Consider the following 111,378-nt stretch of genomic DNA (forward strand, 5'->3'; position numbering starts at 1 on the left):
TGTTTCGCATGCGAAATTTCACCGGCGATGGCCATTGCGTGACATGGCGCCGCCAGGCCATTCATCCACCAGTCTTTGCTGGTCGGGTAACGAGGAAACCATGACCAAGATCATCAGCTTCGCCAACCAGAAAGGTGGCGTAGGCAAATCTACGATCTGCCTGCAGACCGTGTTCTACCTCCAGGAGGCCGGTTATCGTGTCCTGGCGATTGACCTGGACCCCCAGGGCAACACCTCCAGCCGCCTCAGTCAGGGTGATGAAGGCGCCTATTCCGGGACGCCTTCCGTCAGGCTCTTCGATGAAGGGCTGAATGAGATCCAGCCCATGCGCTGTGAGCGCGGAATGGACCTGATCTGGACCATGAAGAATGACCCAGAGCTATCGGAGATCGAATCGCTCCCGCTGAGTTGTGTGCGGCACCCGATCGCGAACCTGAAGGCCAGCGGCATCCTCGAGCACTACGACTATGTGCTGATCGACTGCCCGCCCAGCCTCGGCCGCAAGCTGGTGGCCGCCCTCACGATGTCGACGCATGTGATCTGCCCCGTGCAGGTAAGCGGCTTCGCCCTGGACGGCGTAGAAGGTCTGCTGAACACCATCATCAGTGTCCAGGAAGAGCTGAACCCCGACTTGGAGAACACCGGCATGGTGATCAACAACCTCAAGCGTGGCTTCGAGGAGGACATGAACACCCGCGACCAACTGCGTAAGGCGGTCCCGGATCTGGTGTATGAGGCTGAGGTAGGGGTCAGGGGACAGCTCGACGTGGCGAACCTGAACGGCGTGCCGGTGTGGAGTATCAAGAAGACCTCGGCGCGTGAAGCCGCGAAAGAGATCCGTGCGGTCATTGAAGAACTGATGAAAAAGGTAGGCTGACATGGCACTGGGAAACCTGAACAACCTGCAAAGCCTCTCCCGGCGGTCCAAGGGCGCAAAGGAGGTGCTGGTCCTGAATACCGACGAAGTGATCCCGAAGGAGGGTCAGGTTCGTCAGGCCTTCAATGGCATCGAGGAGCTGGCCGAGTCCATCAAGGTCAACGGGCAGGAGCAGCCAATCATCGTCTATCCCAAGGGCGATGATGGGAAGTATCGAATCCAGAAAGGTGAGCGCCGCTGGCGGGCCTGCAAGCTGGCCGGGCTCACCATCGAGGCCATCGTGAGCAAGAAGGAGATGACTGACCTCGAGGAAACGGCTGGCGAGCTGATCGAGAACATCCAGCGCGAAGACCTGACACCGATGGAGATTGCCCTCGGCCTGCAAAAGTTCATCGATGCCGACTGGAAGGCGATCGATGTGGCCAAGCGGTTGGGAAAGTCTCGGAGCTATGTGTCACAGCACCTGGCGTTGCTCAAGCTCCCGGAGTGCGTGAAGCGCCTCTACGACGAGGGGATCACCACCGACACTGAGGCCTTGAACAGCCTGAGGCAGCTCTATGAGTTGGAGCCGGAGAAAACCGCCACGGCCTGCGAGAAGGCCATGGAGGAAGGAATCACCCGCAAGGCCTGCCGGTCACTGCTCAAGCTGGCGAAGAGTGGTCAATTGCCGGACTCACCGGATGTCAACGGCGAGGTGGCACCTCCCTCCTCGAGCGCTGGCGCTGGCAAGCATGAGGACCAGCCTTCCCTCAAGGGCCTGGAGGGCACCCAGGAGAGCGGCGGGGATGGCGACCTCGATACCTCGTGGCTCTTCGAGGGTGGCGACAGCAGTGGTGGGGATGCTGCATCGGCACCTGCTGGCGGCCAGGGCACCGGTGGGAATGCTGCAGAAGAGCCCGCCCCTGGACAGGGGAAGGGTCAGGAGCCGCCTGCCGAGAAACCGGAACAACAACCTGCAGCCAAGACGCAGAAGCCCCAAGAGGGGACGCCAGCCAAGCAGCCGGCTGCCAGCTGGACCCCCGCGGTGTCCGTTCGTGCTCGGATTGTCGTGAGCATCCAGGTTCGGGGCCAGCAGCGCAGCGGCGTGCTATTGCTCGATCGTGTCGACGCGGAGCCGGGGTTCTGCTGGGTGCAGCTCGATGGAAAGGAGTCGGAGCCTGTCCGCGTCACTGTCTCTGAGGTGAAGCTGCTCGGCGTCGAAGGCGAGGAGTAGAGGCAATGTCGACCCTTCCCAGAGACACGGAGAGGAAGTACGCCATCATCCGCGCAATCGATACCCTGGAGCGGCCTACGCTCCAGGATATTGCCGGGGAGACCGGGATTCCGGCAGGCTCGGTTAAGCGTCAGCTGACCTCGATTCGCCAGGAGTTCAAGGTGAAGATCCTCTTCATTCGAGACCCTGGCACGCCGGAAGGTGCCAACGGCTACTATGCCCTGGAGGGCTGGGGCATCCTGGATCGCGATGCCTTTCTTCGCCACTTCGGAGGATGATCATCCAGCAGACACGACTTATGGGGAGGCCTTTGGGCCTCCCTTTCTCATTCCAGGCCTTCTCCATGGATCAGGCAGTAACCCCCTTGGAGTGAGACCCACTGCGCCGGTGATTCGACAAGGTGCCCGCCATGAACGGGATTGCGGCATTGCCGGCCTCTTGCTGTGCGGGCCGCGCACTGCACCACATAGCCGGCGCCCTGCCAGGCGAGATACTGGGCACGGGTAACGCCGTGAGCCTCGGCCAAGGCCGCTGGCGGGTCATTCCAGTACCTCACGGCTTGGTAGGGGCTCAGGTGGACGGTCACCTTTCCCGCCGGCCCATCGTGGCTTGCCGTGAAGCCGATGCCTTCCGCGGCCAGCCGGTTGATGACCTCTTCTGGTGTTAAGCACTGGTTCGTCATAGGCCCTTCATCGCCTCTTCCAGGCGCCGCTCGGCACTGCGATCGTAGCGCTGCGTCGTGGCTAGGTTCGAGTGACCCAGGGCGTACTGCACGGTGAGCACATCGATGCCGCGATCCAGCATGTTGGTGGCGAAGGTTCGCCGGAAATCGTGGGGCGAGCACTCCACGAGGCCTGCCTGGGCAGCTCGCTCCTTGATGATGAAGTAGACCGCCTGATCGGTCAGCCTGGCATCGCTGACAACCCCGTGTCGGCGGACGCGGGTGAACAGCGGGCCGGTGTCTCGGCCGAGGCAGGCATGCCACGCTTGGACCTTCTGGTAGGCATTACGGGGCACGAACACCAGGCGCTCCTTGTTCCCCTTGCCAAGGATCTTGATGGCCTGGCGCCCCGGCTCGATGCTCTCCAGGTCAATCGCCACGCTCTCCGAACGCCGGAGCCCGGTGGCCACCAGCAGGTGGATCAAGGCCGCGTCTCGTGCCCCCTTGGGGCTCTCGTCTGTTTCGCATGCGAAACAGATTGCCTCGACGGCCGCGGGCTCGAGGAACACCCCTTTCGCCAACCGGGTGCCTGCCACGCCCTTGAGATCCCTGATCTGCTGGTAGCTCTCGCTGTCCATCAGGCCCATGATCCACGCCTCGCGGGCCACGCCCTTCATTGCCGACAGGGCCGCGTTGACCGTAGCTGGCGCCTTGCCCAGCTCGGTCATCATCTCCACGAGGGAGCGAACGTGATCGCGCCGCAGAAGCTCCCAGGGGCATTCACGGATGCTGTAGCCACCGCTGATGTTGGCGATGTACTTCAGGTGCGAGCGCATGGTGATCCGGCTGCGCCGGGAGTTGAGATTGAGCAGGTACGAAAGTCCGGGGTTGCCCTTGGCCTCGGCGAGCTGACCGCCGGTGCCGGCTGACAGGGCCGACGAGTTGGATACGATCGCGAGGCTATTATCCACGGGCTGCTCCCGGCATGACCGCCAGCATCTCCTTCAGCTGCGAACCCTGGGCAGTTGAGCATGGTGCCACGGACTCGAGATCCCCGTGTCGATGGCACAGCTCGTGAAACTGGCCCCGCTCTCCATGTTCCTCGACATAGACCCGCTGGCGCGTGAGGCGCCTGGGCAACGTGAGACTCAGGTGCTCGAGCACGGAGTCAGCATCCTCGATGACGCTGACGACGCCGCCCCCGTCCTGAAGGATCACCATCATGTCATTGACCAGCTGGACCCCATATTCCGCCCTGGGGGGCATTGCTGCGTGATAATCCATGCGCCGTCTCCTCTACGAATGACTGATGTGCCGGCCGCCCTGGGAAGGGAGCCTGCGTTCTGCAATGGAGGCCAGGTCATGCTTCCTCACACCAGTGCAGGAAGGCCTCCTGCTGATGGGGGCTGCAGGGGGCGAAGCCGACGAACCGGCCTTGCTCGACCTTCAGCTCATCGAATCGCCCCATGGTGTCGCGATAGAAGATGCGCCGGAGCCCCAAGCCACCCAGCTCGGCGGCCAGCCGATCGATGACGCCCTGAGCATCGTTGGTGATGGATCGCGGCCCGTCCTGATCAAGGATGAGCACAAGCGTGTCGGTGACCGTCGCGATCTTGAAGATGGCCTGTAAATTCATTCCTCTGCGTCCTGTTCCTGTGGCTCCAGGTCAGCCTAGCGGACCCTCTTGCCCTTCTCTACTTTCTTAAACGATCATTTTAATAAGTAGAGAATCAAGACGCCAGCCCAAGCTACACTTTTTGTGGCTTGGCAAGATCACTCGAACACCCCATTTATGATTCTATCTTATTGTTTTCACGTGTCTTTTATCGTTTTTTAACGATAGCTTCGGGGCTCATACGCGAAATCTGGGCGAGTCTCTGGGGGTATGCCCGCTAGATTTTGCGGTACGGCCCCTGAAAACCGGCCTACCTCCAGGGCCATTGGCACCCGATGATCGTTGCGACGACTGGCCTCAGAGAAGCGCTGGGTGACTCAGGCCGGTTCCGATTGCGGCATTGACACAGCATGCTCAGGTGGGCAATATGTGCTTTGCACACTTAAATAGCACGCCATGAGGATAATGGATGAGCCTTCTTCAGCAGTATGCTCAGCTCGAACAACAAGCAAAAGAACTTCAGAAACAAATGGAGATTTTGCAAGAGAGAAGCGACTTTAAGAAGGAAAAGGAGTTCCTGGAAAAGCTGCAAGGCTTAATTGAGGAGTTCGGCAGAACGCCACAGGATGTCATTAACCAGTTATCCCCTAAAAGCCTCAATTCAACAGCGACCGAAAACAGAAGAAGGAAGCGCAAGTTAAAAGTATACAGGAACCCCATCACCAATGAAGTTGTAGAGACTCGTGGCGGCAACCATAAAACCCTCAAGCTATGGAAAGAGGATCATGGTTCTGAAGTGGTTGAATCCTGGTTGGCTGAAGAACGCTAAGCAATAATCAGCAGGCTGAACGAGGTTGGCAATGTCTAAAAAGAAGCGCAATGACAAGGACATACAGGAAATTGCTGTTCACAACACGCCTCAGCTGGATCTCTTCAGCTTGCTGGATTCTAGGGATAAGCATTATAGCAACAGCATCGATATTTATGATGCTCTCCCAAAGTATTCCCTTGAAAAGAGACGGCGGTTTACTGATATAGCCCAAGCCGCTGCAAAAGAAAGAGAATGCCGAATTGGCGACCAAATAATAAGGGTGAGGGTGCGTCCAGCTCTCATTGAAACTGAACCTGGAAAACCCGAGCTTGTATTTCCTGGTGAGCGGGAGGAGATAATTGAAGACGCCCTTCGCAAACTTGCGGTAAATGGCGGGATAGCCATGATAGATGGTAAAGTAGGTGTGCTTTTTACTTTCTATCAGCTGCGCAATGAGCTTAGGAAAAACAAACATGAGTTCAAACTAAGCGAAATAAAAGAGGCGATTCTTGTCTGCCGAGGTGCGCAGCTGGAAACCATATCAGATAATGAAGACACGGTTATATCTTCTAGTTTTTTCCCAATGGTGGGCTTAACCACTCGGAAAGATATTCAGCTGCGTGAAGGTGATACTAAATGCTACGTTCAGTTTAACCCCCTAGTAACCGACAGCATTAAAAAGCAAACCTTTAGGCTCTATGACTACAGAACGTCGATGGCCATCAAAAGCCCATTGGCTCGCTACATACATAAGCGCATGAGCCATCATTGGAGCCAGGCATCATCAAAGCACCCGTACACACCGCGCTTGGTTTCGTTCTTGAATGGCAGCCCAAGGGGGCTATCCCGGGAGATGGCCAACAACGTCAGGGCTATGAAGACCGCACTTGATACGCTTATTAAGCATGAAGTTGTCGAGAAGTACGATGCCTCTGAGCGGATAATGCAAGGCCCTAAACTTCTTGATATAAAATACAAGATTTACCCTACTGATAAGTTCGTAAAAGTCATTAAAAAGGCGAACTACAAAAGCCAGATCGTCGCAACAAAAAATGCACTTCTGCCTGATCAGGACCAGTAACTCTCTTATGGCAAGGTGCTGCATAATATAAATTGATGCAGCGCCCTCCCCCTTTTTTCTCTCCCCTCCCAGGGGTAATCAGCTGTTCATCCCCAGTGCGTCCACGTCAGTGACGCGGCAGAGCCAGTCGTCCTGGATCGCTACGGGCGCTCGATGGGGGTGCTGCAGAGCCCCTGCCCCGGGCACCGCCGGCACCGGTGGGGATGCTGCAGAGGCCCTGCCCTGGGCACTGCCGTCTCCGGTGGGAATGTCGCAGAGGCCGCGCCGCCAGGCACCCCTGGCATAGGTGGGGATGTTGCAGAGGAGCCCTGCCCCGGGCGCCGCCGGCACCGGTGGGGATGCTGCAGAGGCCCTGCCCTGGGCACTGCCGTCACCGGTGGGAATGTCGCAGAGGCCGCGCCGCCAGGCACCCCTGGCATAGGTGGGGATGTTGCAGAGGAGCCCTGCCCTGGGCACTGCCGTCACCGGTGGGAATGTCGCAGAGGCCGCGCCGCCAGGCACCCCTGGCATAGGTGGGGATGTTGCAGAGGAGCCCTGCCCCGGGCACCGCCGGCACCGGTGGGGATGCTGCAGAGGCCCTGCCCTGGGCACTGCCGTCTCCGGTGGGAATGTCGCAGAGGCCGCGCCGCCAGGCACCCCTGGCTTAGGTGGGGATGTTGCAGAGGCCCCGCTGCCGGCTGCTGCCGCGGTAGGTGGGAATGTTGCAGAGGCCCTGCCCTGGGCACTGCCGTCACCGGTGGGAATGTCGCAGAGGCCGCGCCGCCAGGCACCCCTGGCATAGGTGGGGATGTTGCAGAGGAGCCCTGCCCTGGGCACTGCCGTCACCGGTGGGAATGTCGCAGAGGCCGCGCCGCCAGGCACCCCTGGCATAGGTGGGGATGTTGCAGAGGAGCCCTGCCCCGGGCACCGCCGGCACCGGTGGGGATGCTGCAGAGGCCCTGCCCTGGGCACTGCCGTCTCCGGTGGGAATGTCGCAGAGGCCGCGCCGCCAGGCACCCCTGGCTTAGGTGGGGATGTTGCAGAGGCCCCGCTGCCGGCTGCTGCCGCGGTAGGTGGGAATGTTGCAGAGGCCCTGCCCTGGGCACTGCCGTCACCGGTGGGAATGTCGCAGAGGCCGCGCCGCCAGGCACCCCTGGCTTAGGTGGGGATGTTGCAGAGGCCCTGCCCCGGCGCTGCCGGCACCGGTGGGGATGCTGCAGAGGCCCTGCCCTGGGCGCTGCCGGCACCGGTGGGGGTGCTGCAGAGGCCCTGTCCTGGGCACCGCCAGCACCGGTGGGAATGTTGCAGAGACCTCGCCGCCGGCCGCTGCCGACATAGGTGGGGATGTTGCAGAGGAGCCCAGAACGGATCGCTACTAGCCGCTCCTGGACAGGGGACTGGCCGGCTCTGTGGCGGCTGGAGAAAGAAATCGGCGCTCAAAAATGCTACGCTTCAAATGTTAACGGTATAAGTCCTTGTTGAACGAGCAGTCGTATCCACATTTCTTGTGCATAAGGCTGTGGGTAACCGCCTCCTGATAGGTGGGGATGTTGCATAGTTTCGGTGGGGATGTTGCAGCGGTTAAAATATGACCAGCCATTAAGCCCTCCTGATAGGTGGGGATGTTGCAGAGGCCGTATCGATGCGTAGCTATGGGCGTTTGTCAATAGGCTAGGGCGGCCTTTCGATAGGTGGGAATGCTGCATAGTTGGCCCTCATCTAACCCGAAATGTGGATAAAACGCTGTTTTCTGTGGAGAACTCAAGGATAACTCGAAGCCATAGGTGGGGATGTTGCAGCGCTTTCGGTGGGGATGTTGCAGCGCTTTCGGTGGGGATGTTGCAGCGGCTTTCCGTAGAATTGCCTTTGGTATCAGGTAATTAAGGTATTTTTCAACCTCCGTATCCCTGTTTTAACCCCGCCAGAACCCTATAACCCTTTACTTCGTATCCACGGTCTCTGTATTAGGTAGTTCGCCTGCTATGAAAAAAGCCTCTCTAGCAGACGCCAGAGAGGCTTGAACAGGCAGGTTGCCTCGGATGCTAAATGATCCCGCGCTCAGCGAAGCTCATGTAGCTCGTGCCGCTCACTACAAAGTGGTCCAGCACTTTCACATCGATCAACCCAAGGGTGTCCACAATCCTCGATGTGATCTTTCTGTCCGCCTGGCTTGGCTCCACTTCTCCCGATGGGTGGTTGTGGCTCAAGATGCAGGCGCCAGCATTCATCTCGATCGCACGTCGAACTACCTCAGCGGATACACTGATGCTGAATCTAGCGTTCCTCGAAACAGCTCCTCGTGCTGAAGCACCGCATGCTGGTTGTCCAGCCAGGTGATGGAGAATACCTCGTAGGGCAGCTCCCCATACTTCAGCCTCAGGTAGTCAGCCACTCGCACAGGCGTCGTTAGCTTCACGTCACCGTCAGGGCGCTGCTCCTTGAACCGCCTCTCCAGGATTTCGATCGCCTCCTGAATCACCCGATTCTCACGGTCCTCGTGGGCTTTCTGAAGATCAACCTCCCCCTTACCAGGCAGGGTGTAGACCTTCGCAGCTTCATTGATGCCGAACAGATCAAACTGGGCACGCTTTTCCATCTCACTCTCCTCTCTCTCATACCCGTCACCGGGCTCTCAGTGAGAGGTAGGGCGAACACTGACCCTTAGCGTCACCCGGCGCCCTATCTCCCCTTGAGACCTGCACCCGCAGGAATGAGAGAGGAGAGAGACCATGAGCAAGAGCAAGAGCCCGAAGCAGACCAAGCGTGCGATCGACAACATCCGTGAAGCGCTGATCAAGGGGTTGATGGAAGGGACGGCGCCCTGGCAGAAGCCCTGGGTGCCTGGCCAACAGGATGTCAGCCAGCCCTACAACGCGGCCTCTGGTCGCGCCTACACGGGTTGGTCGAACATCGTGAGCCTCTGGTACGCCGCTGAGCAGGCGGGCTACACCAGCCCTGCCTGGGTCACGTTCAAGCAAGCCAAGGAGCGTGGCACCCACCCTCGCAAGGGGGAGAAGGGAACCCCAGTGGAGTTCTGGAAGTTCCTGAAGAAGCGCGAGAAGGACGAGAACGGCAACCTCATCGAGGAGAAGGTGATCCCGATGTGCCGGATCTTCTACGTCTTCAACGAGGAGCAGTTGGCAGAGCCGCTGACGGACGCTGGCAAGCCACCCGTGATGGAGGCGCAGCCGGAGCCCGTTCAGTTCGTGGCGAAGCTGATCGAGGCCTCTGGCGTGGTGCTGAGCTGGGGAGGCGACAAGGCCTACTACCGCCCTTCCACGGACGGTATCAGGCTGCCTCGGCCGGAGCAGTTCCATGAGACCCGTGAAGTTGCTGCAACGGGCCTGCATGAGCTGATCCATGCCACAGGGGCGCCCTCACGGCTGAACCGGGACAAGAGCGATCGTGCTCGAGAGGAAGTCGTTGCTGAGGCTGGCGCCTGGCTCGCTGCCATGCGATTCGGTCTCCCGGCGACCCCGGAGAACTCCGCGTCTTACCTCGCTGGCTGGGCCTCACGGCTCACTGGTGATCAGACGAAGGAGCTGGACCGCGCACTGGCTGATGCCCAGGCAGCGGTCACCTACATCGAGGAGCTGGCAAAGCAAAGCGGCCTTCTCGGTGAGGACACTGGATCAACCGCTGCTGCTTCAGCCGCGTGATCTACCCCTTCAAGCCTCCCTCCCCTGGGAGGCTTTTTTCATGGATGCGAGATGGTGGGGAATCATGCAATGTCATGATGTCTCTCTCCTGTGTTGCGTGTACGTATGTATTGTATGTACAATACGTACATACAATACATACACATGCAAGGAACCCGCCATGGTCATCAAACCCGAGATCCGTCAGCGAATCGTCAGCGCCGCTGATCAACTGGTCGCCGAAGGCATCGAGCTGCCAACCAATGAACAGGTCAGAGAGCGCATGGGCGGCGGTTCGCTGTCGCACATCTCTCCGGTGATGCGCGAGTGGCGGGAAAACCAGAAGGTCGCCGCGGTCGCGGTCAGGGATATGCCGAAAGAGATTCGCGCCGCGATAGAGCGGATCGGCGGGGAGCTGTGGCGGGTTGCCAGCCAACTGGCTGACGCGGACGTTGAGAAGGCCCAAACAGAGTGCCGAGAGCGCGAGAATGCAGCCACAGCAGAGCGTGATGAAGCCCTGCGCGAAGTCGAGCGCCTGGAGGCCGCCCTGGGCGCCCAGCGCTTGGACAGGGAAGCGGATCAAGCACGGATCGCAGAGCTTGAGGCCGCGTGTCACGACCACAAAGCTGAGATCGCCGCGGCCAACCAAAAGGCTGAGGGCGCCAGCGAGCGTGTGAAGGATCTTCAGGCCCAGCTGACACAGCAAGGCCAGAGGCTGGACGATGCCAATACCAACCTCAAGGCGCAACAGGATGTCATCGAGCAGCTGCGCGAAGAGAAGTCCCGGTTGGACTTCCAGGTGGTTTCCGTCGAGAACGACCTCTTCACTCGAACCCGAGACCTCGAGACGGCTCAAGCAGGGCTGGAGCGATCCGAACAAGCGCTGGCTGACCATCGAGAAGAGCTGTCATCTCTCCAGCAGGCGCACGCTGCCTTGAAAGCTGAGCACGCAGCTGCTGCGCGACGGGTTGAAGAGCTTACTGAGGAGAGCATAGTCCTGCGCACCAACGGTGAGCAGGTTCGCTCTCAGTTGAGCGAGGCAAAGAGCGAGCTGAAGTCGACCACCCGCCGTCTCGAGGAGCTGAAGGCCGCAGAGCAGCACCTACACGAAGCCCGAGCCGAGCTTGCTGCCTGCCAGGCTCGCGAGCAGGAACTGCGCCAGCAGCTCTCCCAGGCCAAGCCGGACCAGTAATCACCGATTCACATCAAGGAGCCATATCCAATGAGCGATTTTCGCGATACCCGCGTTGGGGTGACGAATGCCGCTCGCCTGCTGGGGGTGAGCGTGACCGAGTTGAAGGAGGCGGTCAGAACAGAGAGCCCGCTGCGCGGCGTGGAGCCTCCCACCCCGATCGGCTTCCTGGGCACCAGCGCCACCCAGATGTATTTCCGAGCCGGCGATGTGATGGACTGCGCCGACCTTATCCGCCGCCAGGGAGGCAAGGCATGACGCGATGGTTTCGCAGCGTCCTGGTGGCACTGACGCTCGGCCTGCTGAGCCCGGTGGCCATGGCGGGCATCCTGGTGGGCTCGTTCAATGCGCTCCAACTGGGCTGGGATAACGGCAAGAACCTGGAGAAGCTGGCGCATATTGCCCACCACCTGGATCTCATCGCGTGGCAGGAGGTGATGACCGAGGAAGCGGTGGAGGCGCTGGTCCACGAGCTGGAGACCGCTTCCGGCGAGCGCTGGGGGTACATGGTGAGTCATGCGATCGGCCGGGGCAGCTACGGGAGCGCTATCTCTTCACCTGGCGGGAAAGCCGCGTCGAGTACAGTGGCGGCGCTGTGGTCTACATCGATGACCGTGACCGGTTTGCTCGGGAGCCGTTCCTGGCCAAGTTCAGGAGCCGATTGACCGGGCAGGAGCTGGCGCTGGCCAATATCCATGTGCTCTATGGCAACAGCATCCGGGATCGCCTGCCCGAAATCGAGGCGTTGGTGGGAATATGGGACTGGATGGCTGACATCTACCCCGGCGTGCCGCGGATCATTGCTGGCGACTTCAACCTGGCGCCGGGCCACGCCGCCTGGGATAGCCTGCGCCAGCAGGGTGCGGTGCCGGCGATCACCGAAGGCGCCACTACCCTCAGCACGACGCGCCAGCAATTCGTCAATCTCTACGACAACCTCTGGAAGGAGGATGGGGCGTTCGTCGTCTCAGATCGAGGCATCATCGACTTCCCAGCGTTGCTGGGCATCGACTTCCAGCGGGCCAGGGATGTCGTGAGTGACCATGCCCCTGTCTTCATTGGCCTGGGCAGTGCTAAGCTGGCGCTGACGCCATTCCAGGGCGCGGTGGTGGTCGACTCGGCGCCAGCCGCTAATGACCCGGGCTATGATCCATGCGTTGACCTCAACGGTAGTGGCGCGGATCACCTCGAGCAGCTGCCGCACATCGGTCCTGCTCGAGCCACGGCGATCATCGAGGAGCGCCCCTGGGGCTCTGTGGAGGCGCTAACGAGCATCCCGGGCATAGGCCCTTCCCGACTGGCCGACATCCGCGAGAGCGGCCTGCTGTGCGACCTCAGGGCGCATTGAGCGTCAGCTCTGCCCCTACCCTCCCACGAGACCTGCAATCCCGCAGGAATGTGAGAGGAGCCATCTATGAGCAAACATGACGACATCCTTGACCGGCTTTGGGCGGCACGGCCGAAGGTCTACACAGCGATCTGCAAGGACTCGCTGGAGGAGTTCCCGCTCCGCATCGAGTACGTCCAGGTGACACCACAAGCCGATCGCGCAGTGGAACACCAAATGGCCATGGATGAAGCCAGGAGGCTCTGCGCATCCGCATGGGAGCGTGTGGTGGAGTACGCTCCCTGCATGTCAGAGCCGGACCCCAGCACGATCGTCTGCATTGGCCTGTTCGAGGGTGGCGTTGAAGCTGCCATGCTGGATGAGGCCTATTTCGATTGTTCTGCATAACCCGCACTTCGCGTGAGTGCTTTGATGGGCTGGGTGGTGATCCTCACGGACACCCCCGCCCCAGCTTCCCCTCGGCGCCAGCCGAACCTCCCCGTCTCGTGTCACCCTTCCCCCTATCTCCTCTTGAGACCTGCAATCCCGCAGGAATGAGAGGAGAGAGATCATGTGCAAACAAACCGCCGAGCTGACCGCATCACAGTGGGCCGACATTCTGGCCCTGGTGGAGCGTGGCAAGGATGACCTAGCCAACTATCGGCCTCACGCCGACAAGGATGGCTACACCGCCGAGGAGCTGCAGGAGCTGGATCGCCTGGCCAGCAGTGACGCCAGCGCCAGCCTTGCCTCCCAAGTGACCCAGGCCGCCTCGGATGAGCCAGCGACCCGGGTGTACACGGCCTTCTGTCAGGAGAGCAACGGCCACGGAACTGTCTGGATCAGCCCGGTAGAGGTCGATGCTCAGAGCGACCGCGATAGTGAGCTGCAGGATGCTGCCACACAGGCCCGCTATGCGTGTGCCCACGATTGGGACCGATACCTCAACGAGGACGACGACTCCCCGCTCGACATCAGCGGCATCGTCTGCATGGGCCTCGCCGAGGGCAACGTCACGATCGCGATGTGGGACGACTCCCACCTCGAATGATCCCAACCTGACCGCCACCACCCGGCGGCACCCTTCACCCCCTCCACGGAGGGGGTTTTCTCTACCCCTCCCAGCAGCAGACACCGCGGTGAGCGTCATCCGACCCCCTATCTCCCCTTGAGACCTGCAATACCGCAGGAATGAGAGGAGAGAAGCCATGAAGACCATCGACGCTATTGCCCACCACGACGCCACCTCTGGCAAAACCTGGCTGGCGCTGGAGAAGCCAATCGTGCGGGGGCTGGGTATCGAGAACGTCATCTCGCGCCGAAGCCTGGTGGACCGCGAACGGATCTATCTTGCCGAAGGTGCTGACACCAAGCTGGTGAAGCTGGTGCTCGAGGAGAAGGTCGCCAAGCTGGTGATCACCGAGACCCATCACAACGATGACGACTGGTGTGCCCGGCTGCAGACTTACTCCCAGTCGCTGCTGGGCGATGTGGTCGTGATGCTCGAGGACAGGCTGATTGAGCTGCCCACGGTTCATGACCTGGGCGCCAAGCAGATCCGAGAAATCTCGGGGCATCTGCATGATCGCGCCAAGCGCTATTGCAACGTGATGCTCGCTGAGCATGAGTGGGTTTCCGATCTGCTGGAGTTCAAAAGCGGTGACGAGGAGGTGGTGGCGCTGTGTCAGTGCCCCTCGAACGCCTCGAACCTCAGCATCATGACGGAAGCCCGGCGCGGCAATAACGAAGGCTACATCTGCACGGCATATCTTGTGCGGCGCCTCCATCGTGCCGGATTGATCACTGTGCCCCTGGTGAGCGCCAAGTTCTGGAGCTGGGATCAAGCAGAACAGCTGTCTCGGAAAATCCAGGACTGGGTGAACGGGTGAGCCAGGCCGTTCCAACCATGCGCCATAAGGAGGCTGCGATGTCGTGCATCACCTTCGTGACCGATCAGAGCCCGGGGGAGCCGGACATCCTGCAAGGGGTTCAGCTCCAGCCGCTGCTGATACGGCCACTCGGAAGCTCCCAGGTACTGTTGCGGGTACTCCCGTCAGGACCGTGGACCCACGACGCCCTGGTGGAAACCGGGCGGGGTATTGAGCAAATGCTGGCCACTGAGATCGAGCAAGGCGTTGATGCCTATCTCGGCTCCCGGTGGGTTGGCAGTACGGAAGTCTGATCTTCCGCTTCAACAAGCCCCTCTCAGCACTCGCTGAAGGGGCTTTTTTCATGCCTGTGCCACGGTCACTCGCCCGATCGCCAGAGCGCCCAGATCCGCTGCAGGTCATCGCCATAGCCAAGATCCTCGGGGTAGGCGCGATGGCTGGCGATCCACAGGAACACCACGCCGCAGGCGCTCGCCAGCTCCTCGTCCATTCCCCAGAGCGTGGTGAGGTCGAGCCCCCCATTCTCTCCGGCGTTGTGCCAGGCGAGCAGGAAGTCGGCACAGCGCCGCGATTGCCCGGTGTCTCGCAGCGCAACGGCGATCAACCGCTCGAGTGCTTGGCGCGTAGTCGAGTCCATGGTGACGGTAGCCATTGCTGTTCCCCTCGTGGTCAGTCCATGCGATGGGTGGCGTTGGCATTCTATCGCCCGCGCTGTTCCTCCGTCATGGCATGGGCCGTGAGGTCAGCTGGCGCCCTACCTCTTATCGAGGCCTGCATTCCGCAGGTATGAGAGAGGAGCAACATGATGAGCACTTCAGTGATTTCTCACCTGGACCGGGGGAAGTGGGGCAAGGCGAGCTGGCGCGGCAACTGTTCGGGCTATGTCTACCGAGACATCTTCCAGCAGCTGGCGCCCAGGACGTTCTGCGATCCCATGGTGGGGAGCGGCACCTCCGTTGAGGTGGCGGCCGAGATGGGGATCGAGGCCTATGGCCTGGATCTTCACTCCGGCTTCAACGTGCTCCGGGATTCGATTCTTGGGGCCGTGGGTAAGCCGGTGGATCTCTGCCTGTCTCACCCCCCGTACCACGACATGATCGTGTACAGCGGCAACGTGTACCCCGGGGAGCATCCTGATGACCTGTCCCGGTGCGCCGACCCGGAGGAGTTCATGGACAAGCTCCAGCAGACTCTGCTGAATCAGCGCGAAGCGGTCAGCGGGGGTGGGTTCTACGGCACCATCATTGGGGACTTGCGCCGCGGGGGCCAATACTGGTCTTTCCAGGCGGATGCGATCGCCAGGATGCCGCCGGATGAGCTGAGGGCAGTGCTGATCAAGGCGCAGCATAACGTCCAAAGCGATTCGCGGCGCTACGCGGGCCTTCGGATGCCTCGGGTAGCCCACGAGTACATCCTGCTGTGGGAGCGCCCCACTCGAGCGGTGGCGATGCTGTCGACCCTTTCCAGCCTGGCGCATGCTCAGCAACGGCGACTGCGAGGCACCTGGAAGGCGGTGGTACGCCAAGCTCTGGTGTCCCTTGGAGGTGAGGCATCGCTGTCACGCCTCTATGAGGCGGTGGCAGAGAACGCGCCTGAACGGCTGGCCGGGCGCCAGCACTGGCGTGAGAAAGTGCGCCAGACGCTTTACGTGAATGACTGGTTTGCCCCGGTCGAGCGCGGTGTCTGGCGAATTGCATAACCCTTCCGCCCCCCATGGCCATGCCTGGGGGGCTCTCTATTGGTGGAGAGGATGAAGCGGACGTATTTTGTGGTGTATGAGGTCGGCGGCGTGACGCGCAATGCCGTGGTGGACATCGATGCGATGACCCTTCCCAGGCAGATACCCGATGCCTTGCGTCAGGCGGTTCATCCCGACCGTCCGGGTGATCCCAGCGACGGCATGCCGGCACGCCGGGCGATGGACTGCCTCCTGCTCAATTTCATCGAGCTGGCGCCGGCAGATTTTGTTTCGCATGCGGAACAAAATGCGGCCTCGCCGCGCCAGCATGAGTGACGCTCCCCCGTCTGCCAGCTACGACATGGCCCAAGCGACCGATCATGATGCTGGCCGTTAGGTCAGCGGGCGCCCTACCTCTTGTCGAGACCTGTGATGCCTGCAGGAATGAGAGGAGGAAAAATAGATGAGCTATCAGCATACGAGTCAAACTCGCCCCAGCAGCGGTCCCACACGTGTCACGGTATGCGTACAGGTTGTAGACCCTGACGAGATGTTCATTGGTGGTGACGATCTGCGGTGGGTGACGGCGAACCTGGACATCTGTTCAGGACGATTGGCCTTGACCAAGGAGGCTCGCACATTGGGCTGGCCGATATTTGCCTTGGACTGCATTGAGCTTAGCCATCACGACCGATACTTCCATGTTCCATGTCGAGGCGACGGGCCTGAGCCGTGGAAGAAGAATGAGGCGTATATTTTCTATGGGGTGTATCAAGTGAACGAGATCCAAGAGCATGGTGATTCACTCTTTCTGGACACCACAGACTTGGCATATCAGCGACTGTGCCATCATTCGGCTACTGTCTAAGCTAACAGTGACCCCGACCTAGAGCGGGATTCCCTTTGCCCCCATGCTCATGGGGGTTTTTCATGACCTATCGGACATCCAACACGACAGCCGAAGTGACGCCCAGCCATGTGTGGACGCATTGCCTTTTTCGATGAGCCCCAAGCGGTGGCCAGCCAGCTAGGCTATCCCCTCGCCAGGGCAGCCTTCCCACCAGCCAGCTACAACATCGCGCCGGGTGGGCCTATCGTCGCTATTGCGGCCACTGACAGCGAGCCTGAAGTCACTTCCCTGCAGTGGACCTTCAAGCCGCGCTGGGCGCCGGAAGACGCGCCACGCACCCATGTGGCCAGAGCGGAGAGCCTGGCCTCGAGCCGTTTCTGGAAAGGTGCTTTCGCCCGCCACCGCTGCCTGATCCCGGTCAACGGCTGGTACGAATGGCGGCATGACGGCGATGCCAAGCTCCCGTTCTTCTTCCACGGTGCCTCGCAGCGCCTGCTGTTGCTGGCGGGGGTGTTCACGACACTGGCGGACGGCCAGCTTGGCTGTGCGATCGTCACACAGCCGGCCCAGGGCCTCGCCAAGGACATCCACAGTCGAATGCCTGTGGTGGTGGGAGCTGGCGCCGAGGACTGGCTGAGCACTGAGATCCATGACCGGGAGACGCTGAAGCAACGCCTACGCCCGGTGCCGATCGCGAGCCTGGCCATCCAGCCGGTCAGCCAGGCCGTCAACAGCACCGCCGCGGACAGCGCTGACCTGATCCTTCCCATCAGCCCTCCCGAGGGCTGAAACACTACTTTATTTACGGTTTATTTTCATCTACGGCTTTGCGAGCGTCACCCCTGCCCCTATCTTATTGGCGAGACCGTTCGATGAACGGGATGAGAGAGAGCGCTATGAGTGCTTCTCCCACACCTCGCTGGTTTGGTTGTCAGGATGCTTGGACAAGGCCCGCTGGCTGTTCGGCTTCCACGTTAGGGCGCTTACGTCAGCATGCCTGCCAGCCCCTTCGAGGCATCCTTGTGGCTCCTCAGCCCCAAGGTAAGCTGCTCCGCAGCAAATCTGCAGCTCAACGCTGATCAGATTCTTAGCAGTACCCTTCAAGCCCCTTCTAGCTCTGCTAGTTGGGGCTTTCTTGTTCCTACCGGCAGTGCGCCCCCTACCCTGAAGAGCCGCTTCTTTTCGGCATCCCTTTGCCCACCACCATGGGCGCCTGACGCAGGAGACAGCCATGATCGAAAGTATCGAGTACACCAGTCGACGTGACGTGGAGCGCCGAGTGGCCTGTTCACGCACAGTGCTGCTCTCCATCCGCGGGGTTGATGAGCGGGAGCCCCGCCTACCACGGGGGTGGGCTGATGTGCTCCCCATGACATTTGATGATGTCGTGCCCGGGGAGGGCTTCGGGTGCGAGGAGCCGATGACAGACGAGCAGGCAAAGGAAATTAGTGCCTGGATCGGGAGGTGGCGTCAGTCGCCACAGGGGTGAAGTTGCTGATCCACTGCAATGCAGGGGTAAGCCGCTCTGCGGCGGTGGCTCTTTGGGCAGGCCAAACCCTGGGGTGTTCTGTGAAAGGGGTGGAAGGTGACGGTCGTGATGCCAATCCCCACGTTGCGTCCCTGCTGGCCGGTGCGCCCTAGCCTCACCACTCCATGGTGTCTCACTGCCTTACCAAGGTCAGTCGGCTCCCTACCTCTCCTCGAGACCTGCAATCCCGCAGGAATGAGAGGAGACGACGATGCAACTCACCACGTTCGGCAACGATGTGATGCTAGGTGACAGCGTTCAAGCCACTGTTGGCGCCTTTACCGTGAAGGTGTCAGCCCGGGTCGATTTCGAGGCACCTACCGACGAGATGCTGCGTGTCATGGCGATCCCAGACCGCTTCAGCTTCATTGCCCAGCTCGAAGCTGAGGTCTGGATCGCGGTGAATGGCTACCAGATCCGGGTGCCTGAGGCTCGAGTGATCCGGCATGGCATGATCGTCAACGACCCATCCAATCAGCACCTGGATGAGGCTGCCACCGTGCTGGCGCAGTCCGCGCTCAGCAAGGCGATGCACATGGCAGGTTCCTTCGCTGAAGCTGCCTGATGCCCTTCCTAGCCCCCTCCTCGAGGGGGCTTTCTCTTCCCAGCTGACCACCAGCGTCATGGACTGCCCTATCTCCTCCCGAGACCTACCCCGTAGGAATGGATGAGAGACAGAGATGGATATTGGTAGTTTTGGCGGTTGTGTGATGCCGGCGATACCGTGACGGCGTTTGTCGGCGGCTTCAAGGTCACTGTGCGTGTCAGCCTCGATTACGAGGCGCCCTCACGGCACCTGTGGTGTGTGGACGAAGATGACGACATGCCGAGCTTCATCGCGCACCTCGAGGCAGAGGCGGCAGCGGCTTCAGGCCGTATGCTGTTGTCCTTCCCGGAAGCGCGATCTGAACGCCGTGGCGTCCTGGTCAATGATGCCCCTGGCAATGAAGCCCTTGATCAGCTGGCGGCCCTGCTGGCTGATGAAACTTACAGGAAAGCCGTCGCCTCGCGAGATATGGCGTGGTAGGCCTTTCTGGCTCGCATTCCTGCCCCCTCCATGAGGGGGCTTTTTCCTTCGCTGGCCAAGTGCCGGGCCGAGTGTCACCCCCTCCCCTATCTCCCTCTGAGACCTGCATCCGCAGGAATGAGAGAGGAGAGAGACCATGGAACTCACGAAATTCGACAACTTTGCCATTTGCTCCGACACGGTTGAGGGCAGCCACGGTGACTTCACGGTAACCGTGCTCCTGGACCGAGACCCTGACATCACGCCGGATCATTCCGACTGCTACTGCGACAAGACCCGGCAGCGGTGGCGCGATGATGAGTGGTTTTTCGGAATCCTTCGCGCAAAGGTGAGCGTGGATGTCGCCGGTCAGACAGTGGTTTTGGATGACTGTGCTGCGTCCCTTGGAGGTGTCGAGGTCAACATCACCGACACCAACAGCCATCTTGATGAGCATGCCGCTCAGCTGGCGCAGGAAGCCTTAGCCCGAGGCATCCAGCTTGTGCAGGCCATCAAGGCAGCTGCCTGAGCTTATTCAACAGACCCCACTCCGTGGGGTCTTTTTCATACTGAGTACAGCCATGACGGCCGAGCTTCGCTCCCTGCCACTACGGTTACTGGGGAAGCGCCATCCACGGTTAGCCGATGCCATGCAGTTCGCGGCCTGGTATCGCGTCGAGCATTCCATTCTGTCCAAGGCGATCGCTCACAAGAAAGCGCTGGGCCTGGATTGCGCGAGAGAGCGCTCGATGCTCAATGCCCTGGTCTCACTTCCCAAGCCGGCCTACGTTGCTCGCGTGCGGCTGGTGGGTAAGCGCAGAGAGCCGATATGCCCATGGCTGCCCCACATGGCAAGCTACCTCAAGCCCCACCACCATCACGTCGACCTGGCCACGACACTCGCGCACGTCGAGCAGCATGCTTCACGTCAGCTGCTCGAGGCCTGGGAAGTCGGCGGTGATGATCCCCGCTATCTGGAAGGTGCCACCGTGTTCGACAACTACGGCCGAGCGGTGTCTCGCCTCGTTTTCTCTCCCCCGGGCATGACGTTTGTGCCAGCCTGCCCTGCTATCCATGCCTTCCCGCCCTACCTCGCCAGGCAGCGAGCCGCCGAGCTACGCGCACAGGCGGCGGAAGCTCAAGCCAAAGGTGCCCGCCCAGGCCTCGTGGCCGACCTTCATCAAACCGCCGATCGCCTCGAGGAAGAGGCCTCGATTGAAGAGCACCGCGGCTCCTGCTGCTAGGTGTGGCCCCTGCCGGCCGGCATAGGTCACCGGACTCCCTATCTCCCCTTGAGGCCTGCACGCCTGCAGGTATGAGAGAGGAGCAATCGCAATGAGCAAGAGCACTGTGATCTACACCAAGATTGGTGACCATCGTGGCAAGAAGCGTCTGTGGCTGGAGGGCAATCGCCTGGCGCGAACCGGGATCTCCCCGGGGCAGCGCTTCAACCTCGTGGCCGGCAAGAAGAGCCTGACGCTGCACTTCACCGATGAGGGCACCTACAAGGTGTCACGGCGCAAGCGTGGTGAGGCCGTCCTGCCGGTGATCGACATCACCGCGGGTGAGCTGGCGCAGGCGCTGGGTCGCGTGGAGCGGGTGCGGGTCGTGGTGCGGGGCAACCGCGTCGACATCACGATTCACCATCATGACCTGGCAGAGTCCGATCGGATGGGGCGGCTGTTGCAGTCCCTGACCCAGGGGAAGCCCTTGGAAATCGGCTCAATCGCCCATGGTGGCGGCATCCTGGATCATGCGATCCATACTGGCCTGGCGGATGCAGGGATACCCTCCCGGCTGGCTTTTGCCAATGAGCTGGAAGGCGCATATCTCGAGGCATCGCTGGCCAACAACCCGGTCTGGGATGACGACAGCATTGCCATCGAGGGGCCGATGGAGGGGGTGGAGTGGCACAAGCTCCCCCCGATCCACCTACTCTGCGCGGGACTGCCCTGCACAGGGGCCAGCTTGTCGGGTAGGGCCAAGAACGGCCTGGACCGCGCTGAGGCCCATGAAACGGCCGGCAGCCTGTTCGTGGCCTTCCTCAATGCGATTCAGACGTTGAGGCCGGCGATGGTGCTGCTGGAGAACGTGCCGCCGTACCAGTCGACCACCAGCATGATGGTGATTCGACACGTCCTCACCGGGATCGGGTATGACGTTCAGGAGACCATCCTAGATGGCCATGCCCTGGGTGCCCTGGAACGCCGTGATCGGCTCTGCATGGTGGCTGTCAGCAAGGGAATCGAGGTGGACCTCGAGGCATTGCAGCCAGCACGTCAGCGCGAGTCGTCTCTCGCGGCGGTGCTGGAGCCCCATGAGGCTGTGGAGGCCCGATACAAGACCTATGACTATCTCGCCGCCAAGGAGGCGCGTGATCTCTCATCGGGTAAGGGGTTCCGCCGGCAGCTGCTGGATGGCACGGAAGATGGGGTTGGCACGATCGGACGCGGCTATGCCAAAGCCAGATCAACAGAACCGTTTGTCCGTCACCCCGAGGACAGCGGCCTCTCGAGGCTGCTGACCAAGGAGGAGCATGCCAGGGTCAAGACCGTCCCTGAAATGCTCATTCATGGCCTGTCTGAGACTGTCAGCCATGAAATTCTGGGCCAAGGGGTCGTCCACTGTGCATTCCGCGCAGTTGGCCGCCTCCTCGGCGACTGCTTACAGCGACTTCGTGAGCAGCACCTCAAGGGTGGCCTTGTCTCCCAAGCTCCCCGCCTAGCGGCGTAGCCGGAACGAGCCCTTCCTCCCCTTCAGCCCTTCCTCGGAAGGGGCTTTTTCCTTCCTGGTTTGTTTCGCATGCGAAACAGCCACTGCGTATGGCAGTGCCTCCCCTATCTCCAGGTAAGCGTCACAGGTGGCCCTACCTCCTTGAGAGATCCGGGCGACCGGAAATGAGAGAGGAGAGTATCATGCGCAATAGCAACAAGTATGAGATCGCTGACGTGAAGCGTGCCACAGAGGGACGCTGGGACACGGTGTTCCAGGCGCTCTGCCCGCAACTCGAGGCGGCTCTGGCATGCCCTGGCCATCACGTGGACTGCCCGATCCATGGCGGCAAAGAGGACTTCCGCCTGGATCGTGGTTTCAAGAAGCGTGGCACGGCGATCTGCACCTGTGGCAACTGGGATGGATTCAGCCTGCTCAAAGAGCTGAATGGCTGGACCCTCCCGGAGATCCTGGAGCAGATCATGGGGGCGCTTGGTGAACGTGCCGTTGAGCCGCTGGCGCCGACCAAGGTGGCCCAGCCGGCGCGACCCGACGCGGAGAAGCGGGACATTCGGCCAACGCTTCGCAAGCGGTGGCAGGAGGCTCTGCCGCTGAACCGAGGAGAAGGCCGGTTCATCATGGCGAGCTACCTGCAGTTCCGCGGGTTGCCGGTGAAACCGATGCTGGCGCTGCTGGAAGGTGAGGCCCGGGTACATCCGAACCTCCCCTACCTCGAGCAAGGCAAAGTGGTCGGCCGCTACCCCACTCTGCTCACCCTGGTCAGGGATGCCGAGGGCAAGCCGGTCACGGTGCATCGTACCTATCTGGTGCGGGGCGCTGATGGCATCGTGCAGAAAGCGCCGGTAGCCAAGGCCAAGAAGCTATTTCCTGTGGTGAACGGTGGTGAGGTCAGCGGTGGTGCCATTCGTCTTGGTGCGCCCTCTGGTGGCGTTCTGGGGATTGCGGAAGGCATCGAGACCGCGCTTGCCGTTCGGGCAGCGACTGGCATGGTGGTGTGGCCGGTTCTGTCGGCTTCGCTGATGGGCACGTTCGAGCCACCAGAAGGCCTGCAGGAGGTGGTGATCTGGGCCGATCGTGATTTGCCTGATCGGAAAGGCCGCAAGGCGGGCCAGGATGCTGCGAAAGCGCTCCAGGCTCGGCTATGGGAGAAAGGGGTCAAGGCATCTGTCCGCATCCCCAATGCACCCAGCACAGGCGAAGATAAGAGTGTCGACTGGCTGATGTGTACGTGAGTGGTCAGTTTTCTGGCATGACGAAGGAAACTCAGGCCGCTTAAATTGACAAGCCCTCCTAAACGTATGTTTGGAGGGCTTTTTTTATTCTTCTGTCATGGCGTTACAGGTCGCCTGAGTGCTGTCTGAAGAGAGTCATCGATCTCTGTTCAACTCCTTCTCCATGTGGATGCCCTTGCGGTATCTCTCAGCACGCTGAGTAGGCCTGGTGGAGCAGAACTTTGCAGGGCGTCCATCACCGGGTCGTGATGATGAAGGCTCGCTGCGCTTTCGTCGCGTTTATTCTCGTTGGTTATATGGGTAGCGAGTCCGACCTCGGCTGCCCCGCGCTGTACTTCAAGTTCCCTCGCATAAAACATCAGTCCTCCGCGTGTTATTGCGTTTCATGGTGCTACAAAGGGATACATCGTTATTTTTCTTCCCGCCTGCTTCTAACGTCACCTCGCCCCCTACCTCTCATGAGACCCCTCGTTGGGGGATGAGAGGAGAGCGACATGATTCGTAGTGACTCGATTGCCAATATCGGTAGGGCTCTGGCAGCAGCCCAGGCTGAGCTGGGTGGTGTGGTAGCGTCGGATTCCACGAATCCAATGTACGACAACAGCTACGCCAGCCTGAATGCCATTATCGTCAGCATCCGCGGCGTCTTGAATCGGCATGAAATGGCGCTGGTTCAAGCGGCTGTGCCGGGAACGGTGGATGCTGTGGTGATGGAAACCATGCTGATTCATGGTCCCTCCGGCGAGTTTATTGGCTCTCATTGTGAGATGCCAGTCGACTCCCGGGACAGCCATGGTGTGGCTTCTGCACAGACCTATGCCCGGCGTTATGGCCTGCTGTCCCTCATGGGGTTGGCGCAAGGGCCGGATGATGATGGCAATGCCGCACAGCGGTCCAGGGTGAACACCGCTCAGCTTCTCCCAACAGGAGATCCTGGCCAGTGTGACCCTGAAGCCCGCAGGCCTCAGCGCCTGGCTTCCCCAGAGACGATCCTGGCGGAAATAGAGCATTCGGACCTCGAGCGACTGAACGCAGCGGAACGCTGGGTCAACTCGGCTCACTTGGATGCTCACCTGGAAGCTCGCCTGAAAGGAGCGATCGCGCAGCGTCGTCGCCTGCTGGCGCGCTCCCAGGCACAACACGCATGACCTTCAACGCCCCTTTTCCTTCTGGATCAGGGGCTTTCTTGCTTGCATCCATCATCGGGAGGGGACGTGACAGGCAATGCACATCGGCTCTTTGGCCTGGCTTTCGGGGTGTCGGCAGCCGCCATCGTGACACCGCTGTATGGCGTGCCCGCGGGTGTCGCGGTAACGGCCGCCTCCTACCCGGGCGCGACCGCCCCCGACTGGATGGAGATTCGGCGAGGTGACTTCACGCTGATACCCCACCGGACGATCACACATTGGCCGGCGCCGTGGCTGGTGCTGCTGGCAATCAGCATCGCCTGGCTCCCCTACTCTCCGCTTGGTGCGGCGGTCTTGATGGGGTTCAGCCTCGGCGCCTTATCACACGTGCTGGGAGATGCCGGTACACCCTCGGGGGTGCCTGTTTGGCACCCCGGAAAGCGCCACTCGCTCAAGCTGTGGGATTCACGATCCTCCGAGGTCTGGCCAGTGTTGGTGGCCTGGGTGATCGCGGTATTGCTCTTTCGGAGTCTAGTTCTATGACATATCGCTTTGCGCGAACGCTGCTGGCGCCGTCATTCGTGGCGCTAATGACCGCTGGGTTAGCGCTTAATGCGCATGCCGACCGCTCCTCAGCCATGGCCTGCCTGGACAGAAATAACCCCGGCGAATGTGGTTGGTTCTGGGGGTATCTGGACGAGGAGGATGAGGACAAGCTCGAGGATGAAGAGGAGGCAATTCCTGAGATGCCGGCCATGGAAGAGGAGGAGCCAGAGAGAGATTGCTCCGACCCTGAGCAGTGGATTCCGGCGTGCGGGTTTGTTGATCCCAGCGGGGACTTCGATTTCCAAGCAAAGCAGCGCGATGCCCTGCTCAATGAGTCTGTCATGAACCCGAACAACCCCGAGTCTGTTGAGCGGTTTCAGCGATACATGCGGTGGGCGGTAGATCAGGCAATCACCATGTCGCGCATGTGGGAATGGAATCAGATCCAGAATCAGGATCTCAACCCTTTGGTGCATAGCCCGGTATCGTCCTTCGGCCTACGAGCCGCGTCCCGAGCACGCGATGGGCGCAGGAATGCCGTTATGAGGGAGATCGATGAACAAGGTGGCTTCCTTGTCTGGTTCCCGCGCCAGTTGCCAATTCTGTCATGACATGCAGCCCGTGATGTCCCAGCTGGCCACGCGCACAGGACTGACGATCTACAACGCCCCGCTTGATTACACCTGCATGCCGGCCTTCGAGGACTCCTGTGAGGCCTCAGGCCAGACCATCGAGGCCGCTCGTCACCTGGGTATCGAAGCCGTGCCCGACCTGTGGCTTCACCTGCCCCAGGACGACCTGTGGTTCCGGGTGTCCAGCGGCGTCGAGTCCACCCAGCGCATCACCTCGCGGATAGAGGTTTTTTGGTGCCATCCAGAGGGCCGCTGAACAGGGGCTGAATGCCGCCACAGACGGTTCGACGCCGGCCGTCGACTTCAGTGTGCCCGACATGCTTGAACGCTCTGCTGGCGCTCTCGGCGCCGGCATTCCCCAGGGAGATGACTGATGTTCCGAAAAACGAAATTAGCCACCTTGGTGGGGCTGCCGTGCTCAGCGGTGCGACCATGACGGTCTCCATCGAACAGGCCGAGGCGAATGCCTTGCAGGATGCCTTTGGGCGCCTCTCGAGCGCCGGGGGCGCCTTCAGCAGCACCACAGACGCCACTTCCTTCAGGACGCGGACACGCCATGGGTACACGGCCGGCGGGATGACCATGCGCTTCTCGCAGAATCGCTACTCGCTGGTGAATATCGATCCGCCGCGGCTGGAGGTCGGCTGTAACGGGATAGATTCCCACTTCGGGGGCTTCTCGTACATCGACAGCCAGCAAATCCAGCAGATGCTCGAGCAGATCGCGCAGGGGGTGGTGGCCCTGGCCTTCCAGCTGGCGCTGAAGCAGCTGTGCCCGATCTGTGGTGATGTCCTCGAGTTTGCGCAGCGAATGGCTCAGGCCGCCGCGAAGATGTCCCAGGACAGCTGTGCAGTCGCTAATGCGCTGGTGGATGGCTTCCCCGACTACTCCCAGGAGGTGGGGAACCTCTGGTGTAGCTCCGTGGGTATGTTCGAGGGCATCGAGAGCGACTGGATCGCCGCTCAGCAGGATACCTGTGAGACCCGCCAGAGCGCAGGGTCTGAGATCCGAGGCCACCTCGATAACAACGAGGGGGACCGTGCCCTGGCGATGAGTATTGACGGCAACCGGACCTGGCTGGGCCTGCAAGAAGCGGGCATTGCCCCCGGCCGCGGTGGCAACAACAACATGGGCGCCGAGAACAAAATCTTCGCCGAGCTGCTGATGAGCTGGATCGGCACGGAAGTTCGCAACCGCGGGGGCTCAGGGGATTCCAATACCTATCCGTCCACCATCGAGACTCCCGACGCGATGCTCGACATCTTCCTGTGTGGCAGTCAGCAAGCGCCGGCCAGCCTCCAGTATGCCGACTTCATCAACGATTACTGCGAGGACAAGGTGTGGGATGGGGCCGATAGCGGCGTGATCGAGATTTACACCTGCAACGGCTCAGATATTAAGGATTGCTGGGAGCCACAACGAACCCCAGTGAACAACCTCACCCTTGGACAGGGATTTCTGGCCACCGTGGTTCAGGAACTGGAGGGGGCCGTCGCGAACGTCTCCTCAGGGCAGCGTCTGACGGACTCTCAGCGGGCGATCATTGCCGCGGCGCCCTTCCCGCTTTACCAGGCGGTCAATGTCGCGGCAACGTACCCGGATCTCGCTTATGACCTCGTAGTTGGGAACGCGATGATCCTGGCGTACATGATCTCCGTGGAGTATATCCGGCATGCCGTGCAAGCCACGGCAAGCACGTCGATGAACACAGCAGTGCCCGCGGAGGTTCTGCGTGAGTTCCGTGAAGCCCAGAACGACTTGATCGTTCTCACCTCCGAGAAGGCCCAGCAGATCAACATCATGGCCGAGGTTCAGGAGAACATCATGTCCCAGGTCGATCGCATCAATCGCTCTACCCTCCGCAACCTCCATGCCATGGGGCTTTCCGGCATGCAGTTTGCGCGTGACATGGCACGGGAGGTGAACTGATGGCTCGCTGGATCACACTCTGCCTGGGCGTTGCACTGCTGGCGATGCCGGGCCTGGCCATTGCCGATAATGTCCTGACGCCAGGAGGAGGTGCAGATACCTGGACCTTCTACGGCTATGGGAATGGGTACGCGCTGGCGCAGATTCTCGAGGCAATCAAGCGGATGACCGATCCAGCCTCGAACCCGGGATTCAGGAACCTGACGATGGTGCTGGCCCTGGTGGGTTTTTTGACGCTCAGTTTTACGGGGATAATTTCAGGCGCTTTTCATAAAATAGCGTTCTATTTTGGCGGCATGTTGCTGACCATCTATCTGCTATTCAGCTTGAAAATCAATATCTATGTCGAGGACATGGTATGGGATGGTGCTGGTGTCCCCCAGTTTAGCCAGCAGGTACAGGGTGTGCCGGCCGCCATTGGCTTGCCAGCCGTGGTTATATCTGAGATTGGCATGTGGGCAACCAGAGGGATAGAAACAAACTTCACGACGCCTGATTATCAAAACTTGAGGATTTCTGAAGGCGCCCCAGTCGGGATGGCCGCAAGCATGCTCAATGATATGCGGAATATCCGGTTGAGTGACCCTTACCTCCGGTCGAGTATCCAGAGCTTCATCAACGACTGCGCACTGCCGAATATCTTTAATGGACAGATTTCTCCGGTGACCCTAATCACTTCCACTAATGCGTGGGGGTTCTGGGAAATAACCTGAATGAGGCTGTGTATACGGCCGTCTACTCAACCGCTGAGCCCCGCGGCGAGATGTATGCCTGCGATGAGGCCTATGCCAGTATCGACAGCCGCCTGCAGGCCACTGCACCGGCTTTGGTGAGCGGCATGGGGGAGGTTTCTCCCTTCTGGCTCCAGCAGGCGGCCGGCGATACAACGCTTTCCCAGGCAGCCCTCGAGGACTCGTTCCGCTGGGCGTCTGGTGGCAGTGTCGTCCAGGACGCCACAGGACTCGCTACACAAGCGGCGATAGCTGAAATGTACTCGGGCACGTATGAGTACGCTGCGATGGCCACAGGCTCTAGCGAGCTAATCTCAGCGCTCAATATCGAGCAGGCCAGGCGAGCGCAGCAATCGGGCTGGTATAGCACCGCGATTCTGTTCCGGGATATGTCGGGGTACTTCTTTGCGATCCTGCAGGCGTTCGTCATCGGCCTGGCGCCGATCGTCTTTGCGGCCATCCTGGTGCCTGGCCTTGGTCGGAAAATGGGTGTCTCCTATGCCCAGGTCATGACGTGGCTAATTCTATGGTGGCCCGGCCTGGCCATCGTTAATTACATCATGATGCTCTACTTCCAGGGTCAGACGACTGGCTATATCTCTGATGGGCTCACCATGGCCAACATGGGTGCGGTCACCGAGATGTCAGACAAGATGGTGATGGCCTCGGGCTTCATGGCTACGCTTGTCCCAGCCATCATGTGGGGGCTGGTTTCTGGTAGCGGCATGGCCTTCACGTCTGTCCTGGATAGGGCTTCGGGCGCACAGCATGCAGCAACGGCCGCGAGCAGCATCTCGACGGGGGCAGCGACTGCGGGCCAGGTGAGCATGAACAATGCCAACATGAACGCTCACCAGACCTCGCATCGCTATACCTCCGGCAACGAAGTTTCCGCCCATCATGTGGGTGTGGCCAGCTCCATGGTGACCAACATGAGTGGCCAGGATATGAATGTGGGTCTGCGGCAGGCAGATTTCCGCGAAAGCAGTTCTGCTTCACAGGCGTATAGTGAAGCGACAAGCAGGACGATGGAGGCTAAGGAGGCCTTTACACAACAGTCGCAGAGGATGCTGACTGACTCTCTCAGCTCGGCAACTCAATATGCCCAAGACCAAGGTTTTGTTCGAGATGGCTCAGTGGACTGGTCGCGGATGATGCAAGACCAGAAGGGACAACAATATGCTCAGGAAGTAGGCGCGGTTTGGCAGCAGATGGAATCTGCTGGATTCTCCAGGGAAGAAATTGATGAGGTGACACGCCAAAGCTCCACTAACACAGGTGTAGAAGTCGGGGTGGATGGCCGCAAAGGGTTTAGCCTGCAGTCTGGTGTATCTGTATACGGCAGCGCATCGCACTCACGTGATTTTGGAACACGTGATGCAAGCTCTGAACGAGGCTCTTCTCGAGAGAGTAATGATGTCCAACAGGCAACATCGGGTAGACTCACATTTGGTGAAAATGGGCAAGTTAGTGTGACGGGGGACGGTGAGCGCTATTCTGAGCGATTGACAGATAGTGAGTCTCAGAAGGTACTCCAAGCTCGAGCGGGCGATGATCGAGCTTCATCCCTGTTCGCTGCATCGCGGGATTACCAAGAGGCTAGGCAGATTCAAGAGAGGGCCGCTGAGGAACTTGTGGCGAGTCGTACAGGATCTGTGCCCACTCCGGTTTCACCTCGCCATGTTGATGAGATGCGTTCAACCAATGATGAAATCCGGGGGTTGGTATCTGGACAGCGAGCAGAGGACTTGGCCTACGTGGAGGGTGAGCGGGGCGATATTACTGGCGCTGTGGGAGCCGCGAATGCTGACAATGGTGGGCGCACCGCGAGAGCCGAGAATGACACCGCGCCTGTTCGAGATAACGGTGTGCCCGGCTTGAGCGTTGCCGTTGCTGCAGGACTGTCAGCCAGGCAAGCTGGCGCTCAGGGCGATGTAGAAACGCCGGATCGCTATCACATGGTTGATTCGGGAGAGCAGTTGGCAGTCGTGGACAGACGGCAGATAGAAGCAGCTGACAATCAAAACACGCGAGGGCTATTGCTAGGCGAGGAGACCAACAGCCTCAGGGTCGGGGATGATACGTTCGTTCCTGTTATGTATTCAGAAAACCCTGACGAACCCGGGAGTGGCCACGCTATTTATGCCGTTGAGCGCGAGGGCGGGCATTCTTACTACAGGTATGGCGGCGATGGCAGCTTTGAGCCTGTATCAATGGAGCACGTGCCAACTCAAGCAGCAATCGATTCAAGGCAGGGAAGTAGCCTCGATGCCGAGGTTTCCCCTGCCTCAATGGAGCGGGTACAAATCACTGAGCCGTACCAAGAGGGGGATTCAGCGCCATCGCGAGAACAGCCAACGCCGAACACAGCGGAAGATGAGCCACCAGTATCACGTGGCCCTATGGCCCATGCTCGAGCCATTGAGAGCCAGAGGGGGTCATCGACCAACACATCTAACCCATCAGATGGTGAACAAACTGCGGGGGGTACTGACCCTTCCCAAGGAGAAAATGCAAATGGTGAATCAGACCCACGGAAGACTTGAGAACAAGGCCTTAGTAAAAAGCCGGGGGAATCCCCGGCTTTTTTTAGCGAGACTTTCGGATTAGCTTTCTATATTTAATTACATCGCGCAGCAGGAAGAATGAAAGGAAAGACACCAAGCCCCAAAAAATAAACATGGTGTCTAGCCCAATCTTGTCCCGGTATTGATAGGTTGAAACGACGAAAAGTAGTATGACGGCAGGAAAACCAATCAGGAAGAACCAGAAGTTCGCCTTAGCACGCCACTTGGCCATTTCAACAACATCGGACTTATCAGCCCCTATCAGCTGACCAAGCTCATTTGCAATTAGCGACTCGGGCTGTTTCCGGGAGGCGTGCTGCCTTGCCTCAAGAGCCCTTTCTCGGCGTAGTCGTTTGATATGCTTTGCCATTTCCGTCTCCGGTGGTGGCCTTTTGTGATGTAATTATACTAGACGACACTTTTCAGGTCAAGAAGTCAAGGTCATTCGCGCATGTTTTCTGTCGGGTCGTAATAGGACTTTTTATGGACAAGATGCGATGCCAGGTCAAGGTGCGCTCGAATGATGGTCTTAATAAACCATAGGATATAGCCACCTGAGAACTTGAAAAGCTCGACAAACCCCTTGGATAACATGTCCATCAGCGGCCTAAAGACTTCTCGGACGCCAGGCAACGAGCCAAGGAGAATCATTGAAAAAATAGCGATCGTAAGCCAGAACCATACGGTTATCATGTTTGCGTTCCTTAAACGACCTCGGTAAGAAATTCGTTAAGCCTTTCTTCAAAATGAAGCGGTTGCTTCCCAGCGGGCAGCCTCATGTTGCGTTTGACTGCCTTGAATGGTGGCGTGTTCTTTGGGTACTTGATCATGGGTGTACGGAGATGGTACATCCTAGCCCCCATCATCATCACGCATTGCCCCTTGTCCATGGCACGAAGTTGGTCAGGCGTTACCCTGAACTCCTCCATTTCACGCCAGCTTTCTCCCATTCCGCCCCATCCGACATGCTAGATTGAGGTGTCGTCCGAAGGTATTGTGCGCTCTCCCCTTGGCTCGCGGATACTGAGACAGTCCTCTGGAACCGTTTGGTCTTGCCCAGGATCTCAGCTGCTTCCTCGGGGCTGTCCTTTGACCCGAACTTGAAGAAGATTTTGTTCCAGGTGTTTTGGATCACAATGTCAGCAAAATCAGGCGACACGCGATTGAGCTGGCTGAATGACTGAAATGCCGGGATTAGAGCTATGTTGGCGGAACGGGCTTGCTCGAAAAGCCTGCCCACCCCTTCCATAACGTAGGCGCCCATCTCATCGAGGAGAGCAATGAAGTGGTCTGGCCGCTGATCTTTCGACAAGTCCTGGATGTGTGCTACGGCGGATCGTATGTCAGAAACGATCATCTTGCCGAGGTTGAGTGCGGCAGTATCCTTGCCCATGGTGGGCAAGGACACGTAGAGCATGTGCCCTTTTCTGATAATCTCCGTCAATACAATCTCGGGGGCGTAGACATTAAATACCTTCCCGAACTTACCCTGGGCAAACAGCGCGATCCGGCCAGCCATACCGCCCAGCGTCTGCTTCATCCGGTTGAGATCAATCTTAGTCCCCTCCTTGGTACGGGATCTGAATTGGTCAAGGAAGATAGACAGGGCTCTACGCTCTGGCCCTTGAGGTGTCATTCGCTCGAGGTTTTCCAGGGCTTTGTCCGACTGCATCAGGATCGAGAGATCCCCAAAGTGGTAAAGCTGACCCGATGCCTGCAGAGCGGCAATGATCACGGTAAGAGCATGGTTCGCTGATTGACGGTAGTGATCTGCTCCAGGGTTGTTCTCTGCCGATGGAATCAGGTTCATCAAGCGAGAGGCAACCTCATCGGGGTCGCCATGCAAAATCGGGTTGTAGGTATTGGCATTGTCAGGATCGGACACATCGATGATGTACAGCTCATCCTCTCTGCCGGTCACCTTGGCCATGTAGGCGAGATGATCACGAGTATCACGATCAATTTTGGCATCGATGAACAGCCATCCCTTTCCGCGGGCGGTTTGCTGCCACAGGATGTACTCGCCAATCGTGGTTTTACCGACGCCCGATTGGCCGACAATGGCAGTATGCCGCTTCCCGAGGTCGTCGGGAAGGTTGATCCGCCTGTTCTGGTCTGTTGTAAGGCCAATGTGAAGGCTGCTGCCCTCTGCATCCATGGGCTCGTCTGACGGCAGCACAAAGCCTTCCCGCGAGACTTCATCAACCCGCCTGATCATTGACAGGGCCTGGCTCCAGGTGAGCTGAGCCATCCCCAGCGAGCCAAGCACCCCGGCAGGCCAGGCAGCCAACGCTCCTGCAGCCCATGGCGACGCTGTAGCCACACCGGCTGCGATCGCGGTTAGAGCCAAGGCATCTCTTCTCCCAGCGATCATGGGCAGTTCTCCAGTATCAAGCTCTCAGTGTTGAAGATGCCGGCTGCCCAAGCCGAGGGAGCGACATGGGCTGTACGCTGAGGCAGGGGATGGAACTCACAGCGCACGGTCCACGAGACGCCCGCTGACGTGACTAAGAGCGAGACCCAGTGCCCTGGGTAGGGAGAGACCACCATCAGGCCTGTCTGTCCTGGCTCAAGCTCTACGGGGGTTCACCACCTAACGTGGTTTCCCAATCATTGCTCCAGTCCCGCTGAGCTGTAGTGATAGAGGTTCTACCTGTATCGACAAGCGCACTCGGGCCACCGTAAAGAAAATAATCCTCGTTGACTTCTAAATTGTCGGCAATACTTGGCGTTACCAGAGTAGAAAGCAATATGGCGGCAAGCGTTCTTTTCATATATCACCTGTTATTTCTGTTATAGAAGCCACCTGGGAGAGACCCCCCACCAACTCCGTCGACGTTGGGAAGCATGTATATAGGCAGGTCTCTCCCACCTTGGCGCTGTGCATTAAACCGATCATTCCACATGCTGTAGGTGAATGCCTCGGTATAACGCCTGCCATTAGAAACAACGAAGGTTATTTGTCCGTTGAAGACCCTTGATCGGTTAGGTGTGATGGCTCCGCTATCCGCTCGATGTCCATAGGTGTGGGAAACACTGCTATTTCCAGGGGTCGTGCTTATATTTCCATCCCCCCAGTCGATATGGGCCTCAACAATGGCTTCTGTTACTTGGCCTCCATTCTGATAAGAAACATAGGAAGGCGCTATGATCATCTCGGTTTCAAGGCCGACATAGCCATTGTTGGGCGATAATCTAAAAGCGGGCCTTCCTGAATCCAGAACTAGAGAATTGCTCGAGGCAGCCCCATTCGCCAGTGCTCTTGCCTGATCTTGAATGCGATCAACAGGACTAGCTTCGATAATGCTAGGGGCTGCAGCAGCCCCCGCGGTTACAGTGATAATGAGTGCAGCCATCAATCTAGCCATGTTTTGCTAAACTCCGCTTTGGCTTGCTCGGAAAGTGTTTCGATGTATTTCGAGAAATCCATTTTCCCGAGATCCAGCGCTAGGAACTCGTCCAGCGTGAAGCCAGAGCAATCCGGGTGATACTGACGATCGTATGTCGTTGAAGCACGTGTGACGCAGCTCCCAAGCACACGAAGCATACAGGTATCGTAGGTTTGCTCTGAGTAAGTCGACCATGGCTTAGCTGTCAAGGTGACTTCTATGTTAGCCCGGAAATCGCATTCGCCGCTGGAGCATCCTCCCGTCAGAGAAATCGGCGGGCTAGAATTTATGTAGTGGTCAATGTTATCTATTCCGTTTGAAATATCTATTTCGGTCCAATCGCCTGTTTGACAGCTGAAATTTGAGTTGACGCACATCCTCAAGCGGGGGGTCGGGTTGTCAACATTCTGACCGTGTGTATAGGCCTCAAAGTGGACGTTATTATGGCTCCAAGAAAATTCTCCCCATCCTTCTGTAGGGAAGTTGGTTGGCCAATTCATATCAAGAGGAATGTTCATTTGACCGCCTTGTGAAACAGGCCAAGCATGCACATCGTAAGCACATGTTCCATCCTCATAACACCCACCACCAACAACGGTATAGCGATTCAGGGCGCGAATGTGGTGATCTTCCGCCCTAAGTTGGTGTATCTGCCATCCTGGTGAGTACCCAAATATCGGGTGGCCCGGGGGCTCTTGGCATGATTCTGCAGAGCAAATTGCAGCGTAGATGTCTGTATTTGAAGGGCAGTCCAATCCAGTCACCATTGAATCTGCGTAATAAGCCTCGTCATGGCACTCTTCATTCCATTGCCAAAACCTGACAATGTTGCCATTGGCATTCAGTTGGTTTGTCCAACCACCGCTATTTCTGTAGTAATTGAACTCTATGCTGCGGGTCAGTGCGCCACCTGCGTTTTGGCTCGCTAACTCAGCAAGTTGCTGTCTCCCCTGCTCCTGAATGAGGCGAGCTAGCATCGAGTCAAATTCACACCACCGCTGGTAGCGATCCACTTGAGTCTGCGTATTGGCTATGGACCACGGCCTTGTCCAGTGTGAGCAAATTTGTCGCGCATACGCCATGTCCCCTGCGGCGGGCGCGTTATATACATAATCTGCAAGTGTGCAGAGTGTGTTATTGGTCTGAACAAATCCAGGGGTGACTTGTACCGCACGACCAGCCAGGCGTGCCGCTGCAAGCTCTATGTCTTCCATGTCGCAATAGTCTGCACCGACCCCTGTAGCCATGGAGATCAGGGAGCTGGTCAACACCACATCCTCAGGATTGTCCTGGCAACACTGCATGTTCTGTACCGCATTTATCATATCCGCGCCGGCCGCGCCGGCAAGTACAGCACCTAACGGGCCACCAAAGTATGCGGCGAGAGCTGTACCTACTGTCGCGTTGAACTCGATCATTCGACGGAAGTCACCTGTAATTGCACGGCACTCTTTTTCCACTCCAGGGAAAATGCTGAAACCACCGTCGAAGCTGGCTTCTTGAGCAATCATATCCATGATGCCTGCGGCTGCTACAGCATCAGAGAATGCGCCTTCATCGTCTGGCAGCTCAGGCATTATTTCCCATTGGGAGGGGTCACACTTCCCTGATTCTCGACACAGGTAGGTTTGCTGCTGCTCTACACACAGCCCATCAAGTTCTTCTGTGCAGGTGTATTCGGTTATACTGCAATTTGGATCATTATTGCAGCGCGGTGTCTCTCCGATATAGCATCGCTTACTTATAGATTGCCCGACTACATTACCGCTGCCATCAACTATGTCTTCTCGGCTTATTTCTGGGCCACATCCGTATGAGGTTATGCCATCACAAGAAGCCTCAGTTGTTTGCCACTCCTCGATCCACGCATACGGTAATACTGTGTCATATTCAGTATAAGTGGATGGGTATTGCTCATTTCTTCGATTTACAAGCTCCCACTTACTATCGCGCTCTAACGCACCGAGGTCACATGAATTGCTATACGGTAGTCCATAGCATAAGAATTTTCTGGCATATTCCCAGCAGTCACGATTGACTGTTTCTCCACCAATAACCCGCGGGGCAGTGTCCACACACCAACGGTCGACCTCATAGCACTCGGCAAACTGATTAAGATTTGCCTGGGCTCTGTCATGGCCCGCGCTCAAGATGGCTATTAGCGCAAGTCCTGATATGCTTGGTATGTCTTTATTTATCCTCATTTCTTTAACCCACGTCCGGCATTCTTTCTTCAAAGTCACCGCAGCTATCTATCCAGAAATCTTCATAAACATTTTTATTTCTTAGAGTGAAGCTGTGTACGTTGTATCGAACATCGCCTATAGGTTGGTGGTTTCCATTAACATTCCCCCAGTCAATGCTGCAGTGCCCATTGCTGTTGCAACGTATAATGCTGCCGGGATTTGCATTGTAATTTACGCCTTGGGCAAGGTTTGCGAGTGTGACATTTCTATTCCATACAACGCCTGTAACGCAGCCTTCATAACGTATGTCAGCAGATTGAGCATTGTTGCAGGTCAGGCGAAAGGAGCAGCAACTTGATGCACCTGGAACGCAGGGCGCCGAGAACGGCGTGCATTCAAGCTCAGTTCCAACTACTTGTACTTCACGCTTTCTTTCACAGACAAATTCAGCTGTCTCACGCTGTACATCGCACTCCCGGGAATCAGGCTCACACGTGACTATCTGAGTTGGAATATTTACTATGCAAAGGTCAGTTTCTAAAACATCTGGTTCACACTGTCCGTTTCCATCAATATCAAGGAAATCAATCGAACGTGGATCATCGGGGTTGCAAGATACGGGTATGTCACCTTCGGTAAAAAGCTGATCAAACTGTCCCCCTAAACAGTGTGCTCTGTTGTTCGCAAAGTTTTCCCCTGCTCCAAACACTGGGTCGTTCCGAACATCACGGATCGCATTGATAGGATGTCCATCCGTGGCATCGACACGCTGGCTCGCTTGGTTCCGCATGTCATGGCCACCCCAGGCATCGCCATGCAGCTGGTGCATTGTCATCTCGCACTCATTGCTGTTGCAGTCTGCAGAGACCCGGTAGGTGCCCGTCAGAAGCCCCCCGGTGAATGTCGCCCCCCCCCGGTGGAACCTGCTGAACGGCCGTGTACCGCTCATCCGTGCAACCGATCCCCTGGGTCAGGGCATCGCAAACAGAAACGCTGAGGGTAGACAGGGAGCCGTTCTGGCTTTGTTCGCAGGACTCAATGGAGACGCGAACGCCTCCCGCCGTGATTCTGGCCCCATCACGGCACCTGAACGATCGCTGCTGCTGCTGAGTCACCTGGATGCCGACCTCCCCGCCAAGCTCACCCGAGGTGCGAGCGTCTTGTAGGCCCAGCGCTTGAGTAGCTGTCCTATAGCTGGCACTAGGATCAAAGCCTTGTGCTCCAATACCCCCGGCAATCCTTCCCGCCTGGCCAGGGTCAGCCAAGGTTGTCGTTGGCGCTACCCATGCGACGGCCAACAATGCCGTCGCCATCAAAGCTGATCCTGTTCGCCAGGCCATGTCATTCCTCCCAAAGGTGATCGATTTCCTGTCCAGCGGGGCCAACCGCGGGTCCAAGGGGTGTGTCATAGACCTCTTGAGCGGTCCCTGAGTACCGCTCTCGAAGCCGCTCAGCATTTCGCTCAGCCAGCTCTGAGGCGACCGACTCCCAATGCGCATCGCTGATCGCGGCCTGCTCGGTGCTCGCTTCTGCACCCTCGCTTCGCAGCGCGGCGATATAGGCATCCGCATTAGGAGCCCCCCGTTTCTGGAACTCCTCTAATGCATATAGGGCGGTCACTGACCCTTGCGCTTTCCAGTAGCTGTCTGGGTCTTCCTCTGGGCAGGCCTGATACGAGAAGGTCCGGTTCGCGTAGAGTCCGTCCCGAGCCTCCGGCTGAAGGCAAACTCCGCGGATGTCCTCCCTTGCCAGGACGATGGTGGGCACGGCATCGACGGCGTAGGCGTCGAACAGGCGAGGGTCGATCTGAATTGGCGCAGTCATACCTCCGGGCTGAAGAACCTCGAGCACGCGCTCCATGGCGAAATCGCGAAGATTCTTGCCCGGCTCTACGCCGCGCAGCACCAGCTCACCTCCTGCCCGCGCTGCGTCGAGGGCATAGGCCCGGATCAAACTCTCAGGCATGGAGAACGAGACGAAGAAGTACAGGCGGTCCTGGTCGCCCAGCTCCAGGCTCTCCCGCAATGCCTGCCACTCGGCTGCCATTGCCGGATCGGCGATGCCGCCCGTTGTCCCTGGCTCGCGGACGTTTTGAATCATCTGCTGGGCCGCCTGGGCACCCGGCTCGGCTGTGGTCCCAGCGTTGCCCAGCATGTCGTCAACGGCTCCCTGAAGCCCTGGCCCATGGAGGGCTGAGTCAGTGACTGCAGGTGACTGAAGGCGTTGCTGGCGGCCTGATCGGGTGTCGGCTGAGCCAGTGCATGAGATGCAGTCAGTGCGGCGGTGATGGCGATTACAGTGCGCAGCATTGCTTCCCTACCCAGATCATGTAAGCGGAGTCGGTTCGGACGGCGGTATTGGCTGGCGGCATCATCCCCCAGCGGAACTCAGACATGCCGAGTACGGCGGTCTGGTTACTGGCCACCGGCGCTACAGGGTCGATGCGGTACTGGCTGCGGATCATGTTCGGCATGTAGACCGACTGGCACTCAGCCCACGGGCCGATCGTTGAGAGCAGCCCGGCCATGCGGGTCTTCCGCTGCATGTACTTGCCAAGGACGTGGAGATTGCCGCCCTGGGGGGAGCTGTGAGTCGGGCTGGAGCCGGTCAGAGGGTAAGTCACGCCTTGTGAGCCCTGGCACCAGAACATCATGTCGAGGGGCCTTCCTGCGGCTGAGGCAATGGCATCGGGCATGCAAGAGAGCGCCCCAACGGGATTGGCGAACAGAGCAGATTCAGGGAAGGCGATCGAGGTCCATGTGTCGTCCTGCCACGTGTAATCCACCTCTGTCAGGTCCGCCAGGTTGAACCCTGAGGTGTTCATGCAGCCCAGGCTGCTCATCATGTTGAGCGCACTGAACAGCGGGTAGATGTACCAATGCACCTGCATGCGCGTGACGCTGCCGGTGTCTCGGCCTGACCCGTAGGACTGGTTAGAGGTCTGCTCGTCATACCCCGTCAATACCTGTGTGCCACCGAGCGTCGACATGCACCCTGGGGTGCGGGCCACCTCGGCAAGGTACGTCGGCTCCCAGTACGTCATGCCTATGCCTGGGAAGGGAATGCCGAATGGCCCAGGGCAAAGGCAGATGGGGTCCATGTTCATCAGGGAAGGGTTGGAGCCGCCCCCCATGGAAATTCCAGCGATCGTGACGGGGAACATGTTGTTCCAGTTCACGTCATTGATGGGGTTGAAGACAGTCCCCTGGCATGCGGCTGAGCCAGAGAGGGGGGAGGCCGTGGCGCCATGGCTGGTGGCCAGCCCAAGAGCGATACAGGCGGACATGAGAAACCGCTTCATGGCAGGTACTCCTCCAGGGTTTCAACGGCGTAGGGATAGGCGAAGTGAGTCACCTCAACCGCGTGAGGATTGTCGTCTCTGACCCCGGCGAGCGATGGGGTATGCGTGATCCCCAGCCGCCTGAAATGCCATTCTTCGGCGAAGTAGACGGCGCGGCCGATGTCAGTGGCCAGCTCACCGGGATCTCCGGCAGTGGCGATGATGGTGAGATTGATGGGGTGGCGCTCCTTGAGTGCCATGGCGAGTTGCCGTTGATCGTCCACCCTGAGGTCAACCACCAGTAGCCAGTTATCGGGCCTGACGTGTTCGAGTGGATTGACTCGTGTACCCGCCTCGTAGAGCACCCCCCATTGATAGGAGCCATCGGGTTGACGCAACAGCGCCTCAATGTCCTCTTCGAGGGTGTAGGAGGGGTCCACGTGGCGGGTTTCGGTATGCTCCGCTATGGGCAAATACCAGTCGGGAATGTCGCGGGTATGGTGGCGGGCCTGATCAGCAAGACCGTCATTGATGGATGCCCAGTCGACGCCATGGGCTTCAGCCACCATCGCAAGGCGCATGTCAGGCTCCTCGATCTCCCACGTTGGTCCGAGTATCCCAAGGTCTTGGGTATCTGCCATGGCAGTCATGGGGAGCATGACGGCAAGCGCTATCACGCAAACCGTATTTTTACTATACTGTACTACGTTTTCCATTTCTTGAGCCGTTCCAATCTGCGGTAGACGCTACGCTCCGAGATGTTTGCCGCCGCGGCGATCTCAGCTGCCGACAGCCCTTCGCAATGGAGAGCCAGCAGGTTCTCATGCGTCAGGCCGGAACGGGGGGAGCGCTTGGGTAGGTCGATGAGGTGAGCGGACGCTGTGCTGTCAGCCTCCAGGAAGACTTCAGGTTCTGCGTCGTCCTCTTCATGGAGTTCGTCAATGAGATCCGGGATCTTCTCAGCCAGTAGCTCGTACTGCTCAGCACGAGGTTCACTGTCGGCCTGCCCTGCCTTGTGGACTGTGACAGGGAGGATGGTATGGCGCCGCCATGTGCTGACTGCCAGGAACGCCGCCTCCCCTGCATACTTCATGATGGCATCATGGGCATAGCTGGGATCGTATTCCTTCGCCAGCCATGCCAGATACACCTCCTGCTTCATGTCATCAAGCCACTGGCGAGGGATGTGCAGACGGGAGGCGGTCCACCCGACTAGCCGCTCCATCTCAGACGGTGGCTGCTTTGCCAAGTATTCAAAGAGGTTTGCCATGCGAGACGCACTCCTGAATGACCTGATCAACACGCTTGAGCGACACGGGTGTGAGATCAAAATCAGCCTGCCGGCCACCCGGGGCCGAGGCGCCCGCCGGAAGGCGACGACTGACCTGGGACGCCAAATAGGTGAACTGAGAAATAACCACGGCCTGACGCTGAAGGAGATCACCCAGCTTCTCAGGCCAAAGCTGAAAACCAGTGTTTCCATGGCCACCCTCAACGCTTGGGAGAAGGGCGCTATCCCCCGGATGGTGCCTGAGGAACGGCTCATCCAGGTCCTGGGGGAAATCGCTGATGAATATCAAGCCGTCGAGGGTGGCGCCTGGGTCGCCGCTGAGGAGGTCAAAGCCACAGTGGATCGCTGGATGGAAGTCATGACCCCGCGCCAGATTGCGGTCGCCGCGGATGAGGCAGTGACCACCATCCGAAGCTGGGCAACCGGAAAGCATAGGGTTCTGCGCACCAAATGGAACCGGGTGGTTCCATTGGTGGATCAGATGCGTGAGGTCATGAAGTCCCACCAGGATCACCCTTAGGCTTGGCGGGGCTGTTGCCCTGGGCCACTATGCTGCCCAGGGTTACCATTGCCTGATACTGGCCCTTGAGCCCCCTCCTCAGCACCAGTAGCGGCATTTTGATCCGCGCCCTGTTTCTCCTCCTTCGGCTGTTTCGCCTGTTCTCTCAAAAATTTCTTGAATGAGCGGTCTCTGTCCATGAGGTTGTTCAGCATGAGGTCGACCAGATCGCTGGTCGAAACCTTCTCGTCAAATGTGAATTGGTATAGTTCCCTGTACTGTTCCAAACGGATCAGGGTGGATTCGCGAAGCTGAGCTTGCAGCGATTTCTTGGGGTCGTGTTCGACGCGGCCAATGAGCATTAGTGCCTCCTGGGGTATCATGTGGGCGAGGCAATCTTGCCAGTAATGGATTGATGGCCGATAGCCAAGAAAGCCGAAATCTGTTGTCCGGTATAGTTACATTTGAGAAGCGCCGAACATAAGGCGCATGGGGAGAGAGCATGGAAGGCAGCGATAACGAGAACGACCTGAAGAAGGTTCTGGATGCAGGGCAGCGCAAGAAGGGGTCTGGGCCTAAAGGCGGCCAGCGCGGGACGGTCAAGGGGCCTCGATCGGACTATCTCCAGATCACACCCGACACTCCGGGCTACAAGCTCGTCCAGGTGGTTTTTGAGCATGCCGTCAGCAAGGGCGTCTCGCTGTCGGAACTTGCGGAGCATCTCGGGATAGCGGCCAGTACCCTGAGCCATCTCAAGACAGGGCGGCGCCTCGCTAGCTCTCTCGGCCGTGAGGTCGTTGAAAAACTAGCAGAGTGGTTGAACTATCCTGTGCTGGCTGTGTTGATCCTCGCGGAGCAGGTCCAGCTTGAGGACTTCTACTCCCCACGTAATGACCTAGATCGTGCTATCGAGCGTGCCTTGACCTTCATGGCAGATGACCCCGAATGGGGCGGGATGATGCCCAAGGATCTCGTGGGGGCCTCAACTCACATGAAGCTGTGGGCGGTTTGGATGTATGAGCGTGCCACCAAGACACGGTTGATTCCCGGCGGAATCGACTACCTGGACCTGCTCAAGGCCATGGAAGATTTCAGGGCAGAGCACCCGGCCAGCCATTGATGGGGTTGGGCTTCCCTGTCCAGGTAAGTGCCATGACGCCGTTTCCGGGAGTGGCACTCCCCAGGCTGGGGAGACAGGCGGCAGCCCGCCATACGTGATCCATCACGCAACAGCCCTGATTTGATTATAAATACGGGAACCGTTCGAGTTAGGCGCCGTGTAGTCGCCGCCGAATACCCCCTTATCCTCTCCTCCCTCACCCATTGGGTGATTCATAGCTGCCTTATGTGACCGTTTTTCTTGCGGTTTTCCGTGCCGGATAGATGCTTCCGAGCGTGCCGCTAGAGACGGGTGGTGCATTCATTCTGGTGGACTTGGGTGACCGCACCGTTTCACTTCAAGAAGAACATTTCACGAAAGCACATGGGCCGCTCCGCGGCCTGAAAAGGGACGGGCCACGACATGCCTAGCGATGGCCTAATGGAGGTCCGCCAACTGGCCCGATTTGACTTCGTTGGGTTGGTAAGGGGTGTTGCATCACTCTGTCATCGAGAAACACATGGGCCGCTCCGCGGCCTGAAAAGGGACGAGCCTCGACATGCCTAGCCATTGCCTATGCCGATCTCGCCAACTGGCCCAAATTGACTTCGTTCCATCACGCTGCGCGTGCCTCGAAAGCGCCAGCATGGCTGCGGTGGCATGGACTTCCCCACACCCCGAACGGCACACACTTCCACGGGGCTGCGCGTGCCTCGAAAGCGCCAGCATGGCTGCGGTGGCATGGACTTCCCCACACCCCGAACGGCACACACTTCCACGGGGCTGCGCGTGCCTAGAAAGCGGCCGCAGACGCATGGTGACAAGACAAGACGCTAGCCAGAGGCACGAACGCTTCAGGTACTCATCCCTACGCATACTAGAGCATCCATTCGTACCACTCGCGGGCAACACCCAGAGCCCCACCCGTGGGTGTCTTGATCCCCCCTAACCCAGCTTCCACACCTACCCTTCACATCGCCCTGTCTGCCTATGCCCAGTAGCACTTCCCCGCTCCCCGTACAGGCACAAAAAAAGGCTCGGATGCATGATCCCGAGCCCCCTGAAACCCCTCCCTATGACCACTCCCATGGTCAGTCAGTAACGCACCTTATGGACCGCTTTCATCGTGGTGGTAGCCCAACTCTGGGCGGTAGTGGCGAGCTGTGCCGATGGCCTTGTTGATGCGCTTCAGGTGTTCGATGAAACGGGCTCTGCGCTCGATCAATACCAACGCTTCTGCGATCAGATCGCGAGCTTCCTGAGGGACGGTTTTGGCTCTTGCAGCGACCCCCGGGCGCTGAACCCGGGCCGCGTGCCATGTCGACGCCGAGGTACGGCTATGCTGTTGTCGGTTGACCCACTTCTGCCATACCGGATGCGGACATCCCAGACATCCATACCCACACCGATTCAGGTCTAGTAGCACCGCCCCGTGAGCGCGTGGCTGTGCTTCCCGGATACGCTCGCCCAAGTCGATCAACTGCTGGTTGTACTCCTTCATGATGGCTTGTATGTCATCGGTCAGCGCCCCCACCATGGCATCGGCTTCTACGGCCAGTTCAGCGCGGTCTACCTTGCGCCGGGAACGGCTCTTGCTGACGTACTCTGCTGTGCTTGTCTCGTGGTCCATGGCCTGCTTCATCCTCATACCCGCGTCACGTTCTCGTGGCCCTCCAATGCGGCTCAACCGGTGTCATCGGTTAGCACGTCAGATGCCCGTCTAGCGAGTTTGTGAGCCCGTCCTTGGGCAGGGGGAAATCGTCCTTTTCGTGTGTCATTGGTGATCGTCTGACTTGTGTTCTTGCCCCGTCCAGGGGGTGCCCGGCGGGGCCTCGGCGGCGTGCTACTGCGGGTGCTCGTTGAGGAACTGTCGGCAGGCCGCCACCAGTGTCCGGCAGTCGTCAGGGAGCTTCACCCGGTAGCGCTTTGCTGCGGCTTCGGCAGCGGCGATCATCTTGGGGGTCGGGGCCTTGCTCCCCATGTGTTTGTCGATGAATGCCTTGCACGCCTGAAAGGTGGTCAGCTCACCATTCAGGGTGACGCCGTGCTCGTCGGCGAGGCGCAGCGCCAGTGCCTTCATCTTGTCGGTGGGCGGGGCCGGATGCTGCATCGCTTCATCCAGGAAGGTGCGGCATACGTCAAAGCTGGTTTCGATGCCTTCAGGCAGGGTCAGATTGCGCGAGGCGGCGATTTTCCTGGCGGCGGTCAGCATGTTCTCGGTCGGTCCATTGCGCGTGTCAGTGATGGCCTCTGGGGCGTCCTCGACATCCTCGATGACCTCCTCGATCCGCTGCGTGATGAACGCTCGCTGAGCATTGATGAAAGCGTCTCGGCGCTGCCTGGCCTCGGTGTCGTTGGCGGCGTTCTGGATCGCATCGAGTTCACGCTCCCAGCGGGCAGTCACTCTGACCTCGGATAGCATGCTGGGCGTGTTGTCGATGAATGCACGGCCTCGCGGGGTGGAGACGATCAGCTGCTGTTTCCCCTGGCGCTGGGTGGCGATGTACTCGCGGTCAAACAGGGTCTGGATCACCGTGTCCCGGGTGGCGGGAGTACCGATGCCCTCGGCCTTGCGCAGCAGCTCGGCATCCTCGCCTTCAGCGTGCCGACCGGCGTGGAGCATGGCGTTCAGAAGCGTGTCGACTGTGTAGTGTTTCGGGGGCTCTGTGCGGGACTCGTGGAAGCGTACTGCCTCGATGGGCGTGCTGGCGCCGGTGACCAGCGGGGCAGGTCTTTGGGGGCCTTGGGGTCGCCAAAGGCGCTCATCCAGCCCGGGTCGATCGTGCGCTTGAAGGTGCCGCTGAACAGGGCGGGCTGGCGTTGGAGAACGTCCTCGACCTCGACGCTCGCGGCAACCTTCATGGCCTCGATGGAGGCCGGGGGCAGCAGGGCCTGTATGAACTGTCGGGCGCACGCCAGGTAGACCAGTTGCTCTGCCTGGGAGTGGGCGGACAGGTCCGGTGTCTTGGTGGTGGGGATGATGCCGTGGTGGTTCATCGGCTTGTCGGTGAAGCAGCGTGGCCGAGGGGCGTTGGAGTCCTCCAGGCAGTGCCGGCGGCCGGCGACCCGGGCGGCCGGCATCAGGCTGTCATCGGCCTTGGCGGCGCCACCCAGGATGCCCAGCAGGTCGCGGCGATTGAACAGGCTGGCGGGTAGTTCGCCATGCTCGGTTCGGGGGTAGGTCAGGTAGCCCGCTGTACGCATGGCGTCGGCGGCCTTGAGCGTCTGCGAGGCGGTCAGCCCGTGCTGTTTGGCCATGTCCCGCTGCAGCGCCGTGAGACTGTAGGGCAGCGGCGGATGCTTGGCGGTGGTCTTGGTCTCGGCCTCGAGGATCTGTGCTGTGCTGGCGCTCTCCAGGCGCTGTGCGAAGGCCTGCATGGCGTCCCGGTCCAGGAACAGCGGCTTGCCTTCCTCCTGGAGCCGGAGGCCCTTGGCACCCTCGAACGGTGGAGCTGGCGCATAGGTCAGCTCGCCCCCGCCCAGGGTGATCTTGGCCTGGTAGTGGTCGACCGGAACGAATCCTTCAATGGTGCGGTCACGGGCGACAATCAGCCCCAGCGTGGCTGACTGCACGCGCCCGGCCGACACCACCCCGGCCTTGCCTTTCCCCTTCGCCAGGTCGTCCCCCATCAAGCCGGCACGCGCCGCGGCGGTGTAGGCCCGGACAAGGTACTGCCAGAGCCCGTCAGCGTTCGCTCTGGCCTGCTGGGCTCGCCAGAAGGTGATGGTCTCGTGACCCTCACGCAGGCGCTTGGCGGCGGCCTGAATGTCGCCCGCCTCCATCGAGCCGGTGAGCCACATCCGCTTCACGCTACCCCGGTACTTGGCGTACTCCAGGATCTCGTAGCCAATGGCCTCCCCTTCGCGGTCGGGGTCCGTCGCCAACCACACTTCCTTGGCCTGGGAGAGGGCCTGTTTCAGGTTGCCCAGGTACTTGCGGCCTCGGTCGGTCGGCGTGTGCGGGAAGACGGTCGGCAGCGGCAGCAGGCTGCGCGGATCGCGCCAATTCGCCTCGGGCGTCAGGGTGGCGGGCTCTTCAGGCGCCAGCAGGTGCCCTGCCGCCCAGACCAGAGTGATGGCCGTCCCGTTCCAATGGCCCGTGTAGCGGTTCCCGTCACGCTTCAGCCCCAACGCGGGGGCTATCTTGTCCGCTTGATCGCTGTGCTTTTCACACAGAATGAGTGCTTGTGTCGTCATGCGTTTCTTCTGGTGTTGGTGGTTGGCCAGCGCCGGTTGTGGCGCCCGTGGTATCGACTGATGACGATACGGCGGCTTTCCATTACTCGGGGTGTTGCAAAGCTAGAAAGTGTCGTCTAGTATAGTAACACATGACGGGGCGACAGGTAGCGCCCCACCAGATTCAGCGGAGTGCGCCCGCAAGCTCCTCTCTCTCCCCTGGCGCGGCTTCGGGGATGCGCATAAGCCGCCTAGTCGTCCCGTTTCGGCGGGGCTACCGGAGAGTCCACTGGGAGCCTCATGGCTTCTCTCTCACTCTCACCTCAGTGGGCTCTCCCGTAGCGGATCAGCGCTATGCAGTCGGGCGTGGCCCGGGCGTGCTGACAGGCCACGCCGTCATGGATGAGTCTGTTCTTCCTTGCCCTTAATGCTTCGCCCGGTTCCCCACCGGGCGTTTTTTTTGGCGTGGAGGCGTGATGGAGAACAACGAGACCTTGAGCGGGACGGTGGCGGCCGTGCGCTATACCGGCGACGAGGGGTTCCAGATCCTGACGGTGCGCGATGCCCAGGAGCAGGAGGTGGTCCTGGTTGCGGTCTGCCAGCCGCTGCATGAAGGCGAGTGCGTCGAGGCCACCGGCCAGTGGACGACCCATCCGCGGTTCGGCCGTCAGTTCAAGGCCGATCGCCTCGTGACCCGGGTGCCCCAGGAGGCCAAGGCCCTGCAGGCGTACCTGGCTAGCGGGAAGGTGGATGGCATCGGCCCCAAGTTCGCCGCCCGGCTTGCCCGGCACTTCGGTGACGCGCTGCGCGATGCCCTCGGTGACCCTCAGGTGCTGCAGCAGGTGTCCGGCATCGGCAAGAAGAGGGCGGCGCGGATCGCCACCAGCTGGAACGAGTATCAAGAGGCACGGGAGGCACTGATCTTCCTTCAGGGGCATGGCCTGGGTGCGTCCCGGGCCATGGCCGTCTTCCGCAAGCTGGGGGAGGAGACCATCGCCAAGGTCACCGCCAACCCCTACCGGACCCTCCTCACCATCCGTGGTATCGGCTTTCGCATCGCCGACACCCTCGCCCTATCACTCGGCTTCGAGCCGACCCACCGTGACCGGATCAGCGCCGGGCTGCGCCATGTGGTCGATGCACGATCCGCCTCGGGACATACCCTGGCCTCGGAGGAGGTGCTGGCCTCAGAGGGGGCCGCGCTCCTCGAGGTGCCCGTGGACCGGGTGGCCTCGGTGGTGGGAATGCTGCTGGCGCACGACAAACTGCAGCGTGTGGACGGCGGGCTGGTGGGGTTGCCTGCCCTACTCCGAGCCGAGCAGCGGCTGGCTGAGGCCCTGCTGGCGCGGGCGGAACCCTGGGACGATACGCGGCTGGCGCAGGTGGACGGGCAGCTGTCGGATGGCCGCGTGCTGAGTGAAGAGCAACGTGAGGCCCTGGTGACCTGCCTCGCCTACGGGGTGGCGGTACTCACCGGGGGGCCGGGGGTCGGCAAGACAACAGTGACTCAGGTGCTGGCGCAGTCCCTGGACGATGCGGGCTACTCGCTGGCGCTGTGCGCCCCGACCGGGCGGGCGGCACGGCGCATGGCTGAGGCCACCGGGCGGGAGGCCTCCACCATTCATCGTCTCTTGGAAGCTGGCGCCAATGGCTTCGGGCGCAACGCCGAGAACCCGATCGAAGCGGACGTGGTGATCATCGATGAGGCGTCGATGGTGGATGTGGTGCTGTTCTGTGCGCTCGTCGTGGCCCTGCCTGAGCGCTGTCGGCTGTACATCATCGGGGATCAGGATCAGCTGGCCTCGGTTGGCCCGGGGAACGTGCTGCGCGATGTGATCGCCTCGGAGCGAGTGCCGGTCGCCCGGTTGACCCAGATCCGCCGTCAGGGGGAAGGCTCCCAGATCATCGTCCAGGCGCATGCCGTCAACCGCGGACAACCGCCGGAGTCGGTGCCGGGCAGTGACTTCCTGGTGGTCGAGGTGCCGGAGGATGGCGGCGCTGAGCGGGTGCTGCAGGAGGCCTTCCGTGTGGCCACCCAGGAGGTGCCGGCGCTGGGCTTTGATCCCCTGCATGACGTGCAGGTGCTGACCCCAATGCACGGTGGCCCAGTCGGCACCCGGGCGCTCAATGAGGCGTTGCGCGAGTTCCACATCCCCAATGGCCGCGGCTCGGTGACCATCAACGGCCGGCGCTGGGCGCAAGGGGACAAGGTGGTGCAGACGGAGAACGACTATCAGCGCGAGGTGTTCAACGGCGACCTGGGCTACGTCACCGACGCGGACCCTGAGGAGAAGACCGTGGCGGGCCAGTTCGAGGGGCGCGAGGTGCTGTTCACCAGCGATGCCCTTGGGAAGCTCCAGCTCGCCTATGCCATGACTGGCCACAAGGCCCAGGGCTCGGAGTTCCCGGTGGTGATCCTGCCGCTGGCGCGATCGCACTGGCACATGCTGGAGCGCCAGTGGCTCTACACCAGCATCACCCGGGGCAAGCAGCTGGTGGTGCTGGTCGGCCACCGCTCGGCGATCAACCGGGCGGCCCGGCATGTCACCGGCCGGCGCCGGCAAACCTCGCTGCCGCTGTGGCTGCGCCAACCACCGGCAGCCACGACAACCCATGACCCTTACCAAGCAGGAGAGGCCTGATGGCTGAAACCTATATCCCGATGGCCCGCTGGGGCCGTGACCATTGGCGGTGCCTGGCCTATGTGGAGGCCGTGGCCGTGGAGATGGCCGGCTTCCAGGTGGGTGCCGACCCGCGCATGACAGCCAACCGCCGGCACTTCCGCATCCTGGCCGACCACTGCCCGCGTCCGCGGCGCCCGAACCACCCGCCCCGCCCCGGCCTGGTCATGCAGCCCGAGTACGCCACCCGGCTGGCCGATGGCTCGCAGCCCGATCCGGCGCATGACGACTGGTGCTGTGTTCAGGACATGGCGGCCGAGGGCCTGTTTACCGCCGGCCCCGATCGCGTGCAGCCCGGGGAGACCCTGCATCTCAGTGAGCGCGGGCTGGCGCTGGCGGCCGATCTGCGCCAGCACAAGGCAGCAGGACACCCCATCGGCGCGTTCCGTCGCGGCCAGGACAACCTCGAGGAGGCCGTATGCCCGGCTTGACCCTTCTACTGCTGGCGCTGTGGCTGGGCTTGCTCACCACCGGCCTCTACATGGTGGCCCTGCTGGTGCTGGGAAAGCGCAGCTGGCGCGATCGCAAATTCGTGAAGCACTGGATGTGGCTGTGGGCCGCCTTGCTCGTGGTCTCCACGGTGATCCACATGTGGGGGCCGCGAGAAGAACCGGCGCCCGAGCCGACACCGGCGCCAGCCCCGGTGCTGTCCGATGAGCTGGCCTCGGGGATCGTGATCCCTCGGCCGGTGACCTATTCGATGTAAGCGCGAGCGACCTCGGTTCGTCCTGGACAGGGGGAAGGTGGGGGTCGCGGTGACGAGATGATGAGGGACTGCAGGTGATGACCACGACAACTCGAGCCCACTGGAGCCACCGACTGCCGGCGCTGGCCGTGCTGCTGGGGGCGATCACATTGCTCCAGGTGCATGCCATTCAGTTCTGGATGGAGTTCGTCGGCCCTATGGGCTGGGCCTGGGCGGTGCTCCTGGAGGGCGTGGCCGTGTGGCTCTGGTCTCAGCGGCAGGCCCTGCGCCGCATGCTGGCGCTGGTGACGAGCCTGCTGGCGCTGGCCGGGCCTCTCTATGCGGTGTGTGAGCCCCTGGTCGAGGAGTGGCAGTCCGCGGGCAGCCGTGACGCCGGCCGTGAGCTGCGCATCGAACAGCTGCAGCGGGAGGCGGCCCGCCTCGAGGAGACTATCGCGACGTTCCGGGCCAACAGCGAGGCCCGTGCTGGCTGGCTCGAGCCCATCCAGGTGGCCCAGGCCCGCCTTCAGGAGGTCGACCATGAGCTGGCGGGCCTCGTGGCCGAGCCGTCCGCCCAGGCCCTGTCCTGGCGCCAGCAAGCGCTGGTGGTGATGCAGGCGCTGGCGCTGGTGATCTTCCAACTGGCGGCCGTGCTCGCGGTCACCTCACTGGCCCGGCGGCGCCAGCCGGTGCCGGCCGATCTCGGAAGTGTCAGTGCCTCCCCTACCCCTACGAGCAGACAGGTGTGCGTTGCACCTCAGGACATGGGGATGGGCGGTGCCATGGCGTCCCCCCTGGCCACCGATGAGGCGCCGTGCAACCTCGATGCCGAGCTGGGTGCGCCCGGCATGAGTGAGATGAACGATGACGACGAGCTGGCGATGGCCAAGGGCCACTTCACGTATGCCGATATTGTCGAGCTGCGTGGCGCCCTGAACCAGCTGCTCGAGGAGCGCGAGATCACGCAGGCAGCCTTCTGCCGCGGCCATGGCATCTCGCCTCGGGATCTCTCGCTGCTGCAACGCCATGAGGAGCGCTGTAGCGCGGGGGAGCGAACGATCTCAGCCACCGCACTGGAGCGGCTGGCCCGGACTCTCCGGGACACCGCCGCGGGGCGAGTCGCAACGTAGGAGGGATGGCGATGGCCACCAGACTGCAGACCGTGAATCCGTCACAGCCGCCGGCAACGAGTGAGTCGCTGAAGAGCCGGCTGGACGCCTACTACCGCCACCGGGCTGTCATTGAGCGCGACCTCAAGCAGGCCGGCATCACCAACACCGCGCCCCTGGACCTGGCTGACCGCATCATCGAGGACGCCATGCAGTCCGCCTATGCCTGCATGCTCAGCGCCCACCGCATGGCACACGCCGGGCTCGCCCAGGGCAAACAAGAACACCACCGGAGGCAGCGAGATGCCGAAAATCAGTCACCGCAGGGGTGAGCTGCTGGCGTTGTCCAGCGGCGGCGCCAGCTCCTACGAATGCAGCGGGCTCTACCGCGTGCTGAATGACCTCAGCCTGGGCGACCTGGCCGAGCAGTATTGCCGCCAGGCCGCTTACCGGGATCGGACTCTGCAAGCCCTCAACAAGGGGCTGCTCTCGATCGAGGAGATCACCCTCCTCGAGGCCCAGGGGATCTACAACCACCGGGATGCCTCAGCCCAGGGGTTCGGGCACTACCTGATCAGCCGCGGCTACGTGCAGCTGGTGATGATCCACGAGGTTCACTGTGGGGCCGGGTTCTCGCCTGACCTTGTGCGCGAGTCGGCCGATGCCCGAGCGAACACCCTCGAGCAGCTTCAGCAGAGGTCCGCATGAACGCCATTGGTGCCCACCCCACTGTGCAAGCGAGACCGGGAGGCCAGATGTCCCAGCGCAGTCCCTGCCCCATGTGCGCCAGCGACCAGACCCCTGATTACCTGAGCCGTCAGACCGAGTGGTTTCACTCGCATTGGCTGGCCTGCCAGCGCTGCGGTTACCAGACCGCCACCCACACGAGCTACGAGGATGCCGTGCGTGATTGGAACAAGGCCTCGCTGGGTCGGCAGGCCGAGGAAGCTGGGCTACTGGTGCCGGCCGTCCAGGTGTTCTCCATGCGTGACCTCGAGCTGCTGGAGTCGCTGCAGATGCAGGTGCCCGAGGGCGACTGTGCGCGGACCTACCTCGTGTCCCGAGACACCCTCGAGCGCTGGAAAGAGATCGCCCGCTTGGGAAGGGATGAGGTGGATGCTTCGCTGGCGCCAGCCGTGGCCTCGGTGGAGCGGGAGATCGCTGCGCTTCTCCAGGCTCAGCAGGACAACGACTGAGGTGCCCCGATGACCCGTGACGGCTTTATCACCAACCCCAGGCTTGGCCAGCCCGGCTGTCTGATCACCCCGCGGCGGCTGATCGAGCAGGCCGAAGCGCTGGCGACTCCCGGCAGCGGGCAGCACTACGAGCTGTTCCACGCCCGTGTGGTCGACCAGCTGCGTGGCTGGTGCGATGCCCTGGCGAACCCCGACGACCGCGAGGCGTTGCGCTTGGCGGCTGGGCAACGCGGCTACGCCTTCGATGACGACAGCCTACGTGCGGCAGCTGAGTCCGAGAGCGACCTACTGCGCGAGCTGCAGGCCGACATGCTGTGACCCTTTAACTGACCACCCCACCAGAGCGAGACCCCCTGAATGGCAACCTGCTTGTTTCATGTCACTGGGCCGACGCAGGCCTACCGGATCGCGGCCAGTGGCCGCTACGCCCCCTTGTCCGTTGACCCGATGAACACGGACGCCTGCCTCAACCTGTTCGCCACATCCGTTCGGGGCGAGCCCATCACGCATGCACCGGACAGGCAGCTGATGGAGGGCACCGGCGCCGCCCTGGTTGTGGAGTGGTCTGGCCCTGAGGAGATCATGCGCACGTGGTCCGAGACTCCGCCACAGCGCGACGTGCTCTATCACCAGCCCTGGGATGCGCACAAAAGCGAAGATCCACTGGCCACGCCGGAGGCCTACTACCGCAGCCTGGTGCTGGCCGGCACCGAGCAGCACCTCTCGATCGTGGGCTTCCGCCTCGATGAGGACCGGGTGAAGGAGGCCTGGATCTTCGGAGTGTTGCCGAGCGAGGTGATGGGAGCTTGGCGGCTGGCGCCGGAGGTGGTGCGCCGTGCTGTAGCGGGCTATGGCGTCCAGCGCATGCAGGCGGCGATGCAGCGCCTGATAGGCACCGGTCGCCCGTTGGTGGTGGAGGGCGCCTGATGGTGTCGAGAGCCCATGCCGGTGAGCGGGAGGCCTGGTGCCCGGTGGAGGTCTACCCGCTCCAGAGGGCGCCTTTCTGACGAGGCGCCCTGACTTCGCCTGAGCGCTGCTCAGGCTGACCTGGGGCCACAGGCCCCGATGACCTCGGGCGTCGGATGGCGCCCTCACAACCAGAACTGAAGGGATAACACTATGCAGAAGCGGAACCTGATTGCCATCCTGCCGGCCGCGGCGATGCTGACTCTTGCCGGCTGTGGTGGTGACAGTGCCGTGGTCTCTAACCTCAAGGAACAGGCGTTCCCGGCGGACTCGAGCCTGACCTATGAGCAGGCCCTGGATCGCCGTGCCGTCTGCGCCAGCACTAGCTGGGAGGTGAACGAGGACAACCGGGGCCGTGAGGTGGTCCGCTATGAGTGCGACCTGAAGGGGGTGGACGATTTCAACGACGAGTTTGCTGCTGAGAGTGGCCTTGAGCCGGATGAGCTGTCGTTGATGAGCGGTGCGATCCATGCCATTGAGTGGTTCCACAACGATGGTGAGTACCGCCTGAGCGATACCCGCATTGACCTCTACACCGATGGCGAGGTGGACGACACGATCGAGCTGAACCAGCGGATCTCGTTCCACATTGCTCTCGAGGACCGTGTGGATGGGCTCAAAGGCCTGCTGATGGCGATCAACGAGGCCCAGAGCCCCTGGGGCTGGTAAGGCCTACCTCTCGACCCCGTGAGCCAACAAGGCCCCCGTCATCGGGGGCCTTGCCGTTTCTGGATCACTGGCCATTCTCTGCCAGGGCGCTTTCGATACTTCGCCGGGCGCGATTGCGGAGAAATGGCTGGGCCTTGGTGGCGCCCTCGAGCCAGGCAGCGTAGTTGTCGACCAGATCCACGGCACCGTCAGGGTCAGTCTCAAGGTCGGCGATGATGGCGCATACGGTCAGAGTCTGGCCGAGCGAGCTGGTCTGGGCCACAGCTGCCCTCTCCTGCGCCAGCATCTCCTCGATGCTGTCTACCTCCCCTTTCGCCTCGCCGGGGGCCGCGGCGAGGACCAGATCCGCGATCGCATCGCCGAACAGCCGCCGGATGTCCTCCCCGGTTACCGCGGTTTGCTCAATCGCTGGCAGCAGCCAGGCGACTGCCCGGGTGTCTGGTGTCGAGAGGCCTGCCTGCTCGAGCAGTTGGAGCATCACCTGTGTCGGGGACGGTTTTGGCTCTGGCGCCCAGAGCCCCGCTATCTCCAGTACAGCTTGATGCGCCAGCGCTGGAACTGCCTGAGGAAGATCGGGATGCCCGGGGCAGAGTTCCGATCCATCGCACGCTCCGAGGCTGTACAGACGGGCCTGGATGTCTACGGGGATGGTGTCGCTTGGCAATGTCACTATTGGCTCTCCGTGTCGTGTCACCTGCAGCTTATCGAGAGGTGACGGGGGTGAAAGGGGCTTTTGGTAAGTATGGGTAACCCTGTAGCCGGGGGCTTCGACTCTCTCGCGCATGTTTCGCATGCGAAACAAGGTTCCCCCTTGCCAGGGGCTGGTTATGCCCCTGTGAGCCTGGCGTCCGTGGAGGTACGTGCCTGGTGCAGGTGAAAGCACGTGCCCGTGAGGTGGCATCCCTGAAACCACGAGCCCGGCGTCCGTGGAGGTACGTGCTTGGTGCAGGTGAAAGCACGTGCCCGTGAGGTGGCATCCCTGAAACCACGAGCCCGGCGTCCGTGGAGGTACGTGCCCGGTGCAGGTGAAAGCACGTGCCCGTGAGGTGGCATCCCTGAAACCACGGGCCTGGCGTCCGTGGAAGTACGTGCCCGGTGCAGGTGAAAGCACGTGCCCGTGAGGTGGCATCCCTGAAACCACGGGCCTGGCGTCCGTGGAAGTACGTGCCCGGTGCAGGTGAAAGCACGTGCCGTCATGGCTGCTACAGCGCGATGGATGATGGATGTTGTTTCGAATGCGGAACAAAGGCCCCGGCTCCCCGGGGCCTGTCTGGGTGGGCCTAGCCCACCATCTCCAGCTGGAACTCATTGCTGGCCAGCTCGGGTCGGCCGCCGTGGTAGGCCCACTGCATGATGCCTTCCTCTCGCAGCCGGGCCACGGCGGTGAGGCGGCGGTCCAGCTCAGCCCGACGAGTCGCCGGGATGCTGACGACCCCGCGGATGAGCAGTGAATTGGCCACGGCTTCCGGGGAGCCCTCGACACGTCCTGCCAGCTGGTCGCCCTCGATGCTCAGCATCTCCATGGCGCCCTCGGGGTCGACCTCGAGGCGGGGGCTGGCGCTGCCGCTGATGCCGGCGTTGGCCATGAGCGGGGTCACCAGAGAGCCCAAGGTCTCCCCTTCCAGGGGGTGCAGGGACTGGCCGCCGGCCTGAACCGGTTGCGCGGTGCTGGCGCTGGGGATCGGGTAGCGCTTGCCCTGGTGATGCACCTCAACCCAGGCGCGGGTGGCCTCCCAGGGGCGCAGCTGGAGCCCGCGGATCGCCCAGGACCACTCGATGGCCACCAGCTCCTGAGGGGTGATGATCTGGAAGGCCGGTGCCTCGGAGCGCTCCATCTCCTCGGCGTCGATGGTCAGGCAGGCCCGCAGCAGGTTCAGCAGCGCCTCACCGCTGTAGCCGGCCGCGCTGATGTTGATGGCGCCGCCATCCTTGATGTCGGTGCCGATGAAGTTCCGGGCGCCCACGTCATGACGCAGGGTGACGATGTACTGGCGCAGCGCCAGCAGCGGCTCCATCTCGGGATGGTCCTTGGCCATGTTGGTCAGGCTCTCGTCGGACTTCCCGGCGTAAGGACACGTCCAGCAGCCGGTGCGTGCCCCACACGGGGTCCGCTTGCCGCTGTCGCCCACGATAGAGCACTCACCGTTGGCGCTGTTGTAGACCTCGAGCACATCCGCCAGGGTGGCGGCGTAGCTGGGGAAAGGCCCTCCCTGTCCAAGGGGCTGGGCGAACAGGATGTAGTCCCAGACATCGCTGGTGGTCCAGTCGGCGATCGGGTAGGCCAGGAGGCGACCCTGGTGCTCAACCACGCTGCTGGCGGCGCCCTGGTCCTGCATGTTGGCGGCACGACGAGCGGACTCCTCGAATCGGCTGCCGAGCAGAGTGACCTGCCGCACTTCCTTGGGAAGGGACTTGGCGTGCTGGCGCTTGAGCGTGTCGATCGGCTTGATCTTCCAGTCCACGGAGCAGTATTGGCTCTGCCCTTCGCTGGGCCAGGCCATTTGCCGGCGCCCACCCAGCACGCTGACCTGCCAGCTCTCAGCCAGGCTCGGCATCGCCCACTTCGCCTGGAGCGGGATCGCATGCGCCCTGCCGAAGGCACGCATGGCGCCCAGGTGCTGGCCCACGTGGCGCTCGATCACGGGGTTTTCGATGCCGGTGTTGGAGGTGGCGACAAGGTGCTCGACATCGGCCGGCAGGCGGCCTTCCTGCGCCAGCTCGGCCAGGGCTGCCAGTGCCAGGCTGGCCACCACGGTTGAGTCCTTGCCACCTGAATAGGCGACCAAGAGGGAGGTCGGTTGCTCCATGACGATCGCCTTGAGTTGATCGATCGCGTGACGGACCCGCTCGGGCAGCGGCTGTGCCGCTGCCTCGAGGGCGGTCGGAGTGGCTGACTCGGTGTGCAGGTTGATCGCCAGGTTCATGGTTCGCTTCCCCTTGTCGCTCGTTGTTCTGTTAGGCCTGGGGGCCTTCAAAGACTTGCCCGACCAGCTGGGCGCCCTCGGCGGTGTACTCGATGACTCCGCACTTCTCGCCAGCTGTGAGCCGCTTGGCCATTTTCTCGGCTTCGATCTCGGCGCGTTCCTTGACCGGATAGGTCTGGGTGCTGATGGGCATCCATTGGCTGCCCGGCTCGCTGTGGATGGAGAAGCCGGCGACGACATAGAGCGGGTGCATGATGTTCAGGGTCATGGCGGGTGCCTCGTGCTGGTGGTGGTCGTCTAGGGGTTAAAGGCGCTTCACGATGTCGTTGGCTGTCTCGGACGTGGCCATGATCCGACCTGTCTTGTGCCACCGCTCGGCGATGCCGGAGCTGGCGTACTGGCCGACACAGTTGAAGTCATGCCGGGCTGAGATCCGCTCAACGATGACCCGCTCGCCGCCTCGAGTGAGGTATTCGCCGGGCTCATTCACGATGGCCGGGAGGGAGAACAGGGGGATGAAGTAAGTCGTCATCTGATGTCTTCCTGTGCTGGGTTCCTGTGGTGGAGGCCCCTCCACCTGATGACTACCATTCTAGTGTGCATTGCACACTTTATCAAGAGCAGCGCACACTTTTTTATTACTCATCCCCTGGGGTTATGGGTGGCTCCAAATATGATAAATGGACCTTTCTGGCTTACTGGTCATCTTGAAATGGTGTGCATTGCACATTATGATGATTCACATGACTGACCCCGCGATGGGAGGAGATATGTCGAACGACACGAAGCGCGAGCGCCAGCTGGCAGAGATCAGAGGCCATGCCGAGATTCAGCGCCTGATCCGCGACAATGAAGAGGTGGCCCAGCTGGAGCCCTGGTGCGCGGTGGAAATCCATCAAGCGGTGGCGCACTTGCTTGACCTGGAGCTGGACCTCAAAGACCGTGCGCTGTTTGCCGAGCTGGAGGCGTTTTTCAATGCTCCACTGGCGCCGGAGCAGCCCCTCAGTGCTCTCGAGCGGGCGCGTGCGAGGTGGGGCCTCGAGGCCTAACCGATCAGCGCGGCGGCGGTCGTCGCCGATCCCCATTGGATTCACCGCTGGCTAGGCTGGCGGCTTGATGCGAGAGACACGAATGAGCCAACCCGACACATCCAATAACGAGGCCCTGCGCCAGCTGATGGAGCGCCATGGCCTGAAGCAGGAGCACGTGGCAACTCTTACCGGCTACAGCGTGGAGACCGTGAAGGGATGGTTCGCCGCCCCGCAGTCGACCCGCTTCCGCATGGTTCGCAAGCCGGTGCTGGAGTCTGTGCGCCGGGCCATCGAGCTGGGTGAGCACTACAACCTAGAGGGGGTGAAAATCCCCAAGCCGAAGGACTGAGCCCGACGCAGCCATCGGGCAAGAGCATGAGCAAAGGAGTCGACATCATGGGAGCGGCGATCGCGCAGTACCGGTCCATGCCAGAGGAAGCGTTGCGGCGAGAGTGCATCCGCCTCGCTAGGTGTGTCGCACGGCTTGAGGGCGAGAAGGCCTTGGCTGAGGCGCGGCGTGACCACTGGTTCCGAGAGCGGGAAGCTGCCTTGGATGAAATCGAGCAGCTGCGGCCGAGCGTTTGAATCTGGAGGGTGACGTGTCTGAGATCGGATTCCATGAACGCCTGAAGGACTACCCGAGGACAGTCCCAGGGAAGGATGTGCGGATCACCATGACGGCTCGGTTCCGGGATGTCGTGGAGGACAACCTCATTCGGGCCGAATACCGGCGCAGGGTCCGGTGCCAGGCCTGCGTCAAGTCGATCTGCCGAACGTGCCGTGCCCCCTACCTCTCCCAGACAGCGCCCATGGCGGGTGACCCATCGTGTCGCGCCTGCGGGGGGACGGGCATAGAGGGTTTTAAGCCATACACCACGGAGCATTGCTCCAAATGCGACGGGCAGGGCCTGGTGGACCAGCGGGAGCGCATCAAAGTGGCAGTACGGCCACCTCACATCGATAGCTCAAGGTTCGTCATTAAGGTGAAGGGCCGTGGTAGCGAAGGCCTGAATGGTGGGGAGAATGGTGCCCTTCACATTGAGGTCGAGGTGAAGGCGCCTCGCGGATTCAAGGTGGACGGGAAGCATCTCAGGGCGCCGGTGGAGGTGCCTTACCTGGCCATGGTGCTACCGGTTGAGGTGGATTACCCGACCCTCGAGGGCATAAAGCGCTACCCCTTCATCGACAACTACACGCCTGGCGCCCCGCTCTTTTTCCGGGGTCGGGGCGGTTACACCCACGGTGACCCCAATCGGGGCAACATCCGCTATGACGTTAAGCTGGTAGGTAGCGACCTGGAGAAGCTGGCCGCTGAGCGCATCCAGGAGCTTGAGTCGGGCCGAGAGGAAGAGGTCCGCCAGGCGCGGGACGAGACAATCAAGGCTCTGACGACAGACCTGCTGCCGGCGATCGATGGGCTCGAGAAGGCGATCGGCAGCATGACCGGGCCGGGAGACGCCGCCCACCGACAGGGGCTCGAAATGATCATCCAGATGCAGCGGGAGGCCCTGGCTCAGCACGGCGTTGAGGTGATCCCCGCCGAGCGCCAGCGGTTTGACCCTGAGCGTCATGAGGCGGTGGGCATCGACCACAACACTGGCCTCGGGAAAGGGGTGGTGACGGAAGTGCTCCAGACGGGCTACAGCTATGCCGGCGCCTGCTGCGCCCTCCCCTCGTCAAGGTTAGTGGATAAGCGATAGGCCCAGGCATCACATTCACCCGCCCTTGTCATCCACGGCGCATGCAACCTCACTGGCAGGCTGGTTGTCATTTGATACACTGATTGCGTATCAAATGATACGAGGAGGGGTTATGGAAGCCGCGATCAAAGAGTATCGGCCGAAGGTGAAGCGCCGAAAGGACGACTTCTGGAAGGCCCTTGGCCTTCCCCAGCGTGGCGCCAAGCTGCATGAGGCGCTGAGTGAGGGCGTCTCATACAAGGTCTACATCAAGCTCACCGAAGCCTCTGGCCTCGAGAGTAAGGAGCTGGCGCGGTATGTGGTCATCCCCCCGGCAACCCTGAAGCGCCGTGCTGTCACTGGCTACTTCAAGCCGGCCGAGGGTGATCGGCTGTACCGTTTCGCTGAGGTCTACAAGAGTGCGGTGGACCTGTTCGAGGGCGACAAGGCAAAGGCGAAGGAATGGCTCCTCAGCCCAGTGCGTGGGCTGGGCGGCCGCCGCCCGGTGGAGATGGTAGCAACAACTGCTGGCGCTGAAGCTGTCCTGGACCTGATCGGTCGACTTGAGCACGGCGTCTTCGCGTGAGCACGGTGCGCGGCTATCGGCTCGTCAAGCGGAAGTGGCTTCAGGCGGCCTTCGATGGTGAGGGCGCCCGCCTGTACGGCGGCCGGTGGAATAGCAAGGGTAAGGCCTGTGTGTACCTTGCTAGCGCTGAATCCCTGGCCATGCTCGAGGTGATGGTTCACCTGGAAGACAACCAGCTGCTGAAGGAGTATGCGCTCCTGGAGGTGACGTTCCCGGAAGAGGTGCTGATGCAGCTCCCGGAGGACGTGTTGCCTGCTGACTGGCGAGCTGAGCCGGCGCCGCCCTCCACTGCCGAGATCGGTGACGACTGGCTTGAGGGGCGGTCGAGCCTGGCGCTGGCGGTTCCGAGCGTCGTCGCGCCCAGGGAAATGAACTACCTCCTCAACCCTGAGCACCCCGACTTCCAGGCGATGGTGGATAGCGCCAAAGAGGTCGATTTCTCCCCGGATAGGCGCCTGTAGCCATCCCCTCCCTGGATAGGGGAAGGTGTAAGCCTCCCGCCTGTTGCCTGGCTTGCAGCAAGCCTGCCGCCTCCCCGATACTGTCTGCATGTACAGTAGAAGGAGACCGTCATGCTGACCCCATATCCTGCTGGCGCTTCATGCTCGAGCGAGCAGTCAAGCAGCCATATCGACATCCTGGGCCAGTCCGCAGGCCAGTCTCGCCATACCCTGCCGCTGATGAGCGGCGAGGTGCGGGCGGGCTTTCCTATCCACGCTGATGCGGAGCTGGATCGCGTTCTGGACCTCACCGAGCACCTGATCCCGCACCCCAGCGCCAGCTATTTCTGCCGTGCCAAGGGCGACAGCATGGTGGGGTTTGGCCTCTATGATTCAGACCTGTTGATCATAGACCGGTCGCTGACACCGGTGACGGGCGACATCATCGTGGTGGCCCTGGACGGCGAGCTGACCTGCAAGCAGCTGGGGCGCTGGCATGGCCAGCCAGCTCTGTTATCGGGCAACCCGGCCTACCCGCCCATTGCCCTGGGCGGCGTGGAATGTGAGGTCTGGGGCGTGGTGACACACAACATCCATGCCCACCGCGGCCGGGGTCGGCGGTGATATTACATCTGGATATAAACAACTTTTATTGCAGCGCCTACAGAGTATTCATGCCGTGGCTGGAAGGGCGCCCGGTGGGAGTGCTCTCATCGGGAGACGGCTGCCTGGTTGCCCGATCGAACGAGCTGAAGGCGCTGGGGGTGCCCAACGGCATCCCGGTGTTCCAGCTGGCGCCGGAGGTACGCCGGCAGACAGTGCTGCTGAGTTCGGCCTACGCCCTGTTCGGGGAGATGTCGCGCCGTGTAGTGGCCACCGTGCGAGCGTCGACTGGTAGAGTTCAGGTATACAGTTGCGATGAACTTTTCGCTGACGCCTCTGGCCTCTCCTGCGAGGCCCTGCAAGCCCATGCCGAGCAGCTGCGTCACACCGTCCAACGCAACACCGGCCTCCCTGTCTCGATCGGCGTAGCGGCCTCGCGCACGCTTGCCAAAGTGGCCACCGGCATCGCCAAGAAGCAGCCCGCCTTCAGGGGTGTCTGTGTTCTCGAGGCCGATCATCCAGCGACCCTGGCCCACCTCGGGAAGATGCCGGCCACCGATCTCTGGGGGGTGGCCTCACGAACGGGCGAGAAGCTGGCGAGGCTGGGTATCAGGACAGCGCTGGCGCTCAGAGAGGCCGACCCCAAGGCGATCCGTCAGCGCTTTGGCGTGGTCCTCGAGCGGACGCTCTGGGAGCTGCGCGGCTTGGATGTGATCCAGCCGGACGACATCGATCAGAAGCGGCAGAACATCATGACCAGCCGGACCTTTGGCCAGGCGACCGGCGACCTGGCGGACCTCCAGGAGGCCGTGAGAACCCATGCTCAAGCGGGCGCGGCGAAGGCCAGGCGCCAGCAGTCTGTGGCCAGGGCCGTGATGGTGTTCCTGTCGACCCCTCGGTTTCGCAGTGACCTGCCTCAGGACTACCCGAGTGTGACGCTCCCCCTGCCCCGCCCCACCGATGACAGCCGCCTGATCGTGGCCACGGCGCAACGGGCGCTCGCCATGATCTACCGGCCGGGCTACCAATATGCGAAAGCGGGCGTGATGCTGATCGACCTCGCCGATCGCGAGGGCTTGCAGCTGGATTGGCTGGAGGCCCAGGAGCCTGAGACCCAGCGCCAGCAATCGGCGCAGCTGATGAAGGTGATGGATGCGGTCAACCGGGAGTTCGGGCGAGGAACGCTGTCCTTGGGCGGGGAAAGGCCCCAGCAGAGCTGGCGCCAGAGGACTCAGCGGCCGACACCTCGCTTCCTGACCTCGTGGGACGAGTTGCCGGTGATCAGGATGGGGTGAGGCCACCCGGGCGCCTGCGGGCCTCACAGGTGGCTCAGGGGGCGCTGGTCGGGGTTGATGTCATCCAGGAGGCTTCCCAGCTCGGCGAGAGCTTCCTCGTAGCTGGCATGGACAGATTCGGTGGACACGAGATGCCCCAGGTTTACTTGATCTCGGAGGACCAGCAGCATGCCGGGTTCCCGGTCTCGGGTCAGCACATCGACGTTGCCCCAGAGGTTTTCGCGGCTGACGGCGTAGCTCAACATGCTCATGAAGTGGTCACGATCGTGGCGGATCTGGATGGTAGCCATGGTCACGGTATCCTGTGGGGTGAGGGCTTGCTGGCGCTGGGTCGGTCTCAGGTGATCAAGACGCGACAGGCTTACTGCTTGGGGGAAGCGGCTTTGAGCAACCTCGGGTAGGCGATGCAGCCCCCGATAATCGTCACTGCGAGCACGATCTGTGCGTATGTCAGGAGCGTGGCGGTGCCATCGAATACCTCTTGGCCGAGGGCTCTGAGGGAGATCAGAAAATAGAGGGTATCCGGATTAAGTGGTAGATGGAGCCCCTTGCTCCTTCGAACCCTTAACTCTTCCAGAAGGTTGATAGATCGACGCCGTAGTTTTTCTCAGGCTCGGGAAGACCCATGCTGTAGGTCATGGTGGCCTTGCCCAGGAAGGGGGATTCCTTGGTCTGCGGCACCTTCTTCTTGTGCTTGGTGGTGTAGAGCATCCGGGCCCGCATCACTCGAATGAGTAGCCACGGCCATCGCGGTTCTTATCCTTGGCCAGCCGGTTGATTGACTCCGTGAAGGCGTTGGTGATCGGGATGTCGGTCTCGAAGTAGGTCAGCATCTCCTCATGCCAGCCACTGATAGCACTGACGAGATCTTCCAGACCTCCTTTTGCCCCTGTGGGATGTCGTCAATCCAGGCAGTCAGCGCCTTCTCGGCGTCACGCCGGGTTGTGGCGTCCCAGATGTGGAAGAACCGCTCCTTGTGCTCGTAGGCCGCCAAGAGCTGGGGGAATGCCCCTGTCCAGGTCTCCATGATGAGCCGTTCGCGATCTGAGACATCGTGAGCGCGCTTCAGCAGGATCTTCCGGTCACCCTTGAGGGTTCGGCGCTGGTTGGACGTCAGCTTTTTCCTGAGCCCCTTGCGGACCTTTTCCAAGGCCTCGTTGGCCATTCGCACGACGTGGAACTTATCGACCACAATGCGAGCCTGCGGCAGCACCGCCTGGACAGCACGGCGGTAGGGTTTCCACATATCCATGCTGACGATCTCGACCTGGTGGCGCTCGGTCATGCTCATGAGGCGCCTCGTCACCGCGTCCTGCTGGCGACCGGGCAGCAGGTCCAGTAGGGTACGCTCCTCCAGGTTGGTCAGGATGCAGCGGTAGCGGCGGTTCAGGTACAGCTCGTCGATCCCCAGGCAGCGGGGTGTCTCGAAGCGATGCCAGGCTGCCAGGAACTCAGCCTTCTTCTTGAATATCTCGCGGACAGTCTTCTCGTCGAGGCCCGTGGTATCAGCCACGTAGGCGTAGGGGTGATTGAAGGCTTCCTTCTCGACGTGGTTGTAAAGCCTCCGCGTCATGCGGTGATCGTCTACCATTTCCGGAAGAGCTGGCCGGAACGTCCTTCCACACGCCCGGCAGGTGTAGCGGCGACGGACCACCCAGAGGGTGACCCGCCTTCCGTGGATGGGTAGGTCGCGATAGGCCACATCGCGCTTGCCGAACCTGACAAACTCACTCTCAACGCCGCATTCCTCGCAAGCTAGAGGCTCAGGAGCTTCGACCTGGTAGTGGAGATCATGCTCTTCCATCTTGGTGGCTAGGACGTGGTACTCGGGAAGGTGCAGGATGTTGTCAGGCAAGCTGGTCATGCAAACTTTCCTTGTCGACATGGTCCATAGATGATTGCGACTCTTTGACCGCGTTGTTTTCTACGAACTGAAGGTGATTTACTCCCTTGGGTCTTCTGCTTCTCTGAGCCCTTCATGCAATGACGCAATTAGCGGGCAAGTGATATTGCCTTGTTGTGCATGGCATCGGTCGACCATTTCGCTCAGCACCTTCTCAATTCTTTCAAGCCTGTCGATCTTCTCGCGAACGTCCCCTAACTTGTGCTCTGCGAGAGCACTGGCTTCTTGACAGTGGGCGCCATCTTCCAGCCGAAGTAGGTCACTGATCTCATCCAGACTAAAGCCCAGCTGCTGCGCCGTTTTCACGAACGTCAACCTGTCGATATCGGCGGCACTATAGCGTCGAATACCTCCGGGAGGTCGTTCGGGCTCCGATAATAGCCCTCGTCGCTGGTAATTGTCATTTTCAGCAATTGTTGCGACATTTTAGGAATTGCTGCGACAGTAGGCGAGTCACCCCGACATGGAGCTCGGCCTAGTGAAGCTTACCCTGAGATCATGCAGGACATTCAGCCTTCCTGATGAAACCCTCAAGGATTCAGATGAGCGTCTCGTAGTGTGGTGGTACGGTCCGGTGATCAAAAATAGTCAGCCGAACAGTGTCCCAAAGATTTACATATTTTTACGCACACTCGATGATCATAATAACTTGGGTAGGTTTATCTCACGTACTGCAGCATTGACGCATTTAGGGCTACTGTGCATTGGCTCAGTTTGGCATGAGGGTGTTAGTAAAAATCGCATTGTCTACGAAAAGAGGCTGTTCGAAGTTTCGTTTTCAGAAGGCGGATGGCAAATTCTTTCCTTGGGCGACCTAGAAAAATCAGGGCGCAGCCTAAATACTGAATTCATCGGGGCTAGTTATTTGCCAGAAAACAATCGGCATGAGACGTTCTTAATAGAATTTAATATCGCAGATGGCAAGCGCTTACTGGTTCCTTGTATTGAATATTTTGCTCGCTGTTATGGCTCATCCTCTGAAGTAAAGCGTGTCCTAGCCACCTATCCATGGGAAAAACCTGAATCCGTGAAGCCGGCGCCGACACTTTCCCTATCACCGCCAGCGAGCACTTTTTGATCATTCGCCCCGTGCAAGTTGGCTTTCGCAAGCCCGTTATTGCCAAAACCCACCGTGCTGATCGGTGCTGACGGCCCGTTTTGTCATGCCTTTCCACCCGCCAGGCACGACATATCTGGCGATCGCGTGTCGCTTGGAACTGCTTGTGGATAGAGTGTCGCCGATTGACGGTCAGCATGGCGTTCCTCGTGGATAACGCAGTCGGCTCCGCAGCGTCTTGAGCACCGTCATGCGCCCGATATCCCGCCCGAAGTCGAGGATGATCTGCCGTGCCTTGTGAATCACGAGAGCCGCACGGTGCACCAGCTCTTGTAGCACGGTGCGCAGCCGGCGCCGCTTGGCCGGGTGGCGAACCGGGCTCAGCTCGCCGGTCATGCCCAGCTGTCCCATCAGGCGCAGGATGTTGTAGGCCAACTGGGCGAGATGCAGGATCAGATCGTTGGTGGCGAACTTGCCGGACGGCAAGCGCTCCAGGTCGAGATCGGTCTTGATCTCGCTGTGAAACTGCTCATGGGTGGCATGCGCCTGGTAGCGCTTGATCACCGCCTCCGGCGCCTCGTCCAGGCTGGTCCACCAGCCTTCCAACTCATAGTCCGGTTCGAGCAGCAACTGGCCATCGCGATCGGCGGTGCGCTCTACCAGGCGCATCACGCGTTGGACGACGTATTCGGTCTTGTTGTCGTCGTGGATCGAGACGGTCTGCGGCCACAGCGCCTGGCGCTTGCCAGGACGCAGCTCTTCCCAGTAGTCCGCCGCCACCGCCAGCCAGGTATCTCGATCAGCCGTGGCCGAGCTGCGCGGGTTCCATTTGACGACATAGTCGAGCCGGCGCCCCTCGTCGGCAAAGACCTGGCGCTGCTGTTCGAGAAGCGCCAGGTGCGCCTGGCTGTCGAAGCCGCTGTCCTCGCGTAACAGGATCGGTTGCTTGGTCAGGCCTTGGGCGCGAGGCAGTACCCGCTCCAGGAAGGCGTTGCTCTCCTTCATGGTGTGCTGCTTGCCAGGCCGCAGTTCCAGACCCAGGCACCACCCTTCGTTGCTCAGATAGGCGGCGATCGGGGTGTAGCCATCGACCTTCTGGTAGGTCCGCGAGACGCCTTCCTTCTTCGAGTTGCTGTTGTCCATGACGAAGGTGTCGATGTCCAGGCAGACGTGCGTCGTCTCGGCGGTGATCGGTGCTTCGATCAGTGACAGCAGGGTCGTCGACCAGCTGGCGGTGCGCGCCTGCAGGTCATTGGCGGCAAGTTTCTCCAGCCGCTGTCGCAGCGTCGCCGTGCTCGGCACCTTCTGCAGGGTCAGCAGTTGCTGGAAGGGTTTGTCGCGGCGGAAGTTTTCGATGGCATCATAGTCGCTCATGCCCAGACACAGCAGACCCAGGTAGCTCTTGACCACGTCGCTGGTGCGCATACCCAGCGTGATGGGGAAGCGGCCGTCGATGCTGTCGACGCCGGCGATCTCGAAGCACTGCCCGATGATGGACAGCCCGGCATGGCTGGTGAGGGTGCGGCGACTGGCGCGGAACTTTATGTTGGGCATGGCACTGTCTGGGTGAATGGCGATAATGGCTATATTGCCATGCAGCTCAGTGGGTTAGAAGTGCTTCCGGGGGCCGGTCTCACGGATTCAGGGTATATACTTTATATCCCTCTTTCGTCTGTTGGGCACTAGGCCACTTGTGCCACCGTGGGCAGTGCGCAAATCGTATAGGAGTCATGTATGCGGTCTTTTAAAAATGGGCTGGTGGTCGGGGCAGGCACCATGGGGATGAACCTTGCCAAGCTAATGCTTGGTAACGGCATGACGGTGACGGTGCTGGATATCAACCCCAATGTGTTGGAGCGTTGTCGTCAGGCCCTGGAATCTGATTCTGCTAGCAAGGTACAGGCTCACTTTGTCAGCGATTGGTTGCAGGTGGGGGAGTGTGATGTCGTTCTTGAGAGCGTCACTGAAGACCTTACGCTCAAGCAGCGAGTGCTGAAGGATGTGGAGGCTCACGTTGGTGACGCGACACTGATCCTGACCAATACTTCAGGACTTTCTATTGATGAACTTTCTGATGTGCTGGCTCGCCCGGAACGGTTCGTGGGAGCTCATTTCTTTAATCCTGCAGATCTCATACCAACTGTCGAGGTGATCCCTGGGCGATTTACTTTGGATACCTTCGTCGATCACGCAGTTGATTTGCTCCGCGAGCTCGGAAAGCGTCCTGCCGTGCTGAAGCAAAGTGTGCCGGGTTTCGTGGCGAACCGTATTCAGCATGCATTAATGCGTGAATGTCTCTCGATTTTGGAACAAGGCATTGTAGACGCCGAGACATTAGACGATATCGTGCGCTACTCAATTGGTATTCGTCTTGCTATCAACGGGCCGCTACGCCAGCGGGATCTAAATGGGCTGGACACCCATCTTAATATATCGAGCTACCTATATGAGAGCTTGGATAATCGCACCACGCCATCCCCTCTGCTTGAGGCGTTGGTGGAGAAGGGATATCTCGGTCGTAAGAGTGGTAACGGCTTCTATGAGTGGCCTGCAGGAAGTGGGGAGAACTACGATCGTCAGGAGAGAGAGTTGCTTGTACGCCTCCTGTCAATGATGAAAGAGAATTAAGGCTGTCAGGAATAATTGTTATTAATTGCTGATGCGAGAGAAACACCCCCTTGCCTGAGATTGGGGCGATGTTAGGCAAGGGGGCTTAATGCGGAGGTGGCTTAACTCTGGGCTTCTCGAATCATGTTGCGAGAGATGATCACCTGTTGGATTTGGGTGGTGCCTTCATAGAGTCGGAAAAGGCGTACATCGCGATAGAATCGCTCAACGGCGTATTCGCTGATATAGCCGGCTCCGCCATGAATCTGTACCCCACGATCTGCTACGCGGCTGCACATTTCAGTGGCGAACATTTTGGCACAGGAGGCCTCGGTGCTGACGTTCTGGCCTTCATCCCGCTTGCGTGCGGCATCCAGCACCATGCACTTGGCGGCATAGATCTCAGCCTTGGAGTCTGCCAGCATTCCCTGGATCAGCTGGAATTCAGCGATGGGCTTGCCGAATTGCTTGCGTTCCATAGCGAAGCGAAGGGAGTCCTCCAGAACACGCTCGGCTGCGCCCACCGCGATGGCGGCAATATGCAGGCGCCCTTATCCAGCACTTTCATTGCAGTCTTGAAGCCGACACCTTCCTGCTCGCCAATCAGAGCGCTTTCCGGAACCCGGACATTGTCAAAGATGACATCTGCAGTGTGAGCCCCCTTCTGGCCCATCTTCTTATCGCACTTCCCAATCGTGATGCCCGATGTGTTGGCATCTACGATGAAGGCGCTGATACCTTTGGCACCTTTGATGTCCGGGTTGGTGCGCGCCATGACGGTGAAGATGCCGGCATGCGGCGCGTTGGTGATGTAGCGCTTTGTGCCATTGATAATGTATTCATTCCCATCCTTTACAGCAGTCGTCCTTAATGATGCCGCATCGGACCCCGAATCCGGTTCAGTCAGGCAGAAAGAGCTGAGAATCTCACCGCTGGCCAGGCGTGGCAGGTAGCGGGATTTCTGCTCGTCTGTGCCGTCGAGAAGAATGCCAATTGAACCGATACCGTTGTTGGTCCCGATGAAGGAGCGGAAAGCAGGGGAGGTTCTGCCAAGCTCGAAGGCAATGTTGACTTCTTCCTCCATTGTGACTCCGAGGCCACCAAACTCCTCGGGAATAGTAAGCCCAAACATTCCCATATCGCGCATTTGCGCTACGATGTCGTCAGGAATTTGGTCAGTTTCGGCGACTTCTTCCTCTCGTGGAATAAGCTCTTCGTTGACAAAGCTACGAATAGAGTCAAGAAGAATCTGCATTGTTTCCTGGTCGCGAATCATGATCTCATCTCGCTGATATAGTGGTTGCTGGTCAGTTTTTATCTCGCTGTTTACGAGATTTGGGTATTGATATCATTCACCATCTGTACCAGCCGGGGTCCAATAAATTCTTCAAGTTTCTCGCGAGAAACCTGGAATTCGGGGCCTCCGCAGTTGAACGCGAGCACCCCTAGCTGCGGGTGGTTCAAGGGAACCGCAACCGCATTGACTTTTTTCTGCCAATCGCCCATCGACAGGCAGTAGCCATATTCTGCGTACTCTTTGAAGGCGCCATCCAGTGCTCTGCGAATGTCTGGCCATTCGTCGGGATGGCTCTGCTGTATATGCTCCATGATCACCTCGGCTTCTTCTTGAGGCATAGCGGCCAGGCAGGCGCGACCGGCCGAGCTTTGGTGAATCGGGAGGCGTGTTCCGATCTGGCGGCGAATGGTGGAGCGTAGGGCGCTCTGGACAACGTCCAGGTAGACCATGTCTAAACGGTCACGTGCCGACATCGCCACGGTGGCGCCGACTTCATCGGCGAGGTTCACCATCAAGGGCTGGGCAACCGAGCGAATCGGGAGATTGGAGATCATGGAGTAGCCGAAGGACATCACGCCTACGTCCAGTTGATACTTCCCGCGCGGCAGCGGACGAAGATAGCCGAGCCTGGCGAGGGTGTGGGTCAGCCGGCTCACTGTGGGGCGTGGCAGCCCTGTCTTTCTAGCCAGATCGAGGTTGCTGAGCATGCTATCCCGTGGGGTGAAGCAGCGTAGCAGCTCCAACCCCCGTGCCAGCGATGTCACGAACTGTCGATCCTTCTCCTGCTCTTCCATCGCATGGGTAGGGTCTAGCACGATCTGGAAGTCGCTCTGGCTGTCTTTTTTCTTCACTGAATCCTCGCTCCCGTGGCGGATAGCAGTCATGAAAGTTTGCGCGCACTGTCTCTGTGATGTCAACTCTGCAATCTAAAAGACCGCTTGGCGGACATCTATAAGGGCTGTCATGTCCATCGGGTCGACATCCTCGCTGTTTCTCAAGCCCTCCCCAAAACCACAAGGCGGCGTAAAGCGCGCGCAGCGATGTCGTTGACAGCTTTCTGCCAACCTGTGTAGGTTAACGAGTATAGCAAAATAAATGTCCGCATAACGATCATTTTACTGTGAGGTGGTGCATGAACGACAAGCAGCAGCCCGCCGAGGTATATCTCGCCTCGCTCGACGAAGGGGTGGCGGTGGTTCGCATCGATCGACCATCCGCCAAGAATGCCCTCAACGGCGCCGTTAGGCGTCAGCTCGCCGAACTGTTCTCGTCCCTGGCCCGGCGTGATGACGTGCGGGCTATCGTGCTGACGGGAGGGGAGCAGGTGTTTGTGGCCGGTGCTGACGTCAAGGAGTTTGCCACGGCGTCGCCCACCGAGATGCATTTGCGCCACAACGAGCGGTTCTGGGAGCCCATTGCGCACTGCCCCAAGCCGGTCATTGCTGCGGTCAATGGCTTCGCTCTGGGCGGCGGCTGTGAGCTTGCCATGCACTGCGACATCATCGTGGCCGGCGAGTCCGCCCGGTTCGGGCAACCTGAAGTCAAACTTGGCCTGATGCCCGGCGCTGGAGGGACCCAACGCCTGGTACGCGCGGTGGGTAAGTTCCAGGCGATGCGCATGCTGATGACCGGCTGCATGGTACCGGCGCCTGATGCACTGCGTATGGGGCTAGTCAGCGAGGTCGTCCCCGATGAGCAGACGCTCGAGCGTGCCAAGGCATTGGCTCAGGAAATTGCCCATCTGCCGGCCTTGGCCGTGGAGCAGATCAAGGAGACCGTACTCGCCGGTGCCGACCTGCCGCTTGAGAGTGCGCTAGTCCTCGAGCGGAAGGCCTTCCAGATGCTGTTCGACACCAAGGATCAGAAGGAAGGGGCTGCCGCCTTCATCGAGAAGCGCAAACCGACCTATCGGGGGTCATGATGGCAGGACAAGTGAATCGGCTGGGGATCGTCGGCACTGGTGTGATGGGCGCAGGGATCGCTCAGATAGCAGCTCAGGCCGGTCTCGAGGTCGCGCTGTTCGACAAGCGTGACGGGGCTGCCAGCGCCGCACGTGATGGCCTGCAGGCGACATTCGACAAACTGGTGAGCAAGGGCAAGCTCTCTCGTGAGTCTGCCGAGGAGGCCTTGGCCCATCTTTCCGTCGTCGAGTCGATGACGGCCCTGGCGGATTGCGACCTGGTCATCGAGGCAATCGTCGAGGATCTTGGCATCAAGCAGGCCCTGTTCTCCGAGCTGGAGGCAATCGTGGCCCGCGATTGCATTCTGGTGACCAATACCTCGTCGCTTTCGGTCACGGCTATTGGCGCGGATCTGGCCTGCCCCGACCGGCTTGCCGGCTTCCACTTCTTCAACCCCGTGCCGCTGATGAAGGTCATCGAGGTGATCGGGGGGATCGATACCGACGAGACCGTTATCGACACCCTGCTGAATTTGGCAGACCGGCTCGGGCACACTGGCGTGCGTGCCCAGGATACCCCTGGTTTCATCGTCAACCATGCAGGACGCGCTTACAGCACCGAAGGGTTGAAGATTCTTGAGGAGCGGGTAGCGCCACCGGAGGATATCGATCGGATTCTTCGCGAGGAGGCCGGGTTCCGGATGGGCCCGCTCGAGCTTTTTGATCTGACCGGCTTGGATGTCTCGCATCCTGCGATGGAGTCGATCTTCGAACAGTTCTATCACGATCCGCGTTATCGACCTTCCTCTATCTCTCGGCAGATGCTTAAGGGTAAGCGACTGGGACGCAAGACAGGGGTTGGCTTCTATCGTTATGAGGCAGGCAGGAAAATTGAGGCATTGACGCCACAGCCGGTGCCGTGTGTCAGCGAGCTACCGCCGGTCTGGGTGGGGTGTGAGGATGCCGACCTGCGTGCAGACGTTGCGACGCTGCTGGAGTCACTCGGCGGGCGAGTGGAGCCCACAGACTCACCCTCTGAACAGGCGCTCTGCTTGTTGCTCCCCTTGGGTGATGATGCCGTGAGTGCGAGTCAGCACTTCGGCGTCGACCCCGAACGCACACTCTGCCTCGATGTCCTTCTTGGGCTTGAGCGTCATCGCACCCTGATGATGACGCCAGTCACTCGACCGGAGATGCGTGACGCGGCTCATGCGCTGCTGGCATCGGATGGTAGCGGAGTGACGGTCATTCGTGACAGTGCTGGATTTGTCTCGCAGCGTGTGCTGGCGTCAGTGGTCAATTTGGCCTGCGAAATTGCTCAGCGTGAAATCGCTACTCCTGTCGATATCGATAATGCCGTCAGGCTGGGACTCAACTACCCCCATGGCCCGTTGGCATGGGGGGATGCGCTGGGCTCGAAGCGCGTGCTTTGTATATTGGAACGTATCTACGCCTTAACGGGTGATCCACGTTATCGGCCAAGCCTTTGGTTGCGCCGTCGCGCCACCCTTGGGGTTTCACTGTTGCACGTAGCGCCAAGTGGCCGATGACATTGGAGACACATCATGTTGGTAGAAGTGGAGAGAGTGCTATGGGTGCACTAACGGGAATTAGGGTACTAGACTTGAGTCGTGTGCTGGCTGGCCCCTGGTGCAGCCAGGTGCTGGCTGATCTTGGTGCGGATGTCGTCAAGGTAGAACGTGTTGGCAGAGGGGATGATACTCGAGCTTGGGGCCCTCCCTATATGAAGGATGCTCAAGGGAACGAGACGCAGGAAGCCTCATACTACCAGTCCACTAACCGAAACAAGCGCTCTGTGGCTATTGATATTGCCACCAAGAAAGGCCAAGAAGTTATCCGTGCGTTGGCCGCAGAGAGCGATGTACTCATCGAAAACTTCAAGGCAGGATCATTGAAGAAGTATGGGCTTGATTATGAATCAATTTCCAAGCTCAACCCCAGGCTGGTGTATTGCTCCATTACAGGGTTCGGCCAGACGGGGCCTCGCGCGCAGGAGCCCGGCTATGATTTCATCATCCAGGGCATGGGAGGGTTGATGAGCATCACCGGGGAGCGTGATGGCGTCCCTGGTGGTGGCCCGCAGAAGGTGGGCGTGGCGGTCACCGACGTGATGACGGGGCTGTACTCGGTCGTTGCCATTCAGGCCGCGCTGCTGGCACGCGAGAAGACTGGCCGTGGTCAGTATTGCGATATGGCGTTGCTGGATGTGCAGGTGGCCGCACTCGGAAACCAGAGTCAGAACTATCTCAGCACCGGTGTTTCACCGGGGCGGTATGGTAATGCGCATGCCAATATCGTTCCTTATAACTCCTTTCATGCGAGCGACAAGGACTTCATCATCGCCTGTGGCAATGATTCACAGTTTTCGTCTTTATGTGACGCCATTGGATTGCCGGAGCTGTCCACTGACCCTCGGTTCTCGACAAACGAAAATCGCATCAGAAATCGGGATGCCATCACCCAGATTCTTTCGGATCATTTTAAACGTGATGCCGCTGAAGTGTGGGTAGAAAAAATTAGCAAGGCCAAGGTGCCGGTTGGAGTCATTAATGATATTGCCGATGCGCTTGCCGAACCTCAGGTGGATGCACGTGGTATGTTGGTTAACATACCCCATTCCATGAATCCTGATTTCAAGATGGTCGGCAGCCCGATTCATATGTCTGATACTCCGGTGGAGTACAAGAGGCCTGCGCCACTTCTTGGGCAGGATACTGATGATGTGCTGGCCGAATACCTGAATCTCTCCCCAGAGCAGTTGTCGCAACTCAAAGGCGACGGTGTGGTGGGTTAATTTTTCCAAGAGTCTTGAGCATTACTGAGGAGTGCTGATGAAAGTCCTCGTCGCTGTCAAACGTGTCATCGATTACAACGTGAAGATTCGGGTCAAGCCCGACCTCTCCGACGTCGACCTCACCAACGTCAAGATGGCCATGAACCCCTTCTGCGAGATCGCCGTGGAAGAGGCGGTGCGCCTGAAGGAAAAGGGCGTCGCCACCGAGGTGGTCGCCGTCACCGTCGGCCCCAAGGCCGCCCAGGAGCAGCTGCGCACCGCGCTCGCGCTGGGCGCCGACCGCGCCATTCACGTCGAGACCTACGAGCGGGTCGAGTCGCTGGGCGCCGCCAAGGCGCTGGCCAAGGTGGCCGAGGAGGAGCAGCCGGGCCTGGTGATCCTCGGCAAGCAGGCCATCGACACCGACAACAACCAGACCGGCCAGATGCTGGCGGCCCTCACCGGCCTGCCTCAAGGCACTTTCGCCTCCGAGGTGAAGGTCGAGGGGGAGAAGCTCCAGGTGACCCGCGAGGTCGACGGCGGCCTGCAGACCGTCGAGCTGAGCCTGCCCGCCATCGTCACCACCGACCTGCGCCTGAACGAGCCGCGCTATGCCAAGCTGCCGGACATCATGAAGGCCAAGAAGAAGCCGCTGGACGTCAAGACCCCGGCGGATCTCGGCGTCGAGGTGGCTCCAAGGTCAAGCTGCTCAAGGTCGAGCCGCCGGCCGAGCGCCAGGGCGGCGTCAAGGTGGGCTCCGTGGATGAGCTGGTCGATAAACTCAAGAACGAAGCCAAAGTGCTTTGATAGGAGCGGATCTCATGAGCATTCTGGTACTCGCAGAACATCACGACGGCGCCCTGGCCGGCGCCACCGCCCATGTGGTCGCCGCTGCCAAGGCCATTGGCGGTGATATCGACGTGCTGGTGGCAGGCGAAGGCGTCGCCGCCATCGCCGAGGCCGCCGCCAAGCTGGACGGCGTCTCCCGCGTCCGCGTGGCCGACCACGCCGCCTACGCCCACCTGCTGGCCGAGCCCACCGCGGCGCTGCTCAACGAGCTGGCCGGCGATTACACCCACCTGCTGGCGGCCGCCTCCACCACCGGCAAGAACGTGCTGCCCCGCGTCGCCGCCCTGCGCGACGTCGCCCAGATCTCCGAGATCATCGCGGTGGCGTCCCCGGACACCTTCAAGCGCCCGATCTACGCCGGCAACGCCATCGCCACCGTGCAGAGCGAGGACGCCCTCAAGGTGATCACCGTGCGCACCACCGGCTTCGATGCCTGCCCTGATAGAGGGACCGAGAGTGGCAGTGCCGCCGTCGAGGCGGTGGACTTCGTGGCCGGCAACGCCCAGTCCACCTTCCTCAAGGAGGAGCTGGCCAAGTCCGACCGCCCCGAGCTGGGTGCCGCCCGGGTGGTGATCTCCGGTGGCCGCGGCATGGGCAATGGCGAGAACTTCAAGCTGCTCGACGGCATCGCCGACAAGCTGGGCGCGGCCATCGGTGCCTCGCGCGCCGCGGTGGACGCCGGCTTCGTGCCCAACGACATGCAGGTGGGCCAGACCGGCAAGATCGTCGCGCCTGAGCTCTACATCGCCGTGGGTATCTCGGGTGCCATCCAGCACCTGGCCGGCATGAAGGACTCCAAGGTGATCGTCGCCATCAACAAGGACGAGGAGGCGCCGATCTTCCAGGTGGCCGACTATGGCTTGGTCGCCGACCTCTTCCAGGCGCTGCCGGAGCTTGAGGGGCGTCTCTAACCCTCCCGCAACCCCTGATCATCATGACGCCGAGGCCAAAAGCTCTCTCGGCTTGCCGGCGGGAAGGAGTCGAACTCTGACCCGTCGGCTTTATTCTTCGACAGTGGAACTTTTCATGACATCGGTAACCGAACGCGATTCGATGGACTTCGATGTGGTCATCGTCGGCGCCGGGCCTTCGGGGCTGGCCGCGGCGTGCCGGCTGATGCAGCAGGCCAATGCCGCCGAGCAGGAGCTCAGCGTCTGCGTGGTAGAGAAGGGCTCCGAGGTGGGCGCCCATATCCTCTCCGGCGCCGTCTTCGAGCCCCGCGCCCTGGCCGAGCTCTTCCCCGACTGGGAGGAGCGCGGCGCGCCGCTGACCACCCCGGCGATCCGCGACGAGCTCTACCTGCTCAAGGATGCCGAGAAGGCGTTGACGCTGCCCAACGCCCTGGTGCCCAAGTCCATGCATAACACCGGCGGCGACATGCCCCGCTACGTGATCAGCGCCGGCAACCTCTGCCGCTGGCTGGCCGAGCAGGCCGAGGGCCTGGGCGTAGAAATCTTCCCGGGCTTCGCCGCCCAGGAGGCGATCGTCGAGGAGGGGGTGGTCAAGGGCATCCTGATCGGCGACATGGGCGTAGGCGCCGACGGCGAGCCCAAGGACAGCTACATGCCGGGCATGGAGCTGCGCGCCAAGTACACCCTCTTCGCCGAGGGCGCCCGCGGCCATATCGGCAAGCGCCTGATCCAGCAGTATGACCTGGCGGCCGGCCGCGACCCCCAGCACTACGGCATCGGCCTGAAGGAGCTGTGGGACATCCCCGCCGAGCAGCACGAGTCCGGCCTGGTGCTGCACGGCTCCGGCTGGCCGCTGGACAAGTCCACCCACGGCGGCTGGTTCCTCTACCACGCCGAGAACCAGCAGGTGGTGGTGGGCCTGATCATGGACCTCTCCTATCGCAACCCCTGGCTGTCGCCCTTCGACGAGTTCCAGCGCATGAAGCACCATCCGGTGCTGGCCAAGCACCTCGCGGGCGGCAAGCGCATCGCCTACGGCGCCCGCGCCATCACCAAGGGCGGCCTCAACTGCCTGCCGAAGATGACCTTCCCGGGTGGCCTCTTGATCGGCTGCGACGCCGGCACCTTGAACTTCGCCAAGATCAAGGGGCTGCACACCGCCATGAAGTCGGGCCTGGTGGCCGCCGAGGCGGTCTTCGAGGCCATCGCCGGCGGTGATGAAGGGGGACAGGAGCTGACCGCGTTTACCGAGAAGTGGGAGGCGAGCTGGGCCTACGCCGAGCTCAAGGAGAGCGCCAGCTTCGGCCCGGCGATCCACAAGTACGGCACCGTGGGCGGCGGCGCCTACAACTTCGTCAACCAGCTGCTAGGCGGCAGGCTGCCCAACGTCCACGACACCACGCCGGACCACGCGGCGCTGAAGCCCGCCGGCGAATTCGAGAAGATCGACTACCCCAAGCCCGACGGCAAGCTCTCCTTCGACAAGCTCTCCTCGGTGTTCCTGTCGAACACCAACCATGAGGAGGACCAGCCCTGCCACCTGCGCCTGGCGGACCCGGCGCTGCCGATCCGCGACAACCTGCCGACCTACGCCGAGCCCGCCCAGCGCTACTGCCCGGCCGGGGTCTACGAAGTGATCGAGGGGGACGACGGCAAGCCGCAGTTCCAGATCAACTTCCAGAACTGCGTGCACTGCAAGACCTGCGACATCAAGGACCCGGCCCAGAACATCACCTGGGTGGCGCCCGAGGGCGGCGGCGGGCCCAACTATCCCAATATGTGAACCTAAGTTTCTAATATGGAGCATGTTATGAGCGACGTATTCCTCTGCCATCCGCGGCGCAGCGCCGTGGGCCGCTTCGGCGGCACCCTTTCCAGCGTGCGCCCCGACGACCTGGCGGCCACCATCTTCAAGGCGGTGCTGGCCGAGACGCCGAATCTCGACCCTGCCGCCATCGAAGAGGTCTTCATGGGCTGCGCCAACCAGGCCGGCGAGGACAACCGCAGCGTGGCGCGCATGTCGCTGCTGCTGGCGGGCATGCCGGTATCCATCCCCGGCACCACCCTGAACCGCCTGTGCGGCTCCGGCATGGACGCGGTGGGCACCGCCTTTCGCGCCATCAAGGCCGGCGAGATGGACCTGGCGCTGGCCGGTGGCGTGGAGTCGATGTCCCGGGCGCCCTACGTGATGGGCAAGGCCGACGGTGCCTTCTCCCGGGGCCAGCAGATCGAGGACACCACCATCGGCTGGCGTTTCATCAACCCGCTGATGCAGAAGGCCTACGGCGTCGACTCGATGCCGGAGACCGCCGAGAACGTGGCCGAACAGTTCAAGATCTCCCGCGAGGACCAGGACGCCTTCGCCCTGCGCTCCCAGCAGAAGGCCGCTGCCGCACAAAATGCCGGCCGCTTCGCGCTGGAGATCACCGCCATCGAGATTCCGCGCCGCAAGCAGGAACCGCTGCGCTTCGACCAGGACGAGCACCTGCGTGCGACGACGCTCGAGAAGCTCGCCGGGCTACCGACGCCGTTCCGGGAAGGTGGCAGCGTCACCGCCGGCAACGCCTCCGGGGTCAACGACGGCGCCGCCGCCATGCTGGTGGCCAGTGCCGCCGCGGTGGAGCAGCACGGCCTCACCCCCATGGCGAAGATCCTCGGCATGGCCACCGCCGGCGTCGAGCCGCGCATCATGGGCATCGGCCCGGTGCCCGCGGTGCAGAAGCTGCTCGCGCGCACCGGCGTGTCGCTGGACGAGATCGACGTGATCGAGCTCAACGAGGCCTTCGCCGCCCAGGCGCTCGCCTGCCTGCGCGAGCTGGGGATCGCCGACGACGACCCGCGGGTCAACCCCAACGGCGGCGCCATCGCGCTGGGCCACCCGCTGGGCATGTCCGGGGCCCGCCTGCTGCTGACCGCGGCCCACGAGCTGCAGAAGAGCGGCAAGCGATACGCCCTGTGCACCATGTGTGTGGGCGTGGGTCAGGGCATTGCGACCTTGATCGAGAGGGTTTGAGGACCCGTCCTAGCATTCTGCTGGGGTCATGTGTTGTTGGCCACTACAAGCGAATGGGTCTGATGAGCTTGGTCACGAAGGTGGAGCGAGCCGTGACCCCATGAATGTCAAAGCAAAAAACCTTAAGTCAGGGAAGGGGTGGGTCGGGGGTTGCGACTAAAGTCGCATACCTGGCCTTCGGCATAGCAAAGTAGTCTACGGACTAAATGCGAATAAAAAGTCCGCATAGCGGTCATTTCAATTGTGAAGGAGCAAAATATGAATAAGCTGCTCAACGCACTCTGCGTGGCAACCTGTGGCGGCGCAGTGGCGCTGACGCTGGCCGTCTCCAGCGCTCAAGCATCGGAATGGCCTACTGGTGACGTCCGCTTGGTGGTGCCCTATGGGCCCGGCGGCACTACCGACGTTCTGTCGCGACGAGTGGCGGACCTGCTGAAGGATGAGATTGGTGCGAATGTGGTAGTAGAAAATCGTCCGGGTGCTGGCTCTACTGTGGCCACCGGCCGACTTGCCCGCGGTGGTCGTGATGCTGCTCACACTATCCTGATGGCTTCACCCGGCCACACCATTGGTGCTGCCATCTATCCCAACCTGGCCTACGACCCGGTTGAGGACTTTGTGTTTATCCAGAACATGCTGGATATCCCAAATGTCATGGTGGTTCCGGCCAACAGCCCGTACGAGAGCGTGGTGGAGTTCATCGAGGCCGCTCAAGACCAGAACATGTCATTCAGCAGTCCCGGTGTAGGCAGTTCTGTGCATATGTCTGGTGAGCTGTTCAAGACGCTGACAGGCTCGAATATGACAAACGTGCCATTTGCTGGCAGTGGCGCGGCGTTGCCGGCTCTGCTCGGTGGGGACGTCAATGTCTCCTTCGAGAACATGCCCACGGTATTCTCTCACATCCAGTCAGGTGACCTCAGGGCACTGGCTGTGACCTCCGAAGAGCGTTCGGAGTATCTCCCCGATGTGCCGACTTTGAAAGAGATCGGCGAGTATAATCTTGATCAGTTTGTCACCACCGCCTGGTTTGGTCTGATCGCTCACAGCTCCTTCCCTGACGAGGCTTTCGCCACGATGCAGGAAGCTCTCCAAAAAGTGATGGAGCGTGAGGAGTTCACCAGCTTCGTAGAGCAGCTGGGAGGGGAGAAGGGGACTGTTGCTGGCGACGATTTCAAGGCCTTTGTCGCTGATGAAGTGACCCGCTGGGATGGAGTGGCGGCGGAGGCTGGTATTCGCCAGGAGTAAGTCACTTTTCTGTCACGGCATGGTGGGGCGAGGGCACGTTGCCCTCGCCTCAGTGGTTTCCATGCGGAGTTTTTACACGTGAAAGGGTTTTTCCCGATGACGAAGTCTCACCCTTCCCACCGCATGCTGGTCAAAGATCCTCTGGATGTGGTCGCTGGAGTGCTGCTGCTGTGCTTTTCGCTACTGCTTTTATTGTATTTAATTCCAAACTACATTGGAGAGCCGCCCATTCTGCAGAATCCGATGATGTCGCCGCGCTGGCTGCCGACCATCGTGGGGTGGTTGCTCGTGGTATTTTCAGCCCTCATGATTATCCAAGGGGTATTTGTCGCTGACGATGGTGAGGATAGCGGGCGTCGCTTCGAGCGTGGTCCATGGTTACGTTTTGCGCTGATGGTGTTGGCACTAGTGGTATATGTTGGCTTGTTCGAGATGTTGGGCGCCATCATCAGCGGGATTCTCGCCACTCTGATCCTGTTTGTCGCCCACCCTGTGCGCACCTTGTGGGTCTATAGTCTGGCCGTTGCCTTCCCGGTAGGCGTATCGCTGTTGTTTACCGAGGTCATGAACGTTCCGCTTCCGATGCTGCCGTTCTGACTCGATGGCCATCCTCAAGATCTGGTGAGATATGGATAATATTACTGAAGTACTCCAGTTATTCCTTGCGACAGAGAACTTTATCGCGATAGCCGTAGGGGTGGTGGTCGGTGTCACCGTCGGCTCGATCCCCGGTCTTACCGCCACCATGGCGGTGGCCCTGGCACTACCCTTTACATTCTCCATGGAGCCGGTGGCCGCCATCCTGTTGCTTGTGGGGATTTATAAGGGGGGCATGTATGGCGGTTCGATTACCGCGATTCTGATCCGTACGCCGGGTTCGCCGGCATCGGCCTGTACACTGCTGGATGGCTATCCGCTTGCACAGCAGGGTAATGCGAAAAAAGCGCTGAAGATGGCGCTCTACTCCTCCGTCATTGCAGACTTTATCTCTAATATTGCGCTCATCTTCTTTGCCGCCTATCTGGCCAAGATAGCGCTCAACTTTGGTGCCCCAGAGTTTTTCTGGCTGATTTGCTTCTCACTGACCATCATTATATCGCTGGCCAGTGGCTCCATGATCAAGGGGCTGATTGCGGCCCTGCTGGGCATCCTGCTCTCATTGGTAGGGTTGGATTCAGTGTTTGGCTCTCAGCGGCTGACCTTTAATAATTATAACCTGATGGACAGTATCTCGTTCATTCCGCTGTTGATTGGGCTTTTTGCGATTCCTGAGATTATCGAATTCTACCGAAAGAAAGTGGTCCCGCACCTGCGCGCGAAGGCGAGCGGCGTCGGGGTGACAATGGCTGAGTTTAAGCGAAGCATCAAGAGCATTGTTCGTGGTAGCCTGATTGGCGTGGTGATTGGCGCTATTCCTGGGACAGGCGCTACCGCGGCAGCGTTCATCTCTTACAGTGATGCCAAGCGGCGTTCCCCCAATCGCGATAAGTTTGGGAAGGGAGAGGTGGAAGGTGTTGCCGCCTCAGAGGCGGGGAACAACGGCGTGGCTGGTGCCACCATGATTCCGCTGCTGTCGCTGGGTATTCCCGGTGACGTCATTACGGCCATTATCTTGGGTGCCTTCATGGTCCATGGCTTGACGCCGGGACCGATCCTGTTCCAGGAAAATCTCCCTCTGATCTATGCGCTGTTCCTGGGAATCATGCTGAGTTCAGTGATCTTGCTGTTCGTTGGTAACGCAGCAATTCGCTATTTTTCGCTGATTGCTGATATTCCCAAGGCGATTCTTTTTCCGATCGTGCTGATGTTCTGTGTGTATGGGGCATATGCGGTCAATAATGATACCTTCGATGTGTGGTTGATGCTGGCCTTTGGGCTGCTCGGCTATGTGTTCAATCGTACCGGGATACCAGCAGCTCCCTTCTTGATTGGCTTTATCCTGGGTCCGATGTTCGAAGATAATCTGCGACGCTCACTGCTGATTGGCTCCAATGACCTGTCGATCTTTGTGCGCGGTCCGATCACTTGGTTCTTTATTGCCCTAACGGTCGGCTCCATTTCGCTGGCCATCTATCGCTTCATTACGGCACGCAAAGAACCGAAACGAAGCGTAGATGAGTCCAGTACATGATGCCAAGGGCATAGTGCCCGTGATATTGCACCGGTCGGTGGGATCGACCGGTGCGTAAGGGAATCGAGCCGGCCACCATTTGAGGCCGGCTCTCCTGTTGCCAGGGAGGCTGATTGCCGGTGAAATTTTTTGGAAGAGATCTGGTTACAACCAAATGGACTAGTCACCTGCTTGCAGGTATTGTGGTGCTGGCAATTGCGCACATGTTGAGTGGCGCATTTATTAGGTTCATCGCATTGTAACTATTCAGGTGGCTGCGAATGGGGTATCGCCAACCAGCTGATTTTTCTGGCATAGTGTACAGCATCATTCGGCACACCTATGCGGTGATATGACCATCAGCGATATCAACGTCGACGAGGCCCTGGAGCGGGTCCGGCAGCAGCTCAAGGAAGACCAGACGGTCTCGCCGTCGCTGCGTGCGGCCATCGATGTCCTGATGCTGCTGGTCAAGCTGATGGCCGACCGACTGGCCACCAGCAGCCGCAACAGCAGCAAGCCACCGTCCCAGGACCCCAACCGCCAGCGCCGCACGCGCGCCAAAGGCGAGCGGCGCCCCGGCGGACAGCCAGGGCATGAGGGTAAGACGTTGGCGCCGGTGACGGACCCCGACGAGGTGGTCAAGCTCCGTGTCGATCGTCGGCAACTCCCCAAGGGGCGTTCTTACCGCCCGGTCGGCGTCGAAACGCGCCAAGTGCAGGACATCGTAATCCAGGCCGTGGTCACCGAATATCAGGCTGAGGTCCTCGAAGATGATCAGGGGCAACGCTACGTGGCGCCATTCCCCGAGGGCGTGACTCGCCCCATCCAGTATGGCCCTCGCCTCAAGGCGCATGTCGTCTATCTCTCCCAGTATCAGCTGTTGCCCTATGCGCGTATCCGCGAGTTGCTCACCTCGCAGTGCGGCCTGTCGCTGAGCACCGGCACCCTGTTCGCCTTCAACCAGGAGGCCTACCAGCGGGCCGAGGCGTTCGCCGAGTGGGTGATCCCGGCGCTACGTGAAGCAGCCACCGTCCATGCCGATGAAACCGGAATGCAGGTCGGTGGCAAACGCTACTGGCTACACAGCGCCTCCAACGAGGCCCTGACCTGGTTGGCCCCGCACCCCAAGCGCGGCCAGGAAGCGATGGACGCCATCGGCGTATTGCCCTTCGTGCGTGGCGTGCTGGTGCATGATCACTGGAAGCCCTACTACCGCTATCCGGATTGCCGGCACGCGCTCTGTAATGCGCACCACCTTCGGGAGCTGACAGCGGCCTGGGAGAACGATGGCCAGGCATGGGCCAAGGCCTTGCATGACCTGTTGTTGGAGATGCATCGCGCCGTGGAGGTGGCCGACGGCTGCCTCTCGGCCGATGAGACCCGAGCCTGGCGGCAGCGCTATCGAGATTGCCTAGCGAAAGGGGACGCCGAGTGCCCCCCGCCGATGAAACCGCCACCTGGAACGCGAGGCCGGGCCAAGCGCACCAAGTCGCGCAACCTCCTGGAACGCCTCACCAAGCGCCAGATCAACGCCCTGCTGGACTTCGCCTTCCTCGATAACCGCGAGAACCTGGTGTTCATCGGCCCGCCGGGGTGGGCAAGACCCATCTGAGCATCGGTATCGGGCAGAAGGCCATCGAAGCCGGCTACCGGGTGCTGTTCCGCAACGCCTTGGACCTGGTCGAGGAGCTGGAGCTGGCCGAGATGAAGGGCGAACTGAAGAAGATGCTGCACAAGCTCGCCAAGGTCGACGCCCTAGTCATCGATGAGCTGGGCTACCTGCCGATGAGCCGGCAGGCACGCTACGCGCTGTTCCAGCTGATCAACCGGTTCTATGAGCACCGCTCGCTGATCATCACCACCAACAAGGACTTCACCAGTTGGGGGGAGTTCTTCCACGACGACAACGTGGCGGTGCCTATCGTCGACCGGATCATCCACCACTCGCACCTCTACCTGCTGGGCGGGGAGAGCTACCGGCTGAAGCAGAAGACGCTCAGCTGACGATCACGGGTGGGGTCGGGTAGACCGGGCGATTGCTCGTCCCGGCCCCCCTCAGATCCGGACGTGCGCGATTGACGCATCCGGCTCCTCAACCATCAGTTTCGCTACCAGGTAAAACGGTGAATGATCCTGGCGCACGGTAACGGGAGAATCGACAGCAGCTGCGCTGCCTTTTCCCACGAGAACCATCCCTTCTGCGAGCGCCTCCGGAGCCACTTGATCCAGATACGCCGGACCGCGTTGACGAAGCGCTGCAGAGCTTCGATGTTGTTCGTGATCCCGTAGTACGCGTAATGCCCAGTGACCTTCCGACAGAGTTGACGGTGCTGTTCTCGCAGCGGCCGGTGACGGTTGGCTCGGCACCATAGCGAGATTCGCTTGAGGCCGCGCTTGTACCGATCCTTGGCCGTTTTCTGCTTGATGATCAGGCGACCGCGTCTGGACCTGCCCCAGTAGAAGGTGAAGCCCAGGAAGTCGAAGGTCTCGGCACGCCGCTCCCGATGCGGTCGGAACCGCACCAGCCGAGTCTTGGTCGGGTGCAGAGTGAGGCCGAAGCGCGCGAAGCGCTTGGGTAGCACTTCCAGCACCTTGCGGGCATCGGCTTCATTGCTGAATGCCAGGATGGCGTCATCGGCGAACCTCACCGAGAACGCTCGTCCTCGCAGACGCGGCTTGACGTCCTTCTCAAACCACTCGTCCAGCACATAGTGGAGGTAGACATTCGCCAACAAGGGGGAAATCACCCCGCCCTGCGGGCTACCGATCTCTCCCTTCTGCCACTGCCCGGCCTCCAATACCCCGGCCTTGAGCCACTTGCCGATCAGGCGGAGGATCACCCCGTCCTTCACTCGTTGCTGCAGAAACGCTCGCAGGTGCTGATGGTCGATCGTGTCGAAGAAGGCCCTGATGTCCAGGTCGATGACCCAGGCGCCTCCCATCGACATCAGACTGTTCCTCACCGTCTCGACAGCCTGGTGTGCCGAGCGTCCCGGCCGGAAGCCGTACGAGCCGTCCAGAAAGTCATGCTCGTAGAGCGGCTCCAGCAGGGCCACCACGGCACGCTGCAGGACCTTGTCTTCGAAGGTGGGGATACCGATCGGCCGTGTGGTGCGCCCATCTCCCTTGGGGATATGGACACGCCGTACCGGCGGCGCTCGGTAGCGGCCGCTCTTGGCCGCTTCCAGCAGTCGCTGGACGTTGGCCTCGAAGCCGCGCGCGAAGTCGTCCGCCGTCTGGCCATCGATCCCGACGGCGCCATCCCGGCGCGTCATCAGGTAGGCCGTCTTCAGCCACTGGGCGTCAATGTAGTGCGCCAGTGACGTGAAGGCACGCTGCGGGAAGCGCTCTGCCAGCGCTGCTATCCGCACTTGTTTCGTGGACATGACCTCAGGTTCCTGTGCACCTGTCATGTTGCCCTCGTGCAGTTCTGATGATTGGTCGCCCCTTCCCTCCAACGGGTCCCGTCGAGTCGGTTCCCCGCCTTCTTCGGTACTATGAGCAACTCCGACTCCCGCCCTTCCCTCCGGCTGGCTCCTTATGGTCGCCTGGCCGTACCCCCTAAGTGCCTGCTGTTTGCTTCCGCTACCGTCAGGCACCACAGCACCGGACCGGGAGCTTTCGAGACAGGCAGCCCCGCGCCTGATTCATTACCTCTCAGGGGAGAAAGGCGGGCCTCCCAGGTTCCTGGGAAACCCCTGTGTGGACATGCCCTGCTCTTCGACCCCGGCGGCCCTTCCCTGCCAAGCCGTACGGCAGGATCATGTTGCCTTCCATCAATTGAAGGATGTCGGCGACCACAAAGATCAACATTTCGAGGCTCAATCACACGGCCTATCCACTCGCTGTGTACGCTTCGCAGTGGCGGTTACCCGACACCACGCAACACTCGCTACCGGCTGGTGGCTAGCCTTGGCCGGGTGGGACTTGCACCCACTGGGTTTCAATTCATCCTTTCCACCTCCTCGGTTTCCCGGATGACCAGGCTTTGCCTGGCGCACTCAATTTTGTTGACCGCTGGTGGGTCAGTTTTGATGGCCATTGACAACGAGCGCTCGGGCGTTGTCGATCAACACCTCGCGGGTGGTGCCGCCGAAGTGTCGGAACGCGCCTTCCAGACCCTGTAGCCAAGCCGACTGGCGCTCGTGCAGGAACATGGCCACGTAGGTGCGGCGCGAGTAGCCCAGCGTTGCCACGAAGAGGTGAACCTTGATCTGCTCGTCGTCGATGGGCACACGCACGGTGCCAAAGTCGATCTGCAACTGATGGCCTGGCGGCGTCTCGAAGCGCACTGTCGCCGCCGTCTGGGCAAGCACTTCGCGCCGCAGGTGCGCCACGGCGCGCTCGACGGTGCGCAGGCTCACCGTCACGCCGTGTTCGCGCTCCAACTCCTGGCGCACGACATCGCAGTTGCCGCGGTGCTGGCGGAACCGCTCGGTCAGCCACTCGCTGTAGGGCGTCAGCCGGCCAGGGCGCTGCGGTGACCGGTATGGCTGCCAGCCTCCCTGGCGCAGGTAGCTGCGCACCGTGTTGCGGCTGCAACCCAACTCGCGGCTGATGCGCTTGGCGCCCCAGCCTAGCGATGCCAGCTTGAGCATCGTTTGAACGTCCTCAGGCGCTTGCATCGCCTGCCTCCCTTCGATCCACTTGGACCGGGGAGCTTGCTTGACCATCTCTTGCACTTCGACCTCCTTCCACGAAGGGGGTCAATTCCTCGTGTCGTCAGGGGGGCAGTTTGTCGTGTCGCCTGACACATAACTGCAGACTGATTGATAAGAAATCCGTCTGCACTCATAAGCTCTTCGATGCACCGATCTGGAGCAAGAGGTCCCGCTGCCCCCTGCAAACGCACCAGCTAGGGGTATATACCAAGGCCCGCCGCAGGCATGAACCATGCATAACTGTGAAAATCACATGTGGTTCAGCTGCATCGCAGCGACCCATGCATCGAAGAGGCAAGCATGGACAAGACATTTTCAACACTGGAACAGCGCAGCAATTCAAGTTTTGGCTACTGGAACCGTGCGGTTGCGGACACGTATTTCGATATGCATCTGTCTTATCAGAATTCAGAGCATTTCAACGGAGTTCTCGAAGCGTGGGATTTGTCGGTTGTCCAGCTCTCTTGCATGACCTCCGATGGCGCCATCTACAAGCGCGTGCAGAAGGACTGCAGCACGAATGAGCGCCAAGTGCTGGTCACTCTTCCAGTCCAAAGTGAGATTGAGTTCAGCCAATTGGGTCGCACGACCCGATGCGACCCAGGCCAGTTTTTATTGGAACTGAGCGAAGAACCGTTCGTTTTTGGACACAGCCGCCACAACGAAATGTGGGTATTGAAGATCCCAGTTTCTTCGTTGCGTGCCCGCATTGGGGAACCCAAGCGCTTCTGCGCGCGCTCCTACGATGCACAGGAAGGGGTAGGCGGATTGCTTGGAGACTACTTCCGCCTCACGATGCGTCACCGTGAAATGGCCTATGACGCGAACGTTCGTGCCTTGATGGGCGCGCATTTCGTGGATCTGCTCGCGCTAAGTCTTCAGGGCCATCCTGACGCACTCCAGTCCTCTCAGTCCGCCGTTCGCGACGCACACTTGGCCCGGATTGAGGAATACGTGCGCAAGAACCTGTGCGATCCCGATCTGGCGCCGGACAGCATTGCCCAAGCATGCGGAATTTCCCTGCGGTATCTGCACCTTCTATTCAAGGATGCCGAAGCTTCTGTTTGTCAGTGGATTCGCGAGAAGCGACTGCAGTCCGCTTACGAGATGCTGCAGAAAGCTGCGCCGCAAACTTCCATCGCTCAAATTGCCTATGCGGTGGGGTTCAGCGACCACGCGCAGTTTTCCAATGCTTTCCGCAAGAAGTTTGGGCAGGCACCGAGCGAACTGCGCGCGCCTAAGATGGCTCGGGGTGCTGGGCGAGTGCCGGTGGCAGGCATTGAGATCGCGAGCGGCGCGATTTCGCGCACGCACCACTGATCAGGCGGCCTGCAGGCGGCCGACGCCCGCAGTCCACGCGCGCGATGCGGCACGGCGAGCGAGCCGTGCCGCTTTTCTCAGGACAGCTCTGGCTCCAGTCGGTCCAGTGCGCGATTGAGGCGGGAGAACATTTCGTCGATCTGACCAGCATCGATGATCAGCGGCGGGCACAGCGCAATCGTGTCGCCGAGCGGTCGCACGATCAAGCCTTCTTCCAACGCATACTGCGCAAGCTTGACGCCAGCTTTGCGATCCGGCGCAAAGCTCGCCCGCGACACCTTGTCTTGCACCAGTTCGATAGCGCCGACCAGACCCACGGTTCGTGCTTCGCCCACAAAGCGGCGCTCCACGAGGCTGCGAAGTGCGCCACTGAAGCGGGGCGCAAGATCCCGGCAGCGCGCCAGAATGTTGTCGTCTTCGTAAACCTTCAATACTTCCAGCGCCACGGCCGCTGCAACCGGGTGGCCAGAGTAGGTGTAGCCGTGGCCGAAAGTCCCATGGCGTCCGCTGTTGGCGGCGATCGCCTCGTAGACCTTGGCGCTGACCATGACGGCGGAGATCGGCATGTATGCGGATGACAAGCCTTTCGCACAGGTCAGGATGTCCGGCTGGATGTTGAAGGTTGTCGAACCAAACATGTTGCCGGTGCGGCCAAAGCCGCAGATGACCTCGTCGGCGATCATCAAGATGTCGTACTTGCGCAGAACGGCCTGGACCTTCTCGAAGTAGCCCGCGGGCGGCACGATGACGCCGCCTGCCCCCATGACGGGCTCAGCGATGAACGCCGCGACAGTGTCCGGGCCCTCGGCCAGGATCTGCTCCTCCAGCACCTGCGCCAGACGCGTTGCGAACGCTTCTTCTGATTCGCCAGCCAAACCATAGCGGTAGTGGTGCGGACAGTCCGTGTGCAGGAAGCGTGGAGCAATCGGCAGGTCGAAGTCGTTGTGGTTGCTGGCCAGACCACCCATGCTCGCGGCCACCGCGGTCACGCCGTGGTAGGCATTGCGGCGGGCGATGATCTTCTTCTTCAGGGGCTTACCAATGGCGTTGTGGTAGTACCAGACCATCTTGGCGGCACTGTCGTTGGCCTCCGATCCAGAGCTCGCGAAGAACACCTTGCCCATCGGCACTGGTGCAACTTCCAGCAGCCGCTCGGCCAACTGTGCCACGGCGCTGTTGGTGCGGTGGTAGAACGTGTGGTAGTAGGGGAGTGTCTGCATCGCTTTGGTCGCGGCCGCGATCAGCCTGGGGTGGCTGAACCCCAGGGATGCGCACCACAGGCCCGACATGCCTTCGATGAAGCGCCGGCCCTTCTCATCGATGACGTGGATGCCGTCGCCCTGGACGATGACCAGGGGCTCGACCTGGCCCGATTGGGCCAGGTTGGTGTAGGAGTGCAGGTGGGCTGCGACATCCTTGTTTGCGATGCTGCTGTTCATTTGGTTCTCACTTGATAGTTGATGGGTTCTTCAGGAATTGCGGTCAGCGCAGCACATCACCGATGCAGATGTATTTCATCTCCAGGTACTCCTCCATGCCGTGGCGCGAGCCTTCGCGGCCCAGCCCGGACTGCTTCACGCCGCCGAAAGGAACGTGCTCCGCCGCGATCACGCCAGCATTCACGCCAAGAATCCCGCATTCCAGGGCTTCGGACACGCGCGTGATGCGACCGATGTCGCGGCTGTAGAAGTAGCTGGCCAAGCCGAACTCCGTACTGTTCGCTGCAGCGATGGCGTCGTCCTCGTGCTTGAACTTGAAGATCGGGGCCAGCGGACCGAACGTTTCCTCCGTCGCGCAGAGCATGTCGGCGGTCGCATCGGCCACCACGGTGGGCTGGAAGAATTGGCCATGCAGCTTCGCGCCACCGGCCAGAATCCGCGCGCCTTTGGCCTTTGCGTCATCCACGTGACGCTGCACCTTCTCCACCGCCGCGGGCTCGATCAGCGGCCCCTGCACCACGCCTTCGTCAAAGCCATTGCCGACCTTCAACGTCTTCACCTTGGCGGTGAACTTGTCGATAAAGGCGTCGTACACGGCCTCTTGCACGTAGATGCGGTTGGCGCACACACAGGTCTGGCCAGCATTGCGGTACTTGCTGGCGATGGCGCCTTCAACAGCCGAGACGAGATCGGCATCGTCAAACACGATGAAGGGTGCATTGCCGCCCAGTTCCAACGCGAGCTTTTTGACCGTGGGCGCACTTTGGGCCATCAGGATGCGGCCAACCTCGGTGGATCCGGTGAAACTGATGTGGCGAACCTTGTCGCTGGAGCAGAAGACCTTGCCGGCCTGCACGCTGTTGTCGCTGTCGGCTGTCAGCACGTTCAGCACGCCAGGCGGAATGCCAGCGCGCACTGCCAGTTCAGCCGCAGCAAGAGCCGTCAGCGGTGTGAACTCGGCAGGCTTGATGACGACGGTGCAGCCTGCAGCCAATGCAGGAGCCACCTTGCGGGTGATCATGGCGAGGGGGAAGTTCCATGGCGTGATCGCGGCGCAGACGCCGATGGGTTGGCGCAGGACCGACAACCGCCGGTTGTTGTCGAACTGGGGCAAGGTCTCGCCAGCCACCCGCTTGGCCTCCTCGGCGTACCACTCGACGAAGCTGGCCCCGTACGCGACTTCTCCCTTCGCCTCGGCCAGCGGTTTTCCCTGCTCGGCCGTCAGGATGCGAGCGAGGTCGTCGACATTGGCCATCAACAGGTCGAACCAACGGCGCAGGATGTTGCTGCGCTCCTTGGCCGTTTTAGCCTTCCAGGGTCCCAGCGCGGCATCTGCGGCGGCAATCGCGACCTCCGCTTCCTCTGCGCCCATGTTCGCGACGTCGGCAAGCTTTGCGCCGGTGCTCGGATCCGTGACCGCGAACTGCCGCGCGCCTTCAAGCCACTGGCCGTTGATCAGTGCGCCGGTCCGCAGGAGCATGGTGTCTTTGAGCAGGTGAAACGGAGAGATGGGTTTGGTCATGGAAGGATCCAGTGGTCAGAGGTGGCGCACGAACCGCGTGCGCGAACGGGGACGAACCTCGACCGACTAGCACGCTCAAGCATGCCTGGAACGGTCGGGTACGCCTCCATTTCATTGCGAATTGAGTCTAAACGGTCAAAGTCCAACTCAACAAAAGAGAATGGCCCCTCCCCAATGTTAATCACATTATGCTCAACTCCTTCTCCACGCTTGTAACACTCCCCGGCTTTCAGCCTAACTTCTTTCTCGCCGTCAGGTGTTTCAAGCAACATATGACCATCTTGAACGGGGACAATCACGTAGTCATGGGCATGTCGATGCCAGCCCGTTTCCGAGCCGGGAGGGAAATTCCAGAGAGTCACGATCACCTGATTATCGTCAATTTGAACTTGGCTCACGGCCTGCACTCTCTTCATAGTGATATTCTCCTTATTTATTTCAACGATGAACAATTGGCTTCCGTCTTCGAATCACATTGCTGCCACTCACATCTGGCGATCCCGTAGTTCGCTAGCGGAATAGCCGAATCGTCTACGAAACACGCGGCTGAACTGTGCCTGCTCCGTGAATCCCCAGCGGTAGGCCACCTCACCGATATTGACCCCCGCAGGCAGCGTCTCTAACTCACGATGCGCAGCCTCCAGCCGCTGCGCGCGTATCCATTCTCCAACCGTATACCCCGATCCAGCAAAAAGCTTGTGCAAATAACGCAAGGAAATACCGCAAAAACTGGCGATTCGAGCGGGCGAAAGTTCGGGATCGCCCAGGTTGGCCGAGATATAGCGCTCGATTCGCATGAGGTGCGCAGTTTTCATATGTGACTGGTCACTATTCAGCACCCGCTCGTCTTGCTCTAACACCATCGAAAGCATGCTCAGGGTCTGCTCGAACAAGCGACTCTGATCCTCCACCCTGCAATCATTCACATGTTGCGAGCAGATCTTCAGGAAGTCGACGAAGGCACAGCCGATGCCTTCCTGGGCGGAGAAGCAGTGCTGCGAATAGCGCTCCGGCCGCCGAATGCGGGACTTCATCGGCCCCTCGGGCACCTTGAACACCCACATGTCATTCGGTGTCGTATAGCCGAACTGATAGGGGGCATCGCCCTGTTCGACGATGAAGTGGCCCGGGGGGCAGTTCAAGCTTCTTCCATGCTGGGAAAAGAACACCTTTGCCTGTAACGGTATCGTCACCAAAAACGAAGCTTGGCTATCCTCAACAATCTGCGAACGCGACCGGGAGTATTTAGCCCTGTCAGAAGTGAGTCGCGATAGAGAGAAGTTACTTCCCTCTGCTTTCCAAAGCCTCAGCGTCCCTTGGAAAGCATCTTCCTTATGGCCGCCGTAATTTATCGTCAATGGAAAGTAAGTATCGGAAATTATCTGAGTCCAGCGATCCTGCGAGTTTGAGATTAACCGTGTGTCGGGACTTGTGCCTCCACCATCCCTTGTCAGCCTAGCGACTTCTGGCAGCTCAGTGGCTCCTGGCATTGTCGTAGTTGTATTCATGCCATTCCTCTCTGTCTGTACACGCGCCGCATATGAGCGTATCGCAACGAAGGCGAGATTCCTGAGGCCCGGCCCGACCTGATCGGGCCAGGGTCCTACGAAGTCTCGCCGTTCTCGTTAGCAATCGCAATATCAGGTCCAGAAACTGGATGATCGCTTGTCCAGAGAGTCACGATACTGTCGAGTGGACTTCTCCAACAGCTCGCCGGTGCCCCAGTCCAGCACCACACCGTAGCGACGAATCACATCCAGGACATTCAGCTCACCATCTCGATACTGCTTGGCGACGTCTTCAGGGGGTGTCTGCAGCCACTCCCGCCGATTTGTCCGGATCCACTCACGAGCCTTGGCGGTGCGCTCGGCGTTGATCTCATAGTCATCGATATCAGGATCATTTACCTGGATCACCACGCCATAGTCACGCTCGGCGCGCTCGACAGACACATAGCCATCGATCACATCCTCCAGCACCGCTTCCTCATCGCGCTCCAACGGGTCACCGAAGCCACCGCCACCCGCCGAGGGGCGCGTGAAGGTATCTCCGGAGCGTACCGTCACATTCGAGAAGGTGACACCCAGGTATTTCTCATCCGGCGTTCCCTTGTTGAGCCACACTCCGTGCGGCACGGAGGGCAGTCCACCATTTATTCCCCAGGTCACCGAACGGCCGCGGTCACAGCAGTAGCTCATCACCGTCTTGTCGACCTGGGTCAGCTTGCCCCCCTTCTCGACACCGCAACCGCCACGAAAGCGGCCTGGCCCGGCTGAATCTATGATGATTTCGTGGCACATCGTCAGCACGGGGTTCAGCCGCTCCTGCCCTTCCACCGGCTGAACCGCCAGCCCGGTGCCGAATACTGGCGAGGTGGCGGACGAACCGTCCTTGGTCTGACGCCCACCCCAGCCGCCAGCCATCCAGTCATACCACATGAAGTAGTCGCCGCTGCCGGTGCGCCTATCATTGCCCCCGATCAGCAGGTACTCGAGGTTGAACGCACAGGCCATGGCACGCTCCGGCATGACCCCGCTCCAAAGCTCGAAGATCCCGTTCATGACCTTCTCGTAGGGGCCGGCGCAGAAACCGGAAACCGCATGGGGCCAGCCTGCGTTCACCACGCTACCCTCCTCACCGATATTGGCCGTCACCGCGCGATAGAAGCCAGAGTTTAGCGGAACGTCGGGGAAGAAGGTCTTGGTGCCCGCGTAGATGGCGGAGTGGGTCGTCCCGTAGCAGGAGTTGAGAAAGGTGGAGACAGCAGGTGCCGAACCTGACAAATCATAGTGAATTCCATTGCCATCCAGCGTCAGCTTGATGCGAATGGGAACCATCCCTTCGCCCAGGGCAGGGTCCCCATCGATATAATCAACCGTCTCCCACTCACCCTTCGGCATTCCGGCCAGACTCTTGAGCACGACCCGCTCAACATAGTCCTGGGTCTCCTGCATAGCGGCCACGACAGTGGCCTTGGAGTACTTATCGACCAGGCGAAGAACCTCACGCTCACAAACCGCCGTAGCCTCTGCCTGGGCCTGCAGATCCCCCAGGGCCTGAGCCGGCGCACGGGTATTGGAAACCAGCAGCTGGGCAACATCATGCAGGAAAACGCCTGCGCGCCAGACACGCACCGGCGTGATACGCAGCCCCTCACTGAAGTGGGTGCTGGCATTGACGTCGAAGGAACCCGGAACGCTGCCGCCGATATCCGCCCAGTGTCCCTTGTTCTGGGCAAAGCCGATAATCTCTCCTTCGGAAAATATCGGCCGAATAAAGCTGACGTCGTTAAGGTGCGTACCGCCACGATAGGGGTCGTTGATAGCAAAGACATCACCGGGGTGAATGTCACCCGAAAACTCCTCGAGAACCGCCTTACACTGGAAGTGCAGGGTGCCGACGTGTACCGCAATATCGCCACTGCCCTGCATGACCGTGTTGCCCTCAGCATCGCATAGCGCGGAGGAGAAGTCTCGTGAATAGATGACGAACGAGTAGCAGGTTCGCAGGATCTGCTCGCTCATCAAGTCGACGCTCGTGGCGAATGCATTCTTGAGGACTTCAAATGTGACCGGATCGAGAGCATTGTCCTTGTTTGTATGTGCCATGATCATGCCTCCTCTCCCGACTGAATCAGTTGAATGCGAATATTCTTCCACTCATCGATCGACGCCACCGTATCAGGCGGTACCACAGTGGTGGAGTCCAGCTGATCGATGATGGCGGGCCCAGTGAATTCAAACCCTATCGGCAGAGTTGCTCGGTCGTAGACCGGTGTCTGGTGCCATTGCCCCTCGAAGTACACCTCGCGGTAGGCATGCGGTTCTGCCTGAGCACCAGGCTGACGCTCGCTGCGCGGAAATGCCGGCTTGGGCGTCTTGCCAACGGCACGAAGATGAAGCTGGTAGATCTCGACCGGAAGCGAATTCTGACGAAAGGAGAACTGCCGCTCATGCTCCTTGTGGAACATCTCGATGGCATCCTCGAGTGACGCGTCGCCGCTGCCCATCGCCACCTGTAGAGAGCGCCACTGCCCCTGATAACGCATGGAGATGCCACGCTGCAGGACCACATCGGCGTCAGCGACGCCCTCATGGCGCAGCCGGTCCACCGCTTCGTCTTCCAGTGACCGGAACTGGCGATCGAGATCTTCCAGATCGGCACTATCCGCCGCCGCGGTGTACATCATCGAGAGGTCGTGCTGGATATCCACCAACAGACACCCCATAGCCGAAGTCACCCCGGGGTTGGGGGGCACAATCACCGCCGGAATACCCAGCTCCTTGGCCACCTCTGCACCGTGTAGGGCGCCGGCACCGCCAAATGCGATCAGGGCGAAATCACGTGGGTCCAGGCCACGGCGGATCGACACCAGCCGCACCGCATCGGCCATGTTAGCATTCGCCACCTTGATGACCGCATGTGCCGCCTCTGCAGTACCTAGCGACAGCGGCTTGCCAACACGCTCTTCTATAACCTGGATCGCCTTTTCCCGGTTCAGCTCGAGTGCGCCGCCGGCAAGGACGGTACCCAGACGGTTCAGCGCCAGGTTGGCATCCGTATTGGTAGGCTCCGAGCCGCCGCGCTCGTAGCAGGCTGGGCCTGGATCAGCACCCGCGGACTGCGGCCCATTGCGCAAGGCACCAGCGATATCAATATGCGCCAAGGAGCCGCCTCCGGCACCAACGGTTAGCACCTCGATACTCGGGAATACGATGGGGTGACCATACTCCACTCCCCACTGCTTGGTAACGCGCAACTCACCATCATGGATCAGCGAGATATCGGTAGAAGTACCCCCCATATCAAGTCCGACAGCATTCTGATAACCGCACTGCTCGGCGATATGCTTGGCGGCGATCGCCCCAGCGGCGATACCGGATGCTGCCAGACGAACAGGGAAGTGCTTCGCCATGGCCGGGGTCATAGAGCCGCCACCAGAGTGAAGCAATAGCAGGTCGTTGTCGTAGCCACCCGCACTCAACTCATCATCGAGCTGCTTGACGTAGTCCGACACCAGTGGGCCCAGCACCGTATTCGCCACCGCGGTATTGAAGCGGTCGTGCTCAAATATCTCCGGCAGGATATCAGAAGAGGTCGAAACATTGGCCTCCGGCATTTCTTCTTCGAGAATCTCCCGCATGCGCTGCTCGTTATTTGCATTGGCGTAGGAGTTCATGAAGCAGACGGCAATGGTCGTGGTGCCGCGACGCTTAAGCTTGCGCGCCAGGGCACGGGCCTCGCCTTCATCCAGCGGGGTGACTACATTGCCAGCGTAGTCAACCCGTTCACTAACCTCGAAACGGTCCCGGCGGCGAATGTAAGGTCCGCTAACATCCGCGTAGGCGTCCCAGAGGTTATCCTTGGTGCCATCGCGGATTTCGATCACATCACGAAACCCCTTGGTGGTTACCAGAGATGCCTTGGGAAAACGCCGAGTAATCAAGGCATTGGTGGCAACAGTTGTACCATGGAAGAAAAGGTCGACATCCGATAACTTGATCTCTCCCCGCTTGACCCCGTTAATTACGGCCTGCATGGGGTTGTTTGGCGTGGACGGAACCTTGGTGACACGAAACTCCTGGGTTGATGAATTATAAATACACACATCGGTAAAGGTTCCACCCGCGTCTACCGCCACTCTCAAATCAGGCATATGTCACCTCATTGTTATCTAGTTAGATGATATTTATTTAAATATTTTGCTTATTAACTTAGGCCGCTTCTTGCTTCAAACCTCCCTCTCTCTTATTTAAGGCTGGCGACGTACCACTCTTCCCGCGCAAACCTCAGCCCCAGTTCGTAGACGATAAAGGCGAACATGAAGGTGGCCGGCGCCGAGAATCCGGCAATAGCAGGCACGTTCATGATGATGATTCCGGTCAGGGTGGCACCGCACCAGGCCACGAGGCCACAGGGGTTAAAGGCAGGAATGTAGGCATTATCCAGTTCGACATGGCCGTTGAAGCGGTCTTGGTATGTACGCGAGAGAATATGCGCCAGGGCGACGCCGACCCAGGCAACCACAAAGACCCCCTGATACGCCAGTGCCTGAAGAATATAGGAGAAGACATCCGCCATCATCAGCACATAGGCAATGACGCCAATCACACACCCGGCCACTATCTTGGACATCTGGATACCGGTGACCTTGCGAATGAAGGACTCGAAATTGACAGTCGCCAGATAGAAATTGGCGGTGTTAATACGGCTCTGGGTCACCCATACCAGTAGCAGGCCACCAAAACCCATCAATTCAAGCAGACCCAGTACCACTGAGGCTTCCGACAGACCGTCGGTCGGGATCATGGAATCCAGCAGGATGCCGACAATGCCGCTGAACAGGAAGGTCATAGCATAAAAGGGAATACCGAAAGTTACTCTGGTATGGAACTTGCTATCTTCCTGACGACCAAACCGGGCGTAGTCAAAGGTGAACATCATCAGCGCCCAGACTCCCATGTAGTAGGCAAAGGTCTGCAACCAGCCCCAAGGAGATGCTCCGCCTTCAGGTACACGGGTCAGCCAACCGCTGGGGTAACCGAACTCCGCTACCGCCATGCCCACGGCGATCAGCATACCAACGACATATACCGGAAGGAGGACGCCATTGAACTTGTCCAGCCAGTGCTGAACACTGCCGAAAATCAATGCCACCCCCAAGGCCGCCACAATGGCCGTTGAGATCCCCATCGGAATTACGCCACTCCACTCTGAGAGCACCAGCGCCATGACATAGCCTTCAAACACGGCGTAATAAAGTGCTGTTGCAAAGAAGATCAGCGTTGCCACTACGGCCCCGAAGTGTCCGAACAGCACTTTGGAAAAAAGCGCAACGGTTAAACCGGTTTTCATAGAGTAGCGACTGATAACACCATTTATGATGCCATAGGCAATCATGGTTAGAACAATACCGATCAGTGCATTGGTTGTTCCATATGCACGCGCCATGGCCGCTGCCACCACCATATAGAAGATAGCACTACAGACAGCCCACCAGGCCATCATAAGATTTACCTTAGGCATTCGTCCTTCTGGAGGAACAGGGCGTTCTGAAAAGTCCAGATCCTGTGCTTCATTCTGATGATTACTCATTTCTCTTCTCTCTTCTTGTTTGACTTATTTCAAAACAGCAGCCGTCAACTCCTCTTAAAGCCCATTCATCAGGCTTTAAACATCCGGCTGCCATCAAGGTTGTTGTAATTATCTTGCGAGAAGGCGTTAGCACGCTTCAACCATAGCGCTAACCACTGCGGGATGTTTGGCCTGCAGCGCACTGTCATTTAGCCTGACGTGCACTGCATGCAAAGCCGGAAGGAGTTCCCCCCGAATTAAGGCATGTTACGCAGCTGCTCCAACACGTGCTGATACCGGGCACGTGCGTCCATCGCTTGTTCAAGGGTCACCTGAACAAAGCGCACCTTCTGGTGGGGCTGGATTTGGCCTACGGTGTCCATGTCGGAACTGATCACAGTCCCGATCATGGCGTAGCCACCCCCGGAAACCGCATCCCTGTGCAGAATGATGGGCTCGCTGCCACTGGGAACCTGAATAGATCCGATCGGGTAACAGGCATCCACGATATTGGACGGATCATCACCGGCCCCGAAGGGTGGCTCACGCTTGATAAAGTCCAGCTTGGTTCCACCTTTCATGCGGTAACCGATGCGGTCGGCTTCAGAAGCGGCGGTCCAGTCCTCATGATAAAATCGCTCGGCACTGTCCGGTTCCAGACGGTGCGCATAAAGTCCAGGTATAACACGCAGCTCATAGCGTTTGTAAAACGCAGGAACCAGATTTTCAGGCAGGCGTCGTCCTGTCTTGGCTAGCTCGTGGGCAGGCAACACACCCAGAGTGTCGCCCGGTTGCAGGGTGCGCCCTTGCAAGCCCCCCAGCGAGCCCAAGGCATAAGTACTGCGGCTGCCGAGCCTTTCGGGCACATCAATGCCTCCCTCAATGGCCAGGTAGAGCCGCGCCCCTGCTTTGACAAAATCAAAACTCAGCGTTGCACCGGCAGGCACCTCGAACACTTCATTCAGCGGTTGCGGCTCACCATCAACACGCGGCAGCATTTCCGCACCACAGGCCGCCACCTTATGGGTGTCGGTAAAGCGCAATTCAGGGCCCATCAATGCACATTCAATGACCGCCGCGCCTTCAGGGTTGCCCAGCAACAGGTTGGCTGCGACCAATGACCGCTGATCCATCCCTCCGGACGGTGGAATTCCAAGGTGGTAGTATCCCTGACGTCCTTTATCCTGGATTGATGACGCTAGGCCCGGCTTGATGACTTCAATGCTCATACAGTGCCTCCTTTACGCGACGTGCATAGCCATCCGGATCTTGGTTGAACGCATCCAGATCAAAGGTGAAGTGTGTGACGTTGGGCGTGAACTGCCCTTTTTCAGCGACGTCCAGCAGGTTGTCATACTCCTGAATCCGTGAGACCGGCCCCCAGGAATGCTTCTAACCTACTGAACTGCATGGCAATATAGCGAATATCGCCATTCACCCAGACAGTGCCATGCCCAACGTCAAGTTCCGCGCCAGTCGCCGCACCCTCACCAGCCACGCCGGGCTGTCCATCATCGGGCAGTGCTTCGAGATCGCTGGCGTTGACAGCATCGACAGCCGCTTCCCCACCACGCTGGGCATGCGCACCAGTGACGTGATCAAGAGCTACCTGGGCCTGCTGTGTCTGGGCATGAGCGACTATGACGCTGTCGAGAACTTCCGCCGCGACAAGCCCTTCCAACAACTGCTGACCCTGCAGAAGGTGCCGAGCGCGGCGACGCTGCGACAGCGGCTGGAGAAACTTGCCGCCAACGACCTGCAGGCGCGCACCGCCACCTGGTCCACGACCCTGCTGTCACTGATCGAAGCACCGATCACCGCCGAGACGACGCACGTCTGCCTGGACATCGACACCTTCGTCATGGACAACAGCAACTCGAAGAAGGAAGGCGTCTCGCGGACCTACCAGAAGGTCGATGGCTACACCCCGATCGCCGCCTATCTGGGCAACGAAGGATGGTGCCTGGGTCTGGAACTGCGTCCTGGCAAGCAGCACACCATGAAGGAGAGCAACGCCTTCCTGGAGCGGGTACTGCCTCGCGCCCAAGGCCTGACCGAGCAACCGATCCTGTTACGCGAGGACAGCGGCTTCGACAGCCAGGCGCACCTGGCGCTTCTCGAACAGCAGCGCCAGGTCTTTGCCGACGAGGGGCGCCGGCTCGACTATGTCGTCAAATGGAACCCGCGCGGCTCGGCCACGGCCGATCAGGATACCTGGTTGGCTGTGGCGGCGGACTACTGGGAAGAGCTGCGTCCTGGCAAGCGCCAGGCGCTGTGGCCGCAGACCGTCTCGATCCACGACGACAACAAGACCGAATACGTCGTCCAACGCGTGATGCGCCTGGTAGAGCGCACCGCCGATCGCGATGGCCAGTTGCTGCTCGAACCGGACTATGAGTTGGAAGGCTGGTGGACCAGCCTGGACGAGGCGCCGGAGGCGGTGATCAAGCGCTACCAGGCGCATGCCACCCATGAGCAGTTTCACAGCGAGATCAAGACCGATCTCGACCTGGAGCGCTTGCCGTCCGGCAAGTTCGCCACCAACGATCTGATCCTGCATCTCGCCCAGTTGGCCTACAACATCCTGCGCCTGATGGGACAGCTGGGCATGACCGGCGAGCTGAGCCCGGTTCGCCACCCGGCCAAGCGGCGCCGGCTGCGCACCGTGCTACAAGAGCTGGTGCACCGTGCGGCTCTCGTGATTCACAAGGCACGGCAGATCATCCTCGACTTCGGGCAGGACATCGGACGCATGACGGTATTGAACACCTTGCGAAGCCGCCTGCGCTATCCCCGAAGCACGCCATGCTGATCGTCTGTCGGACAAAGGCACCACGCAGAGAGCTGACGGTCATCGGCAGCCAGCATCACCGTACCCGGCGGGTAGCAATGCATGAGCAAACGGGTCATCGTCGCCGGCCGATGCCGCTATGGTTGGCCATGGCAGAGATGCATTCGGCGGTTGAGACGGAATCGGAGGTCAAAAATGCTCGCTGACGGCGATAGGGAAAGTGTCGACGCCGGCATCACGGATTCAGGTATACTGCTTGGTGCACTGCTATTTACCACGACCAGTCATGCACGCGATACCACGCACATGCTGTCCATCGAAGAGGCCATGAGTACTCCCGCCGCAAGGGAGCGCCTGGATCCAAACATTGGTTTCTTCTTCGCTGATACGCCGCACGGCGAGGTCATTGCCGAGCATGGCAATTTCGTCACCAATAAGAAAACCAACGCCTTCAACAAGAGCGATGAAGAAGCCTGCAAGTGGGTAATGCTCTCCGCCTGCTCAGCCTGCAGACCGCGTCAAGGCTGAAGGCGGCAATGCCGTCATCAATATCGAGAGCTTCTACAAGCGTCAGCCCATGGCATCGAGCAGTGAATACGAGTGCCATGCCGGCGCGGTCATCGCTGGTGTAGCCCTACGCGGCGATGTCGTTACCCTGCGTTGAACAGGTGACGCCGCGCCTCGATATGCTCTTGGTACAAGCGCCCGCTGGCAGCAGCGGGGCTTGTCTGTCTCGACTGGGGAGGAATCACTCTCTCGGCTAGCCGCCTACCACGGTTACGACTGCCCGGTAAGCGCTTGGTCGCCCAGAGGCCGAGGTGCGCCACACCACCCGGCGCTGCCTTCTCCCTGGCAGGCCTGTCTCACCCACCGTGGCCGCCGGGTTGTCGCCGGGCTCGCCACCGTACCGGTCGGCATCGATATCGAGCATACCCGCCCTCGACATAACAAGCGGCTAGCCGAACTGGTGGCATTGCTGCCCGAAGCCGCTGTTCGCCATGCCATCCTCGAGTCGAGCAACCCTTTGCAGGCGTTCTATCAAGCCTGGACACGTCACGAAGCCCTGTTCAAGCTTGATAGCCTATGTGGCTCACCGCCTGACCATGTGCTGGCGACTCGCCTAGCCCGGCTCTCTCCCGAGGGGGATATTCACGCCTGGCAGTGGCAACATGCCGGCTGGACAATCAGCCTGTGTAGCCAACACCGTTCACTGCAGATTCGTTCACTACCGAGGCTGGCAATCCGCAAAATTCAGTCAATCGCCGCCGCCTTATAAAGGCTTTTTCCTGCCAAGCACCGGGCTAATCCACCGAGATAGCAGGTCTTGCACCGCGCTTCCAATTAACCGAACTGTTGCACAGATGTCACCCGCGTCATGGGGGATGCGTAGGCTTGTCGCATTCGACCAACCCGGGAAGCCCTATGCTGAACTCAATCCTATCGCGTCGCCTGACTCTCCCTTTGCTGAGCGCTGCCGCCCTTACCTCGCTCTCCGCCTTGGCCATTGCCCAGGATCGTCCAGAGCTGATTATTGGTGTGCTGATCTGCCGGCAACCCTTGAGCCTGGCAAAGAACTATCCAATGTCGGCACCCGGGTCAATTATAGTATTTCGATACCCTCATCCCGTGACTTCCTCTCCGCGGAAGGCGGCGGCGGTTCCGAACTCGTGCCATCCCTGGCCACCTCCTGGCAACGTCTCGACGACCTGACACTCGAAGTCACGCTGCGTGAGGCGTCACCTTTCATAATGGTGCGCCGCTGACAGCCGAAGACGTGGCCTTCACCTTCTCACCCGAACGCTTGAGTGGTGAAAACGCGCTATTGCCCGAGGGGCCGGCCTATTTCTCCGTCCTCGACGAGGTCAAGGTCATCGACCCGACCACGCTGCACTTCATTACCAAGGCGCCGGACCCGCTGCTGGAGCAGCGTCTGGCTTCATGGGCATCGTGGATCATCAATAAGGAAGACTGGCTGGCTAAAGCGGAAACCGATGGTGGCGTACCGATGTTTCCGGTCGGTACCGGCCCCTACCAGCTCGACACCTACCGGGCCGACGAGGCGATCCACCTGCTGGCCAATGATGACTATTTCGGCGGCCAGCCTACCGCAGCAAGCGTGACCTTCCGCGAAGTCCCCGAGCCCTCGACCCGTGTCGCCGGTCTGATTTCGGGTGAGTTCGATATCATCACCAACGTCGCCCCCGACCAGATCGAGCAGATCAATAGCTACGACGATATCGAGACCGTTCAGTGGTTCTCGCCAACTCGCATGTGCTAGTTTATAACGTCACCGACCCGGTGCTTGATGACCCGCGCATTCGTCAGGCAATGAACCTGGCGATCGACCGTGAGCTGCTCAACAAGCACTGTGGGGGAGAAGCCGTGGTGCCTAACGGCCACCAATATATCGAGTTCGGCGACATGTATAACCCTGATCATGTCGGCCTTGAATATGATGTAGAGCGCGCCAAGGCATTGCTCGCCGAGTCTGACTACGCGGGTGAACTGATCCGTTACTCTACCAGCCGTACTACTATCTCAATGCGCTCAATGCCGCGCAGGTCATCGTCGAGATGTGGAAGGAAATCGGCTCAACGTCGAACTCAATGTCGTGGAGAGTTTCGCCGGTATCGACAGTGCCGACATCCAGGTCAGAACCTGGTCAAACTCACGCGCTACCCTGACCCGGTCGGCGGTCTGTGGAACCTGGGGGCCATACGGCAACCCGCAACGCCTGCACAAATCATGGGTAGATACCGAAGGCGTCGCACGCTTCAACGAGCTGGGCAAGACACTCGAGACCTCGGTTGACCTGCGGTGCGCCAGGAAGCGGCCTGGGAAATGCTGGAAATCTGGAAAGACGATGCTCCCGGTACCATCCTCTACCAGCCGCTTGAAACCTACGGCGTCGCCAAGGACGTGCAGTGGCAGCCCTACACCTTCTACTACATGGACCTGGGACTATAACCTCAGCTTCGAAAGCGATGCCCGTAATGGCTGTGCTAGCAACACTCAGAGGGAGGCTTAGCGCCTCCCTTGCCCCAACAGTGGCGCCCTTGCCCCTGCATAACGGCCCCGTCCTCGACATTAACAACCTGGTGGTCAGCGCCGCACGACCCGCTGGTGGAAAGAGGTCAGCCTGTCGTCAATGCCGGCGAGACGCTGTGCCTGGTGGGTGAGAGCGGCTGCGGCAAGAGCCTCACTGCATGTCGGCACTAGGGTTGCTCGATGAGGGCCTCAAGGCCAGTGGCTCGTCAAGCTCTTCGGTACCGAAACGGTGGGCGCTCCGGATAGCGTGTTGAACCGTTTGCGCGGTAACCGCATCGCCATGATCTTTCAGAACCCGATGTCGGCGCTCAATCCATCAGGCGGGTCGGCAGCCAGATCGTGGAGGCCATCAAGCAGCACACCGCGTTACGCGGCCAGGCAGCCGAACAGCGCATGGAAGAGCTACTCGACCAGGTGGGCATCCCCGACATCAAGCGCAGCAAGAAAAGTTACCCCCACCAGCTGTCCGGCGGTATGTGCCAGCGCGTGATGATCGCCATGGCGCTCGCTTGCCGGCCACAACTGCTGATTGCCGACGAGCCCACCACTGCGCTTGATGTCACCATTCAAGCGCAGATTCTGGGTCTGATCCAGGCGCTGCAGAAAGAGCTCGACCTGGCCGTGGTGTTTGTCACCCATGACCTGGGCGTGGTGGCCGAGATCGCTGACCGGGTTGCCGTCATGTACGCCGGCCGGGTCGTCGAGACCGGCTCGGCCGAGGCGCTGTTCGCACGCCCCGCCCACCCCTATACCCGGGCCCTGATGAACAGCCGTATCGGCTTCGCCCGAGTGCCCGGCACACCACTGGAGTCGATTAGCGGGACGGTTCCGGCTCCCACGGCTCGCCCGGCCGGCTGCGCCTTTGCCCCGCGCTGCGCGCTCGCTCAGGACATTTGCTCCACCCGCCCTGCGCTTGCTCCCGCTGGCAGCACCCTGGCCGCCTGTCATTTAGCCCAGCAGCATCTCTGGAGGAGCGCCTGATGACCCAACAGCTCCACACCGGCGTCAAGGCCACCGAGCTTGTCCAGGCCTACCCGGTCGGACGGCGACTGTTTGCCAAGCCCACGATGTTCCAGGCCGTCAACAAGGTGAGCTTTCATCTCGCCGAGGGCGAAACCCTGGGCATTGTCGGTGAAAGCGGCAGCGGCAAATCGACCCTGGGACGCATGGTCGCCGGTATCGAAGCCCCTAGCAGCGGCCATGTCTCATTCTGGGGTAGCGCTTATGCCCCTATCGATACGCCACTCTGGCGCCGGCAGCGCCGCGATGTTCAGGTGGTGTTTCAAAACCCCGCCGCGGTTGTCGACCCGCGCTGGAACATCCATGCGCAAGTCCGCGAGGCGCTGACCACGCACGAGACCTTAGCCCGCTCTGAGGCTGACGACCGCACCCAGGAGATGCTCAGCCTGGTGGGGCTTGGCAGCATGGGCAAGCGGCTCCCCCACCAGCTATCCGGTGGTCAATTGCAGCGCGCCGTCATTGCCCGCGCCCTGATCCTACGGCCAAAGCTGGTGGTCTGCGATGAAGCCGTCAGTGCGCTCGACGTGTCAGTGCAGGCACAGATCATCAACCTGCTGCTCGAATTGCGCGAGCGCTTCAGGCTCTCGATGATGTTCATCTCCCACGACATGTCGGTGGTCCGCCATATCAGTCACCGCGTCGGGGTAATGCATCGCGGCAAACTGCTGGAGGTCGGCGACGCCGCGCGCCTGTTCGAGTCCCCTCAGCACGAATACTCCCGCCAGCTACTCGCGGCCATTCCCACCGACACCCCGCAGCGCAAGCGTAGCCGCAAGATCCGCGATGCTGCCTCGCTCCAGACGCCGCACCCTGTTTCGAATGCCAAGGCAGGCCCATGAAGGTCATCGCTCACCGTGGCAACAGCGCACACTACCCCGAAAACACCCCGGCCGGCTGGGACTCGGCGTTTGCACACCGCGCTCATGCGATCGAAGCCGATATTCGCTTTTCTGCCGACGGGGTCGGCATCTGCGCCCACGACCCCGCCCTGCAGCGCTTGTTCAAGCGTGATGAACGCACCGCCGAGCTGAGCTATGCCGAACTCGCCTCGCTAGCCGGTGCGCAGGGTGAGACCATCAGCCTCTACACCGATGTGCTGGCCTATGTACGTAAGGGGCAAAGCGTTGTACTCGACCTCAAGGAAGAAAGCCCCGCAGCACTTGAGGGCGTCTGGCAGGCCATCGATCAACGCGTTCCCCATGATCGGCGCCCACTGATTGTTGTCGGCTGCCATAGCCTTGCGGCAGTGGAGTATTTTGCTGCACGCGGCGGCGTCACCATCCTTGGGTTGATCCCCACCCCCGACGTCGCTGCCGAGGTCTTCCAGGCCGGCGCCACCACTATTCGTCTCTGGGAACGCGACGTCACCTCACTACTTGTGGAACAGCTGCAAGCGCTGGGCGCGCAGGTCTGGGTCACCACCGGCGGAGAGCCAACCGGCCGGCGGGTCGGTGACACTGACCAGCAAAGCCTTGCCGCCCTGCACCGCGCCGGTGTCGAGGGTGTGCTCGTCAACGATGTTCCCCTGGTCAATACCCTTTTGGAGGCACTGCAATGAGCCGCGGCTCGACCCTGATCGTCACCTTCGATGGACTACGCCGCGACCGGGCAACCACCGCACTGATGCCGAACCTGGCCCGGTTCATGGCCGAAGGCACTGACTTTCTCAACTCACGCTCGGTCTTCCCTAGTGAAACTCGCGTCGCCGTTACCTCGACAATGACCGGCTGCCCGCCTGGCGATCACGGCCTGGTGGCCAACCAGTTCATCCATCCGGTGAAGCCCGGCGCGCTGTTCAAGACCGCTGAGTGGGACCACCTGGAAACCGCCGCCCAAGCCGGACAGCTTGTCGATCGGCTGACCCTGGGCCAGCGCATGGCCGAGGCCGGGCGCAGCATGGTGGTCTTGAGCACCGCCTCACCAGGGGCATCGCGGATGATGAACGCCAGGGCCCATGCGTTGGGCCAGCCGGTGTTTTCGATGCACGGTCTACCGGTGTCCAGTCAGCAGCTGCACGAGCAGGTCACCTCGACCCTGGGCGCCATTCCCGAACCGGCGGCACCCAACAGCAAACGCATGACCTACGCCACCGATGCGCTGCTCAAGGTCATCTATCCCCGCTATGCACCGGACCTGTGCGTGTTGTGGATGAACGACCCCGATATCACCTCTCATCGCTTTGGGGTCACCGCAGCCGAGACCGAGCTTGCCCAGCGCGCCTGCGACGACAACTTCGCACGCATCCTCGAGTGGTGGCACGCCGGCAATGGACCGCAAAACATCATCGTCATGTCGGACCACGGGCAGATCACCGGCCAACGCCAGCTCGCCACCCTGGATATCGTCCCGGCCGAGTTCGGCCACGCCTCCATTGGTGCCTTCAGCGGCATCTATCTTCATCACCGCTCCGCTAGCCACAAAGCCAAGGTCGTGGACTGGCTCGTTCAACAAGATTTCTGCGGTCTGGTATTTGCCAGCAGTGACGACGGAGCCGCGATTCCGGGCGCACTGCCCTGGTCGGCGGTGCGTAACGCGCATCCTCGCAACGCCGATGTCGGCTTCACCCTGCGCGCCTCAGACTCCTCACAGCAGTACGGGCCCGACCTCGATAAGTGCCTGTTCGCTAGCGGCATTCCCGTGGGCGGCGGAATGCATGGGGGGCTCAACAAAGGCGAGCTGTCGACCGTTCTGGCGGCACAGGGGCGCGACTATCGTGGCGCTTTCGCCTCCGAGACTCCGTGCTGGTTACCCGATATTGCGCCGACCATCCTCACCACCATGGGGTTGGCGCTCGACGGTACCGCCGGGCGTCCGCTGGTCGAGGCGCTGACCGGCGTAAGCGCAGGCGCAGGCCGGGTGCCTGATGTTGAGACACGCCTACTCAGTGCCACCCACCGAGGCCATGAACAGTATCTGCGCCAATGGGTGATCGACGGCCAGACCATCGTCGACTGTGGCTGGACCGCCGGCAGTGGAGGGTGGCACCCATGAACCTAGCGTTCTTGATGACCAAGCTGGTGCGCGGGCTGCTCACCCTGCTGCTCGCCGTCACCTTCGTTTTCATCGTGCTGCGCGCCTCCGGCGACCCGGCACAGATGATGCTGGCAGACGACGCCTCCGCTGATGCCATCGCCGCCTTCCGCGAACGCTGGGGGCTCGACCGCTCGATATTTCACCAGTACCTGACCTATCTCGCCGCCATCCTGCAAGGTGATTTCGGCACCTCATTTCGCGATGGACGCCCGGCCCTGACGGTCATCGCCGAGCGCCTGCCGGCCACCCTGGAGCTGGGAGTCTCGGCCCTGCTGATTACGCTTGCGCTGGGTATTCCCGCCGGCATCATCGCCGCACTCAAGCATGGCAGTTGGGTCGACCAGGCCACCATGTCCTTCACCATACTCGGCCACAGCATTCCCAACTTTTTTCTCGGTATTCTGCTGATTTTGCTGTTCTCCATCACCCTGCGCTGGTTACCCAGCTCCGGGACGGGGAGCTTCTGGCACCTGCTGATGCCGGCCATCACCCTGGGCACGGCGGCGTCGGCTACCGTGGCGCGCTTTACTCGCTCCTCCATGCTCAATGTGCTGCATCAGCCCTTTATGCGAACCGCCAAGGCCAAGGGCATCCCCCATCGCCGCCGGGTCATCGGCCATGCGCTGCCCAACGCGGCCATCCCCGTGGTCACGGTCGTCGGCATGCGTATCGGCGGGCTGATCGGCGGTGCGGTCACCATCGAGACCGTATTCGCCTGGCCCGGCGTCGGCCTGCTGCTGGTCAACGCCGTCAACCAGCGCGACTTGGCGATCGTCCAGGGATCGTCCTGCTGATCGCACTGACCATGGTCACGGTCAACCTGATCGTCGATCTCACCTATGGCTGGCTCGACCCGCGCGTCGAGCTGCATACCAAGCGTAAGGCAAAGGCATGAGTCGCCACGATGCAGTCACCCCGATGATGCTGGCCCGGCGGCGCCCTGGCTGGCTCACCCGCCTTTGGAAAACCCGCCCGCCGCTGGTGATCGGCCTATGCGTTGGCTGGCTGGTACTGATCGTGGTGGCGGCGCTGGGTGCCGAACTCCTGGCGCCTTACGGCTATGCACAGCAGAACTTGCTCAATCGCCTCCAACCGCCCGCTGTTCTGGGCGGCACAGCCGAATACTGGCTCGGCACCGACAATCTCGGCCGCGACGTGTTGAGCCGCGTGATCTACGCCATGCGCACCAGCATTTTGATCGCCTTGATGAGCACGCTTATCGGCGCCACCGTAGGCACCTTGCTAGGCATTGTGGCCGCCCACTTCCGTGGTTGGGTCGATGATCTGATCATGCTGCTGGTCGATTTTCAGGCCTCGATTCCCTTCCTGATCGTGGCCCTCGCCGTGCTGGCGTTTTTCGGCAACAACTTCATCTTGCTGGTGGTACTAATCGGCTTGTTCGGCTGGGACGGCTATGCCCGTATCGCCCGTGGCCTGGTCCTCTCCACCAGTAGCCAGGGCTACGCCTTTGCCATTCGCACCCTGGGTGTGCATCCGGCCAAGGTTTACTGGCGTCATGTGGTGCCCAACATGCTGGGTATTATCATGGTCCAGGTCACCCTGAATTTCCCCGAGATCATCCTGCTGGAAACTTCGCTATCCTTCCTCGGTCTTGGCGTGCAGCCCCCGGGAACCAGCCTGGGGCTGCTACTGGGTGAAGGCCGCAACTATCTTGCCACCGCCTGGTGGATCGGCGTCCCCGCCGGCGTGGTTATTTTTCTCACCACGCTTGCCATCAGCCTGCTCGGCGACTGGCTACGCGACAAGCTCGACCCCAACCTGCAGGGCAAGCGCTGAGCAACCCGCAGCGCCATCCCCCGCTGGGCCTTATGCGTTGAGTGGTAACCCAGCACGTCAAGCGTTGGCAGCGGTCTCGAAGCTGCGCCGAAAATTGCGTGCCGAAACAAAGAAGGCTTTCACGACGGGGTCCTGAGTCTCAGCTAGGCGGAATACCGACTCAGGACAGGGTGGCCCCATATCACGCACCGGAATGCGCCGGATCGCATCGGTCCGTCCAGTGCCGTGGCGCCACATAAAGCCTACCCCGAGGCCATTGGCCACTGCCTCATAGACGCCATCTCGGGTGTCCAGTGCCAGCCGCGCGGTGGGGCTAAGTCCCGCCCGACGAAACGCCGCATCGACAATATGCTGGGTCGAGGAGCCACGGCTGCGAAAGATCAGCGGCACGTGCATCAACTGCTCGCAATTGAGGTACTCGAAGCGTGCCACCGGATCTTCGGGATGAGCGATGGCCACCACCTCCTGGTTAAGCAGCGTCTCACGCACGAAGCGTTTATCTGATGGCACATTGGGTAGCACACCAATATCCAGCTGCCCGTCCAGCACCCCCTTGATGATATGCGCGAAGTCGTTGAGCGCCACCGTTAGCGTTACCCCCGGATAGTCGCGCTGAAAAGCGGCGAGTAGCGCCATACCCGGCATAGAGTTGCCCAGGCCAATGCGCAGCTGGCCAGAGTGGATGGAGTGGCGACGCGCCAGGATACGTGCCGCCTGCTCCTCCAGAGAGTCGATCTGCGCAGTGACCTCGGTCAGCTCTTCGCAAAAAGTGGTCGGCATCCACTGAGCGTTGCGGCGCTCAAATAACGGCACCCCACAATGGCGCTCCAACTCCTTGATCTGCTGAGCGATAGCCGGCTGGCTCACCCCCGTGTGCCGGGCTGCCGCTGCAAACGATCCAGTGGCTACCACCGCATGCAGAGCGCGGCGCGCGGCGATCGATAATTTCATCAATGCCTTCTCCAAGCACAGGTTGCAGGCACCAAAAGTAACCCTTTTGTTTGAAACAAAAGTGACAAAGCCCTTCTTTAGTCTGCAGTCAATCAACGCTGCCAACTGGAGCCGAACCTTGCCCACCCTGTCCGTGAACACCAATGTCGAGCGCCCTCTACCGCTTGGCACCATTACCGACACCACCTGGCGTGCCATCCTATGCGATCTGGATGGCTGCCTGATCAGCGGTGATACGCTCTTGTCCGGCGTGCAGGTCTTCACTCGTCAGGTACATGACCGGCTATGGATCGTCTCCAACAACTCCACTGACACCCCCCAGAGCTTGACAGCCCGCCTCGCCGGCATGGGCCTTTGTGTAGCGCCGAGCCGTGTGCTGCTAGCAGGTGCCGAGGCGATTACCG

General features: G+C 60.4%; 118 protein-coding genes and 7 pseudogenes (1 of these 125 only partly in view). 83 read left to right on the forward strand and 42 right to left on the reverse strand.

Annotated features, from left to right (window positions below; translation table 11 throughout):
- Window positions 1–100: 100 nt before the first annotated feature.
- The 4 genes from FDY98_RS24850 to FDY98_RS24865 all read left to right on the forward strand — a co-directional run bounded on the left by FDY98_RS24850 (window position 101) and on the right by FDY98_RS24865 (window position 2,757).
- Entirely contained in the window at window positions 101–877 is a 777-nt protein-coding gene (locus FDY98_RS24850) for a ParA family protein (RefSeq protein ID WP_155706286.1), read from the forward strand.
- Between the two features lies 1 nt (window position 878).
- On the forward strand, window positions 879–2,090 hold the full coding sequence (locus FDY98_RS24855) for a ParB/RepB/Spo0J family partition protein (protein ID WP_155706289.1): 1,212 nt from the start codon (window positions 879–881) through the stop codon (window positions 2,088–2,090).
- A gap of 5 nt (window positions 2,091–2,095) precedes the next feature.
- Entirely contained in the window at window positions 2,096–2,368 is a 273-nt protein-coding gene (locus FDY98_RS24860) for a hypothetical protein (RefSeq protein ID WP_155706290.1), read from the forward strand.
- A 131-nt stretch (window positions 2,369–2,499) separates the two neighbouring features.
- Entirely contained in the window at window positions 2,500–2,757 is a 258-nt protein-coding gene (locus FDY98_RS24865; RefSeq protein ID WP_155706293.1) for a hypothetical protein, read from the forward strand.
- A gap of 11 nt (window positions 2,758–2,768) precedes the next feature.
- Here the strand turns inward: FDY98_RS24865 and FDY98_RS24870 are convergent, their stop codons facing one another.
- The 3 genes from FDY98_RS24870 to FDY98_RS24880 all read right to left on the reverse strand — a co-directional run bounded on the left by FDY98_RS24870 (window position 2,769) and on the right by FDY98_RS24880 (window position 4,387).
- Window positions 2,769–3,722, reverse strand: coding sequence for a tyrosine-type recombinase/integrase (locus FDY98_RS24870; RefSeq protein WP_340147128.1), 954 nt, complete (start codon window positions 3,720–3,722; stop codon window positions 2,769–2,771).
- Window positions 3,715–4,035, reverse strand: coding sequence for a hypothetical protein (locus tag FDY98_RS24875; protein ID WP_155706296.1), 321 nt, complete (start codon window positions 4,033–4,035; stop codon window positions 3,715–3,717). The genes FDY98_RS24870 and FDY98_RS24875 overlap by 8 nt, the downstream gene beginning before the upstream one ends.
- 76 nt (window positions 4,036–4,111) lie before the next feature.
- A complete protein-coding gene (locus FDY98_RS24880; protein WP_155706299.1) occupies window positions 4,112–4,387 on the reverse strand; it encodes a hypothetical protein in 276 nt (91 codons plus the stop codon).
- Between the two features lie 448 nt (window positions 4,388–4,835).
- Here FDY98_RS24880 and FDY98_RS24885 point away from each other — a divergent pair, with 448 nt between their 5' ends.
- The 4 genes from FDY98_RS24885 (at window position 4,836) to FDY98_RS24900 (ending at window position 7,399) form a co-directional block, all read left to right on the forward strand.
- Entirely contained in the window at window positions 4,836–5,195 is a 360-nt protein-coding gene (locus FDY98_RS24885) for a histone-like nucleoid-structuring protein, MvaT/MvaU family (RefSeq protein WP_155706302.1), read from the forward strand.
- 31 nt (window positions 5,196–5,226) lie between these two features.
- Complete coding sequence (locus FDY98_RS24890; RefSeq protein WP_155706304.1) at window positions 5,227–6,258, forward strand: plasmid replication protein; 1,032 nt, start codon at window positions 5,227–5,229, stop codon at window positions 6,256–6,258.
- 430 nt (window positions 6,259–6,688) lie between these two features.
- A complete protein-coding gene (locus tag FDY98_RS24895; RefSeq protein WP_155706306.1) occupies window positions 6,689–7,039 on the forward strand; it encodes a hypothetical protein in 351 nt (116 codons plus the stop codon).
- Between the two features lie 9 nt (window positions 7,040–7,048).
- Window positions 7,049–7,399, forward strand: a complete 351-nt coding sequence (locus FDY98_RS24900) for a hypothetical protein (RefSeq protein WP_155706306.1) — start codon at window positions 7,049–7,051, stop codon at window positions 7,397–7,399.
- Between the two features lie 880 nt (window positions 7,400–8,279).
- On the opposite strand, the pseudogene FDY98_RS24905 reads toward FDY98_RS24900, so the two are convergent.
- A pseudogene (locus FDY98_RS24905) lies at window positions 8,280–8,833 on the reverse strand (JAB domain-containing protein).
- A 133-nt stretch (window positions 8,834–8,966) separates the two neighbouring features.
- Between FDY98_RS24905 and FDY98_RS24910 the strand changes: the two are divergent.
- The 9 genes from FDY98_RS24910 to FDY98_RS24945 all read left to right on the forward strand — a co-directional run bounded on the left by FDY98_RS24910 (window position 8,967) and on the right by FDY98_RS24945 (window position 14,576).
- The gene (locus tag FDY98_RS24910) at window positions 8,967–9,896 is read left to right on the forward strand and encodes an ArdC family protein (protein ID WP_155706309.1); all 930 of its coding nucleotides are present in this window, start codon (window positions 8,967–8,969) and stop codon (window positions 9,894–9,896) included.
- Window positions 9,897–10,056: 160 nt separating this feature from the next.
- Entirely contained in the window at window positions 10,057–11,067 is a 1,011-nt protein-coding gene (locus tag FDY98_RS24915; protein WP_155706311.1) for a DNA-binding protein, read from the forward strand.
- Between the two features lie 30 nt (window positions 11,068–11,097).
- The gene (locus FDY98_RS24920) at window positions 11,098–11,325 is read left to right on the forward strand and encodes a hypothetical protein (protein ID WP_155706312.1); all 228 of its coding nucleotides are present in this window, start codon (window positions 11,098–11,100) and stop codon (window positions 11,323–11,325) included.
- Window positions 11,322–11,732 carry a hypothetical protein gene (locus tag FDY98_RS29160; protein WP_340147129.1) on the forward strand — a complete coding sequence of 137 codons (411 nt, stop codon included), beginning with the start codon at window positions 11,322–11,324 and terminating at the stop codon, window positions 11,730–11,732. The genes FDY98_RS24920 and FDY98_RS29160 overlap by 4 nt, the downstream gene beginning before the upstream one ends.
- A complete protein-coding gene (locus FDY98_RS24925; RefSeq protein WP_340147130.1) occupies window positions 11,663–12,415 on the forward strand; it encodes a helix-hairpin-helix domain-containing protein in 753 nt (250 codons plus the stop codon). Before FDY98_RS29160 ends, FDY98_RS24925 begins: the two co-directional genes overlap by 70 nt.
- 66 nt (window positions 12,416–12,481) lie before the next feature.
- Window positions 12,482–12,802, forward strand: coding sequence for a hypothetical protein (locus FDY98_RS24930; protein ID WP_155706315.1), 321 nt, complete (start codon window positions 12,482–12,484; stop codon window positions 12,800–12,802).
- 163 nt (window positions 12,803–12,965) lie between these two features.
- Window positions 12,966–13,445 (forward strand): hypothetical protein, encoded by a 480-nt coding sequence (locus FDY98_RS24935; RefSeq protein WP_155706317.1) that lies wholly within the window; start codon window positions 12,966–12,968, stop codon window positions 13,443–13,445.
- A gap of 157 nt (window positions 13,446–13,602) precedes the next feature.
- The gene (locus FDY98_RS24940; RefSeq protein WP_155706319.1) at window positions 13,603–14,283 is read left to right on the forward strand and encodes a hypothetical protein; all 681 of its coding nucleotides are present in this window, start codon (window positions 13,603–13,605) and stop codon (window positions 14,281–14,283) included.
- Between the two features lie 38 nt (window positions 14,284–14,321).
- On the forward strand, window positions 14,322–14,576 hold the full coding sequence (locus FDY98_RS24945) for a hypothetical protein (RefSeq protein WP_155706321.1): 255 nt from the start codon (window positions 14,322–14,324) through the stop codon (window positions 14,574–14,576).
- Between the two features lie 65 nt (window positions 14,577–14,641).
- On the opposite strand, the gene FDY98_RS24950 is transcribed toward FDY98_RS24945, so the two are convergent.
- Window positions 14,642–14,935, reverse strand: coding sequence for a DUF7673 family protein (locus tag FDY98_RS24950; RefSeq protein ID WP_155706322.1), 294 nt, complete (start codon window positions 14,933–14,935; stop codon window positions 14,642–14,644).
- Between the two features lie 150 nt (window positions 14,936–15,085).
- On the opposite strand from FDY98_RS24950, the gene FDY98_RS24955 reads away from it, so the two are divergent.
- The 18 genes from FDY98_RS24955 (at window position 15,086) to FDY98_RS25040 (ending at window position 30,821) form a co-directional block, all read left to right on the forward strand.
- On the forward strand, window positions 15,086–15,982 hold the full coding sequence (locus FDY98_RS24955) for a hypothetical protein (RefSeq protein ID WP_340147131.1): 897 nt from the start codon (window positions 15,086–15,088) through the stop codon (window positions 15,980–15,982).
- Window positions 15,983–16,033: 51 nt separating this feature from the next.
- On the forward strand, window positions 16,034–16,297 hold the full coding sequence (locus FDY98_RS24960; protein WP_155706324.1) for a hypothetical protein: 264 nt from the start codon (window positions 16,034–16,036) through the stop codon (window positions 16,295–16,297).
- Window positions 16,298–16,937: 640 nt separating this feature from the next.
- Complete coding sequence (locus FDY98_RS24965; protein ID WP_155706325.1) at window positions 16,938–17,600, forward strand: SOS response-associated peptidase; 663 nt, start codon at window positions 16,938–16,940, stop codon at window positions 17,598–17,600.
- Window positions 17,601–18,042: 442 nt separating this feature from the next.
- Entirely contained in the window at window positions 18,043–18,300 is a 258-nt protein-coding gene (locus FDY98_RS24970; RefSeq protein WP_155706327.1) for a hypothetical protein, read from the forward strand.
- A 2-nt stretch (window positions 18,301–18,302) separates the two neighbouring features.
- Window positions 18,303–18,452 carry a hypothetical protein gene (locus FDY98_RS24975; protein ID WP_196518346.1) on the forward strand — a complete coding sequence of 50 codons (150 nt, stop codon included), beginning with the start codon at window positions 18,303–18,305 and terminating at the stop codon, window positions 18,450–18,452.
- Window positions 18,453–18,550: 98 nt separating this feature from the next.
- The gene (locus tag FDY98_RS24980) at window positions 18,551–18,904 is read left to right on the forward strand and encodes a hypothetical protein (protein WP_155706330.1); all 354 of its coding nucleotides are present in this window, start codon (window positions 18,551–18,553) and stop codon (window positions 18,902–18,904) included.
- A gap of 159 nt (window positions 18,905–19,063) precedes the next feature.
- The gene (locus tag FDY98_RS24985) at window positions 19,064–19,366 is read left to right on the forward strand and encodes a hypothetical protein (protein WP_155706331.1); all 303 of its coding nucleotides are present in this window, start codon (window positions 19,064–19,066) and stop codon (window positions 19,364–19,366) included.
- 136 nt (window positions 19,367–19,502) lie between these two features.
- Complete coding sequence (locus FDY98_RS24990) at window positions 19,503–19,874, forward strand: hypothetical protein (protein ID WP_155706333.1); 372 nt, start codon at window positions 19,503–19,505, stop codon at window positions 19,872–19,874.
- A gap of 52 nt (window positions 19,875–19,926) precedes the next feature.
- Entirely contained in the window at window positions 19,927–20,589 is a 663-nt protein-coding gene (locus FDY98_RS24995) for a hypothetical protein (RefSeq protein WP_155706334.1), read from the forward strand.
- 91 nt (window positions 20,590–20,680) lie between these two features.
- On the forward strand, window positions 20,681–22,078 hold the full coding sequence (locus FDY98_RS25000) for a DNA cytosine methyltransferase (RefSeq protein ID WP_155706336.1): 1,398 nt from the start codon (window positions 20,681–20,683) through the stop codon (window positions 22,076–22,078).
- Between the two features lie 95 nt (window positions 22,079–22,173).
- Window positions 22,174–23,310 (forward strand): DUF7146 domain-containing protein, encoded by a 1,137-nt coding sequence (locus FDY98_RS25005; RefSeq protein WP_196518348.1) that lies wholly within the window; start codon window positions 22,174–22,176, stop codon window positions 23,308–23,310.
- 494 nt (window positions 23,311–23,804) lie between these two features.
- Window positions 23,805–24,458 (forward strand): ERF family protein, encoded by a 654-nt coding sequence (locus FDY98_RS25010; RefSeq protein WP_155706339.1) that lies wholly within the window; start codon window positions 23,805–23,807, stop codon window positions 24,456–24,458.
- 66 nt (window positions 24,459–24,524) lie between these two features.
- Window positions 24,525–24,980 (forward strand): metal-dependent hydrolase, encoded by a 456-nt coding sequence (locus FDY98_RS25015; protein ID WP_196518350.1) that lies wholly within the window; start codon window positions 24,525–24,527, stop codon window positions 24,978–24,980.
- Window positions 24,977–25,594, forward strand: coding sequence for a conjugal transfer protein TraF (gene traF, locus FDY98_RS25020; protein ID WP_155706341.1), 618 nt, complete (start codon window positions 24,977–24,979; stop codon window positions 25,592–25,594). The genes FDY98_RS25015 and traF (FDY98_RS25020) overlap by 4 nt, the downstream gene beginning before the upstream one ends.
- Window positions 25,595–25,607: 13 nt before the next feature.
- Window positions 25,608–25,871: a conjugal transfer protein TraF gene (gene traF / locus FDY98_RS25025; protein ID WP_196518352.1), complete on the forward strand. Its 264-nt coding sequence runs from the start codon at window positions 25,608–25,610 to the stop codon at window positions 25,869–25,871.
- A gap of 110 nt (window positions 25,872–25,981) precedes the next feature.
- Entirely contained in the window at window positions 25,982–27,544 is a 1,563-nt protein-coding gene (locus FDY98_RS25030; protein ID WP_196518354.1) for a conjugal transfer protein TraH, read from the forward strand.
- Window positions 27,544–28,257, forward strand: a complete 714-nt coding sequence (locus tag FDY98_RS25035) for a conjugal transfer protein TraG N-terminal domain-containing protein (protein ID WP_155706344.1) — start codon at window positions 27,544–27,546, stop codon at window positions 28,255–28,257. Before FDY98_RS25030 ends, FDY98_RS25035 begins: the two co-directional genes overlap by 1 nt.
- Window positions 28,258–28,265: 8 nt before the next feature.
- Complete coding sequence (locus tag FDY98_RS25040; RefSeq protein ID WP_155706345.1) at window positions 28,266–30,821, forward strand: conjugal transfer protein TraG N-terminal domain-containing protein; 2,556 nt, start codon at window positions 28,266–28,268, stop codon at window positions 30,819–30,821.
- Between the two features lie 43 nt (window positions 30,822–30,864).
- Here the strand turns inward: FDY98_RS25040 and FDY98_RS25045 are convergent, their stop codons facing one another.
- The 13 genes from FDY98_RS25045 to FDY98_RS25100 all read right to left on the reverse strand — a co-directional run bounded on the left by FDY98_RS25045 (window position 30,865) and on the right by FDY98_RS25100 (window position 40,967).
- Window positions 30,865–31,212 carry a hypothetical protein gene (locus FDY98_RS25045; RefSeq protein WP_155706346.1) on the reverse strand — a complete coding sequence of 116 codons (348 nt, stop codon included), beginning with the start codon at window positions 31,210–31,212 and terminating at the stop codon, window positions 30,865–30,867.
- Window positions 31,213–31,283: 71 nt separating this feature from the next.
- The gene (locus FDY98_RS25050; protein ID WP_155706347.1) at window positions 31,284–31,535 is read right to left on the reverse strand and encodes a hypothetical protein; all 252 of its coding nucleotides are present in this window, start codon (window positions 31,533–31,535) and stop codon (window positions 31,284–31,286) included.
- A gap of 217 nt (window positions 31,536–31,752) precedes the next feature.
- Window positions 31,753–33,192 (reverse strand): type IV secretory system conjugative DNA transfer family protein, encoded by a 1,440-nt coding sequence (locus FDY98_RS25055; protein WP_340147132.1) that lies wholly within the window; start codon window positions 33,190–33,192, stop codon window positions 31,753–31,755.
- A gap of 226 nt (window positions 33,193–33,418) precedes the next feature.
- On the reverse strand, window positions 33,419–33,616 hold the full coding sequence (locus FDY98_RS25060; RefSeq protein WP_155706348.1) for a hypothetical protein: 198 nt from the start codon (window positions 33,614–33,616) through the stop codon (window positions 33,419–33,421).
- Window positions 33,617–33,619: 3 nt separating this feature from the next.
- Complete coding sequence (locus FDY98_RS25065; RefSeq protein ID WP_155706349.1) at window positions 33,620–34,210, reverse strand: hypothetical protein; 591 nt, start codon at window positions 34,208–34,210, stop codon at window positions 33,620–33,622.
- The gene (locus FDY98_RS25070) at window positions 34,198–35,808 is read right to left on the reverse strand and encodes a hypothetical protein (protein ID WP_340147133.1); all 1,611 of its coding nucleotides are present in this window, start codon (window positions 35,806–35,808) and stop codon (window positions 34,198–34,200) included. The genes FDY98_RS25065 and FDY98_RS25070 overlap by 13 nt, the downstream gene beginning before the upstream one ends.
- Before the next feature lie 631 nt (window positions 35,809–36,439).
- Window positions 36,440–37,252, reverse strand: coding sequence for a hypothetical protein (locus FDY98_RS25075; protein ID WP_155706351.1), 813 nt, complete (start codon window positions 37,250–37,252; stop codon window positions 36,440–36,442).
- Between the two features lie 7 nt (window positions 37,253–37,259).
- Window positions 37,260–37,757 carry a hypothetical protein gene (locus FDY98_RS25080; protein WP_155706352.1) on the reverse strand — a complete coding sequence of 166 codons (498 nt, stop codon included), beginning with the start codon at window positions 37,755–37,757 and terminating at the stop codon, window positions 37,260–37,262.
- 1 nt (window position 37,758) lies between these two features.
- A complete protein-coding gene (locus FDY98_RS25085; protein ID WP_196518356.1) occupies window positions 37,759–38,517 on the reverse strand; it encodes a TrbC family F-type conjugative pilus assembly protein in 759 nt (252 codons plus the stop codon).
- Window positions 38,514–38,726 carry a hypothetical protein gene (locus FDY98_RS26370; protein WP_196518357.1) on the reverse strand — a complete coding sequence of 71 codons (213 nt, stop codon included), beginning with the start codon at window positions 38,724–38,726 and terminating at the stop codon, window positions 38,514–38,516. The genes FDY98_RS25085 and FDY98_RS26370 overlap by 4 nt, the downstream gene beginning before the upstream one ends.
- A complete protein-coding gene (locus FDY98_RS25090) occupies window positions 38,711–39,718 on the reverse strand; it encodes a TraU family protein (RefSeq protein ID WP_155706354.1) in 1,008 nt (335 codons plus the stop codon). Before FDY98_RS25090 ends, FDY98_RS26370 begins: the two co-directional genes overlap by 16 nt.
- A complete protein-coding gene (locus FDY98_RS25095; RefSeq protein WP_155706355.1) occupies window positions 39,715–40,413 on the reverse strand; it encodes a hypothetical protein in 699 nt (232 codons plus the stop codon). The genes FDY98_RS25090 and FDY98_RS25095 overlap by 4 nt, the downstream gene beginning before the upstream one ends.
- Window positions 40,401–40,967 carry a hypothetical protein gene (locus tag FDY98_RS25100; protein ID WP_155706356.1) on the reverse strand — a complete coding sequence of 189 codons (567 nt, stop codon included), beginning with the start codon at window positions 40,965–40,967 and terminating at the stop codon, window positions 40,401–40,403. Before FDY98_RS25100 ends, FDY98_RS25095 begins: the two co-directional genes overlap by 13 nt.
- Here FDY98_RS25100 and FDY98_RS25105 point away from each other — a divergent pair.
- Window positions 40,966–41,508, forward strand: a complete 543-nt coding sequence (locus tag FDY98_RS25105; RefSeq protein ID WP_155706357.1) for a helix-turn-helix domain-containing protein — start codon at window positions 40,966–40,968, stop codon at window positions 41,506–41,508. The genes FDY98_RS25100 and FDY98_RS25105 overlap by 2 nt on opposite strands.
- Here FDY98_RS25105 and FDY98_RS25110 read toward each other — a convergent pair.
- Window positions 41,505–41,849: a DUF2274 domain-containing protein gene (locus FDY98_RS25110; RefSeq protein WP_196518359.1), complete on the reverse strand. Its 345-nt coding sequence runs from the start codon at window positions 41,847–41,849 to the stop codon at window positions 41,505–41,507. The genes FDY98_RS25105 and FDY98_RS25110 overlap by 4 nt on opposite strands.
- Window positions 41,850–41,989: 140 nt before the next feature.
- Between FDY98_RS25110 and FDY98_RS25115 the strand changes: the two genes are divergently transcribed.
- Window positions 41,990–42,607: a helix-turn-helix domain-containing protein gene (locus FDY98_RS25115; protein WP_155706359.1), complete on the forward strand. Its 618-nt coding sequence runs from the start codon at window positions 41,990–41,992 to the stop codon at window positions 42,605–42,607.
- A gap of 1,087 nt (window positions 42,608–43,694) precedes the next feature.
- Here FDY98_RS25115 and FDY98_RS25120 read toward each other — a convergent pair.
- Complete coding sequence (locus tag FDY98_RS25120; protein WP_155706360.1) at window positions 43,695–44,216, reverse strand: hypothetical protein; 522 nt, start codon at window positions 44,214–44,216, stop codon at window positions 43,695–43,697.
- A gap of 213 nt (window positions 44,217–44,429) precedes the next feature.
- A pseudogene (locus tag FDY98_RS25130) lies at window positions 44,430–46,783 on the reverse strand (DNA topoisomerase).
- 455 nt (window positions 46,784–47,238) lie between these two features.
- Here FDY98_RS25130 and recD2 point away from each other — a divergent pair.
- The 10 genes from recD2 (at window position 47,239) to FDY98_RS25180 (ending at window position 54,068) form a co-directional block, all read left to right on the forward strand.
- On the forward strand, window positions 47,239–49,404 hold the full coding sequence (gene recD2 / locus FDY98_RS25135; protein ID WP_155706363.1) for an SF1B family DNA helicase RecD2: 2,166 nt from the start codon (window positions 47,239–47,241) through the stop codon (window positions 49,402–49,404).
- Window positions 49,404–49,874: a hypothetical protein gene (locus tag FDY98_RS25140; protein WP_155706364.1), complete on the forward strand. Its 471-nt coding sequence runs from the start codon at window positions 49,404–49,406 to the stop codon at window positions 49,872–49,874. The genes recD2 and FDY98_RS25140 overlap by 1 nt, the downstream gene beginning before the upstream one ends.
- Complete coding sequence (locus FDY98_RS25145; RefSeq protein ID WP_155706365.1) at window positions 49,862–50,149, forward strand: hypothetical protein; 288 nt, start codon at window positions 49,862–49,864, stop codon at window positions 50,147–50,149. The genes FDY98_RS25140 and FDY98_RS25145 overlap by 13 nt, the downstream gene beginning before the upstream one ends.
- A 77-nt stretch (window positions 50,150–50,226) precedes the next feature.
- Window positions 50,227–51,258: a helix-turn-helix domain-containing protein gene (locus tag FDY98_RS25150; RefSeq protein WP_155706366.1), complete on the forward strand. Its 1,032-nt coding sequence runs from the start codon at window positions 50,227–50,229 to the stop codon at window positions 51,256–51,258.
- A gap of 11 nt (window positions 51,259–51,269) precedes the next feature.
- Entirely contained in the window at window positions 51,270–51,569 is a 300-nt protein-coding gene (locus FDY98_RS25155) for a hypothetical protein (protein WP_155706367.1), read from the forward strand.
- Window positions 51,541–51,945, forward strand: coding sequence for a hypothetical protein (locus tag FDY98_RS25160; protein WP_155706368.1), 405 nt, complete (start codon window positions 51,541–51,543; stop codon window positions 51,943–51,945). Before FDY98_RS25155 ends, FDY98_RS25160 begins: the two co-directional genes overlap by 29 nt.
- A gap of 47 nt (window positions 51,946–51,992) precedes the next feature.
- Window positions 51,993–52,433, forward strand: a complete 441-nt coding sequence (locus FDY98_RS25165) for a hypothetical protein (protein ID WP_155706369.1) — start codon at window positions 51,993–51,995, stop codon at window positions 52,431–52,433.
- Between the two features lie 9 nt (window positions 52,434–52,442).
- Entirely contained in the window at window positions 52,443–52,751 is a 309-nt protein-coding gene (locus FDY98_RS25170; protein WP_155706370.1) for a hypothetical protein, read from the forward strand.
- A gap of 39 nt (window positions 52,752–52,790) precedes the next feature.
- Window positions 52,791–53,360: a hypothetical protein gene (locus FDY98_RS25175; RefSeq protein WP_155706371.1), complete on the forward strand. Its 570-nt coding sequence runs from the start codon at window positions 52,791–52,793 to the stop codon at window positions 53,358–53,360.
- 192 nt (window positions 53,361–53,552) lie between these two features.
- A complete protein-coding gene (locus FDY98_RS25180) occupies window positions 53,553–54,068 on the forward strand; it encodes a hypothetical protein (RefSeq protein ID WP_155706372.1) in 516 nt (171 codons plus the stop codon).
- Window positions 54,069–54,132: 64 nt separating this feature from the next.
- Here FDY98_RS25180 and FDY98_RS25185 read toward each other — a convergent pair whose 3' ends face one another.
- From FDY98_RS25185 to FDY98_RS25195, 4 genes are all read right to left on the reverse strand, one after another.
- A complete protein-coding gene (locus FDY98_RS25185) occupies window positions 54,133–54,546 on the reverse strand; it encodes a hypothetical protein (protein ID WP_155706373.1) in 414 nt (137 codons plus the stop codon).
- A gap of 802 nt (window positions 54,547–55,348) precedes the next feature.
- Window positions 55,349–56,992, reverse strand: a complete 1,644-nt coding sequence (locus tag FDY98_RS25190; RefSeq protein ID WP_196518361.1) for a phosphoadenosine phosphosulfate reductase domain-containing protein — start codon at window positions 56,990–56,992, stop codon at window positions 55,349–55,351.
- A gap of 31 nt (window positions 56,993–57,023) precedes the next feature.
- On the reverse strand, window positions 57,024–57,260 hold the full coding sequence (locus FDY98_RS26380) for a hypothetical protein (protein WP_163576426.1): 237 nt from the start codon (window positions 57,258–57,260) through the stop codon (window positions 57,024–57,026).
- Between the two features lie 36 nt (window positions 57,261–57,296).
- Complete coding sequence (locus tag FDY98_RS25195) at window positions 57,297–57,524, reverse strand: hypothetical protein (RefSeq protein WP_155706375.1); 228 nt, start codon at window positions 57,522–57,524, stop codon at window positions 57,297–57,299.
- 238 nt (window positions 57,525–57,762) lie between these two features.
- On the opposite strand from FDY98_RS25195, the gene FDY98_RS25200 reads away from it, so the two are divergent.
- The 7 genes from FDY98_RS25200 (at window position 57,763) to FDY98_RS25235 (ending at window position 62,626) form a co-directional block, all read left to right on the forward strand.
- Window positions 57,763–58,041, forward strand: coding sequence for a hypothetical protein (locus FDY98_RS25200; RefSeq protein ID WP_155706376.1), 279 nt, complete (start codon window positions 57,763–57,765; stop codon window positions 58,039–58,041).
- Between the two features lie 67 nt (window positions 58,042–58,108).
- Entirely contained in the window at window positions 58,109–58,372 is a 264-nt protein-coding gene (locus FDY98_RS25205; RefSeq protein WP_155706377.1) for a helix-turn-helix domain-containing protein, read from the forward strand.
- A 250-nt stretch (window positions 58,373–58,622) separates the two neighbouring features.
- Window positions 58,623–59,723: a nucleotide exchange factor GrpE gene (gene grpE / locus FDY98_RS25215; protein WP_155706379.1), complete on the forward strand. Its 1,101-nt coding sequence runs from the start codon at window positions 58,623–58,625 to the stop codon at window positions 59,721–59,723.
- Between the two features lie 112 nt (window positions 59,724–59,835).
- Window positions 59,836–60,288 carry a type II RES/Xre toxin-antitoxin system antitoxin gene (gene parS, locus FDY98_RS25220; protein WP_155706380.1) on the forward strand — a complete coding sequence of 151 codons (453 nt, stop codon included), beginning with the start codon at window positions 59,836–59,838 and terminating at the stop codon, window positions 60,286–60,288.
- Window positions 60,285–60,749 carry an RES family NAD+ phosphorylase gene (locus tag FDY98_RS25225; protein WP_155706381.1) on the forward strand — a complete coding sequence of 155 codons (465 nt, stop codon included), beginning with the start codon at window positions 60,285–60,287 and terminating at the stop codon, window positions 60,747–60,749. The genes parS and FDY98_RS25225 overlap by 4 nt, the downstream gene beginning before the upstream one ends.
- 111 nt (window positions 60,750–60,860) lie before the next feature.
- Entirely contained in the window at window positions 60,861–61,352 is a 492-nt protein-coding gene (locus FDY98_RS25230; protein ID WP_155706382.1) for a LexA family protein, read from the forward strand.
- Window positions 61,349–62,626: a Y-family DNA polymerase gene (locus tag FDY98_RS25235; protein WP_155706383.1), complete on the forward strand. Its 1,278-nt coding sequence runs from the start codon at window positions 61,349–61,351 to the stop codon at window positions 62,624–62,626. Before FDY98_RS25230 ends, FDY98_RS25235 begins: the two co-directional genes overlap by 4 nt.
- A gap of 23 nt (window positions 62,627–62,649) precedes the next feature.
- Here FDY98_RS25235 and FDY98_RS25240 read toward each other — a convergent pair whose 3' ends face one another.
- The 3 genes and pseudogenes from FDY98_RS25240 to FDY98_RS25250 form a co-directional block, all read right to left on the reverse strand.
- Window positions 62,650–62,916: a hypothetical protein gene (locus FDY98_RS25240; protein WP_155706384.1), complete on the reverse strand. Its 267-nt coding sequence runs from the start codon at window positions 62,914–62,916 to the stop codon at window positions 62,650–62,652.
- 274 nt (window positions 62,917–63,190) lie between these two features.
- Window positions 63,191–64,490: pseudogene (locus FDY98_RS25245) on the reverse strand (ISL3 family transposase).
- A gap of 78 nt (window positions 64,491–64,568) precedes the next feature.
- Window positions 64,569–64,943, reverse strand: a complete 375-nt coding sequence (locus tag FDY98_RS25250; protein WP_340147135.1) for a MerR family DNA-binding protein — start codon at window positions 64,941–64,943, stop codon at window positions 64,569–64,571.
- Between the two features lie 64 nt (window positions 64,944–65,007).
- Here FDY98_RS25250 and FDY98_RS25255 point away from each other — a divergent pair, with 64 nt between their 5' ends.
- Window positions 65,008–65,607, forward strand: a complete 600-nt coding sequence (locus FDY98_RS25255; RefSeq protein WP_155706385.1) for a hypothetical protein — start codon at window positions 65,008–65,010, stop codon at window positions 65,605–65,607.
- Between the two features lie 171 nt (window positions 65,608–65,778).
- Here the strand turns inward: FDY98_RS25255 and FDY98_RS25260 are convergent, their stop codons facing one another.
- Window positions 65,779–67,140: an IS1380 family transposase gene (locus tag FDY98_RS25260; RefSeq protein WP_155705687.1), complete on the reverse strand. Its 1,362-nt coding sequence runs from the start codon at window positions 67,138–67,140 to the stop codon at window positions 65,779–65,781.
- Window positions 67,141–67,320: 180 nt separating this feature from the next.
- Between FDY98_RS25260 and FDY98_RS25265 the strand changes: the two genes are divergently transcribed.
- Window positions 67,321–68,214, forward strand: a complete 894-nt coding sequence (locus FDY98_RS25265) for a 3-hydroxyacyl-CoA dehydrogenase NAD-binding domain-containing protein (protein WP_155706386.1) — start codon at window positions 67,321–67,323, stop codon at window positions 68,212–68,214.
- A 101-nt stretch (window positions 68,215–68,315) separates the two neighbouring features.
- Here the strand turns inward: FDY98_RS25265 and FDY98_RS25270 are convergent.
- Together FDY98_RS25270 and FDY98_RS25275 are read right to left on the reverse strand one after the other, a co-directional pair.
- A pseudogene (locus FDY98_RS25270) lies at window positions 68,316–69,469 on the reverse strand (acyl-CoA dehydrogenase family protein).
- Between the two features lie 50 nt (window positions 69,470–69,519).
- On the reverse strand, window positions 69,520–70,284 hold the full coding sequence (locus FDY98_RS25275; RefSeq protein ID WP_266100344.1) for an IclR family transcriptional regulator: 765 nt from the start codon (window positions 70,282–70,284) through the stop codon (window positions 69,520–69,522).
- Between the two features lie 338 nt (window positions 70,285–70,622).
- Here FDY98_RS25275 and FDY98_RS25280 point away from each other — a divergent pair, with 338 nt between their 5' ends.
- The 12 genes and pseudogenes from FDY98_RS25280 (at window position 70,623) to FDY98_RS25330 (ending at window position 84,322) form a co-directional block, all read left to right on the forward strand.
- Entirely contained in the window at window positions 70,623–71,411 is a 789-nt protein-coding gene (locus FDY98_RS25280; protein ID WP_155706388.1) for an enoyl-CoA hydratase, read from the forward strand.
- Window positions 71,411–72,940, forward strand: coding sequence for a 3-hydroxyacyl-CoA dehydrogenase (locus FDY98_RS25285; RefSeq protein ID WP_155706389.1), 1,530 nt, complete (start codon window positions 71,411–71,413; stop codon window positions 72,938–72,940). Before FDY98_RS25280 ends, FDY98_RS25285 begins: the two co-directional genes overlap by 1 nt.
- A 41-nt stretch (window positions 72,941–72,981) precedes the next feature.
- Complete coding sequence (locus FDY98_RS25290) at window positions 72,982–74,205, forward strand: CaiB/BaiF CoA transferase family protein (RefSeq protein ID WP_155706390.1); 1,224 nt, start codon at window positions 72,982–72,984, stop codon at window positions 74,203–74,205.
- A gap of 37 nt (window positions 74,206–74,242) precedes the next feature.
- Window positions 74,243–74,991: pseudogene (locus FDY98_RS25295) on the forward strand (electron transfer flavoprotein subunit beta/FixA family protein).
- 14 nt (window positions 74,992–75,005) lie between these two features.
- Window positions 75,006–75,944 (forward strand): electron transfer flavoprotein subunit alpha/FixB family protein, encoded by a 939-nt coding sequence (locus FDY98_RS25300; RefSeq protein WP_155706391.1) that lies wholly within the window; start codon window positions 75,006–75,008, stop codon window positions 75,942–75,944.
- A gap of 115 nt (window positions 75,945–76,059) precedes the next feature.
- Window positions 76,060–77,727: an electron transfer flavoprotein-ubiquinone oxidoreductase gene (locus FDY98_RS25305; protein WP_155706392.1), complete on the forward strand. Its 1,668-nt coding sequence runs from the start codon at window positions 76,060–76,062 to the stop codon at window positions 77,725–77,727.
- A 27-nt stretch (window positions 77,728–77,754) separates the two neighbouring features.
- Complete coding sequence (gene pcaF, locus FDY98_RS25310) at window positions 77,755–78,957, forward strand: 3-oxoadipyl-CoA thiolase (RefSeq protein ID WP_155706393.1); 1,203 nt, start codon at window positions 77,755–77,757, stop codon at window positions 78,955–78,957.
- A gap of 258 nt (window positions 78,958–79,215) precedes the next feature.
- Window positions 79,216–80,205: a Bug family tripartite tricarboxylate transporter substrate binding protein gene (locus tag FDY98_RS25315; RefSeq protein WP_119023468.1), complete on the forward strand. Its 990-nt coding sequence runs from the start codon at window positions 79,216–79,218 to the stop codon at window positions 80,203–80,205.
- A gap of 96 nt (window positions 80,206–80,301) precedes the next feature.
- Window positions 80,302–80,802, forward strand: coding sequence for a tripartite tricarboxylate transporter TctB family protein (locus FDY98_RS25320; RefSeq protein ID WP_155706394.1), 501 nt, complete (start codon window positions 80,302–80,304; stop codon window positions 80,800–80,802).
- A gap of 31 nt (window positions 80,803–80,833) precedes the next feature.
- Entirely contained in the window at window positions 80,834–82,336 is a 1,503-nt protein-coding gene (locus tag FDY98_RS25325; protein ID WP_155706395.1) for a tripartite tricarboxylate transporter permease, read from the forward strand.
- A 331-nt stretch (window positions 82,337–82,667) separates the two neighbouring features.
- Window positions 82,668–83,885 (forward strand): annotated as a pseudogene (tnpC, locus tag FDY98_RS26385) (IS66 family transposase); the annotation flags it as partial.
- Between the two features lie 26 nt (window positions 83,886–83,911).
- Entirely contained in the window at window positions 83,912–84,322 is a 411-nt protein-coding gene (locus FDY98_RS25330; protein WP_442908003.1) for an ATP-binding protein, read from the forward strand.
- A gap of 104 nt (window positions 84,323–84,426) precedes the next feature.
- On the opposite strand, the gene ltrA is transcribed toward FDY98_RS25330, so the two are convergent.
- Window positions 84,427–85,704 (reverse strand): group II intron reverse transcriptase/maturase, encoded by a 1,278-nt coding sequence (gene ltrA, locus FDY98_RS25335; protein ID WP_196518201.1) that lies wholly within the window; start codon window positions 85,702–85,704, stop codon window positions 84,427–84,429.
- Window positions 85,705–86,343: 639 nt separating this feature from the next.
- The gene (gene istA, locus FDY98_RS25340) at window positions 86,344–86,991 is read right to left on the reverse strand and encodes an IS21 family transposase (RefSeq protein ID WP_340147136.1); all 648 of its coding nucleotides are present in this window, start codon (window positions 86,989–86,991) and stop codon (window positions 86,344–86,346) included.
- Between the two features lie 288 nt (window positions 86,992–87,279).
- Between istA and FDY98_RS25345 the strand changes: the two genes are divergently transcribed.
- Entirely contained in the window at window positions 87,280–88,299 is a 1,020-nt protein-coding gene (locus FDY98_RS25345; RefSeq protein WP_155706397.1) for a helix-turn-helix domain-containing protein, read from the forward strand.
- A 77-nt stretch (window positions 88,300–88,376) separates the two neighbouring features.
- Here the strand turns inward: FDY98_RS25345 and FDY98_RS25350 are convergent, their stop codons facing one another.
- From FDY98_RS25350 to FDY98_RS25385, 8 genes and pseudogenes are all read right to left on the reverse strand, one after another.
- Window positions 88,377–89,738, reverse strand: a complete 1,362-nt coding sequence (locus tag FDY98_RS25350) for an aminotransferase (RefSeq protein ID WP_155706398.1) — start codon at window positions 89,736–89,738, stop codon at window positions 88,377–88,379.
- A gap of 43 nt (window positions 89,739–89,781) precedes the next feature.
- The gene (locus FDY98_RS25355) at window positions 89,782–91,260 is read right to left on the reverse strand and encodes an NAD-dependent succinate-semialdehyde dehydrogenase (RefSeq protein ID WP_155706399.1); all 1,479 of its coding nucleotides are present in this window, start codon (window positions 91,258–91,260) and stop codon (window positions 89,782–89,784) included.
- 140 nt (window positions 91,261–91,400) lie between these two features.
- A pseudogene (locus FDY98_RS25360) lies at window positions 91,401–91,676 on the reverse strand (cupin domain-containing protein); the annotation flags it as partial.
- Window positions 91,677–91,745: 69 nt separating this feature from the next.
- On the reverse strand, window positions 91,746–92,768 hold the full coding sequence (locus tag FDY98_RS25365; RefSeq protein ID WP_340147112.1) for a helix-turn-helix domain-containing protein: 1,023 nt from the start codon (window positions 92,766–92,768) through the stop codon (window positions 91,746–91,748).
- A gap of 132 nt (window positions 92,769–92,900) precedes the next feature.
- Window positions 92,901–94,874, reverse strand: coding sequence for a hydantoinase B/oxoprolinase family protein (locus tag FDY98_RS25370; protein ID WP_155706401.1), 1,974 nt, complete (start codon window positions 94,872–94,874; stop codon window positions 92,901–92,903).
- Complete coding sequence (locus FDY98_RS25375) at window positions 94,871–96,916, reverse strand: hydantoinase/oxoprolinase family protein (protein WP_155706402.1); 2,046 nt, start codon at window positions 96,914–96,916, stop codon at window positions 94,871–94,873. Before FDY98_RS25375 ends, FDY98_RS25370 begins: the two co-directional genes overlap by 4 nt.
- A 92-nt stretch (window positions 96,917–97,008) precedes the next feature.
- Window positions 97,009–98,355: a purine-cytosine permease family protein gene (locus FDY98_RS25380; protein WP_155706403.1), complete on the reverse strand. Its 1,347-nt coding sequence runs from the start codon at window positions 98,353–98,355 to the stop codon at window positions 97,009–97,011.
- A 236-nt stretch (window positions 98,356–98,591) separates the two neighbouring features.
- Window positions 98,592–99,563 carry a biotin-dependent carboxyltransferase family protein gene (locus FDY98_RS25385; RefSeq protein ID WP_155706404.1) on the reverse strand — a complete coding sequence of 324 codons (972 nt, stop codon included), beginning with the start codon at window positions 99,561–99,563 and terminating at the stop codon, window positions 98,592–98,594.
- 221 nt (window positions 99,564–99,784) lie between these two features.
- On the opposite strand from FDY98_RS25385, the gene FDY98_RS25390 reads away from it, so the two are divergent.
- The 13 genes from FDY98_RS25390 (at window position 99,785) to FDY98_RS25435 (ending at window position 110,023) form a co-directional block, all read left to right on the forward strand.
- Entirely contained in the window at window positions 99,785–101,146 is a 1,362-nt protein-coding gene (locus FDY98_RS25390; RefSeq protein WP_155706405.1) for an IS1380 family transposase, read from the forward strand.
- 174 nt (window positions 101,147–101,320) lie between these two features.
- Entirely contained in the window at window positions 101,321–101,653 is a 333-nt protein-coding gene (locus tag FDY98_RS25395; RefSeq protein ID WP_442908005.1) for a hypothetical protein, read from the forward strand.
- 196 nt (window positions 101,654–101,849) lie between these two features.
- Window positions 101,850–102,401: a 4'-phosphopantetheinyl transferase family protein gene (locus FDY98_RS25400; protein WP_340147113.1), complete on the forward strand. Its 552-nt coding sequence runs from the start codon at window positions 101,850–101,852 to the stop codon at window positions 102,399–102,401.
- A gap of 106 nt (window positions 102,402–102,507) precedes the next feature.
- Complete coding sequence (locus FDY98_RS29165) at window positions 102,508–102,888, forward strand: hypothetical protein (protein WP_340147114.1); 381 nt, start codon at window positions 102,508–102,510, stop codon at window positions 102,886–102,888.
- A gap of 11 nt (window positions 102,889–102,899) precedes the next feature.
- Window positions 102,900–103,403, forward strand: a complete 504-nt coding sequence (locus FDY98_RS29170; RefSeq protein ID WP_340147115.1) for an ABC transporter substrate-binding protein — start codon at window positions 102,900–102,902, stop codon at window positions 103,401–103,403.
- Window positions 103,376–103,936 (forward strand): ABC transporter substrate-binding protein, encoded by a 561-nt coding sequence (locus tag FDY98_RS29175; protein ID WP_340147116.1) that lies wholly within the window; start codon window positions 103,376–103,378, stop codon window positions 103,934–103,936. Before FDY98_RS29170 ends, FDY98_RS29175 begins: the two co-directional genes overlap by 28 nt.
- A gap of 6 nt (window positions 103,937–103,942) precedes the next feature.
- Window positions 103,943–104,092 carry a hypothetical protein gene (locus FDY98_RS29180; protein WP_340147117.1) on the forward strand — a complete coding sequence of 50 codons (150 nt, stop codon included), beginning with the start codon at window positions 103,943–103,945 and terminating at the stop codon, window positions 104,090–104,092.
- 420 nt (window positions 104,093–104,512) lie between these two features.
- A complete protein-coding gene (locus tag FDY98_RS25410) occupies window positions 104,513–105,154 on the forward strand; it encodes an ABC transporter ATP-binding protein (RefSeq protein WP_155706406.1) in 642 nt (213 codons plus the stop codon).
- On the forward strand, window positions 105,154–106,032 hold the full coding sequence (locus FDY98_RS25415) for an ATP-binding cassette domain-containing protein (RefSeq protein ID WP_340147118.1): 879 nt from the start codon (window positions 105,154–105,156) through the stop codon (window positions 106,030–106,032). The genes FDY98_RS25410 and FDY98_RS25415 overlap by 1 nt, the downstream gene beginning before the upstream one ends.
- Window positions 106,029–106,751 carry a glycerophosphodiester phosphodiesterase gene (locus tag FDY98_RS25420; RefSeq protein WP_155706407.1) on the forward strand — a complete coding sequence of 241 codons (723 nt, stop codon included), beginning with the start codon at window positions 106,029–106,031 and terminating at the stop codon, window positions 106,749–106,751. The genes FDY98_RS25415 and FDY98_RS25420 overlap by 4 nt, the downstream gene beginning before the upstream one ends.
- A complete protein-coding gene (locus FDY98_RS25425) occupies window positions 106,748–108,184 on the forward strand; it encodes an alkaline phosphatase family protein (protein WP_155706408.1) in 1,437 nt (478 codons plus the stop codon). The genes FDY98_RS25420 and FDY98_RS25425 overlap by 4 nt, the downstream gene beginning before the upstream one ends.
- Window positions 108,181–109,020, forward strand: coding sequence for an ABC transporter permease (locus tag FDY98_RS25430; RefSeq protein ID WP_442908006.1), 840 nt, complete (start codon window positions 108,181–108,183; stop codon window positions 109,018–109,020). Before FDY98_RS25425 ends, FDY98_RS25430 begins: the two co-directional genes overlap by 4 nt.
- A 97-nt stretch (window positions 109,021–109,117) precedes the next feature.
- The gene (locus FDY98_RS25435) at window positions 109,118–110,023 is read left to right on the forward strand and encodes an ABC transporter permease (RefSeq protein ID WP_442908007.1); all 906 of its coding nucleotides are present in this window, start codon (window positions 109,118–109,120) and stop codon (window positions 110,021–110,023) included.
- Between the two features lie 57 nt (window positions 110,024–110,080).
- Here the strand turns inward: FDY98_RS25435 and FDY98_RS25440 are convergent, their stop codons facing one another.
- Window positions 110,081–110,974, reverse strand: a complete 894-nt coding sequence (locus FDY98_RS25440; RefSeq protein WP_155706409.1) for a LysR family transcriptional regulator — start codon at window positions 110,972–110,974, stop codon at window positions 110,081–110,083.
- Window positions 110,975–111,092: 118 nt separating this feature from the next.
- Between FDY98_RS25440 and FDY98_RS25445 the strand changes: the two genes are divergently transcribed.
- Window positions 111,093–111,378: the 5' end (the start) of an HAD-IIA family hydrolase gene (locus FDY98_RS25445; RefSeq protein ID WP_340147119.1), read on the forward strand. The gene runs 494 nt beyond the window's last position; the window shows 286 of its 780 coding nt (coding positions 1–286); the start codon lies at window positions 111,093–111,095; the stop codon falls past the right edge of the window.

The organism is Halomonas sp. PA16-9, assembly GCF_009728585.1.
GTDB lineage: Bacteria > Pseudomonadota > Gammaproteobacteria > Pseudomonadales > Halomonadaceae > Vreelandella > Vreelandella titanicae.

What these genes read in the sequence shown, in the direction of transcription:
- FDY98_RS24850 (WP_155706286.1), top strand. Translation starts at nt 101, where the DNA reads ATGACCAAGATCATCAGCTTCGCCAACCAGAAAGGTGGCGTAGGCAAA.
- FDY98_RS24855 (WP_155706289.1), top strand. Translation starts at nt 879, where the DNA reads ATGGCACTGGGAAACCTGAACAACCTGCAAAGCCTCTCCCGGCGGTCC.
- FDY98_RS24860 (WP_155706290.1), top strand. Translation starts at nt 2,096, where the DNA reads ATGTCGACCCTTCCCAGAGACACGGAGAGGAAGTACGCCATCATCCGC.
- FDY98_RS24865 (WP_155706293.1), top strand. Translation starts at nt 2,500, where the DNA reads ATGAACGGGATTGCGGCATTGCCGGCCTCTTGCTGTGCGGGCCGCGCA.
- FDY98_RS24875 (WP_155706296.1), bottom strand. Translation starts at nt 4,035, where the DNA reads ATGGATTATCACGCAGCAATGCCCCCCAGGGCGGAATATGGGGTCCAG.
- FDY98_RS24880 (WP_155706299.1), bottom strand. Translation starts at nt 4,387, where the DNA reads ATGAATTTACAGGCCATCTTCAAGATCGCGACGGTCACCGACACGCTT.
- FDY98_RS24885 (WP_155706302.1), top strand. Translation starts at nt 4,836, where the DNA reads ATGAGCCTTCTTCAGCAGTATGCTCAGCTCGAACAACAAGCAAAAGAA.
- FDY98_RS24890 (WP_155706304.1), top strand. Translation starts at nt 5,227, where the DNA reads ATGTCTAAAAAGAAGCGCAATGACAAGGACATACAGGAAATTGCTGTT.
- FDY98_RS24910 (WP_155706309.1), top strand. Translation starts at nt 8,967, where the DNA reads ATGAGCAAGAGCAAGAGCCCGAAGCAGACCAAGCGTGCGATCGACAAC.
- FDY98_RS24915 (WP_155706311.1), top strand. Translation starts at nt 10,057, where the DNA reads ATGGTCATCAAACCCGAGATCCGTCAGCGAATCGTCAGCGCCGCTGAT.
- FDY98_RS24920 (WP_155706312.1), top strand. Translation starts at nt 11,098, where the DNA reads ATGAGCGATTTTCGCGATACCCGCGTTGGGGTGACGAATGCCGCTCGC.
- FDY98_RS29160 (WP_340147129.1), top strand. Translation starts at nt 11,322, where the DNA reads ATGACGCGATGGTTTCGCAGCGTCCTGGTGGCACTGACGCTCGGCCTG.
- FDY98_RS24930 (WP_155706315.1), top strand. Translation starts at nt 12,482, where the DNA reads ATGAGCAAACATGACGACATCCTTGACCGGCTTTGGGCGGCACGGCCG.
- FDY98_RS24935 (WP_155706317.1), top strand. Translation starts at nt 12,966, where the DNA reads ATGTGCAAACAAACCGCCGAGCTGACCGCATCACAGTGGGCCGACATT.
- FDY98_RS24940 (WP_155706319.1), top strand. Translation starts at nt 13,603, where the DNA reads ATGAAGACCATCGACGCTATTGCCCACCACGACGCCACCTCTGGCAAA.
- FDY98_RS24945 (WP_155706321.1), top strand. Translation starts at nt 14,322, where the DNA reads ATGTCGTGCATCACCTTCGTGACCGATCAGAGCCCGGGGGAGCCGGAC.
- FDY98_RS24950 (WP_155706322.1), bottom strand. Translation starts at nt 14,935, where the DNA reads ATGGCTACCGTCACCATGGACTCGACTACGCGCCAAGCACTCGAGCGG.
- FDY98_RS24955 (WP_340147131.1), top strand. Translation starts at nt 15,086, where the DNA reads ATGATGAGCACTTCAGTGATTTCTCACCTGGACCGGGGGAAGTGGGGC.
- FDY98_RS24960 (WP_155706324.1), top strand. Translation starts at nt 16,034, where the DNA reads ATGAAGCGGACGTATTTTGTGGTGTATGAGGTCGGCGGCGTGACGCGC.
- FDY98_RS24965 (WP_155706325.1), top strand. Translation starts at nt 16,938, where the DNA reads ATGTGTGGACGCATTGCCTTTTTCGATGAGCCCCAAGCGGTGGCCAGC.
- FDY98_RS24970 (WP_155706327.1), top strand. Translation starts at nt 18,043, where the DNA reads ATGATCGAAAGTATCGAGTACACCAGTCGACGTGACGTGGAGCGCCGA.
- FDY98_RS24980 (WP_155706330.1), top strand. Translation starts at nt 18,551, where the DNA reads ATGCAACTCACCACGTTCGGCAACGATGTGATGCTAGGTGACAGCGTT.
- FDY98_RS24990 (WP_155706333.1), top strand. Translation starts at nt 19,503, where the DNA reads ATGGAACTCACGAAATTCGACAACTTTGCCATTTGCTCCGACACGGTT.
- FDY98_RS24995 (WP_155706334.1), top strand. Translation starts at nt 19,927, where the DNA reads ATGACGGCCGAGCTTCGCTCCCTGCCACTACGGTTACTGGGGAAGCGC.
- FDY98_RS25000 (WP_155706336.1), top strand. Translation starts at nt 20,681, where the DNA reads ATGAGCAAGAGCACTGTGATCTACACCAAGATTGGTGACCATCGTGGC.
- FDY98_RS25010 (WP_155706339.1), top strand. Translation starts at nt 23,805, where the DNA reads ATGATTCGTAGTGACTCGATTGCCAATATCGGTAGGGCTCTGGCAGCA.
- traF (WP_155706341.1), top strand. Translation starts at nt 24,977, where the DNA reads ATGACATATCGCTTTGCGCGAACGCTGCTGGCGCCGTCATTCGTGGCG.
- traF (WP_196518352.1), top strand. Translation starts at nt 25,608, where the DNA reads ATGTCCCAGCTGGCCACGCGCACAGGACTGACGATCTACAACGCCCCG.
- FDY98_RS25030 (WP_196518354.1), top strand. Translation starts at nt 25,982, where the DNA reads ATGACTGATGTTCCGAAAAACGAAATTAGCCACCTTGGTGGGGCTGCC.
- FDY98_RS25035 (WP_155706344.1), top strand. Translation starts at nt 27,544, where the DNA reads ATGGCTCGCTGGATCACACTCTGCCTGGGCGTTGCACTGCTGGCGATG.
- FDY98_RS25045 (WP_155706346.1), bottom strand. Translation starts at nt 31,212, where the DNA reads ATGGCAAAGCATATCAAACGACTACGCCGAGAAAGGGCTCTTGAGGCA.
- FDY98_RS25050 (WP_155706347.1), bottom strand. Translation starts at nt 31,535, where the DNA reads ATGATAACCGTATGGTTCTGGCTTACGATCGCTATTTTTTCAATGATT.
- FDY98_RS25060 (WP_155706348.1), bottom strand. Translation starts at nt 33,616, where the DNA reads ATGAAAAGAACGCTTGCCGCCATATTGCTTTCTACTCTGGTAACGCCA.
- FDY98_RS25065 (WP_155706349.1), bottom strand. Translation starts at nt 34,210, where the DNA reads ATGGCTAGATTGATGGCTGCACTCATTATCACTGTAACCGCGGGGGCT.
- FDY98_RS25070 (WP_340147133.1), bottom strand. Translation starts at nt 35,808, where the DNA reads ATGCCTGAGCTGCCAGACGATGAAGGCGCATTCTCTGATGCTGTAGCA.
- FDY98_RS25075 (WP_155706351.1), bottom strand. Translation starts at nt 37,252, where the DNA reads ATGACAATGCACCAGCTGCATGGCGATGCCTGGGGTGGCCATGACATG.
- FDY98_RS25080 (WP_155706352.1), bottom strand. Translation starts at nt 37,757, where the DNA reads ATGGCCTGGCGAACAGGATCAGCTTTGATGGCGACGGCATTGTTGGCC.
- FDY98_RS25085 (WP_196518356.1), bottom strand. Translation starts at nt 38,517, where the DNA reads ATGATTCAAAACGTCCGCGAGCCAGGGACAACGGGCGGCATCGCCGAT.
- FDY98_RS26370 (WP_196518357.1), bottom strand. Translation starts at nt 38,726, where the DNA reads ATGCTGCGCACTGTAATCGCCATCACCGCCGCACTGACTGCATCTCAT.
- FDY98_RS25090 (WP_155706354.1), bottom strand. Translation starts at nt 39,718, where the DNA reads ATGAAGCGGTTTCTCATGTCCGCCTGTATCGCTCTTGGGCTGGCCACC.
- FDY98_RS25095 (WP_155706355.1), bottom strand. Translation starts at nt 40,413, where the DNA reads ATGGAAAACGTAGTACAGTATAGTAAAAATACGGTTTGCGTGATAGCG.
- FDY98_RS25105 (WP_155706357.1), top strand. Translation starts at nt 40,966, where the DNA reads ATGCGAGACGCACTCCTGAATGACCTGATCAACACGCTTGAGCGACAC.
- FDY98_RS25100 (WP_155706356.1), bottom strand. Translation starts at nt 40,967, where the DNA reads ATGGCAAACCTCTTTGAATACTTGGCAAAGCAGCCACCGTCTGAGATG.
- FDY98_RS25110 (WP_196518359.1), bottom strand. Translation starts at nt 41,849, where the DNA reads ATGCTCATTGGCCGCGTCGAACACGACCCCAAGAAATCGCTGCAAGCT.
- FDY98_RS25115 (WP_155706359.1), top strand. Translation starts at nt 41,990, where the DNA reads ATGGAAGGCAGCGATAACGAGAACGACCTGAAGAAGGTTCTGGATGCA.
- FDY98_RS25120 (WP_155706360.1), bottom strand. Translation starts at nt 44,216, where the DNA reads ATGGACCACGAGACAAGCACAGCAGAGTACGTCAGCAAGAGCCGTTCC.
- recD2 (WP_155706363.1), top strand. Translation starts at nt 47,239, where the DNA reads ATGGAGAACAACGAGACCTTGAGCGGGACGGTGGCGGCCGTGCGCTAT.
- FDY98_RS25140 (WP_155706364.1), top strand. Translation starts at nt 49,404, where the DNA reads ATGGCTGAAACCTATATCCCGATGGCCCGCTGGGGCCGTGACCATTGG.
- FDY98_RS25145 (WP_155706365.1), top strand. Translation starts at nt 49,862, where the DNA reads ATGCCCGGCTTGACCCTTCTACTGCTGGCGCTGTGGCTGGGCTTGCTC.
- FDY98_RS25150 (WP_155706366.1), top strand. Translation starts at nt 50,227, where the DNA reads ATGACCACGACAACTCGAGCCCACTGGAGCCACCGACTGCCGGCGCTG.
- FDY98_RS25155 (WP_155706367.1), top strand. Translation starts at nt 51,270, where the DNA reads ATGGCCACCAGACTGCAGACCGTGAATCCGTCACAGCCGCCGGCAACG.
- FDY98_RS25160 (WP_155706368.1), top strand. Translation starts at nt 51,541, where the DNA reads ATGCCGAAAATCAGTCACCGCAGGGGTGAGCTGCTGGCGTTGTCCAGC.
- FDY98_RS25165 (WP_155706369.1), top strand. Translation starts at nt 51,993, where the DNA reads ATGTCCCAGCGCAGTCCCTGCCCCATGTGCGCCAGCGACCAGACCCCT.
- FDY98_RS25170 (WP_155706370.1), top strand. Translation starts at nt 52,443, where the DNA reads ATGACCCGTGACGGCTTTATCACCAACCCCAGGCTTGGCCAGCCCGGC.
- FDY98_RS25175 (WP_155706371.1), top strand. Translation starts at nt 52,791, where the DNA reads ATGGCAACCTGCTTGTTTCATGTCACTGGGCCGACGCAGGCCTACCGG.
- FDY98_RS25180 (WP_155706372.1), top strand. Translation starts at nt 53,553, where the DNA reads ATGCAGAAGCGGAACCTGATTGCCATCCTGCCGGCCGCGGCGATGCTG.
- FDY98_RS25185 (WP_155706373.1), bottom strand. Translation starts at nt 54,546, where the DNA reads ATGCTCCAACTGCTCGAGCAGGCAGGCCTCTCGACACCAGACACCCGG.
- FDY98_RS25190 (WP_196518361.1), bottom strand. Translation starts at nt 56,992, where the DNA reads ATGAACCTGGCGATCAACCTGCACACCGAGTCAGCCACTCCGACCGCC.
- FDY98_RS26380 (WP_163576426.1), bottom strand. Translation starts at nt 57,260, where the DNA reads ATGACCCTGAACATCATGCACCCGCTCTATGTCGTCGCCGGCTTCTCC.
- FDY98_RS25195 (WP_155706375.1), bottom strand. Translation starts at nt 57,524, where the DNA reads ATGACGACTTACTTCATCCCCCTGTTCTCCCTCCCGGCCATCGTGAAT.
- FDY98_RS25200 (WP_155706376.1), top strand. Translation starts at nt 57,763, where the DNA reads ATGTCGAACGACACGAAGCGCGAGCGCCAGCTGGCAGAGATCAGAGGC.
- FDY98_RS25205 (WP_155706377.1), top strand. Translation starts at nt 58,109, where the DNA reads ATGCGAGAGACACGAATGAGCCAACCCGACACATCCAATAACGAGGCC.
- parS (WP_155706380.1), top strand. Translation starts at nt 59,836, where the DNA reads ATGGAAGCCGCGATCAAAGAGTATCGGCCGAAGGTGAAGCGCCGAAAG.
- FDY98_RS25230 (WP_155706382.1), top strand. Translation starts at nt 60,861, where the DNA reads ATGCTGACCCCATATCCTGCTGGCGCTTCATGCTCGAGCGAGCAGTCA.
- FDY98_RS25240 (WP_155706384.1), bottom strand. Translation starts at nt 62,916, where the DNA reads ATGGCTACCATCCAGATCCGCCACGATCGTGACCACTTCATGAGCATG.
- FDY98_RS25260 (WP_155705687.1), bottom strand. Translation starts at nt 67,140, where the DNA reads ATGCCCAACATAAAGTTCCGCGCCAGTCGCCGCACCCTCACCAGCCAT.
- FDY98_RS25265 (WP_155706386.1), top strand. Translation starts at nt 67,321, where the DNA reads ATGCGGTCTTTTAAAAATGGGCTGGTGGTCGGGGCAGGCACCATGGGG.
- FDY98_RS25275 (WP_266100344.1), bottom strand. Translation starts at nt 70,284, where the DNA reads ATGGAAGAGCAGGAGAAGGATCGACAGTTCGTGACATCGCTGGCACGG.
- FDY98_RS25280 (WP_155706388.1), top strand. Translation starts at nt 70,623, where the DNA reads ATGAACGACAAGCAGCAGCCCGCCGAGGTATATCTCGCCTCGCTCGAC.
- FDY98_RS25285 (WP_155706389.1), top strand. Translation starts at nt 71,411, where the DNA reads ATGGCAGGACAAGTGAATCGGCTGGGGATCGTCGGCACTGGTGTGATG.
- FDY98_RS25290 (WP_155706390.1), top strand. Translation starts at nt 72,982, where the DNA reads ATGGGTGCACTAACGGGAATTAGGGTACTAGACTTGAGTCGTGTGCTG.
- FDY98_RS25300 (WP_155706391.1), top strand. Translation starts at nt 75,006, where the DNA reads ATGAGCATTCTGGTACTCGCAGAACATCACGACGGCGCCCTGGCCGGC.
- FDY98_RS25305 (WP_155706392.1), top strand. Translation starts at nt 76,060, where the DNA reads ATGACATCGGTAACCGAACGCGATTCGATGGACTTCGATGTGGTCATC.
- pcaF (WP_155706393.1), top strand. Translation starts at nt 77,755, where the DNA reads ATGAGCGACGTATTCCTCTGCCATCCGCGGCGCAGCGCCGTGGGCCGC.
- FDY98_RS25315 (WP_119023468.1), top strand. Translation starts at nt 79,216, where the DNA reads ATGAATAAGCTGCTCAACGCACTCTGCGTGGCAACCTGTGGCGGCGCA.
- FDY98_RS25320 (WP_155706394.1), top strand. Translation starts at nt 80,302, where the DNA reads ATGACGAAGTCTCACCCTTCCCACCGCATGCTGGTCAAAGATCCTCTG.
- FDY98_RS25325 (WP_155706395.1), top strand. Translation starts at nt 80,834, where the DNA reads ATGGATAATATTACTGAAGTACTCCAGTTATTCCTTGCGACAGAGAAC.
- ltrA (WP_196518201.1), bottom strand. Translation starts at nt 85,704, where the DNA reads ATGTCCACGAAACAAGTGCGGATAGCAGCGCTGGCAGAGCGCTTCCCG.
- istA (WP_340147136.1), bottom strand. Translation starts at nt 86,991, where the DNA reads ATGGTCAAGCAAGCTCCCCGGTCCAAGTGGATCGAAGGGAGGCAGGCG.
- FDY98_RS25345 (WP_155706397.1), top strand. Translation starts at nt 87,280, where the DNA reads ATGGACAAGACATTTTCAACACTGGAACAGCGCAGCAATTCAAGTTTT.
- FDY98_RS25350 (WP_155706398.1), bottom strand. Translation starts at nt 89,738, where the DNA reads ATGAACAGCAGCATCGCAAACAAGGATGTCGCAGCCCACCTGCACTCC.
- FDY98_RS25355 (WP_155706399.1), bottom strand. Translation starts at nt 91,260, where the DNA reads ATGACCAAACCCATCTCTCCGTTTCACCTGCTCAAAGACACCATGCTC.
- FDY98_RS25365 (WP_340147112.1), bottom strand. Translation starts at nt 92,768, where the DNA reads ATGAATACAACTACGACAATGCCAGGAGCCACTGAGCTGCCAGAAGTC.
- FDY98_RS25370 (WP_155706401.1), bottom strand. Translation starts at nt 94,874, where the DNA reads ATGATCATGGCACATACAAACAAGGACAATGCTCTCGATCCGGTCACA.
- FDY98_RS25375 (WP_155706402.1), bottom strand. Translation starts at nt 96,916, where the DNA reads ATGCCTGATTTGAGAGTGGCGGTAGACGCGGGTGGAACCTTTACCGAT.
- FDY98_RS25380 (WP_155706403.1), bottom strand. Translation starts at nt 98,355, where the DNA reads ATGAGTAATCATCAGAATGAAGCACAGGATCTGGACTTTTCAGAACGC.
- FDY98_RS25385 (WP_155706404.1), bottom strand. Translation starts at nt 99,563, where the DNA reads ATGAGCATTGAAGTCATCAAGCCGGGCCTAGCGTCATCAATCCAGGAT.
- FDY98_RS25390 (WP_155706405.1), top strand. Translation starts at nt 99,785, where the DNA reads ATGCCCAACGTCAAGTTCCGCGCCAGTCGCCGCACCCTCACCAGCCAC.
- FDY98_RS25395 (WP_442908005.1), top strand. Translation starts at nt 101,321, where the DNA reads ATGCTCGCTGACGGCGATAGGGAAAGTGTCGACGCCGGCATCACGGAT.
- FDY98_RS29165 (WP_340147114.1), top strand. Translation starts at nt 102,508, where the DNA reads ATGCGTAGGCTTGTCGCATTCGACCAACCCGGGAAGCCCTATGCTGAA.
- FDY98_RS25415 (WP_340147118.1), top strand. Translation starts at nt 105,154, where the DNA reads ATGACCCAACAGCTCCACACCGGCGTCAAGGCCACCGAGCTTGTCCAG.
- FDY98_RS25420 (WP_155706407.1), top strand. Translation starts at nt 106,029, where the DNA reads ATGAAGGTCATCGCTCACCGTGGCAACAGCGCACACTACCCCGAAAAC.
- FDY98_RS25425 (WP_155706408.1), top strand. Translation starts at nt 106,748, where the DNA reads ATGAGCCGCGGCTCGACCCTGATCGTCACCTTCGATGGACTACGCCGC.
- FDY98_RS25430 (WP_442908006.1), top strand. Translation starts at nt 108,181, where the DNA reads ATGAACCTAGCGTTCTTGATGACCAAGCTGGTGCGCGGGCTGCTCACC.
- FDY98_RS25435 (WP_442908007.1), top strand. Translation starts at nt 109,118, where the DNA reads ATGAGTCGCCACGATGCAGTCACCCCGATGATGCTGGCCCGGCGGCGC.
- FDY98_RS25440 (WP_155706409.1), bottom strand. Translation starts at nt 110,974, where the DNA reads ATGAAATTATCGATCGCCGCGCGCCGCGCTCTGCATGCGGTGGTAGCC.